Source organism: Micromonospora sp. NPDC048986 (genome assembly GCF_040649335.1).
Lineage (GTDB): Bacteria > Actinomycetota > Actinomycetes > Mycobacteriales > Micromonosporaceae > Micromonospora > Micromonospora alfalfae.
The window spans coordinates 1-115,343 of record NZ_JBEZFJ010000014.1 but is presented as its reverse complement, the minus strand read 5'-3'; the positions used below and the strand labels follow the sequence as shown (position 1 = coordinate 115,343).

Below are 115,343 nucleotides of genomic sequence, written 5' to 3'. Positions count from 1 at the left end.
GGGCAGCCGCCGCGTCGGGAACCTCTCCGCCGCTGCCGAGCTTCTCCCGGGCCATACCCAGGTTCATGGCCAAGGTGGCCAGCCGGATCTGCGCGCCGTCGTGCAGGTCCCGCTCGAGCCGACGCAGCATCGCGGCGGAGTCGTCAACGGCCAGCGCCCGGGTCAGCTCCAGGTCGTGGACCCGCTGTGCCAGCCGCCCAGGCCCGAGCAAACCCTGGATCAGCCAGGCGTCGACGGACGTAACGGCAGTGGTAATCCACGGGGCGACCAGCAGCATCGCCGCTCCCGCCGCGGCGGCGGCGAACGTGCCGGGAAAGGTCGCGACGCGGAACGTGCCCTCGCCGAACAACCCGAACGGCGTGAACACCGGCACCGGACTCAGCTGCACCCCCGGCGGATGGTTACGGAACGCCCCCCACAAGAGCGGGTAACTCAGGTTGACCAGCCCGCCGACCCAGAAGAACACGGCGTACAGCTCGACCAGGCCGACCGGCAGCTTGGCCAGCTGATAGGCCATGACCCGCCAGCCTGCCCCGTCCCCGGGGCCCGGCCCGGACCAGGCCCGACCGCCGGGGCGCCGCCGCGCCGGCGGCGGCTCCCCGACTCGCGTCCCGAGCAGCCGGGTCGCGAGCAGGCGCTGCAGTGAGCCGAGCCTCCGGGCCACCGTTGTCGACACCAGCAGGACGAGCAGCAGTCCCTGGCAGGCACAGGCGATGGCCATCTCGCCCACCGACGGGTTACCCCGCCCGCCGTCGACGACGAACCAGATGATGTCCACTGTGAGAACGAAGAGCACCAGTGGATTGACGAGCGTGAACGGCAGCCCGGCCAGGCAGAATGACAGCTCGCGAAGCTGTCGTCGGGTGAACGGCGCTCCGACCGCCGCGCGGGCCACCGCCCACGTCCTCCTGCCCCGACCCTGGCCGCCGGACGATGCGTCCGCTGTCGGTGCCGTCACCGGAGGGTCCATGCCGCCATTGTCCTACCCTGCCCGGCCCTCATTCTGCTCACGATTCCCACCTGTCAAGCGCGGATGGTCGCGCCCAGACCCAGACCGAGCAGCCCGACCAGGCGGTGACCGCCCCCGGTCACCACCACCGCGCGCAGCACGCCGGGCCGGCCGCGCGAGGGCCGGACTGGGGGAAACCCCCCAGTAGAAGACGGCTGTCAGCCGGGTCCCGCAAGGGCGGTCGCCTGCCTAGCGTGATCTTCGGTAAACACCGACGAGCGGAATTGCTCAAGGAGGCCGTATGAAGCGTGTGCTCCGGTCCATGACGATCGCGACGACAGTGCTGGCGGTGATTGCCGTCCCGGCCGCTGCCACTGCCGTGCCAGCGGAGAGGGATCGCGTCGAACTGCAGCGTCGGCTGAACGATGTCGTGGCCGCCGGCACGGTGGGCGCGCTGGCGGAGGTGCGCGACCAGCACGGCATCTGGCAGGGCGGCAGCGGTGTGGCCGAACTGGGTACCACGAGGGCGGTCCCGGTTGACGGTCGAGTCCGGGTGGGCAGCATCACGAAGACGTTCATCGCCACCGTCGTCCTGCAGCTTGTCGGTGAAGGTCGGCTGCGGCTTGACGACAGTGTCGAATCGCGGCTGCCCGGAGTCGTTCCCGACGGTCACCGCGTTACCGTGCGCCATCTGCTCAACCACAGCAGCGGGTTGTTCGACTACGTCCAGACACTGCCGATGCCGCCCGAGCCTGAGTTCCTGAGCAACCGATGGCGGACCTGGACCCCGGCCGAACTCGTCGGGCGGGCGGTGTCCAACCCGCCGACGTCTGACCAGCCGGGTGCGGCCTACGCGTACTCGAACACCAACTATCTTCTGCTCGGCCAGATCATCGATAAGGTGACCGGCCGGCCATACCGCGAAGAGGTCGAACACCGGATCATCCAGCCGTTGCGGTTGCGCGACACCGCAGCGCCAGGGACGTCGCCGCAGATCCGCGGACCGCATCCGCACGGCTACGTGCCGACACAGCAGGACGGCGAGATGGCGCTTCTCGACTACACCCGGATGAATCCGTCGGTGTTCGGCGCAGCTGGTGAGATGATCTCCACACCCACTGATCTCAATCGGTTCTTCGCCGCACTGCTGGGCGGGCGTCTTCTGCCGCGTCGCCTTCTCGCCGAGATGAAGACACCCGCTGTCAAGGGCGGTGGTTACGGGCTCGGACTGTCGTGGCGAGACACCACGTGCGGAATCCGGGCGTACGGCAACGACGGCGGCACCCTGACGTACCAATCCTGGTCATTTTCCACTGAGGACGGGCGCCACCAGGTGACCGTCGCGCTGACGCCCAACTTCCGCGGGGAGTACGCCGACGTCTTCGCCGCGGTCGACGCGCTCCTGAACGAGGCGCTCTGCGTCTGACCAGTCAGCACCTCTCGACGACAGGACTCCCCGGGTCGACACGGTCGGCGGACAGCCGCTGCCCGACGACCCGGGGAATCGACACAGCACGGCCCCCGCCACGCCGCTATCCGCAAAGATGAAGCGATTTTCCGAGTTGGCGCCTCTTGGTCGTTGAGTGGGCATCTCATCAGTGAGTGGCGCGGTGACGTGGTACGACTGCTTCAGCAACAAGCCGACGAAGCGGGCGGACGGGTGACGACGAACAGAGTGGCCAGTCTGCTGCGCAGACGTGAGAGTCCGCAGCGGCCGACCTTTCTGGAACTGTTCTTCGACCTCGTGTTCGTCTTCGCCCTCACCCGGATAGTGCACGAGTTGGTGCTGGACTACACCAGGGGCCACGTCGCGGAGAGGCTGACCACGTCCCTCGCGGAGAACGGCGAGACGCTGCTGCTGTTCCTGGCGGTCTGGTGGATCTGGACCCAGACGGCATGGGTGACGAGCAGATTCGATCCGTTCCAGCCGGCAATCCAGTTCGTCGTCCTCGCGACGATGTATGGGAGCCTGCTCCTGGCGGTCGCGATTTCGGGGGCTCTCGCCGATACCGGCCTGCTCTTCGCGAGCACCTACGTCGCGATCCAGGTGGGCCGCACCCTCTTTTTCGCGCTCATCGTGCGGGGTCACAACCTTCGCCGCGTCAACACGCTGGCGCTGGTCTGGTTCGGCACGTCGGCAGTGCCGTGGCTCACCGGCGCTTTCGCGCCGGAGGCGACGCGCAACTCGCTGTGGACGCTGGCCTTGGCGATCGACTACCTCGGGGCCAGAATCGGCTGGCCGGTTCCGGGGCTTGGTCGCTCACGGGTGTCCCCGTGGTCCGGCGCGGGCGATCACCTGGCCGAACGATACTGGCAGCTCGTCATCGTCGCCCTCGGGGAGACGATCCTGACCTCCGGATCGAGCCTTCTGCGCGGCCCGATCGTGCCCGAACGGACAATGGCCCTCACCGTGTCGTTCCTCATCACGGTGTTGCTGTGGCGGATCTACTTCTACCGAGCCGGTCAGATCCTGGGCGAGGCCATCTCGGCATCCGGCGACCCCGGCCGGGTCGGCCGGTTGGCCGAGCTCGCTCACCTGCTCATGGTGGCGGGCATCCTCGCTGCCTCAGCCGGCTCTGAACTCACCCTCATAGATCCCACCGGAGACGCCAAGCCCGCCTGGGTCGGGGCCATCCTCGGCGGTCCCGCGCTCTTCCTCGCCGGGCGCTCACTGTTCGAGTACGTGGCCTTCGCCCGGGTGTCGCGGCCACGGCCGATCGGGATCCTGGTCCTCGCGGCCATGGCGCCGGTGATGGTCGGCCGGCCGCCCCTCGTCGTCGCGCTGGCAGCTGTCGCCGTCCTGCTCGGCATCGCCGTCTCGGACACGATCCGCGCTCACGGACGCCCCCTGGAGCAGCCCTCGCCGCCACGCTGACCTGTGCCTGTCGCCTCACCGATCAGAGTCGACGTAGACGAACAGGTACCGCTGACGGCTCTGTTGCACTGCCGGCCCCGATCGGATTGTTGGCAGCTGACCCCCAGGTCATCGAAATGGGGATTGTCGGTGGGGTTGGCCACCGCGCCTGCTCAGCGACTACGTCCCCGACTAGGGTTTATGACGATGTTTCCCCAGAACGGCCACGATGCGGCCATGAGCAGGCGAAGACGGCGCAACGTGCTGTTGGACAGGAGCGTCGAACGCGCGGCGCTCGACCAGCTCCTCGCCGGTGGGCGTGTCGGAGTCAGCGGAGCCCTCGTCCTTCGGGGTGAGGCGGGGATCGGCAAGACCGCGCTACTGGATTACGCCCTGGCCCAGGCCGGGGATTGCCGCGTCGTCCAGGCCGTCGGGGTGGAGGCCGAAAGCGAATTCGCGTTTGCCGGCCTGCATCAGATCTGCGCGCCGGTCCTGGATCGCCTCGGGCGGCTGCCTGCTCAGCAGGGCCGCGCGCTGAGCACCGCGTTCGGTCTGAGCGCTGGTGAGGCACCGGACCTTTTCATGGTTGGCCTGGGCGTACTGGGCCTTCTTGCCGGCTTCGCCGACGAACAGCCGGTCGTGTGCATCGTTGACGACGCCCAGTGGCTGGACCAGGCTTCGGCCCAGGTCCTCGGCTTCGTTGCCAGGCGGCTGAGAACCGAGTCGCTGATCATGATTTTCGCGGTGCGCGGCGACCTCGACACTGACGACATGCCGGAGCTGAAGGGCTTGCCGGTCCTGACCGTCACCGGCCTGTCCGACGACGATTCGCGGGCGTTGCTCGCCTCCACGTCTGTCGGGCGGGTCGACGAGAGGGTGCTCGACCGCATCATCGCCGAATGCCACGGAAATCCCTTGGCGCTCACCGAACTGCCCCGTGGCTTCACCGCTGCCGAGTTGAGCGGCGGCTTCGGAATCTTCAACCACAGTGCTCTGCCTCGCCGCATCGAGGAGAGCTTTCGGCGGCAGATCGTCGCGCTCCCTCCGGACGCCCGAGCGTTGCTCCTGGTCGCCGCCGCCGAACCCCTCGGGGATCCCGTGCTGGTATGGGGCGCTCTCACTCGGATGGGCGTACCCGTGGAGAGTCATCTCGCTGCCTCCCGGTGCGCCGCGGATTTCGTGGATCTCGGCTTCGGGGTGCGGTTTCGGCACCCCCTGCTGCGCTCGGCGGTCTACCGAGCCGCCAGCGAAACGGAGAGGCGTCAGGCGCATGCCGCGCTCGCCGACACGATGGAGCCCAGTACGGATCCGGACCGGCGAGCCTGGCACCGGGCGCAGGCAGCCGCGGGACCCGACGAGGACGTAGCGACCGAGTTGCAGGCATCGGCGGCGCGGGCGCAGACCCGTGGCGGGTTCGCGGCGGCCGGAGTGTTCCTGGAACGAGCCGCGGAACTGACCCTGGACCCGCCACGGCGGGCTTCGCGGCTGTTGGCGGCGGCGCAGGCCCGACATCTGGGCGGTGCTCCGGACATCGCGCAGCGCCTGCTCGCCTTGGCCGAGGCCGACCATGCGTCCGAGCTCGACCGGGCACGCGCGGACCTTCTGCGGGCCGACATCGCCTTCACTGTCGACCGAGGTCGCGAAACGGCGGATCTCTTCCTCAGGGCGGCTTCGCGGCTCGAGCCGCTGGACGTCGGTCTCGCCCGGAGCACCTATCTCGACGCCCTACGCGCGGCCTGGTACGCCTCAGACTCCGGCAGCAGCGGCACCCTGCGAGATGTGGCCCGGGCGGCCGCTGCTGCGCCGGTTGCCACAGCGCCAGCGCGACCGTCGGACCTTCTCCTGGACGGTCTCGCCGTGCGCTACACCGCGGGCTTCGCGGCTGCTGTGCCGAAGATGAAGGAGGCACTGAAGGCGTTCCAGAACCCGGGTCTGGCGAACGAGGAGGCCCTTCGGTGGATGTGGTTCGCCAGCTCGATCGCTACGGACCTCTGCCAGGACGAGGCGGCAGACGCGCTCACTGGCAGCTACGTCCGACTGGCGCGTGAGAGCGGGGCGTTGGCCGACCTTCCCTTGGCGCTGACGACACGCATTCTCATGCACCTTTTCGCCGGCGACCTGTCCGAGGCATCCGTACTGATCATGGAACTCGACGATGTGGCGGATGGAACCGGGATTCCAGTGCCGAGCTACATGGCTCTGCTGCTCGCCGCGTGGCGCGGTGACGAGGCGCGGACCCTCGAATTGGCTGCTGTCAGCACCGCCGACGCCCGCCGACGCGGTGAGGGGCTCGCCCCGGCGATCGTCGGATGGGCCCAGGCGCTGCTCTACAACGGCGTGGGCCGGTTCGATGAGGCGCTGAGCGCAGCTCAGCTGACGATCCAGTCGAGCCTGGAACCCGGGGTGTTGACCGGTGCGCCGCTCGTCGAGCTGATCATCGCCGCCGCCCGCAGCGGACAGCCCGAGCTCGGGGCCGACGCGTTGGACCGGCTGTCAATCTCGACGCAGGCGTGCGGTACCGACTGGGCGCTCGGTATGGAGGCGTGCTGCCGCGCCGTCCTGACCAACAGTGCGGGGGCGCAGGACCTGTACGTCGAGGCGATCGAGCGACTCAACCGTACGAAGATTCGACCGCTGACGGCACGCGCCCACTTCTACTACGGCGAGTGGTTGTGGGAGCTGGGTCGACGCGACGATGGCCGCGAGCGGCTTCGGACGGCCTACGACATGTTCACCGCGATGGGCATGGAGGCGTTTGCCGCCTCAGCCGCTCATCGCCTTGGAATGAACGTCCGTCAACGGCCGAGTAACGACGGCGGCCCGCTGACACCACAGGAGACCCACATCGTCAAGCTGGCCCGGGAAGGGCTCTCGAATGCGGAGATCGGAACCCGCCTGTTTATCAGTCCACGGACTGTCGAGTGGCACCTGAGTAAGATCTTCGCCAAGCTGGGCATAACCTCGCGGCGTCAATTGCGTCGCTGAGCCGAGGACGGCAGCGGCATTTCCCGAGGCGCGGGGCAGCCCGCAGCACCTGGTCGCGCTCGGCAACAGTCTGCCGACTCGGGTCGCCGACCACGAAGCACAACTGGAGTTGCATGTCACAGCGTCGTCTCGTCGCGACCAACGGAATCAATATCAGCATATTGGAGGAGGGGGACGGGCCCCTCGTCCTACTGCTGCACGGTTTTCCGGAGACGGCTCACTCGTGGCGGCACCAGATTCGCCCGTTGGTCGAGGCCGGCTATCGGGTGGTCGCTCCCGACCAACGTGGTTATGGCGGCAGCTCGCGTCCGACGGCGGTCGAGGCTTATTCCATCATGCATCTGGTTGGCGACATCACCGGCCTCGTGCGAGAGCTGGAGGCCCCTGACGCCGTGCTGGTGGGCCACGACTGGGGTGCCACTGTCGCGTGGAATCTCGCCCTCATGCGTCCTGACCTGGTCCGGGGTGTGGTGGGGCTGAGTGTTCCCCCTTATCTACGGGGAGAGGGTGGACAGTTGGCAACGATGCGTGCGATGCACCACGGGCGGTTCTACGTGAACTACATCGAGGAGCCCGGCGTCGCTGACGAAGAGTTCGGCCGTGACCCGATGACGAGCCTGCGTCGCACCTTCTACGGCGTGAGCGGGGACAACCCGGCCAACCAGGTGCCCCGGGACATGCTGGTCCCCCTGGGCGGTGGGCTGCTGGAGGCGATCGACCCGGAGCACAGCACGGCGCTGCCGGGATGGCTGACCGAACAGGACCTGGAGATTTATGCCGCCCAGTTCGAGGACGGCTTCACCGGGGCGTTCAACTGGTACCGCAACCTCGACCGCAACTGGGAGCTCACCGCTGCCTTCGACGGGGTTCGCTTGCCGATGCCCGCACAGTTCATCTCGGGCGATCTGGATCCGGTATTGGCGTTCCGCGGGCTCCGCGACTACGTGCAGACCCTTCCCCGTCGGCACGACCGGTTCGCCGAGCCGATCTTCCTGCCGGGTTGCGGACACTGGATTCAGCAGGAACGCCCGCAAGAGGTAAACCGGCTGCTGCTCCAGTTCCTCTCGACCCTCTGACAGCCTGGCAGACAACGGCCGGACCAGCAAAGGCATCCCCGACAGGGGCTGTCTCATCGCCCGGGTCAGTCGGCTCACATTCCTAGCTCCGGACGGCTTCGCCAGCGCGAGACGTCAGGATGTCCGCGACCCGGCCCGGCGTCGACAGCATCGGCGAGTGGCCCGTCGGGATCCGCACGACATCAGTCGCCTGCGCCGCGTACTGCTCCTGCAGAGACACCGGGAACTGCCTGTCCGCTGTGCAGATCACGTAGGTCGAGGGGACCTTGCGCCAAGCCGCCCGCGTCGTCGGCTGCACACACGAGAGCAGGCTCTGGTCGACAAGCTGGTCGATGGCCGCCTTCGCGTCGACGTCCGAGAGGTCCGAGTAGAACGTCTCCCGCGGATTCCCGTACGCCTCGCGCGGCGCGAGGCCGCTCGGGTCACCAGGCACCGGGATGCCGAAGGCCGTCGCGGCGGAGACGCCTTCGGTCGGCATGAAGGCGGCGACATAGATCAGGCGGACGAGGTTCGGGTGCTCATCGGCGAGTTGGGTGATGGTCAGGCCAGCGTGGGAGTGACCGACAACCACGACCGGGCCTCGGATCCGCCGCAGCCTCGCGGCCAGCGCCTCGGCATCGTCGTACAGGCCCGCGGTGGGCTGCTCGCCCGCGCTGGGCATGCTGATCGCCTCGGAGTGCCATCCGTCGGCGGCGAGCTTCTCTTGTACAGGCGACCAGGAGGACGCGGTGTGATAGCCGCCGTGGACGAGCAGGAACGAGGGGCGAAGGGAAGAGCTGGACAAGGTGGTAACTCCTCTTGTTGAACAGGGAACCGTCTAGGAACGGTTCTTGTCGGCCAGCCGGAGAGCGGCCAGCAGGGCCAGGGAGCCCATCCCGTAGAGAGCGGAGAGCGCGGAGCTTTCGTAGACGTCCGTGGCGCGCCAGAGGTGTCCGGTGGCATCCATGACCTGCGCCGGCACAGAATCGTGGCCGCCGGTCAGCCAGGTGACGACGTAGTCGCCGGCCACCACGACGTAGGCGACGATCGGTAGCGCCAGGTAGCCGCCGCGCCGCCGTTCGAGACTGTCGGCCTCGGGCCCCCAACGACGCAGGTACAGCGCGAAGAGCTGGTAGAAGATGTATACCGTCAGGCTCCAGCCGAGGAAGTTCGTGAGCGGCACCCCGAAGTAGCCACCGCCGTGCTCCCACTCCCAACGTCCGCGCAGGGTCGACGACGACGGGTCCAGGGCCAGATCCCAGGCCACCATGGCGAAGGAGGCGACCAGGGGAGTGCCGATGACTGCGACGACAGGGCTGCCCCGGTGCACCGGACGGAACAGGATTGTCGCAATGGCCCAGGCCATGTAACCGACAGCGAAGTAGGCCGGCCCGATCAACACGGGTACCTCGAACAGCTTGGCACCCAGCTCGTCCGTGTAGTGATAGTGGCCGAACGGCACGCCGGTCAGCACACCGATGTCCTCGATGACGTTGCTGACCACGAGCGCCAGCAGGAGAAAGACCAGAGCCCCTCGCCACCGGTAGGCCACTGCCGCGTGCGACAGGGCGAACGTCAGCTCCATCAGCAGGCTCACCACTGTCACCACCGAGCCCGCCAGCGGCAAGGGAACCAGGTTCGCGATCGCGTCCACGCCGACGGCGAACCACATCACAAGAAGGACCGTCCGGGCGGTGGGGCGACGCGAGGGTTCGCGCCGATCCCCGGCCTCGATGTCCTGGATTTGAGCACTCACAACCAGGAAATACGAGCCGCCACGGGTGAAGTTCTGCCGGTGTGGGAGATCACAGAGGCGGGTTCGTGTGGTGCGGTTCAGCTCGAACAGCGGGGTCGGTCACAGGATGATGACGCGCAGCCCGTCGCGTTCGGGACTGCGCGTCATGTTCGTCGGCATCAACTGTTGATCGAGCCGATGATGGCGGCGTTCGTCCCGCTTCTCTCCGCCCGGTCCGCAGCCTTGCGTGCCTCTTCCGGCGTGGCTCCTCCTGCTGTCGCACGCAGGTACGCCTCCTGGCGCCGCTGCTGGATCTGCCTGTCCCGTCGCTCCTTGAGCCTGCTCCAAATGGTCATGACAAGACCCTTTCCGGATCGGGGCGGCGGCAAACCGCGAGGTCGACGTCCGACTGGACCCTCCACCAGACCTGCGGGGCCTGACGAGGCAGGACGACCATGCGACCGAGGTTCGTCAGGGCGAGACGATCGCGTGCCTCGCTGGCTTGTTCGACAGTGCCGGTTGATGTCGTGTTCATGCCCGACATCACGGCGGACGCCGGGAGAAGTTCTCGTGACCTCGGTCTCCGGGGTGCGCCCGGGGGAGGCGACCCGTGCCGAACCCCGGGTGTGTACCGACGCGGATTCTGGCGGACGCCGCCAGCGTGACAGATCCGCACGGAGGATCCACGAGAGGCACGACCATGAGCGATCGCCGGTTCCGCTTCGGGGCCAACCTGTTGATGCCGAGTAGGTCGCGCGCCCAGTGGCACGACCGCGTTCGGGAGGTCGAGGATCTGGGGTACGACATCCTCCAGGTTCCCGACCATCTGGGTATGGTGGCGCCGTTCCCCGCCTTGATGGCCGCTGCTGACGTGAGCCGCCTGCGTCTCGGAACATATGTCATCAATGCCGGGGTGGCGGAGCCGGCCTACCTGGCCCAGAACGTCGCCGACGTCCACCGCCTGACCGAGAGCCGTTTCGAGTTCGGCATCGGCGCGGGCTACGTCGAGGCGGAGTTCGCCGCGGTCGGCAAGCCCTTCGGTACGCCCGCTGCCCGGGTGGGTCGACTGGTCGAGGTGTTGGCCGACGTCCGCGAACGCTTGACCGCGGAACCCGATTCACCGGTTCCGCCGATCATGATCGCGGGAGGCGGCAGGCGCATGCTCGAACTGGCAGCCCGCGAGGCGAACATCATCAGCTTCTCCATCCTGGCGAACATCGGGCCGGGCGCGCCGGAGGACGCGTTCGCCACGCGCATCGACTGGGTCCGTAGCGCAGCGGGGGAGCGCATCCAGGACATCGAGTTGAACCTGTTCGTGGCCGGTGTGGGGACGACGGTCTCAGAGGTGGATCTGACGCTGGGCACCACCATGTCCGGCCGGTCGACCGATGAGGTCGCCAACCTGCCGGCCTTTCTCGTTGGTTCGCCGGCCGCCATCGCCGAACGCCTGCTGCGGTATCGCGAGCAGTTTGGCGTCACCTACATCAGCGTGCTGGAACAGGACATGCGCACCTTCGCCAAGGTCATACCGCTGCTGCGCTGAGACGGCAGACGGCGTGCGACGTGGCGGTAGGCACAGGCCGGCGGCGGAACCGGGCGCCGAGGCCGACGTGAGAGCTGTCATGGAATGGTCAGACCTGAACAGCCAGGCTTCCGCCGATGACGTGGCTGAGCAGGAGTCGCTGCTCAGGGCACTCGCCGCGGAACGGCTCGCGCTCGGCGACGAAGTCGCCGCCGCCAAGTACGGCAGCACGACCCCGATCGACGACGAGGCTCGGGAGGAGCGGCTGCTCGCGGACGTCGTCGCGCGGTCCCGGGAGATCGGAATCGACCCGTCGCTCAGCTGTCGCTTCTTCCGGGCCCAGATCGAGGCCAACAAAGTGCTCCAGCGGCGCCTGCACGCCCTGTGGAGTGATCATCCGGAACTACGGCCACGGTACCGGCCGAATCTGGAGTCCGATGTGCGTCCACAACTCGACCGGATCACGCAGCGGATGCTTCTGCGGCTGAAGGCACTTGAGTGCGCCCGGAAGGCGGCGCACCGCGCCGACGGCACGCTGCACGAGTCACTGCGCGTCCTGCACGAGGAGGCGGTGCGCATCGCGCTCGGACGGATTCGGGAACCCTCCGCCACGCGCCTGACATCCGACCGCTCCGACCAGAACTGCCACGAGTCGTGATGCGTCCCGCCCCAGGCAGCTCGCCGGGATTCCCGGGGTCTGGTCCGGGGTCAATACGGACTCGCCCGGCGCGGCCGACTGCGACAGTGATCGAAGCTGACCTGACTGTGCGATCCCGAAAGGCGAGATCAATGGGAAACTCCGAATCCGAGGCTTCTTCGGACAGGACCTACGACGTGATCGTCATCGGCGGTGGTCCCGTCGGACAGAGCGTCGCCGCGCGCGCCACGGCAGCTGGCCTCACCGTGGCGATGGTCGAGAAGGAACTCGTCGGCGGTGAATGTTCCTACTGGGCGTGCATCCCGAGCAAGGCGATGCTTCGCCCGGTCATCGCGGTGGACGAGGCCCGCCGGCTTGACGGCGCACGGCAGGCCGTCACAGGACCCGTCGAAGCTGCCGGTGTCTTCCGCCGCCGTGACCTCTTCGTCACTGGTTGGGACGACTCCGGGCAGGCGCAGTGGGTCAAGGACGTCGGCGCCGACCTGTTCCGTGGCCACGGTCGTGTGGACGGTCCGCGCCGGGTCGCCGTCGCAACCCCGCAAGACCAGATCGTCGGTCTGAAGGCCCGACACGCCGTAGTGGTCTGCACCGGCAGCCGCGCGGCGATCCCGGACATGCCGGGTATCGCAGAGGCGTGGGTCTGGACGAACCGGACCGCCACCGACACCTCGGCCGTACCCGGCCGCTTGGCGATCATCGGCGGCGGCGCGGTCGGTGTGGAGATGGCCACCGCGTGGCAGGGTCTCGGGTCCGCGGTGACGCTGTTGGCGCGGGAGTCGCGTCTCCTACCACGGCTCGAATCCTTCGCCGGCGAGATGGTCGGCGCGGCTCTGCAGAAGGCGGGCGTCGACGTCCGACACGGGACGACAGTGACGTCGATGCGCCGGCCGTCACCCACCGATCCCGTGACGCTTGTCCTCGACGACGGGGCCGAGGTGGAAGCCGACGAGGTGCTCGTCGCCGTCGGCCGCGTCCCGCTCACGGGCGACATCGGTCTCGAGACGGTGGGGCTCAGGCCGGGGTCCTGGCTCGACGTGGACGACACCTGCCGGGTACACGGCGTCGAAGGCGGCTGGCTGTACGCGATCGGTGACGTCAACCATCGCGCGCTGTTGACCCATCAGGGCAAGTACCAGGCCCGCATCGTCGGCAACGCCATCGCGTCCGTCGCCGCGGGCAGGGCCCTGGACACCTCGACCTGGGGTCGGCACGCGGCGACGGCTGACGTGCACGCCCTGCCACAGGTCATCTTCACCGATCCCGAGGTTGCGGCGGTCGGGCTCGCCGCCGACCAGGCGCGCCGCGATGGGTATGACGTGCGGGTCGTCGACGTCGACATGGCGGCAGCCGTCGCTGGCGCTCGCCTGTTCGCCGACGACTACCAGGGCCGGGCCCGCATGGTCGTCGACAGCGCAACCGAGCACCTTCTCGGCGTGACCTTCGTGGGGCTCGGAGTCGCCGAACTGCTTCACTCGGCCACCGTCGCCGTGGCCGGGCAGGTGCCCATCAGCCGGCTGTGGCACGCCGTGCCGTCATTTCCGACGGTCAGTGAGGTGTGGCTGCGGCTGCTGGAGGCGTATCGAGACGGGAACGACGCCTGACCGCTCGCTGACGCCAGATCACGATCCCGCGGGAGTGCCGGCCTGCCCGCACAGATCCCGAAGTCGCTGTAGCTTCGCACGGGACCTGACGCCGAGCTTGGCGAAGGCCTTGTACAGGTGATATTCGGCCGTACGAGGGCTGATGGCCAACTGTGCGGCGATCTCGGCATTGCTCAACCCGGCCTGGGCCAGCGAGGCGACCTGGGTCTCCTGCGGGGTCAGCTGCCGACGGCTTCCGTCGGTCTGCTGACGCGTGTTCTCCCCGGTCGCGAGCAGCTCCCGGCGGGCACGCTCGATGAAGGCAACGGCGCCGACCTCGCCGAAATGCCTGCTCGCGGCGCGAAGCTGAGCCCGGGCTTCGACGCGGCGGTTACGCCGACGCAACCATTCGCCGTAGAGCAGCTCGGCCCGTCCCAACCGATCGAGCAGGCCGGTGCGGCCGAGCCGCTCGACGGCCTCCCGGTATGCCGCCTCCGCGTTCTGCTCCTTGGCGAGCAGCGCCTCGGCGGTTGCCTGGACGCCCAGCGCCCAGTCGCTCCCCGCCGGGGTGGTGCGCTGCACGAGCTGGGCCGCGGTCTCTGCGGCCAGACGCTGGTCACCCGCGCGGACCGCCGCCTCGACCAGCTCGATCAGCGCCTCGCCGGTGACGCCGGGACGCTCCGACCGCACCGCCTTGTGAGCCGCCTCGACGGCCAGGCCGTACTGCCCTGCCGCGTTGTGCAGCGCCGCTGCCGTAACCACCTCGGCGATCCCGGTGTCGTGATGGCCTGCCCACGCGGGAAACGGCGAGGGCAGGTTGTCGCGCCGTGTGCCCTGTCCCGTCTCGGCGTAACGCTGAACCAAGTCCCGCCACGCCTGGCTGTCCCACACGTCCGCGGCAAGCAGACCCGCGAGGCCGAGCCACCGTGCCACCCGAGGGTCGAGAGACGGCTCCCGGAATGCCGATATCGCTGCCCGCAGCGGGGCAACCGAGCGGGCGTAGCCGTCGAGTACCCGGGTGGCCAGCCCGAACAGAAGCTGATCAGCCGGTCGGCGACGTTGTTCGCACACGGCGGCGCGGGCCTCGGTCGCCATGACGAACAGCAGCGCGCGATCCGTGGGCCCGGCGGCGAATATCGCCGTGAGGAGGGCATCGAGGTACGCCTCCCGGGCGTCGGCCGGGTCGAGTGGCAACAACCGCCGGGCGGCCTCCAGCAGTTGGCGCGCGGGGTCCGCACCGGAACGCACGACGGACTTGATCCGGGCCGCGTGCCAACTCCGCCGAGCGGCGCGGACGGCGTCCTGCGACTCCGGCGTCACGATGGCCAGGAGCCGCTGGGCGCCGGCAAGGTCGCCGTGGTCGTACATCGCAGCCGACGCCGCGAGCGCTCGGTCGGCGCGTCCGGCCGGGTCGCTGGTGAGCAGGGCGGCCCTCTCCAGGAATGCGGCACGGGCCGCAGTGCCCCCGCGGAGCTGCGCCAGGTCGGCGTGGGTCTCGAGGTCGTCAGCGAGAGCGTCGTCCTGGGCGGCGGCCGCCAGGCCGAGATGCCACAGCCGGCGCGTCGGATCGCCGACCGTGTGCTGGGCGAGCTTGCGGTGGATCAATCGCCGTTCGGCCGGCGCGGCCGAGTGGTAGCTGACCGATCTCAGCTCGGGGCAGGCGAAGGTGACATGATCGCCAACCTCGACCAGGTGGGCCGCGACGAGGGTTTCCGAGCCGACGCCCAGCTCGGCCGTCATACGCTCGAAGAGCAGGACGTCACCGGTCGGGTCGGCCGCCGCGGCGAGCAGAAGCCGCCGGGACGCCGCCGTGAGGTGACCGTCACCGCCCGGACAGGCGCCTTCGTACGAGCACGAACGGCTGCGACGTGGGCTGGGAATCACGAATCCACCGGCCAGCTCCGCCGCCGGGTAGCCCCGGAGCGACTCCACCAGCATGCACAGGTTTCCGCCAGATTCTGCCAGCATGCGTTCGGCCACGGCGTCGTCGACGAGACCCGGCCAGACGGCCCTGAGCTGACCGCGGAGCTCACCGCGATCGATTGGCCGCATGCGCATCGCCGGGACCTGCCCGAACCGGTCAAGCCGCGGCGTGTGCGTGCCAGCGATCACGATCATCAGGGGTCGGTGGGTTGCCTGGGCGGCCACAAAGGCCAGAACCTCGGCGGTGGGCTCGTCCAGCCACTGGGCGTCGTCGACGGCAACGCAGACGGGTTGCCCCTGGGCGATGCCGCTGAGCAACTCGAGCACAGCGGGAGCGACAGCGCCAACGGAGGGCCTGGGCTCGTCGAGCAGACCGAATGCGGCCCTCAGTGTCGCGAGGTGGACGGCCGGAAGGAGCGCGCAGCCCTCGAGCAGCTCACCACAGAGCAGATGCAACGCCGCGAAGGGGATCTCCTGCTCGGCAGCGACCGCCCGTACCCGAAGCACCCGGAAGTTGGCAGCCTTGTCGATCACAGGATCCAGGGCCGATGAGCTTCCGATGCCGCGGTTGTCGACGATGCGTATCCCACCGCCGGAACCGGCGGTCGCACCCCGCTTCAGCTCCTCGAACCGGTTCTCGTCAGGACCGTTAAGCCGCGGCCGAGGGGCTGCCGGCAGGCCTGCGGTGTCTGGGCCAACGTCCATCGGACAATCCTGCGCGTCGCCGACCGGATCGAGCCCCGGGTCTGCCACCGGTGGCACCCCCGGACCTGGCAACCCTTCCCCGGGTAGAACGCGGAAACAGGACCGGGCTGCTGAAAAGGGACGCCAGCCGTCGTCGCTGGTTGACGTACCGCCAGGCACCCCCGGGTCCAGGCCGGGGGTCCACCGGTGGTGATTCGGAGGCGAAGCCCCTTCTCGCCGAGCCAGGCTCGCAACCGTACGGGTCGAAAACCGTCCTGACGGTCCACAGCAGCGGAGAAGGGGGAGTCGTGCCGAACGTTCACCACCGGTATGCCTCAGTGGCAGGGCATCAACTGTTCTACCGGGAGGCCGGCCCGGCCGATGCGCCGACAGTGGTCCTCCTGCACGGGTTCCCGACGTCGTCGTTCATGTTCCGCAACCTGATTCCGGCGCTGGCCGATCGCTATCACGTCATCGCGCCTGACCATCTCGGATTCGGACTGTCGGACGCTCCCGCGGCCGACGAGTTCGGCTACACCTTCGACGCGTTGACCGACCTCACCGCCAACCTGCTGAAGCAGCTCGGCATCACGCGGTACGCCATCTACGTGCAGGACTATGGAGCACCCGTCGGATTCCGGCTGGCCCTGCGCGATCCTGAGGCGATCACGGCGATCATCACCCAGAACGGCAACGGGTACGAGGAGGGTTTCGTCGAGAGCTTCTGGCAGACGGTATGGAACTACCAGAAGGAGCAGACCCCGGAGACCGAGTCCGCTGTCCGTGCGGCGCTCACCCTGGACGTGACCCGCTGGCAGTACCTCACCGGCACGCCCGACGAGACCCTGATCAGCCCGGACATCTGGCACCACGACTACGCCCTGCTCAGCCGGCCGGGCAACGACGATGTCCAGCTTTCCCTGTTCCGCGACTACGCCACCAACCCGCCGCTCTACCCTCGTCTGCACGAATACCTGCGCAGCAGCGGCGTACCGGTGCTGGCCGTGTGGGGCCGCGGTGACGAGATCTTCGGCCCGGCCGGGGCGCGGGCCTTCGCCACCGACGCCAGCGATGCCGAGATCCACCTGCTCGACGGCGGCCACTTCCTGCTCGAGAGCGCCGGCGACGCGGTTGCCACGATCATCCGCGACTTCCTCGGCCGCCGGCTGTCCGTGGCGATGCCGGAAAGCGCGAAGGCTGCCCCGAGCGGGGTCACTAGCTGACTGGTGAAGCCGACCGGCCGCCGCCGATGTGCCGGCACTCCGGCGGCGGCCACCCGCTCACCTGATCACGCTGCCCAGGAGTAAATGATGGCCATTGCTGCTCCGCGCCTCGACGGCCCGGACGAGAGCCCGCACATCACCGGAGAGTCAGGGCAACTCCTCCGACACGACGACCGGAAGTCCCTCCGACGGCGTGACGTGGAAAAGTTGCGGCAGATCTTCGAGGAACGTTCCGGCGCCCTGCTCCGGTATCTCAAGCGAATCAACAGCTACCGGCCGCAGATCGTCGAAGACCTCCTGCAGGAGACGATGTTGAGGGTCTGGCGGCACATCGGCGACGTCCCGGTCGACGAGGACCACCTCCAGCCGTGGCTTTTCACGATCGCTCGTCATGTGTCGGCGGACGAGGCGCGCAAGCGCGTACGGCGGCCCCAGGAGTTCCAGGGCGAACGTGAACTGCAGAACTACTCCTCGCCGGCTGACCCGATGGACTTCGTCGTGGCCCGGGAGTCCATGCTCGACGCGTTCCGCAAGCTGAGCCCCGAGCGCCGCAGAGCGTTCGAGGAGATCTACCTGCACAGCCGCAGCGCCGGAGATGCCGCCGACCTCCTTCGCGTGCCGATCGGGACGGCCAAGTCGCGAGCCTTCCACGCGATGGAATCACTGAGATCAGCAGTTCTCTCCGCCCGATGATTCGGCAGGCCGAGCCCAAGGGCCGGTGAAGCTGCGGAGGCGAAAGTGAGGAATTGAGTTGTGCACACTGAACTGGAAAACCGAACAGTACTGGTGATCGGCCGCAGCGGCGGCATTGCCGGCGCAATCGTCACCGCCGTACGCGCCTGCGGCGCCGCCGTGATCGTCGCCTCCCGCAACCGCGATGCCCTGGCGGACGCGTACGGCGAGGAGCTGAGCGTCGAATCCGTCGACGTCACCGATGAGGCGAGCGTCGCGGCGCTCGCTGAACGGTTGGGTCGCGTCGACCACGTCGTGTCGACAGCGTCGGCCCGGGCTCGCGGGCGTCTGAGCGACCTGCAGCCAGCCGCCGTGCTGCAATCCCTGTCGACCAAGGTGCTCGGCTCGATCCTGCTGGCCAAGCACTTCGCGCCTCGCATGCCGCGGGACGGCAGTTTCGTCTTCTTCTCGGGCGCGACCGCCCGCAAACCGGTGCCGGGCATGCTGGCGGTCGCGGCCACCAACGGCGGCGTCGACGCGGTCACCAGGGCCTTGGCCGTGGAACTCGCGCCGCTGCGGGTGAACTCAGTCTCGCCGGGAACCATCGACAGCGGTGCCTACGACGCGCTCGGCGAGCAGCAGAAAGCCGAACTGTTCGCGGGTCGGGCGGCCCGCAACCCGGCTGCTCGGGTGGGCAACCCGGACGACGTCGTCCGCGCGGTCCTCTATGCCCTCACGAGCACCTTCACGACCGGCACCACACTGACCGTCGATGGTGGCGAGACGTTGGTCTGACGATGGAGCCTCTCCGTGCCTCCAGACGGGACAGGTCGTGGCGCAGCTCACGAGTAGACCCACAGTTCGTTTCGGTTTCCGGTTAGGGGAGTGGTAGTGGAACAACGACGCGGCACCGATCCGCCGATAGGCGCGGCCCCGGACGGACGGCACGGGACGAGTCCGGCGCCCCTGTCGATTCTCGACCTGGTCATCACTGGCGTCGGGAGCCGGCCGGCCGACGCGCTCCAACAGACGACGACCCTGGCGCAGGCCGCCGAGCGTTGGGGTTACCGGCGCTTCTGGGTCGCCGAGCACCACAGCTTTCCCGCCTCGAGCAGCCCGGCCCCTGCGGTTCTTCTTGCCCACCTCGGTGCCGCGACCCGCTTCATCCGGCTCGGGTCGGGAGGAGTCATGCTCACCAACCACGCACCACTGATCGTGGCCGAGCAGTTCGGCGTCCTGAACGCCTTCCACCCCGGCCGCATCGACCTGGGCGTCGGCCGAAGTCCCGGTGGCCTGCCGTCGGTCATGCAGGCGCTGCGTCGCAGCGGCGAGGGCGCGGGTGGCAGCGATTTCTGCCATGAGGTCGAGGAACTTCTGGGCTTTCTCCGGAACGACTTCCCGGACAACCACCCCTACCGGCGCGACAACGTGCACGTGGTGCCGGTGGCGCCCAACCTTCCCGTCTGGGCACTTGGCTCGGGGACCACCGGTGCAGAGGTGGCCGCACGCCTCGGCCTGCCGTTCGCGGCTGCCTTCCACATCAATCCCGTGCAATCCCTGCGGGCCATCGACGAGTACCGGAGAGCATTCCGTCCGTCCGCTGCCCTGGCCGCACCACACGTGATGGTCTCGGTGAACGTCACCTGTGCCCCGACCGCACCCGAGGCCGAACGGTTGGCTCGACCGGGTGCGCTGATGATGCTGTATGCGCGGCAGGGAAAGCAGGCCGCCCTTCCCAGCCCGGACGAGGCGGAGAATCGCACTTACCCGCCGGAGGAGAAGGAGTTCGTCGAAAGCTGGGTGGGCAACGTCATCCACGGGGCGCCCGACACGGTGCGCGAGGGTCTGACAGAGCTGCAGCGGCGCACCCAGGCCGACGAACTGATGCTCACTTCCATGATCTACGACAGTGCGGACCGCCTACGCTCCTTTGCCCTCGTGGCCGAAGAGTTCGGGCTCACCACAGGCTCCTCCTGACCCGTGACATCGCTGAATGATCACCGGCTGCCGTGCAGCCACGTCAATAAGACGACAGTGACTTTGAGTGATGATCGCGGGTCTCACCGTGCATCATCGTGGCGTGATGCAGCAGGACAGGCAGGTTCTGGTCATACGCCGGGCGATCGAACGGCCGGCGATCCGAGTACGTTACGTGTTCACCACGGGAACCGACGTCCAATTCGACGGCAGCGCCGGTGATGCCGCGTGAGGGCCACCCCAGCCGTCGACGAACAGATGGTGGCCGAGCTGGCTCGGATCATGCTGCAACGCGCCGCATCGGTGCGACCTGCTCAGGTCGCCGCGGAGCGGCGGGTCTTCGACCTGCTGCGTGACGCGTACATCGCTGATCCGAAGCGCGCTCTTGCTGGTGGTGACCCGCGCAGCGGGCAACTCACGTTGGGCCTGCCGGAAGTCGAGTACCTCCTCACCCCGGTGCTGCTGGACGCGTCGGCGCAGGTGCTGTCGTACGTCGTCAGCCTGGGTGTGGTGACTGCGGCCGTGTCGTCGACAAGGAGCGTCCGCCGGTTGCTGGGCCTGACACCGGTGACGCGCCAGGACGCCGACGCAGTCGATCACGGCGAGGCGGTGGCGGACGCGCCGGGAGTCGGCATGCCGGTGCTGACTCCGCAGCAGTGGGCCGAGGTACGGGCACTCGTCGCCCGGTCCCTGATCCAGCACGGCCGGATGCCGACCCAGGAGGCCGACCTGCTGGCCGCCGCGATCGTGGGCGACTGGGTCAGCCAGCCACGAACGGAACCACCGGGGTGACGGCGCGGGACGAGGGATCCGAGCCGGTCCGACCCGTACCCGATCACGATGCTCTGCCACCTGCTTCGCACTCGATGAGAGCGGCGCTGCGGGCCAGTACCGATATCCGTTTCGTGATGCTGGTGGCCGCCGTCCTGGCGTCCAGCGTCGTCGCGTTCGGCTCGGTGTATATCGCATCGCCCGGGGCCGGGCCGGTCAACACCGCGCTGGACCAGTGCCTGGTCGACGTTCAGGAGGTGATCGCCTACGCGCCACCGGATGACGCGGCCGTCCACGGGGCCGCCCTGGTGCGGCTCTGCATGCGTCCGTTCCTTCGGGAGCAGGCACTGTGGGTCGGGGCGGGAATCCTGGGAGAGCTGCTTGTCGCCGTACTGCTGTATCTGCTGCATCCGTGGTGGCTGTCCCGGCGTCGGCGGATGCGCCCGATAGCAAGCGGCGCGGACGCCGAACTGCTGGATGAACTAGCGGATCTGTCCCAGCAGGCGGGGTTGCGCCGGCCGCCGACGTGGCTGGTCGCGCCCTACTCGACCACCCACGGCGGCCAGGCGTTCGGGCTGCCGGGTAGGCGGCGGATCTGCCTCGACGTCGGTCTGCTGGTGCGCTACGACCTCGACCGGGCCGGCTTCCGTGCCGTGCTGCGGCACGAGTTGGCGCATCTGCACAACGGTGACGTCGACCGCACCTACCTCAGCATCGCGACCTGGTGGGCGTTCGTCGCCGTCGCCGTCGTCCCGTTCGTAGCCGTGTCACTGAAGCCCGATCTCTTTCGGGCCCGTGAGGCCTCGGACACCGCGCACCCGGTAGCTGACGTGCTGTTCCCGTTTGTCGCGCTCGGGGTGCTGACCGCGGTGGTGTACCTCGCCCGCAACGCGATCCTGCGGGCCCGCGAGCTGCACGCGGATATCACCGCCGCTGGCTGGGACACGCCGGGCGGCGCACTCGGCAGGGTGGTGAACGCACTGCCCTGGCCGCCCGTGCGGACCCGACGGATCGGCCTGGGCGGCAGGGGGACGGAGCTTCTGGCCCGGCTCGGTAGCCATCCATCGCCCGCACGTCGGGCGCTGGCCGTTGCCGATCCAGGCGTGACGTTGCGGCCCGGTCTCGCCGAGACGGCCGGCTACGGCATCGTCCTCGGACTGGTGCTCTACAACGTCAGCCTCACCGTGGGCGGCCTGCTGGAGGAGTACCTCGTCGTCGGTCTGGCACTGATGTCACTCGGTGTCGGAGCGCTCCTGCTCCGCCTGCTCGCCCGCGCGGTGCTCCGAACCGGCACCGCCGACGTAGCCGTGACACGACGCACGCTGCTGCTACCCGCCGTCGCGGCGCTGGGGTTCGCGCTCAGCGGTCCGTTGTCCCTGACGTACGCGGAGAACTTCGACCTGGGCGGAGCCGGACTCCTGCGCGTGACCGAGTTGCCCGTGGCGGCGACGTTCCTCGTCGCGGGTCTCTTCCTCTTCACCGCCTGGGTGCGATCCGTGGACACCGTGCTCACCGGGCCGACCGGCCGGCCCGACAGACGGCGGCGCCTCTGCACCGCGACCGCGATCACGGTCGGGGCCCCGTTGTTCGCGATCTGGTACGCCACCGCCTTCGGCGGCAGCATCCTGCAGGGCGTCCAGTGGCACTCCACCCAGTCGGGGTGGGGGATCGGTTGGTACGTCCAGCTGGCCGGCTGGACCAGCCTCGTCCACAGCTACTATCCGCGAGTCCTCGTCCAGTTCACTCCGCTCGCCACCGCCGGGCTCGTGCTGCTGTGGGCGGTACCGGCGCTGCTGTGGGGCTGGTTCCGGCGCGCTGGGCACCGCCCACCCGGGGTACGACGGGCGTTGCGCATCGGTGCGGTGGCCGGGCTCGGCGTGATCGCCGTCGGGCTGGCCCTGCCGTTCGCGGCCGACGCGGCGCTGCCCGCCGACGTCCGTCACCTGCCGGCGGACTTCAACGTGCAGGAGCTCACCGGTGGCGAGCCGCTCTACTTCCACCAGGTGTACGCCAATACCTACCTGGCCGTCGCTGCGCTGCTGCAAGCGGCGGGTGCCGCTGTCGTCGCGGCCCGCTCGACGCGACTGCGACCGGTACTGGTACCGCTGGCGGTGACCACCACCGTGGCGGTGGCCACGCTCGGCTTCTACCTGAGCCGGGGTATCTCCGACTGCCTGCGACTCACCGGCCCCGGAGGACCCGCCTGTGAGCTGCCGAGCTTCCTGCCCGACAGCTTCATCACCTTCCAGTTGGCGTTGATCGCGGCATCTGGGGCACTGATTGCGGTGCCGGTCGCGCTGCTCGCGGCGGCCGCCGGAGGGTTCTGGCGCCGCCGCACCCATACCTCCCGAACCCACGCGGGGGTCACCCCGACCCCCGTACCTACCGGCAGAGCGGACGCCACGCCGGGACCAGCCCGCGCAGTCCTGGCCGTCGGGCTCGCCGGACTGGCACTGTTGGTACTGGCCGGTGCGGCCGTGGAGGTGCCGGGCAACTACGCGTTCTGGAAACCGGATCCCGTGCCCGTCGGCACACATCCCGTGCCACCGCCCGAGAGGGTCGAAGCGGTGGGGGATCCCTGCCTCGTGGGCACCTGGCGCGAGGTGTCACGGGAGTTCGACCTGGAACTGGCCGGCCGGACTCACCGGATCATCACCACCGGCACCACCCAGACCTTCCGGCCCGACGGCGTCGTCGTCCTGGACTACGGCAACGAAACCCGCTTCACGACCACAATCGAGCGCCAGCGCATCGACATCGTCTGGTCCGGACAGGCCGACGCCCGCTACGAGGTGCAAGACGGCGTGATCCGCTACGACGCCGAACGTTCCCAGGAGTCGTCGGCCGCCGTGCTCATCGACGGCAAAGTGCGGGCGAGGCTCGGCAGCGTCTCCTGGACTCCCGACCGATACAGCTGCACCACCGACACCCTGATCGAGACCCCCACAGACGCGGGAGCCTGGTACCGGATCGAACTACGCCGAAGCTGACCTCGCTGATCCGTCGGTCGGTGTCTACGGGACCTGCCGGGCGACAGCGACAACGCGACCTCGTCGACCTCCGACGCGGGGGGCTGGCGTCAGGAGACCGACGGTGGCCAGCGGTGTGTGCGCCACTCGTTCCAGGTCGCGAAACCAGCGGGTGGGTCATCGATGGGTTCGGTGCCGTCGAGCTCGCCTGGGGTCGGGACGTTGATGGTGGCAGCCCAGTCGGCGAGCTCCTCGTCGGACATCGGCCACGTCGTGTGCGGCGCCTCGGCCTGGCGCCGATCGAGTCGCCGGCGCTGTTCGGCCGGGGTGAGCTCGAAGTAGCGCATCTCCACCAGCGCGCCGAGGTCCGCCGCTGCCTGTCGCAGAGCGGAGCGCTCGTCTCGACTCCAAAGGCCGTAGTCGATCACAACATTGTTGCCGAGTTCCAGGGCGCGCAGCCCGATCTCGATGAGCCGCCCTTCGATGACGTCCTGAGCCGATGGCGGATTCTCGTGCCCGTAGAGGGCCTTCACCCATTCGTCCTTCGTCAGACGAAGCGCTTTCCACTCGAACTCGATACGCCGGGCAGCAGTGGTCTTCCCGGTGCACGGGAGGCCGACCGTCAGGAACAGTGTTGCTCGTGTCATCAACATCCCCTTCCGATCGAACGCCCATCATGTGCCGGCCTTCGCGGCCAATCGGGCCCACGCTCCGGCTTCGTGCGGCGCTGTTGGGCACCCGGCCACCCGCACGCCGTCCTGGCGCTGGCCGAGGCCGCCCACCTGGCCGTGCCACATCGTCGTGTTGTCACCGTTTCGGTTGCCCCGCGCGTCACTGCCGGCCTCCCGGGAGCGGCGGGGCGGACTTCGCCATGTGGTATGCGCGTATGGCGGTGGACGAGGTGGCCGCCAGGTGCGGACGGGGCGGCAACCAGACGGTCCGCATGCCGAGTTGCTCGTTCATCGCAGCGAGTTGGTACTCGTGGCGAAAGTCCGCTGCCGTGCGCACGCCGCGGACGATGACCGTGGCCCCCCGGCGCGCGCAGTAGGCAGTGGTCAGACCGGTCCAGGTGTCCACCTCGACATTGCTCCAGGCGGCCGGCATGGCCTCGCGCACGCGTACGGCCCTGGCTGTGGCCTCGGCTGTTGGTTGCTTGTCGGCGCTCACCGCCAGCAACACGATGACCCGGTCGAACATCTCCCGAGCACGGGCCACCAGGTCGCGGTGCCCGAGGGTGAACGGATCGAACGTACCTGGATAGACCGCCAGCGAACCGTGTGCCGGCCGCACTTCATGATTCGACGTATCCGTCACCGCCACTCCAACCGCATGGCCACGATCATCCCAGCCGGACAGGTGCCGAACCAACTGGTCAGTGTCGTCGCCACCTGCCACCGCCCACCTCCGGGTCTGCCGCTGACAGGCGCGGCTGTCGCCCGGTTGCCGGTCAGGCGTGGGTACGGTGATTCACCGTAGTGCTGCTGCGAGTTCGGCGGCGTTGTCGAACGCGGTTGCCGCCCTTTCGGATTCGTCTTCCGTGAGCGTGACGGCCTGGGCACGGGCCAGCATCTCGGCTGCGGTCTTTGCATCGTGCAGCACCATCGCGAGTTCGGCGCGGTAGACCAGGACTTCCACCTGCTCGACCGGGTCGTCGTCGGCCTGCGGGCGGGCCAACGCGCTGTCGAGGATCCGAACGGCCTGTTCGACGTTTCCCCTGGAATCGGCCTGCACGACGGCATTCGCCAGGGCCTTGGCCAGCCGCCCGGCAGGTGTGACGGCCGGCAGGGGCGCGCTGGCGGCGTGCCGAAAGACGCGGATCCAGTTGCCACCCGGGTCGATGACGCTGAATCCACCCAACCCGTCGGCGTTCTTCCGCGCCCTGGGCCGGGTCATCCGCGGCGTTCCGGACACCAGTACCTTGCCGTACGCGGCGCGCATGCCGGCGGCGAATGCCCGATGCAGTCCCTCGATGTCCGCGGTGAGTACGAGGCAGGAGCCGTAGGACTGTTCCGGGTCAAACCCGGGGATCTCGAAGAACTGCAACTGCAGGTCGTCACGCTGCACCCCTACACACGCGTTGGGCTTGCGCTGCTTGTACGTGGTGCGGAAACCGAGCACTCCGTAGAAGGTTTCGATGTTGTCAATGGATGCGCACGGCAGCAGTGGGACGGTCACCTCGTTGGTCATGCCCCCTTCCTAAGCGGCGCAGGGTGTCCACCGCACATGGAAATAGCCGATCGTCGACTTTGATCATCCGATCGGCTGGTGACCCAGGATGCGACGCGGCCTATTCGAGCCCGCGGATGCCGTGCCTGGGCGACGCTGCCGCGAACAGACCCACCGCCTCGCGCGGTCTCATCGGCGATGCAGCGGTCAATATCGACGTCGGGCAGCGATTCCACTGACACCGTCACGCCAGTCACGGCCGGGACAGCGGGTCAGTCAGATCGTGAAAATGCTCTACAATCGACCCTGGCCTTAAGGGCGTGGGACGTTCGGCAATATCCCGCCGAATCCCGGGCTACTCGGGGGAGGCGCATGGAAATCGGGGCTGTGGGCGGGGGCGGTGTCCTTGACCCGGATGGCGCGATGGATCAGCTACGGGCCTGGCACGGCCGCATCGACAAGCTCGCCACCGACACGAAGGTGATGAGTGATCGGCTGCGGGAGTTGCAGGTCACTGTCGCGGACGACAACGGCCTGGCTGAGGTCACTGTAGATTCCACTGGCGCGTTGTTGGGCCTGCGCCTGGGTCGGCAGACTCAGCGGGTCTCGCCCGAGGTGGTGGCCCAGGCGGTCATGAACGCGCTCCGGCGGGCGAAGGAGCAGTTGGCCGAGCGGTCGCAGCAGATCATCGCGGAGACCGTCGGTACCGAGTCGACTGCCGCGCGGGCGATCGCCGATCGGGTGGGCAGGCAACTGCGACCCGATCCGGAGCCCGGGTGGGGCGAGCCGGACTCCCGCGACGGCCAGGGCTGGCGACGATGAACAGCGCGCCAGGGTGGACGGCCGACACCGCGCAGATCCGCGCGCACAGCGCGTCGATCGAGGCGTTGCGCTCCCGGTTGGAGGCAGTCCGCGGCGCGAGCGCCCACATCGCGCAGAACGACCAGGCGTACGGGCTGCTCTGCGGCTGGATCTCGGCCATTCTGGAGGGCCGGCACACCCGCCAGGACGAGTTGGTCGCGTCCCTCGACGAGAACCTACGGTTGGTCGCGGACGGCCTGCGTCGCACCGCCGGCAGCTACGACGGCGCCGACAGTGACGGGGCGGCCTCGATGAGCGCGATCAGCAGACGGCTGAGCGCATGACCGACGTATCGCTGGTTGCGGGCGTCCAGTCGACCCGTGAGGTGTGGACCGGCTCGTCGCTGGCCGACGGGGTCGAGGGCCTGGTGGACGCGATCCGCAGTGAGGGCTGGGTGGATGACCTGCTCGCCGGGGTGTCCCTCGGGCTGGACGTGGCCGCGACGGTGCTGGACCCGTTCAGCGCGTTGCTGGCCAACGGCCTCGGTTGGGCAATGGAGTACTTCGAACCGTTGCGTGAGGTGCTCGACTGGTTGACCGGCATGCCCGACGTGGTCGCGTCGCACGCGGCGACCTGGGACAACATGGCTGGCCATCTGCAGCAGATGGCAGTCGATCTACAGGCGCACCTGTCCGGAGACCTGCCGGACTGGCAGGGCCACGCCGCCGACGCGTACCAGTCGCTGATGAAGAACAACCTCGACGCTGTCGCGGGTCTGGGGGGTGCTGCCGCGGCGATGGCGGCCGCCACCCAGGCTGCGGGAGACCTGGTCTCCATGACCCGAGACATCGTCCGCGACCTCATCACGGACCTGGTCGCTCGCGTGATCGTCTGGGCAGTCGAGGCGATCTTCGTGGTCACCATCCCAGTGATCGCCGTGCAGATCACCGCCGCGGTGCTCAAGTGGGCGGGGCGGATCGTGGGCTACACCACCGCGCTCGTCAGCAGCCTTACCAACCTGTCAAAGCTCATCAACGGCTGACGGGGGGACCGTGGCGAAACCCAAAGGACCGCACGACCGTCCCGGTGATGGCAGCGATGGCGGGGAGGACGGCGGCGACAGCGGTGTGCCGCGGCAGCGCGGCGACGGCCCGCATGGCAGACCCACCACCGTCGCCGAGACCCACCAGGCCGTCGCCGCAGCGATCGACCGTGGCCGCCCGGGCGGACCGGGCTCCGAGAACGGCAAGCCCGCCGGCTCGAAGAGCGACGACCCGAAGAACAACCCGGAGCTGGACAAGCACGACCCGAAGACCCTGGAGGAGATCACCAAGGCCCGTGCTGCGGTCGCCGACAAACTCCAGAAGATGGCCGACGACGCGTGGGACCACGTCGACCAGAACCGGGACGAGATTCTTCAGCGGGAGGGATACCAGCGGCAGCGAGAGAAGCTCGTGGAGAGCGGCAAGCACGAGGACGTAGCGGACCTGATCGTGGAACGCACGGCGCTGGGCATTGAATCCCACCGCCACCTCGCCGACGCGATCAACGCCGCGGGGAAAGACATCATCGATCCTGCGACGGGCTTCCGGCTACGCCCCGAGGTCGGCTACGACTCGGATGGCGTCGAGACGCCGAAGATAGCGGACCAGGCATTCCGTCCGGATGTCATCCTCGAGCGGCAGCACAGGGACTCCGACACCGGCAGGCTCGACTGGGAAGCCGTGCACGCCTACGACCTCAAGACCGGCCTGAAGACCGGCATCGCGCCGGGCTGGGCCGACACTGTGAAACAAGTGCTCGACCTGCACGCCAAACCCGAGGAGCTACGGCCGACGCAGCGACCGCTGAGCGTAGACTGACCGGGCCCTGGCGTCGAGCTGCGGAAGGTGTGTATGTCCTCTGCTGACAAGGCACGGCGGTGGCGGCAGATCCTGTCCGAGTTGCGCCCCGCGCTGCCGGGGGAGTGGCGCCTGCGCGGCGTCGGCGTCGGCAGCGTGCTGGCACGCGAGCCGCTGGGCTGGTCCCTGGCCTGGATCGGATACTCCGGTTCGCCCACCCGGCCCGTGGGCTGGCTCACCGCCGGCGTGCAGCCACTCGTAACGCCTTTCACGAGCTGGATCATGACCTACGGCGTGCGGATGGACGAGGTGCAATCAGCGCCGCCGACGGTGGACCTGATGTCCGATGCGGCAGCCGGCCAGACCCGGCAGTTCGTGCTTGATACCGGCCTGAAAGAAATCGACGACTGGCCTCCCGCGCGCCTCGCCGACGTGGCCGAGCGGGACTTCGCCCACGACCCGCGCCAGCGCCGCACACACTGGCACCAGCTACCGGGTTGGCGGGTGGTCAACGGCACCGCTTCGCCAGTCGAGCCCGCGACACAACTCGCCCAGCTGTGCCGCGAGCGGGCCGCCGGGATCTCCGGCAAGGGCGCCCGGCAACTGGCCGAGAAGGCCGCGTTCTACGAACGACTCACCCAGGCATGGCACGACGGAGAACGCGAGTCGGCGCTCCAGTTCCTGACCTCACACCGGGATCAGGCGCTGGCCGCCCGGAAGCTCGACAAGATGCTCACCCCGTAGGTCTCGCCTACCACCCGGTTCGCCTAGGGACACGGTTGCGCTCCGGTCGGACCTGGCCCCCTCAGTGACCGCGGTCCAGCCTCTCCACCACCGGAGCCAACACTTCGGGCAACCGAACCTGCACGGTCCCGGTGGACTGCTCCACCACGATACGCACCGGGTGGAATTCCCCGCCGTGCCACCAGAAGATCTGGTCGGTGCAGGGATCAGTGGCCGCCACGAACATCGAGTTGGCCAAGCGGTGCAGCGCCACCGTGGCGTCGTGCAGGCGGCCCGACACGCTATGCAGCATCACCGCGCTGTACTGCGGCGCCGCGACCAGCGCGCCGTTGTCAGCGCCTTCGGGCAGGAACCGCTTGACGGACATGAGGGCGGTCGTGACGAACGGATTGCCGTCCGAGGCGAGCAGACGAACCGAACCACCGGTGGGCAGCTCATGATCCCGCACGTCGAGAGAGACCAGTTCACGCTCCACGGTCTGCCGCACGGCAGTGCGAACCAGCCCTTCGGGATCGGGGCCCAGTCGCGCCGCCTGAGCGAGGGTCAGCAGGTCCAGACGGCCGGGCCGGTTCACCACCACCACCGCAGTGAAATGCTCACCAAACGGCATGGCCAGATAGTTGTCCGCCTCGGGGGTATCGGCCGCCGGGATGAGCCGCAGCCGCAGTTGCTCGAGGTCGGCCGGCCCAAGGTCGGCGGAGACCTGGTCCGGCATCTCCCGGCGTATCGCTGCGACCCAGTCGGCCACCAGCCCGGGCCACGCCTGCTGGGGCTGGCCCAGGCAGAGACGGAGCAACGGATCCAGGGACACCCGGGCCCGACCACCCGGCATGGCGATGATGACCTCATCGCTTTCCGCCGCGACGCGTGCGCCCGGCATGTGGGCCGGTAACGCGTCCTCGACCAGGGCTCGGACGGTGCCCATCAGGTCTGGGTTCTGCGACGACGACACGCTGCATTCATACCATTGACCACCCGCGACAGCGAATCCCATCGGCGGGGTGACAGCGTCAGCGGCAGTGAAGTCTCAACCCCGTGCCGCGTCGACGCCTGTTGTGAGATCGACCGAATGGCTGTGGTCCCAGGGTGGAAGTGGCCTCCGCCCTGGTCAGGGTGAGCGGGATGATCGGGGCGATGCTCACGACGCAGAACCCACCGTCCGAGGCGCCGGGCGCGGCCAGGACCGGGGTGAGCGTGGACGGGGCCGGTCACCGGATGCGAACTGGTCGGGTTGTCGGCATCCGGCCGGTGTCCTGTCGTTGTCATTCCCGGCCCGTGGTGAAGTTCCCGCACTTGTGAGCGAACACCACCGTCGATACATAATGGGCAGTGCACTGAGCGCCGCTTCAGCGACCAATGTGATCCGCCGACCCGATGGAGGCCCGTCCATGGCGTTGACCCCGGCGACTGGGGGCGGTTGCGGCGAGTCGATGCCACGCTCGCCGATTCAGTCACCGAGGCCCGTCAATTCCGACGTCGAGTGGGACAGCTTCGACCCGCACGCATATGTCCGGCACAACTACGCGGATCTGCGGTCCGACGATCGGGAGATCCTCTGCCGCATCCGAGACTTCTTCGCCGAGGCGAAGCTCTCCGACGCGCGGTGCGTCGACGTGGGGTCGGGAGCGAACCTGTACCCGGCGCTGTCGCTTCTGCCGTTCGCAAAGGCCGTCGACCTGTGTGAATGGTCGACGGCGAACGTGAACTGGCTGCGCACGCAGGTCGACAGCTACGACGAGCTCTGGGACCCGTACTGGCAGGTGTGCGTGGAGCACCCGGCGTACGCCGCGCTGGCGGACCCGCGCCGGCGCCTGGCGCAGGTGGGTCGGGTGGTGCGGGCCAGCGTTTTCACATTGCCGAGGCACGCCTGGAGCGCCGGCACGATGTTCTTCGTGGCCTGCTCCATCTCGGCCGACCGGGCCGAGGCCGAGCACGCGATCGGTCGGTTTCTGGACGCGCTGCGGCCCGGGTCGCCCTTCGCCGTGACGGTCATGCTCGGGTCCCTCGGGTACAGCGTCGGTCGGCGGATGTTCCCGGCCGTGGCACTGCAGCGCGCCGACGTGGTGGCCACTATCGCGGCGGGCGCGTACGACCTGGACGTCCACGAGGTGCGGCCCAAGCCGCCGCTGCGCGACGGGTATTTGAGCATGCTGCTGGCCACCGGCCGTACCCGCGGTTAGCGCCGATGCGTGCCTGCGGGATGCGTCGACGTCATGCTGTCGACGCAGCGTGGGGGCGTGGCATTGCATAGCGCGCCCGATTGGCCGGAGTGCCGACACGCGGCCGTCGAAGCCTTTCAGGTGGCACTCGACTGGCCCGCTACCATGATGCTGAACGGCATAGTGGACCATCGTGGGCACGGCAATACCAGAGGCTTCGAGTCGACGACTACAACAGACGGCGGTGGGTCATGCGGATGCAGCCGCGCCAGGAGATCCTCGACATCTGGCGGGCTACGGTTCGCAGTTGCTGGGCGAACGGTGAATGGCACTGGGGTAGCCGAAGTGGTAGCAACTCGATCAGCGACGCCGAGCAACTGCTGACCCTGTTGCTCCCCGCGGCCAAGGTCCCCGTGTTGTCACTGGACGACCCGGACCGCGCCGACGAAGAGGTGATCGAGGCGCTCAGCCCGATCGGCGGCGCGATCGAGATTCCCCGCCGCCTGGTCAGCGTGATGATCGACTATTTCCGGCGGTACACCGACGACGCCGGCGCGCCGATCTTCGGCGGGGGCAGTTACCTCACCCCGCTCGAGGGCGGTCCGGAGCTCACCGACGAGCAGCGTTCCCTGGACATCGTCGACTCGTTCGCGGTGTCGGTCACACTCACGCTGGCGACGATCGGTTTCGTCAAGGTCTACCGGGGCTCCACCCAGCGGCGCGACCTGTTGGCGCAACTGGACGAACTGGACGCGATGGCGGGTGCGCGCCTCACGGCGGCGATGGTCGGTCTGCTCCGCAGCTTCAGCACCTTCGTCTTCACCTCCACCGACGAGTACGGCATTCGTCTGTGCGACATGGTCAACCAGGACGAGCTGCCGCGCCGCGAGTTGGTGGCGGCGCTGCGCGAGCAGTTGCGGGACACGATGGCGAGCCTGCGTAGCGTGATCATCGGGTCGGGTCGGGTGACCGAGGACCTGGACAACAGCGAGATGCTGTTCGAGTGCGGCTGGTCGTGGGGGATCATCTCCGGGGCCGAGGAGGTCCCGACCACCGAGCCGATCGGCCTGCAGCGTGAGGGCTCGGCGGAGAACGCCCCCTACCTGTACTTCACGGTCATCGCGATGGACGCCATCGAGGACCTGAACTCCGAACGCACCCGGCTGCTCGGGTTGCTCAACGAGGAGCAGCAGCGGCTGTCTAGGGCGCTGCAACTGCGCTGGGAGCTCACCCGGACGTACTGGGCGACGGTGGCGACCTTCGGCAACCGACGGCGGTGGCCCATCGAGGACATCCCCTGGCGGACGACCGACGGTGACCGGACCGACTACTACACCCTCCAGGCCACGTCGCTGGCGGTGAAGGGCCTGATCGCCGTCGGGCGCGGCGGTGACGAGGAGCTCGGGCGGATCGCCTCGGTGCTGGTGGAGCTGGCGCAGCGGGCGCGGATCACCCGCCGGGCGTCGCCGGGCGAGCCGGCGCTGTTCGTGCACGCGCCAGGCAAGCGGGTGACACTGAACGACGACACGTCAAAGCCGATCATGACCTGGAACGTCAACGAGTTCTCCACGGTGCTGTTACAGCGGGCGACCACCGTCGCCGGTCTGCTGAGCAACGCCCGACGGCGCAGTGAACTGCTCGAGCTGGCCGACGAGGTGTGGGACCACCTGCTGCTGCGGCGCATCCCGGACGGCCGGCACCAGGGGCTGTGGGACCACGCCGGTGGTGCCTTTCCCGGCCTGGCGCCGAAGCCTGACGCACCCTCCTGGTACCTGACCGAGCGGGTGGTGCAGGCTCTGGTCACCTCCGGTCAACTGCTGTGGGAGCGGCCATTCCCACGAGCCGGCCGGCTGGCCGACTACGCGCAGGATCTCATCGACGAGGCCGAGTACCTGTTCGACCGGGAGTTGATGCGCGGCACCTTCGACGGTGAGGCGATGCAGCGCAGCATGCGCAGCATCAGAGCCAGCCTGGGCCGGGCGCAGCTACTGGTCGACGAGCGTCCCGGCACGGCGGCCGCTCTGGTGAACACTCTCCTGTTACTGCTCAACGACGTCGCCACCGGGCAGCAGAAGGCCAGCGAGGGGATCTGAATGCTGGTCTTCGTCACGTCGCACAAGGGCGGCACCGGTCGGTCGGTGACCGCGGCGAACATCGCCTACCGCAGCGCGTTGTCCGGTCGCCCCACCTGCTACCTGGATTACGACTTCGGCTCGCCGACCGCCGGCATCACGTTCCAGATTCCGCAGGCCGTCAATGGCGTGGAGGGCGCCGGGCCCAACGGTGGCGGCCTGCACCGATACTTGCGCGGGGAGATCCCGTCTCCGGAGCAGTTGGACGTGTGGGGCACCTCCGAACGTGCCAGCCTGCGGCAGAGGCCCATCGGGTCCGGTCCGCTGGTGCTCCTGCCGGGGCAACGCAACGGTAGCGAGTTCGGCTTCACAAACGACATCGCCAAGCGCTGCGCCGAACTCTTCCTCAGACTGGAGGAGGAGTTCGACCTGACCCTCGTGGACCTCAGCGCCGGCCGGTCGTACGCCAGTCAGATCGCGCTGGCCGCCACCGCGACCTCGACCCTGCGCAAGGTCGCCGTGCGCTGGTTGGTCTTTCACCGGTGGACTCCCCAGCACGTCACCGCAGCGGCGGACCTGGCCTTCGAGGCGGGTGGGATCGTGGCCATGGGCAAGGAGTACGGCCACGAGCCGGACAGGCTACGGGAGTCGCTGCGCTTCATCCGTACGGCGGTGATCGACTCACGTGGCCCGGAGGTCGGTCACCTCGGCCTCGCCCAGCAGGCCTTCCTGCGCAAGTGCGACGCGGAGCTGTCGGAGCTGGCTCGACGACGCGGTGTCGGGCGGACGACGCTGCTCGGCGTGGTGCCGCTGGATCCTCTGCTGCAGTGGCGGGAGCAGCTGATCTCCGATCACGACGTGCAATCCAAGATTGCCAACGTCAAGACGGTGGACGCCTTCGTTGACCTGACGGAGAAGCTTTTCGACGAGACGGCATGGGACACCGCGTGATCGGCATGGATGTCAGGTTCCAGGAGGCAGCTGCGGTGCGTCGTACAGAGAGCGTGGCGTACTCGCATCTGTCCGTGGAGCTGGGCCACTTCTACGCGGAGGACTTCGGCGACGGGTGTGAGGAGCTGAGGCGCAAGTTCGAGCGGATCGCGGACTGGTCGGCCGCTATCCCGGCTCTGGCCCGTCGAGGGCTGCCTGCGCACCGGGAGCCGCGGATCAGCACCTGCTTCATGTTGGACGACTACTTCCACCGCTTCGGCACCCCCCGCGAGGTGATCCCGCAGGTGCAGAGCGCCGCGGCGGAGCACGGCCTGGTCTTGGACTACGTGGCCCGGGAGTCCAGTTTCGCCCGGCACGACGGTGCCGAGCTGGCCCGGTTGGTGGTCGACACACTGGTCGTGGAACCACCTCGGCACACCACCGGGAGTCGTCCACCGTTGAGCGAGTCGGGCTGGCTGTCCAACGGTAAGCGGTCCCCCGGGCACGTCGACGCGCCGGCCATGACGCTGCCACGTCCGTGGTCTCCGCCGTTGCAGTCCGGCGATCCCCGGCACTCCATCTTCGTCGACATCGAGCTCTGGTCCGACGAGCCGGACGCCCGGGTGTGGGCCTGCGCCCTGCTCGCCTCGGTCTGGCAGATGACCCGACTCGGCGTGCTACGGCATCGGGGCGAGACGATGACGCAGCCGTGCCGGCTCGCCGGCGAGCTGCCGACGGACTGGGACGAACTGCCGGCGATCGTGCAGCTGAACCCGGCGGCCGCGCCGTTCTGCGCGTATCGCACGCTGACCCTGATGGGCACCCAGTACCTGCCGGTGGAGCTGGCCGTACGGACCATCCTCGGCCAGGTGGCGGTGCCGCCGGCGGTCGCGCAGCAGGTCGCCAAGCGGGCCGGCGGCGAGGGCCTGCACCTGCCCAGCGAGCTGGTCGACCGGCTGAGCTACGTGTTCATCAGCGACTGAGCGTGCTCAGCGCCCGCACGGCTCGTCGATCGTCACCCGGCCGGCCAGGTCGCGCAGCAGGGCCATGTTGCTGACGCTGATCTGATCCCGGATCCAGTTGACCGACGAGTTCCACTGGCGGCTGAACCCGGGTACCTGCTCCAACTGGTCCCAGATCGGCCGCAGCCGGGGGTGCACCCGCGCGCCGGGCAGCCACAGGTGCAGCAGGTGCTCCAGCACCGGCCGCAGCCGCTCGACGTGCTCCTGCCCGGAGGCCGATCGGGTGACAGCGGACTCCACCAGCGAGGACAGCACTGTCAGCAGCCAGTCGTGCAACGCGAGATCTTCGCAGAGCCCGGCCATGGCGGCCGGCACGTCCTGCGGGTCGAGCACGAGTTCGACCGTACGCAGGGTGGGCGAGTCCACGGTGACCACCGCCGAGACCCCCCGGTTCGGGCGCTCGTCGGTCTGCGCGGTCCAGCGCAGCCGTGTGCGCGCGGTGCGCAGTGGTGGGCGCCGGTCCAGCAGGTCGGACATCTGCACACCGTCGAGCACCCGCCCGGTGATCGCCTCCAGGTTCAGCACGTCGGCGTCGTTGCCGTGCAGGAAGCCCGCACTCAGGTCGGCGACGTCCAGCTTGCCGACCGTCTCCAGGACGCCGGGGTTGGCCAGATAGTGCGACCACGGCTGGCGGCGCTCGCCGGCGACGACGTGGATGACCGAGGAGGCCTGCACGATCCTGCCGCCGGTGATGATCGCCCGGGTGACGACGGCTCCCACCCCACGTAACTGGCGCTTTCTGGCGCTCGGGAGCCAGCAGTCGACGCCGGTGCGGACATCGGGTGACACCGCGTACAGCGATGGACGCCGGGAGGTCAGCACGGCCTCGCCCTCGATCAGGCTGAGCACTTCGGCGCTCTGCTCCTGGGCCAGCGCCGTGCGGTGCTGCAGAAGGCTGGTGTGCACCTCACCGACAGTGAGCATGGCTTCCTCCGCAACGCTGCCACCGACCACCGCGCTCGTTCCGCGGTGTGCGGCTCATGCTGATTGACGTACACCCCTCGCGACCGGCACTGACACGCGTCCGCGTCGGACAACCGAAACTCCACGAGTACGAGATTCGACCGCCCGGATGCGTATCTGTTGATGGCCATCATAGGCCCGGGGTGGACGGGAATCCCATGTACGGCGGGCGTTCGGAGTGTTCGCGGGTCGGACGGACGTGACAGCGACTGATATTTTCAATGGTGCGGTCGCCAGCCACCCCCTGGAGTTTGCCGTTCATGAAGGTCTACATTTCGGCCACACAAAAGGACCTGCTGGAATACCGCGCTGCCGTGCACGCAGTGGCTCGCCGCCTGGAGATCGACGACGTGGCCATGGAGGCGTACGGCGCCGACGTCCGGCCGCCGTTGGAACGCTGCCTCGCCGACGTGCGCCGGTGCGACCTCTACGTGGGGCTGTTCGCCTGGCGGTACGGGTTCCGGCCGCCCGGCCAGGAGTCCTCCATCACCGAGTTGGAATACCGGGAGGCGCTCGCGGCGGGAAAGCCCTGTCTGGTCTTCCTGCTCGCGGAGGACACGCCCTGGCCGGTCGACATGATCGACCGGGATGCCGACTGGCAGCAGATCGTCGCACTGCGCCGCGAGCTCAAGGAGCGCCACCTCTGCGCCTTCTTCTCCGGCGTGGACGACCTCACCGCCAAGGTGACCGCCGCGCTGGCCGACGTGCGCAGTGGCAGGTCCCCGGCCCGCGAGCCCGCCGACCCGGACACCCACCTGCCGGCGGCCGTCCGCAACCAGTACTACAAGCAGTTGTCGCTGAGATACCAGGCCGTCTCGGTGGACGCGGTCTCGCCGCGTCCCACCATCGGCTATCTCACGGTCGGGCTGCCCAAGGTGTTCGTGGAGCCCCGCGTCCACGAGGACGCGCGACCGGAGATGCCGCTGGCGTGGTGGCGTTGGGCCGGGTCCACACCGGGTGACGACGTCGGCGGGCTGCCCGGGGTGGTCAACCCGGAGGAGGTGGAGCGGCTCTGGGAGGAGTACGCGGCCAAGGACGAGCTGTCGTTGTTCGACGTGGTGTCCGACCCGGGCCGGCGCACGATCGTGCTGCTCGGCGACCCCGGCTCCGGCAAGTCCGCAGCCGCGCGGTACCTGGCACTGACGTTGGCCGAGGTCTGCGTCGAGCCTCGACTGAGTGCGCTGGACCGGTACCTGCCCGTCCTGATCGAGCTGCGCTCCTACGCCACCCATCACGGGGACGGCCGGTGCGACGGCCTGCTCGACTATGTCGGCCACCGCCACCAGCAGGGGCTGGCCGGCGTCGACCAGGAGGTGCTGGAGGCGTACCTGCGCCAGGGCGGCCAGGCACTGTTCCTGTTCGACGGCCTGGACGAGGTGTTCGACCCGGCGCAGCGGGAAGAGGTGGCCGCGCAGATCGCCACGTTCGCCAACGAGTACCCGGGGGTGTTGACAGTGGTCACCTCGCGGGCGGCCGGCTATCAACGGCACACCTTTGCCAACGCAGGCTTCGACCACTTCACCCTGGAGGATCTCGACGACGAGCAGATCGCGAGGTTCCTCGGCAACTGGTACCGCTACGTGATGCCCACGCCGGCCGCGGAGGCAGAGCGGCAGCGGCGGCAGATCCTCGACGTGGTGGGCAGTTCCCGGGCGATGCGCGAGATCGCCGGCAACCCCCTGCTGCTGATGCTCATGGCGATCGTCGGCCGTGGTCACCCGCTGCCCCGCAACCGACGTCGGCTCTACGCGCACGTGACCGACGTACTGATCTCCGAGTGGGATGTGACCAAGCAACTGCGCGAAAGCCACGGCGACGTGCCGTCGCTGGACCTGCAGGCGAAGCGCCGGCTGCTGCGTCACCTGGCGTACTGGATGCAGTTCCGCGAGTCCGGCCCCGCCGGCAACTACATTGAATCCGACGAATTGGCGCGCATCTTCCGGGACCACCTCGTCGCGTTCTACGGTTTTGAGAATGAGCGGGCGCTCGCCATGGCCTACTCGATGATCGACAAATTGCGGCAGCGAAGCTTCATCCTGGAACGTTACGGACTGCGACTGTTCGGGTTTGTGCACCGCGCGTTCCTGGAATTCTTCTGTGCCGAAGAGATCGTGGACAGATGCGAGCACGACCCGACGTGGGGCATCGATCGTCTGCGTTCGCTGTTTCGCGATCACTGGGCCGATCCGTCGTGGCGGGAGGTGCTTCGACTGGTCGCCAGCGCCCTGCCCGCCCAGACCGCCAACGAGCTGGTCACCCTGCTCGCCACCGAGGCCACCCAACAGTGGCCGCCGCTGAACCTGACCGGGCCGCCGTGGAACCTGGTGCTGGCGGCGCAGTGCGTGGCCGAGGCGCCGCAGCCCGCCGAACTGGCTGGCGCGGGCGACGCCGTGCTGCGCCAGGTCGTGCGTCTCGTCGAGCATGGCATCTCCGCCGACGACCCGAACCTGGTGGACCTCACCGAGCAGGAGCTGCTCTCCTCGATCCGGGCGCTCGGCCCGAGTTGGCCCGGCCGGGAGATCTTCCTGCACTGGTACCGCCGCCGTGGGGTCCGGACCAGCTGGCGATCCGGCTCTGCCTTCGCCACCCGGATCGCCGCGGTGCTGTCCACCGCCGAGGAGCAGATGGAGGACCTGCTCGTCCGGGAGTTGGGGCAGGGCCGTGAGCGGCAGGCCCACCTCACCCTGGTCGCCGGGCTGGCCGAGGCAGCCGGCCGGCTGGAGGCCACCGGTTGCAGCAGTCGCCAATGCCGGGACATCCTGCTCGCCCAGGCGCACGCCGAGGTCTCCACAGCGGTGCGGCAGGCCGCCGTACGCGCACTGGTCGCCCACTTCGGCACCGACCTCGACCTCGTGGACGTGCTGCGCGACCTCGCCAGCTCCCCCGACCTCGCGGTGCGGGCGTTGGCCGTGCAGTCCCTCGGCACCCGTTCCGAACTCTCCGACGACGTCCGTCAGGTGTTGGCCAGGGCCACCGGAGACACCGCCGTCGCGGTGCGGCGAGCCGCCGCCGGAGTCCTCACCGCGCGGTGCGCCGACCTGCCGGACGCACCCGAGACGATGCAGCGACTGCTGGCCACCGACGCCGACCCCGGTGTGGTGCAGTGCGCGCTGAAGGGTCTGCTGGTCCTGCCGGAGTACGCCGAGACCGCACGGACCACGGCGTTGCGGCGGGTCACCGGCGATTCCCCGGACGAGGTCCGACGCTGCATTCTGACCGAGCTGCTGCGCGAGCGACCCGGCCCGGAAAGCGTCGAGCTGTTGCTGAAGCTGGCCTGCTCGGACACGTCAGCGCGGGTCCGCGCGGTCGCCGTGCAGCGGCTGGCGCTCGTACCCGACCCGGAGGGGCGCTGCCGGGCCCGGCTGATCGATCAGATCGAGCAGGACGAGGACTCCTCCGTGCGAGCCGCCGCGGTCACCGCTCTGATCGACCGGGACCGCGCCGACGACACCGGGTGGACAGTGGTGGCCCGCTCGGCTCACGTCGACGAGGACGCGACGGTACGCCTCGCCGCGGTGCGCGCGCTGGCCGAGGCCTACCCCGACCACCGCACCGGGGAACTGCTGCTGGAGAGCGCTCGACGCGATCCGACAGCGAGCGTCCGGCTCGCCGCCGTCGACCTGCTCACCGGGCGACCGCTGTTCGGCCACGCGACCCGGGATCTGCTCATCAGCCGCGCCTCCCAGGAGCGGGACCCGATCGTCAGGCTGCGGGTCACCCGTAGCCTGGCCCGTCTCGCCGACCCACCGGACCTTGAGGTGCGCGAGTGCCTTGCCGAGCAGGTCAGTCGGGACCCCGACCCGAACGTCCTGTGCGCCGCCGCCCAGGCGCTCGCCCGCCACGGCGACGCCCCGGGCCTGATGGAGACACTGTGCCGGCGGGCCCGCCGAGACAGCTACGTCGGCATCCGGTTGGCCGCCGTACAGACCCTCTGCGCGTACGGGAGCCCGGAACTGGTGACCGACGTGCTGCTGGAATGCGTCGAGTCCGACACCGACCCGACCGTGTTCGATGCGGCAGTGCGTTGTCTGACCAAGCAGGGCTCGGCGTCCATGGCGGTGACGCTGCGGCTCATGCGCCGCCTGTCGGACCAGGACCCGGCGATCCGCGCCCGCATCGCCGCCGCGCTCGGCGAGCACTTCGGTGCCGACCCGGAGGTTCAGGTGCTGCTGGTCGGGCTGGTCCGCGACGATCCGGCCCTGGAGGTTCGCCGCCGGGCCGTGGAGCAGTTGGGCGCCAGCCTGGCCGGCCGCACGGGGGTACGGGACCTGCTGCTGCGGCTGGCTGACGACGATGACTGGGAGATCCGCCGGACCGCGCTGCTCGCGTTGACCCGTCACTACGACACTGACACCCGGACCCGGGAGGTGCTCGTGCGGCTCGCGCATCAGGAGGATGACGGCGCGGTGCGACGGCTGGCCGGGCAACTACTGGCCACGCTGCCCGACACCCGACCCGACGACTTTCCGTGATCGAGCCGGAGCCGTCGGTGCGCGTCGAGCCACGGTCCGATCGACCTCGTCAAATACCATGAGCTCATGACGGATCCGGTCGCCGGCTCGTCCCGCCCGGCCGGCTGGACTCTGCGAGTCCTCTTCGGAGTGATCGGGCTGGCCGCTCTCGTCCTCGGCTATGTCGGCTTCGAGCGCCTGCTCCAGGCCCGGCCGGACGTCGCCCACGATCCGTACGACGTGCTCTACTACGACCTGCAACTCTTCGTCTTCGGCGCCGAACCCTTCCAGAACGCCGGCCCGTACCCGTGGCAACTGCAGGTGGCCCGGTTCGCTGCCCCGCTGTTCACGCTCCTCGCCGTGGCCGAGGCCAGCCGGCTGCTGCTGGCCGCCGAGAGTCGCCGCCTGCGCGCCCGGCGGGCACGTGGTCACGTCCTGGTCTGCGGCGACTCCCAATTCGCGCACATGCTCGCCGACCGGCTCTTCGCCGACGGTGAACGTGTGGTGGTGGTGCGTTCCGAACCGTTCGGGCCGCTGGAGTACCGGTGGCGCCGGTACCTCGGCGTGGTCGGCGACCCGACCAGCCCCGAGGTGTTGCGCGGCGCCGGCCTGTCCCGAGCCCACACCATCTACGCCTGCAGCGAGGACGACGACCGAAACCACGCGATCGCCAACACCGCCAACCGGCTCATCCAGGACCGACGGCAACCACCGCGGGTCTACATCCTGGTTCACGACTCGGAGATGTGTCTGTCCCTGCAGGCCCGACGACTCGGTGCCGCCGGGTCGAGCCGGCTGCGGCTGGACTACTTCCACGTCGACGACGTCGCCGCACGCGCCCTGCACCGGCACCACCCGCTGCCCAGCGGGGGAGACCAACCGACCAGGATCCTCATCGCGGGCAGCGGCGCCTTCCGCCGGGCACTCCTGGTGGAGACCGCCCGGCACTGGCGCGCATCCCGAGCCGACACCCCCGGGGGCCACGCCGTGCCACCCCTGCGGGTGGACGTCGTGGCACCGGATGCCGGCACCGAGATCGCTCTGGCGTCGTCGCGTTACCCGTTCCTGGCCAGCGTCTGCCAGCTGACCGCGTACGACCTGGATCTCGACGGTGTCGTCGGTCTGGGCCGCGACCGCTACGACCGCATCTACGTCTGCGCACCGGACGAGATCAGCGGCCTGCAGTTCGTGCTGGACACGCCCGCCCTGTGGCAGGGCGCCGAGAGCGCCGTGTTCGTGCCGGTCTACCGGCAGGCGGCGCTCGCCGCGGCCTTTCACGGCGACTCCCGTCACGACCTGCTCGACGAGGTGCACGGCAAACTCCGCCTCTACCCGGTGCTCACCCACGCCTGCGACGCCCGGCTGATCGCCGAGGACCTCACCGAGCGGCTGGCCCGGCTGATCCACGAGCGGTACCTCCAGGCCCAACAGCGCGCCGGGGTACGACTCGGCGACGCCCCGGCGATGGTGGACTGGTCCCTGCTACCCGAGTCGTTGCGGCGGGCCAACCGGGCCCACGTGCAGGACATCGCCGCCAAGCTGCTGGATCTCGGTTGCGTCGTGGCGCCCCGGCACGGTGGCACCGGTGACGCCTCGGCCGCCAGGCAGGCCATCGACGACCGGCTCGAGGAACTCGCCCGCCTGGAGCACGACCGGTGGTGCCGGGAACGGCGCGGGGACGGCTGGACGTACGGCGACCCGCGTGATGACGCCCAGCGACGACATCCCGCCCTGCGGCCGTGGGAGGAGCTGCCCTCCGACGTGCAGGAGCAGAATCGCGAGGAGATCCGGGCGCTGCCCGACGTGCTGTCCGACAGCGGGTTCGAGCTGATCCGGCTGACACCCCCGGTGCCCGCACAGCGGAGAGGCCCGAGGGATGCCGCCTGACCTCGGCCCGGTCCGCGTCGGCGTGACCGGGCACATCAACCTGACCCGCGACACCGAACTGCTCGTCGCCGACGCGCTGCGCGTCGAGTTGGGCCGGATCAGCGACCGGCCCGTGCACGGCGTGACCTGCCTGGCGTCCGGCGCGGACCAGGTCTTCGCGCGCACGATCCTCGATCTCGGCGGCACCTACGAGGTGATCCTGCCGGCCCGCGACTACCGGGTCGCGGTGATCAGGCCGGAGAATCGGCTGGCCTTCGACGAGCTGCTCGACCGGGCGGCAGCGGTCGTCCACACCGGTTACGACCGCTCGGACACCGCGGCCTACGTGGTTGCCAACCGGGAGCTGGTCCGACGGGTGCAGCGACTCGTGGCGGTGTGGGACGGCAAACCTGGCCATCACCCCGCGTCGACGGACCGGACCATCGACTGGGCGCGGCACCACGGCGTCCCGACCACGATCCTCTGGCCCGTCGGTGCCCGCCGAACGCCCGTAGAGGACTGACGGGCCGGGCCTGCTGCCGGTGGCGAAGCACCGGCCAGAACACCTGATGGCGTGGTCGGTCGGCTGATTTCCTCGGTCGGCGTGGGCCCTCGGCTGGTGGCGTGGTCCGGTGCGGCGAAGCGGCAGGTGCCGTGGGTGCAAAGGGCGGCGGTACAGGCGGCAGGACGGACCGTTAAGTCCTCCCGATGTGCGGGGGCTGCCGTGATGATGAAGGGATGAACACACGGCGGATCGTGCTGGCGCTGACCTGTCTTGCGGTAGCCGGCCTGGGCGCGGCATTCCTCCTGCTCCGGGGAGACAAGGCGAGTCAGGTGGCCACGGTGGTGTCGGCGCTCGTGGCGGTGGCGGCGCTCGGCGTCGCCGTCTGGGCGGCTCTGCCCAGGCGGCGCTCACGCGGGCTGCGGGTGGCGGACACCGGTGACGCACGGGCTGGAGCCGGAGGTACCGCCGTTTCCGGTCTCACCGCTCCGGGCGCCGCAGCGGGAAGTGACCCGGGAACGGTCGAGGTGGAACGCACCGGCCCGGCCGATGCAACCGGCGGCGGAGATGCCACCAGCGGCATTCGACTGACCTGACCGGTGTCCGACTGAGACGTCGTGTTCGGCCCGTCAGGGCTGAGCGCGGAGGGCTGGGATGGTCCGGCCAGGAAGGACGCACCTACGTGGGACGAACGGAGCCCTGGTGACGGCGCGCGGATGGCGACAACCGTTGGCCGCCGTCACCAGCAGTGGGCAGGCGCACGCCGCGACTGGCGGGGTGGCGGTCAGCGGCGTCGTACACGGTGACGTGGCAGTGCACGCGGCGCCTGCTGCCCGCAGCGGGTACCGGCAGCAGGTTCTGCGCATCGCGCCCCCCGAACTAGTCGGTCGCCAGGCCGAACTGGACGAGCTGGCGGCGTTCTGCACGGCGCCGGACCGGGGGCCCTACGTGTGGTGGCAGGCGCCGGCCTGGGCCGGGAAAACCGCGCTGATGTCCTGGTTCGCGCTCAACCCCCCGCAGTCGGCGAAGATCCTGCCCTTCTTCATCACCGCCCGCTTCGCCGGGCAGAGCGACCGTGCGGCCTTCACGGAGGTCGTCGCCGAACAGCTCGCCGCATCGCTGGGGCAGCCGGCACCGGCCCATCTCACCGAAGCCACCCGCGAGGGCCATCTGCTCAGCATGTTGGAGGACGCGGCTCACCGATGTCAGCGGCGGGGCGAGCGTCTGGTGCTGCTGGTCGACGGTCTGGACGAGGACCGCGGCGTGACCACCGGACCGGACGCCTACAGTATCGCCGCGCTTCTGCCCGCCCGACCGCCTGCCGGGCTGCGGGTGATAGTGGCCGGCAGACCCCATCCACCAATACCGGCGGACGTACCGGCACACCACCCCCTGCGCGACCCCGACATCGTTCGTCCCCTGGACGGATCCCCGCACGCTGCGGCGGTCCGGGCCGACATGGAACGGGAATTGGTGCGGCTGCTGCGCGGCACATCGGAGGAACGGGACCTGCTGGGTCTGGTGGCCGCGGCAGGGGGCGGCTTGAGCAGGTCTGATCTGGCCGAACTGACAAGCATCAACACCTGGGAGGTTGCCCAGCACCTGCGAGCGGTCACCGGCCGGACGTTTGCCACCCGCACCGCCCGTAGGCAGCGAACGGCCGGGCCCGGAGAGGACGCCCGCGAGGTATACGTCCTGGCCCACGAGGAACTCCAGAAGACGGCACTCACGATGCTCGGCCTGGACAGGTTGTCCAGGTACCGCGAGCGGCTGCACACCTGGGCGGAGATCTACCGCGATCAGGGCTGGCCGTTGGCCACCCCGGAGTATCTGCTGCGTGGCTATGCCCGGATGCTACGCGCGACCGCTGACCTGCCACGTGCCGTCGCCTGCGCCACCGATTCCGCCCGCCACGACCGAATGCGCGAGTCGACCGGAGGGGACGCCGCGGCGCTCAACGAGATCGACGCCGCGGAAGCCCTGGTGCTGGCATGCGAGGAGCCCGACCTGGTGTCGACGGCCCTGATCGCCGTCCATCGACGACGGCTTCTGGAACGCAACACCTATCCATTGAGTTTGCCGGTTGTGTGGGCCGCCGCCGGGCAGCCGGACCGTGCCGAGGCACTGGCCCGCGCAATGGACGACCCGGACCATGTGGGTGTCGCGCTGGGGAAGATCGCCAAGGTGGCGGGTCTCGGGGGCGACCGGGCGCGAGCGGCCCAACTGGCTGACACCATCGAAGGTCTCGACGGGTTCGACTCGGCCTGCTGGCGGGCGCGCCGAATGGCCGCCGTGGCGGAGGCGGCGGGTGCCGCTGGCGATCACGACCGCGCCGCTGCTCTGGAGCGCGCCATGGATGTCGTCCTAGCCGATGCCACCGATGGCGAAAAGGCCGATGTGTTGGCGGCGGGTGCACGGGCGGCCGCCGCGAGCGGAAACCGCAGGCGGGCCGGCGAACTCGCTGATGCCATCGAAGAGTTGGCCCGGCGCAATGCCCATTCCTGGTGGCGAAGCGATGTCGAGTGGGCCGCTGATGCAAAGGAGCCGGAGCGTGTGACCATTGCGCTGCGACACCTGGGAGTCCTCGCCGGTACGGTGCGTTCCGCCCAACGGCGGGCCGAAATCGAGGCGAGCCTGGCGGTGGCTGCCGCTGCTGGCATCGGCCAACACGGCGTGGCGCTGCGCGAGGCGGCCGCGGAGTTGAGCCGGTGGGCCGAACCTCCCCTGTGGTTGTTGGAGGTCATTGAGCCGCTCACCCAGGCAGTGGCCGCTTCGGGCGACGCGCCACGCGCCGCACGGCTGGTGGACCTGCTCGCGGCGGCGGCTGCGGTTCCTGCTCATCCATGCTGGCAGGACTCAGCGTCGAGCCGGTCCTTGGCCCGGGCGGCGGTGGAAGCGTTGACCACGTGCGCCGACCGGGAACGTGCGGCAGTGCTGTCCCAGTCGATGGAGACCGTGGCCCGCGCCCCGGTGGTTGAGGACAAGGGCATGCTGTTGGTGGCCGCGGCGGGAGCGGCGGCGTTGGCGGGCCAGGACGCACGCGCCGGGGCCCTGGCTGCTGCGATCACCGACCCGGAAGGACAATCCGAGGCGTTGGCCTTGCTGGCGACGGTATCGCTTGGCCGTGGGGATCATCGTCGGGCAACTGCGCTCGTCACGGAGGCCGAGCGCGTCTGCCGCGACAACGTCCGGCCCGTTCCCAGGGCCCGAGCGCTGGCCGCACTCGCCAGAGCGACAGACGCCGCCGGCAACGGGGAGAGAACCGGACGCCTCGCCGACGCCCTCGCCGCTCTCGCCGATGCCACCGCCGCGCCTTACTGGAGAGCAGAGGTGCAGGTGGAGCAGGTGGGTGTACTGGCGTTGGTGGGTCAGACCGACCGGGCCGAGGCGCTCGCACGCACCGTCACCCCGCTGTGGATGAGGAAGTATGTCAGCGCCCGACTGGTACAGACGCTTTCCGTCCGGAGGGAGTTCGACAGGGCCGAAGCCTTCATCCTCGGCCTCGTGGACCATGAGGAACTGTCCGAGGCCAGCGCGGCGCTGACGCAGGCGGCGATCAGGCACGGCGCGCTCGACCGGGCCGCGAGGCTGCTTGACGTGTTCCCGGGTTCGCCGAGAGATCAGGCCCAGCTGCTGGCCTCTTTCGCCCGGTCGGCTGCCGTCGGCGGGGCCCGGCTCCGCGCCTGCGTACTCGCCGCCTCTCTGCAGGACCTCGCCCGCCTCTGTGCGGGCACCGAGTACCGAGAATCAGTAGCGTGCTACGCGGTGGAAGCCCTGGCCTGGAGCCGCTGCTTCGACGCGGCAGAGGAGCTTGCTCGCGGCATCACCGCTCCGTACTGGCGAGCGGCGGCGATGGGGGCCCGGGTGAAGGCGGCGACGAGGTCGGGTGAGCCGGGACTGGCGGCGGTCTTAGCCAACCGGGCCGAGATGTCGATGCCAACCGATCGGTGGGGTCGGTCCATGTGGCTGCAACACCTGGCGGAGGCGGCGACCATGACGGGCAGGATGGGCGCGGCACTGGATCTGGCTGAGCGCATCCCGCTTCCCGCCTGGCGCGCCGACACCCTGGCGAAGCTGGCGCAGTTCGTCGAGCCCGCCCAGGGACGGCGGCTCATGGCCCGCGCGCTCGCCCTGGGCGATTGGCGTGACCTGCTTGAGAGCCTCCTCCAATTCGCCCCTGCGGCGCTCCCGGCTCTCACCGACACACTTCTCGGCTGGGAGGAGACGAGCGACGGCTACGCCGCAGGTTAGCGGGCTACCAAGGTACTGGGCGTTGGCTCGGCGGATGGAGCAACGCCCTGACGCATCACAAGGAGCGAGGCATGCTGGCCCGAGACGAGCAGTCCGCGGCGGGTGGACGAAGAGGCCAGGCGGGGCCCGTGAAAGTGTCCGGCACCGGCGGGGCGCAGGCGCAGACCGGGGCGGTGGCCAACAGCGGCATCGTCTACGGCGACGTACAGGTCGGTATACAGCCGGTACCGCGTTCCGGGTACGGCGAGCAGATCAGGCGGATCGTCCCGGAGGTTCTGGTCGGCCGCGAGGCGGAACTCAGGGAACTGGCCGCGTTCTGCACCGCCGACGCAGGCGATCCCTACATCTGGTGGCAGGCCGGGGCGTGGGCGGGGAAGACCGCGCTGATGTCCTGGTTCGCTCTGCACCCACCCCCTGGAGTGCGGGTTGTCCCGTTCTTCGTCACAGCCCGGTTTGCCGCACAAAACGACAGGGTCGCCTTCACCGACGTCGTCCTGGAACAGCTTGGCGAACTGCTCCGCGAAGGTCCGGCCCCGTTCCTGACCGCCTCGACCCGCGAAACGCACCTCCTGCGGCTGCTGAACGACGCGGCTCACCGATGTCAGCGGCGGGGCGAGCGTCTGGTGCTGCTGGTCGACGGTCTGGACGAGGACCGCGGCGTGACCACCGGACCGGACGCCTACAGTATCGCGGCGCTTCTGCCCGCCCGACCGCCTGCCGGGCTGCGGGTGATAGTGGCCGGCAGACCCCATCCACCAATACCGGCGGACGTACCGGCACACCACCCCCTGCGCGACCCCGACATCGTTCGCCCCCTGGACCGCTCTGCCTTCGCGCAGGTGATCCGGACGGAGGCACAGCGCGAACTGAAGCACCTCTTGGCGAGTTCGGGGCCTGAGCGTGAACTGCTCAGTCTGCTCACCGCCTCGGGCGGCGGCCTCGGCACCGCGGAGCTGGCCGAGCTCACGGACCTGAACCCGTACGAGGTGGAGGAGATACTGCGCAGCAGGGCCGGGCGCACCTTCCGCCCGCGGGAGAGCCACTCCCGGCCGGGCGAACTCCCTGTGGTCTTCGTCCTAGGGCACGAGGAACTTCGCGAACACGCGGTCCGGATGCTCGGGCCGAAGATACTGAGCGCCTACCGGGATCGGATCCACGCCTGGGCAGACGCATGTGCTGCCGCGCGATGGCCGCTGGGAACCCCGGAATACCTCCTGCGTGGCTACTTCTCGCTGTTGCTCTCGACTGGAGATGTGTCCCGGATGGCCGTCCTTGCCGCCGATTCCGCTCGCCATGATCGGATGCGGGACCTGACTGGCGGCGACTCGGCGGCTCTGACCGAGATCCGTTCGGTCCAACACACCCTGTCCGAGGCGAACACACCGGATCTCACGGCTCTGTTCCGATTGGCCGTACGGCGCGATGCGCTGCACGAGCGCAACGAATGCGTCCCGGCCAGTCTGCCGGCGGTGTGGGTTGAGCTGGGGCAGCCTCGGCGGGCCGAGGCACTGGCCCGGAGCCTGTCTCAACCGCGCCAGCGCGCCGAGGCGCTCATTGCGGCGGCGCAGGCGCTGGCCGGCACGGGCGCACAGGAAGATGCCGAGGCGGTGCTCGCGGAAGCGGCCGAGAACGCACGTGCTGAACGCGACCCGCAGGATCGCGTTCGGGGCCTGGTCGACGTGGGACGGGCCTGGTGGTGGGTCGGACACCAGGCAGCGGAAGCCGCACTGCGGGAGGCGGAGGCCCAGGCGGCCGCCCTGGTCGTCCCCTCCGAACAGTCGGAGGCGCTGGTGACCGTGGCCGAGGGATGGCAGGAGACCGGCCACCTCGACCGAGCGGGGACGGCGGTCTGGACGGTCATCGAGCTGGCCCGCAACGGGCTGTCGTTTGCCGAGGAATGGCGACGCGTCGACCTCCTCGCCCGCGCGGAACGGGTGCTCCACGCGCTGAAGGACACAGAGCACGCCCATCCGGGGTGGCCACACCAGACGCTGATCGGGGACGGAGACCTGCTCTCTGAGTCAGCCTTCCCTCTCCACGTCGCCTGGGTCCTGCGGGACCGCCCGGAGCAACGCGGACGAGTCGGCGACCTGCTGGCCAAAGCCGAAGCCGTCGCACGGTCGGCGGCGGCAGAGGAAGAGGGAGGGCCGGACTCCACCCTGCTGCGGATAGGGATTGTCCTGTCTGCCGCCGGTTTCACCGAGCGCGCCGAGGACATCGCCCGCGACATCAGAGAGAAGGACCAGCTACTGGCCTTTGTCAGCAAAGATTTAGCAGGGTTCGGCAAGACATCGCAAGCTGAAGCATTGGCCCGTTCCATCGGCGACGCCTACCACCGGGTGGCTGCTCTCGGCTCGGTGGCGAAGGCGCTGATCGTCGAAGGGCGACACCCCGAGGCGTTCTCCCTGGCCGTCGAGATTGAGGCGCTGGCGCACGACACTGTCGATCCGCTGCGCGATGCCTGGCAGCTGATCGACCTGGCAGACGCCCTGGCAAAGGCTGGACGGCGCGACCAAGCCCTTCCGTTGCTCGGTCAGGCCGAAGTCCTCATTGCGGCGCAGATTGATGATCCTCAGGCCGCGGAACGAGCAGGGCACCGACTGGGCAGAGCACTGGTCAGCGCAGGGGCGCCGGACCGAGCCGAGGCCGTGGCCCGCGGGCTGACCGATCCGCTGTGGCGCGTCCGGATTCTCACAGCAGTAGGGCAATCGGCGGCCACCGGCACCGACCGGTCACGCGCTCTTGCGGTCCTGCAGGAGGCGGCGGAGACAGCCGCCGCGCTCACCGACCCAACCCACCACGCATACGAGCTCAACGACATCGCCGTCGCGCTGGCAACCGCTGGCGCGGGGAAGCAGGCCGAGTCGCTGGCACTGTCGATTGAGTTTCCGGGAGAGTACGGCAATCCAGCGCTCGACCGGGTGGGCAGGGAACTAGGCGTCCAAGGGCAGCAGGCACGTGGAACGTCCATCCTCATCCAGTGCGAGACGGAGGCCCGGGGACTGAAGGACATCGGTCGCCGCGTCTGGCGACTGACGCTCGTCGCTGAGGGTTTCGCGGCCTGCGGGCACCCGGAACGGGCTGCCCTGCTGCTCGTCGAGGCCGAAGCCGCAGGCCGAAAGCTCTCCGACCCGACGGATCGCGTCGACTGCCTCATCGAGGTCGGCGAGGCCATCATGGCCTGCGGGGACCACGATCGGGCGCGCCTCCTCCTCACCGAGGCTGTGGAGTCAAGCCGTGCCCTACCAAGCCGTCACAGTCGCAGTAGGGCACTCTTCCTGGCCGGAATGGCCTTGGTGGCCGCCGGTGAGTATCGGGAGGCCGAGGAACTGGTACCCGAGATCGACGACCCCGCTCTCCAGGCGCGGGTGCTCACCGCACTGGCGCAGGCGGTGCCTCCACAGTGGGCGCGTCGGCTCGTCGCGCAATGCCTGCTCTGCGCTCCGTGGCGATACGCGTTGGACGGCCTCGCCGTGACCAGCCCGTCGGCACTGGCAGCGGTAGCGGATGAGGAGTACGGAAGAGCAGAGGACGGCGCGGCGACACCAGAGGGGGGATTCAGGTAGGCGGCTGGGAAACTCACGCCGAGACGGCGATGGGGGAGCAGTAGCGGCAGCGTCGGGGCTGCGGTGCTCGTCTGCGCCACCCACCACTACAGCGGGCTGGCCGGACGTCTGCCGATCAGACGATTCTGAGATGCCGTGGCGAGCACATGAGACACCGAACGGCGGCCCGGCTGAATCAGCCGGGCCGCCGTTCGCAGAGCGTGGATCAGAGCGGGCGGATGTTCTCCGCCTGCGGGCCCTTCTGGCCCTGGGTGACGTCGAACTCCACCTTCTGGTTCTCGTCAAGGCTGCGGAAGCCGCTCGCCGAGATTGCGGAGAAGTGGGCGAAGACGTCGGCGCCGCCGTCGTCCGGGCTGATGAAGCCGAAGCCCTTGTCGGCGTTGAACCACTTCACGGTACCTGTAGTCATGTCTGCTCCTCGCAGGCTGTCAGAGACCGCACTGTGCGGACCCTTACGCCGCCGCGTTGATCACCCGCGTCGAAACGACACGAAAAACGAAAAGCGCCTGGGTGGGTTTCGGATACCCATCAGGCGCTGGAAAACGTCTACGGAAATCAAAACTGCAACTCGGTTACCGTAGCAGACGATCCGTCGTCCGTCCCGTGTGGGGGAGTGGGGACCTGGTCACTGGTCTGCCTCATCGATGCCACACTGGCGCAACCGCGGCGCGAACGTCGACCAACCTGCGGCAGGATCGTGCTCGCCGTGGCCGCCATGCACGCTCCACGCAGCTGGGGAGGGCTGCCAGGGGCATCCTGGCGGCAAGGGTCGACGCTTCTTGCGCGGCGGGCAGTGGCGGGGTCGGCTGACGCGGCCCGTCCGAGAGGATTGGGCAAGAGGCGAAGAGGATCGCTCTTTTCGCGGGTCCGGCACAGCGGTCTTCTGGAAGGGACACATTCCCACGGGTTCCGACGAATCCTCAGGACCAGGAGGCACACAATGAAGGTAGCCGTCGTCACCGGTGCCAGCTCCGGCATCGGCCAGAGCGCCGCCCTGCAGATCGCCGGGCGCGGTACCGGCGTCATCCTGACCTACAGCTCCAACGAACAGGGCGCCAAGGACACCGTCGCGCGGATCGAGCAGCAGGGCGGCACTGCCGTGGCACTGCACCTGGATCTCGGCGATACGGCGGGATTCGCCATCTTCCGGGAGGCCGTTGCCGAGGTGCTGCGCGAAACCTTCCAGCGGCACTCCTTCGACCATCTTGTCAACAACGCCGGATTCGCCGGCATGGCGATGATCGAGGACACCCGCGAGGAGGAATTCGACCGGCTCACGGACGGCCTGTTCAAGGGGCCCTTCTTCCTCACCCAGGCCCTGCTGCCGCTCCTCGCCGACGGCGGCGCCATCGTCAACCTGACCAGCAACTCCACGCTGCCCCAGGTGACCGCGCCGGGATACTCCGTCTACGCCGCCCTCAAGGGCGCCGTGGCGGTGATCACCCGCTACATGGCCAAGGAGTTCGGTCCCCGCGGCATCCGCGTGAACTCGGTCGCACCGGGAGCCACCGTCACCCGCTTCGCTGACGACGCGTTCAGCAAGAACCCGGAGATCATCCCGGAACTGGCGAAGACCTTCACTCTCGGCCGCGTCGGCGAGCCCGACGACATCGGCATGGTCATCGCCGTGTTGGTCTCCGAGGAGGGCCGGTGGATCACCGCCCAGGACATCGAAGTTTCCGGAGGCCAGAACCTCTGAACCAACTCCTGCGGTGAGCGACACCGCCCCACGGCTCGTTGCGCGACGAGCCAGGACAGCCGCCCACGAGCCGCTCTGCCTGGTGGGGACACCGGTGTGCTCGATCCTGCCAGGTCAACGCCACGGTGTGGAGGTTTGTGCATGAATAGACCCGTGTCTGCCCTTGACGAAATGCGTGAGCTTCTCGACCGGCATGCGCGGCCCGACATGAGTACGCCGATCGAGGGCGTCAGGGTATGCAAGTTCAGCCATCCGAACGCGTCGGCGGCCGGGATGTCCGGGACCGTGCTCGCCGTCATCGCCCAGGGCGGCAAACGCCTCGCCCTGGGCGAGCACCTCTACGAGTATGGGCCCGGTGAGTATCTGATCGCCTCTGCCGACCTCCCCGTCACCGGCCATGTCCTGGACACCGGGCAGCCCACCCTCGGCTTCGGCATGACTCTCGCTCCCACTGCGCTTGCTGAACTCCTCCTGGACGCCGACCCCCGAGACCTGCCGCCCACCCCCCGCACCGCATCACCAGGCATTGCCGTCTCCACGGCCTCGCCCACACTGCTGGACGCCATCGTGCGCCTCCTGCGACTGCTGGAGCAGCCTGCAGACCGCAAGATCCTCGCCCCCATGGTCAAGCGGGAAATCCTCTGGCATCTCCTGCGAGGTGAGCAGGGGGCCGCCATCCGCCAGCTCGGTCTCGCCGACAGCGGACTGGCCCACATCAACCGCGCCGTACGTCAGATCCGGGAGAACTACGCCACCGCGTTCCGGGTGGAGGACCTGGCGGAGATCGCCGGCATGAGCGTGTCCGCGTTCCACCGCAACTTCCAGGCAGTCACCGGAATGAGCCCCATCCAGTTCCAGAAACGCATCCGCCTGCAAGAAGCCCGGCTCCTGCTCGCCAGCCACCCCTCAGACATCACCGGTGTGGGCCTCAGCGTCGGCTACGACAGCCCCTCCCAGTTCAGCCGTGAATACCGCCGCATGTTCGGCACACCGCCCAGCAAGGACACCCAACTCCGCACTCCGCCAGCAGAACTCTTCACCGCGCTGCCCTGATCCTGATCCTGTCGGGACCCTGGTGTTCCCGCTGTGCGCAGGCACGTCCGGGCTGCGTCCGGTCGGCAGGCATCCATGAAGCGAGTCGCACTCGCGTGCGGCGCATCGTGGGCTGGTTCCGGCGTGCGACAGGCGGCTTTGCGAAAGACTGAAGCCATCAGCGGCGGTTCGTTGATCGATTTCTGCAGGACCACGCCTGCACTGCGTGCCCCGATCACGACTGACGGCGGGGTCAGTGGAGCTGACTGGCGTGGCTGACGAGGAGTGGCGACGGTGAGTAATACAGATCTTGGCGCCCGCAGTGATCGGGGCAGTGATTACGCCGACCTGTCCCGCCTGGTCCGAGGCGCGGGTCTCCTCGACCGGCACCCCCGCCGCTACGCGGCGCGGGTGACAGTGGTGTTGGTCGGTCTCGCGCTGATGGGCGTCGTGTTCGTCCGCCTCGGGTCGTCGTGGTGGCAGACGGCAACCGCCGCCGGCGTCGCAATGCTGTTCGGGCAGATGGCCTTTCTCGGGCACGACGCCGGGCATCGGCAGATCCTCCGGTCCCGCCGGGCGAACGACGTGATCGGCTATGTCTGTGCAAACCTGGTGAACGGGATCAGTTACGGCTGGTGGGTCGACAAACACAATCGCCACCACGCGCATCCCAACACCGAGGGCCGCGACCCCGACCTCGTGGTGGCCCCGCTGTCCTTCACCCCCGGTCAGGCCGCGACGCAGCGCGGTCTGCGCGCGCTGTTCGTTCGGCATCAAGCGGCGCTGTTCTTCCCCCTGCTGATGGTGGAGGGTCTGCATCTGCACGCCGCGAGCGTCCGGGCGGTCGTCTTCCGCAGCGGTCTGCGGCACCGACGAGCGGAGGCCGGACTGCTCCTCCTGCACTCCGCCGGCTACCTCGCGGTCGTGTTCCTGGTCCTGAGCGTTCCGCAGGCGATCGTGTTCATCCTGGTCAATCAGGCACTCTTCGGCCTCTACCTGGGCAGCTCCTTCGCCCCGAACCACAAGGGGATGCCGATCCTGACCGGGACCGATGACCTCGACTATCTACGCCGTCAGGTCCTCACGTCTCGCAATGTGCGCGGGGGTCGGCTCCTCGACGCCCTACTCGGTGGGCTCAACTACCAGATCGAACATCACCTTTTTCCCAGCATGCCCCGGCCGAACCTGCGCCACGCCCAGCCACTGGTCCGCCAGTTCTGCGCCGAACATGGCATCGCCTACCACGAAACCACCCTGACCCGGTCCTGGGCCCAGGGGCTGGCACACCTGCGGACAGTCGGGGCCGGATCGGGCCGACCCGGCAACGACTGAAACCGTTCGCGCATTCTGGATCATGACGACCTGCGTCCGTCATCCGCTCACTGGCGGCTCTCCCTGATCTTCGGCAATGGCGTGCCGTCCTCGCACCGCGCCTTGATCTCGCTCTTGTTGCCTGCGGACAGCAGCACCACCTGGATCTCCTTGACCGGCCCGGAGTTGTAATCCTTGAGGCGGTAGCCGGGGGCAGGATCGACGTCCACAACGCGAATCTGATCGCCGGTGCAGAGCACAGTCACCACACCACCGAGTGCCCGAAGGGGCGTACCTGGCTTCGGGGAGGTCGGCGCCGGCGCGGCAGTGGACGGTCCCGTCAGATGCTCGGCACTGGGTGACGTTGTAGGGCCAGGGCCGGCCGAGGAACCGGCTCGGGCTGTCGCTTCAGCCGGCCCCGTCGCAGCGGTCACCGCGCGGCTCGGTAGTGAGACCGGTGCGGGCACCGCGGACGTTTGCCGGGGAGCAGGTACCTCAGTGACAGACACATCGAAGGCAGCGTCGGGCGGGGTGGCGCCGTCACGTGTGGCGACGTTGCCCGATCTGCCATCGGCAGGTACGAACTGGGGGAGCAGAAGCGAAATGATCCCTGCCGTCGCCAGGAGAACGGGGATCAACACGGCGTTGGGGATGCGGCGACGCCGACCGGGAGAGGGACCGGCGGTAGCCGGGGCAGACACGGGCGAGACGGATGCCGGCTGGGCCGCCTGTTTCACCCGCCGCTCGGCGTCCTCGGCCAGACCGTGCAGGGCCGTGGCCACCTCCGCCGCGTCCGGCCGATCAGCGGGATCCCTGGCGAGGCAACGGTCGAGGAGGTGGTGAACCTCCGGCGACACTCCCTCGATATCAGGCAGCGGCGCCGGATCGACGTACACGTGAGCAGTCAACATCTGCGTGGGGGTTTCCGCCGACCAAGGCAGCTCATTGGTCAGCGTTCGGTACAGCAGGAGTCCGAGCGCGTAGACGTCGGAGGCAGGCAGCACGGTGCCAGCGGCGAGCCGTTCGGGCGCGAGGTAGGCCGCGGTGCCCAAGAGCTGTCCGTCCGCCTCCAGCTCCGGCCGACCGACAGTGGTGGCGATACCGAAATCGACCACCTTCACACCGGCCGGTGTCAGCATCACGTTGGACGGCTTGATGTCGCGGTGCACCAGCTGACGTTCGTGCGCGGCGGCGAGCGCCTCGGCGACCTGCGCGCACGTCCGCATAGCGGTGACCGGCGGCAGCGGACCGGCGGCAAGTCGTTGGGACAGGGTCTGGCCGGGCAGCAGTTCCATCACCACATACGAGACCTGGCGGCCGGCGGCATCGGTGTGCTCGCCATAGTCGTACACACTCGTCACGTGCGGATGCCAGAGGCCCGCTGCGGACCTGGCCTCTGCCTGGACGCGTTGCCGTGCGCCTCGGGCGCCGGCCTGCGCGCCGGCCAGGACCTTGACTGCCACCCCACGTTCGAGGACGCGGTCCCACGCCCGCCAGACGACCGACATGCCGCCAGCGCCGAGACGGCTCTCGACCTGATACCTGCCGCCCAAGAGATCACCGACCATCACTGGGACAGCTTGCCAGAGTGGACTCGCGGTGGCATGGCGACCGAATTCGACACTTGTCAGATGCCGTCAGGGGCAGAGCGTTCGTCGCTTGACGGCCGTGGACTTAGTTGCGCGTGTGCGGCGTCTTCGTTCCGGGGTGGCGGCGGAGCAGCAGCTCAGGGGTGCCGCAGTGGGCCAGCTGCCACGCATGCACTGCTCGCGGGTCAGTTCCGCGCAGCGGCGCCCCGTGACTTCCCGGTCGGGGTGACCGAGGACGAGCGGGCAGTGCTCGGCCGGCACTTCGGTGTGCGGTGGGGGAGAATCGAAATCATGTTTGTCATCAAGGAGCGGTTCTTCTCGATCGGCGACGACTTCGACGTGCTCGACGAGCACGGCAGCAAGGTCTTCCATGTCGACGGCAAGGTGCTCAGCGTCCGCGACAAGGTCGTCATCGAGGACGCCGCCGGCCATGAGGTCGCCACGCTGCACCGGCACCTGGTGGCACTGCGCCCCACGTACGAGATCCGCATCGGCGGTGAGAAGGCCGCAGAGGTCCGCAAGAAGCTGCTTACGCCGTTCCGCGAAAAGTTCACCATCGACGTGCCGGGGCCTGACGACCTGGAGATGAAGGGTGACCTGCTCGACCACGAGTACGTGATCGAACGCGACGGCACCGAGGTGGCCTCGGTTTCCAAGCGGTGGCTGACCATCCGGGACACCTACGCGGTGCAGGTCACTGCCGGCGTCGACCCACTGCTCATCATCGGTAGCGTCCTCGCGCTCGACCTGGCCATGAACCGCGACAAGAAGAAGAGCGACGACGACTGACCCCTGCCGCAGCCGCATCGCTGAGGCTCGTCGCCGGGACGGTCTGACGCGATCCCACGCCGCGAACAGCCCGTGACCAGGCTGGGCTACTGGCTGTGGGGCCGGATGTTGTGGTTGAGGTGGAACACGTTGTGCGGGTCCCAGATCGTCTTGAGTGCGGAGAGCCTGGCGAGCTTGGCGGCCGGGTAGGCGCGGCGTACCCCACTTTGCCCCTCGTCGGCGGCGAGCGAGTTGACGTAGACGCCGTTGGCGTACGGGTCGAGGGCTGCTCCGGCACTGCGAGCCGCTGCCATCCGGATGTCGTCCTCGGATGGTGCGGTCCAGCGGGAGCCGGCGCCGAACTCGAACATGGTGCCGCGGTGGCTGAACGCCGCGTCGGCGTCCGCGACGTCGGCGATGGCGCCGCCGTGCGCCTGGAGGCCGACGCTGGCCAGGTGGGCGCCGGTGTGCAGGTCCGACGCGCCGCGCAGCAGGAACGCCTCGATCGCGGCAGTGGGGAAGCGCCGCAGGTAGTGCGCACTGGAGTACCGGCGGTAAGCGTGGCCGCCGACGGAGTCGTCGCGTTGCTGCAATTGAAGGTATGTGGGGGTGGTGACCCGCTCGGCGAGCGGGCGTCCGAGCGCGCGCATCGCCGGCAGCAGCCGGTGACCCTGTGCCGGGTCGCCGACCCATACGAAGCCGACGGTGGCGACAGGGCCGGTGGCAGTGCTCTGGACGTCGGCGGTGAAGGTCGCCTGCCGCGGCGCGACGGTGTTGAGGTCCCGCCAGCCTTCGAGCACCGGTACGGCGTCCTCGGCGCGGAAGTCGAACTCGGCGACCAGGGTCTGCGTTCCGGTGTGGTGCAGGTGAAATTCGAAGTCGGTGACGATGCCGAAGTTGCCGCCCCCGCCGCGTAGGCCCCAGTAGAGGTCGGGGTTCTCGGTCCGGCTCGCTGTCGCCACCTCCCCGTCCGCGGTGACCATCGTGTAGGAGATGACGTTGTCGCAGGCCAACCCGTGTTGGCGGGCGAGCCAGCCCATGCCGCCGCCGAGGGTCAGGCCGCCGACACCGGTGTGCGAGACGTTGCCGGCAGTCGTGGCGAGGCCGTATGGCTGCGACGCCCGATCGAGTACGTCGAGTAGTGCGCCGCCCTGGACCCGGGCGCGTCGCCGAATCGGGTCGACCCGAACACCGTTCAACGGGGTCAGGTCGATCATCAGGCCGTTCGCGGGGACGGCGTGGCCGGCCACGTTGTGCCCGCCGCAGCGCACCCCGATCTCCAGGTCGAGTTCGCGGGCCAGGCGCACCGCGGCCACCACGTCGGCGACGCTGGCGGCCTGCACGATCATCCGCGGACGACGGTCAATCATGGCGTTCCAGACGGTGCGGGCCGTGTCGTAACCGGGACTACCCGCCGTGAGGACGCGGCCGTCGAAGTGGGGGTTGGTAGTTGTCGTCATGCGTCTGAGCCTGACGGAAATCGGTACACCCGTTAAGGTCCGATTCCATGGCCCGAACCAGGACCAATTCGAGCACGGCGGAGGACCTGCTCATCCATGTCGACCGGTCCGCTGCCGAACCGCTGCACCGGCAGATCGCCGCCTCGATTCGGGGCAGCATCCGGGCCGGTCGGTTGCGCCTCGGGACGTCCCTGCCGCCCACCCGCACCGTCGCAACCGATCTGGGAGTCTCGCGCGGCGTCGTGGTCGAGGCCTACCAGCAACTCGTCGCCGAGGGCTACCTCACCAGCCGGGCGGGCGGCTACACCCAGGTCGCGGTCGAGCTGGTTCCTCCCTCGGCGGGTCGGCGCGGCGGGGATCGGCCAGCGGCCCGGATCGACTTCGGGTACGGCCGGACCGACGTGTCGTCATTCCCTCGGGCCGCCTGGCTGCGTTCGGTGCGAACGGTCCTCACCAGCACGCCGAACGAACGCTTCGCCTACCTCGACGGGCGTGGCGTACCCGAACTGCACGCAGCCCTGATCGACTATCTCAACCGGGTCCGCGGCACATCGGCCCGCCCGGAGAACGTCGTGATCTGCAGTGGCTACGGCCAAGGCGTCGCGCTGACACTTCAGGTGCTCGCGGCGCGCGGCGCCCGCAGGGTGGCAGTCGAGGACCCATCCGCTGACGACGACGCCCGCCTCGCCGCGGCCGCCCTCGGCCTGGACGTGATCGGCGTCCCGGTCGGGGCGGACGGCATCGTCGTCGAGAAGCTCGAACGGACCGACGCGGACGCCGTCGTGCTGACGCCCTCACACCAGTGGCCCACCGGCGGCGTCCTGTCCGCCACCGCGCGGGCCCGGGTCATCGGCTGGGCGCAGCGCCGCGGGGCCGTGGTCATCGAGGACGACTACGACGCGGAGTACCGCTACGACCGCTCGCCCGTCGGCGCCATGCAGGGGCTGGCACCCGACTCCGTCGTCTACTGCGGAACCGCGAGCAAGACCCTGGCGCCGGGGCTGCGTCTCGGGTGGCTGCTGACGCCGTCACATCTGGTCGACGACATCACCGCGGCCAAGGTGCGGGCCGACCGCGGCTCGCCCGTCATCGACCAACTGACCTTCGCCGACTTCCTCACCCGCGGCGAATTCGACAGGCACCTACGGCGCATGCGCCCGGTCTACCGCCGCCGCCGCGACGCACTCCTGGCCGCGCTGCGCGCGCGGTTGCCCGAGTTGGAACCGGTCGGTGTCGCGGCGGGACAACACGTCGTCACCTGGATCCCGCACGACCTCGACGAGGCTTCAATTGTGGCTGCCGCCGCCCGGCGCGGGCTGGTCGTGCAGGGCGTCTCCCGGTACCGACTGAGCCCCGCCGGACCCGGCGGGCTGATCTTCGGCTACGCGACTCTCACCGAACGCTTGATCACCGACGGAGTGGAAGCCCTTGCCGACGCGGTCGCAGAGGTCCGTGCGCAGATCTGCCGGTGACGGTGCCCAGACTGCTAGTTGGTCTGAGCGCTTGGACAATCTCCGCGGTGGGGACGGGGCAGCCCGTGATCGCTTCGTCGCGGTCGATCTCACCTGCGATGGGTGGTTCCTGTTGGGGCGAGGGTCGGTCGGGGCACTGTGGACCGGCGCGCATTCCCCGGATGATCTCGCCCCGGCCACCGAGGCATACCACGCGGGGCTGCTCCCTTGGGGGAAGTCCACAGTGTCTGCGGTCTGACCGTGGGCTTTGTGCCTGGTGCCGAACGCCCAACGGCCGCTCGCCGTGCTTGGCGAGCGGTCGTCGGTACCTTCGTTTCAGATGCCGCTCAACAGCGGCCCAGGTCCTCCCACTGCTGGGTCCAGCCTGGCTCGGATCCCTGCGTCCAGTGCCGGGCCCGCCACAGGTGCTTGCCGTCACCCGACGACGGACCGCTCGGATCGCCGTACTTGCTCTTCTCGTGCTTCACGGTCTGGCCGCCGGTGTAGACGGTGCCGAAGGCCCACTCCGGTGCGGTGGAGCAATTGCCGGCTGGCGGCGGCGTGGTGGGTGGTGTGGTGGGCGGGGTCGTCGGCGGCGTGGTCGGTGGGTTCGTCGGGTTTGAGCAGGTGCCCGTCGTGGCGACAGTGTCCGCGAACGTGCTGCCCGCCGACCGGTACGCCGTCGTCTTCGACGTGACCTGCGCCGGGGTCAGGACCTGGTTCTTCGCGAACAACACCCAGTCGACCTGTTGGATGTAGGTGCTCAGCCCACCGGTGTGGGCCGCGGTGTCGATGAACCAGAGATTCCAGTTGATCGTCATGGTCTGCCGCGGGTAGAACTTGCCCGAGTGGTCGCCCACCTGGACGCCGTCGATGTAGTAGATGACGTGTCCGTTCGCGACGGTTGCCACCAGGTCGTGCCAGCCGTTGAGACTGCTGCGCTGCTCCGAGTGCATGTTGTCCGCGTACCAGGGGTCGTTGCGGTAGGTGTACCAGGTGGTCTGGTAGTTGATCGGGCCGGTCTCGCCCCACCCTCCGTTGGGCAGGTATTCGGAGATGTCCAGCTCGCTGTAGGTCGGGTCGAGGTCACCGTTCAACGGACTGATCGTGAAGAACGTCTGGTTGATGTGGTCGCCGTCGTTCCCACTGGTGGGGGTGTCGGTGAAGCGCACCCGGCTGGCGTACGTGCCCTCGAGGTAGCGCTTCTGGGTGCTGTAGAGCTCCGCCTGGTTGGTGCCGGCGCCGGTGCCGTCGGTCGAGGCGGTGAGCTGCATGACCTTCTGGCCGCTGACGGTGGGGAAGGTGATGCTGTTCGGTGACCAGGTTGCCCCGGGCACGCCCGGACCGCCGGAGTAGCTGCGCGGGGTCCAGCCGTGCGCGGTCAAGGAGTTGTCGCTCGACGATGTGTAGGAGAAGTCGTCGAACAGGTAGCCGCATTCGGCGGCGGAGGCATTCGGTGCGCTGGCGAACACTGCCAGCGTGCCGAGCAGGGCCGCTACTCCCGCGAACCCTATTGATCTACGTTTGTCGATGGACATGAGCCGGGTCCTCCGATGGGTGGGGGTGGAAAGGGGACCTACTTGACCGCGCCGGCGGTCATACCGGCGCGGATGTGCCGTTGGAACGCGACGTAGGCGACGAGCACCGGCAGCATGGCGATGGTCAAACCGGCGAACAGGCCGCTCCAGTCGCTGCGATACCCCTGGCTGACCGACAGGGCGGCCAGACCCTGTGCCAGGACGTACCGGTCCGGGTCGGGATTGAGAACCAGTGGCAGCAGGTACTGGTTCCAGAGCCCGAGGAAATTGAAGATGCCGACCGCCACCAGGCCCGGCCGGGCCATCGGCAGCATCACGCGGAAGAAGACCCCGCCGTGCGAGCATCCGTCGATGAACGCCGCCTCCGCCACCTCGCCGGGCAGCGTGCGGAAGAACGCGTGCAGGAAGAAGACCGTGAAGGGTACGGCGTACGCCGCGTAGACCAGGATCAGACCGTGGTACGTGCCCAGCAGGCCCAGCTGCTGGACGACGAAGAACAGTGGCACCAGTGCCAGGAACACGGGGAAGAACATCGCCGCGACGAAGGTGTAGTAGATGAACCGGTTGCCGCGGAACTCGTAGCGCGCCAGGGCATAGGCGACCAGTGCGCCCAGCAGCATGGTCAGCACCAGCGCGCCACCCACGACGACGACGCTGTTGAGGAAGTAGCGACCGATGCTGGCCTGCGTCCACGCCCGGGACCAGTTGTCGAACTGCGGTGCGGCGGGCAGTGACCACGGTTCGTTGAGGATCTCGTCGTCGGTCTTGAAGGAACTGATCACCGCCCAGAGCAACGGGAGCGCGGTGACCACGGCCCAGGCCAGCATGGCGAGGTGCACCGGGAAAGCGGTTCCGGGGCGCCGACCGCGACGTACCGGGGAGGGCCGGGCCGCGACCGCCGCCGCTCGCTCACCTGTCACGGTCATGCCAGCTCCAGCCTCTCCTTGCGGCCCGACCGCAGGGCCAGCACGGCCAGGGTCAGCGTGGCGAAGAACAGGGCGACCCCCATGGCTGAGGCGTAGCCGAACTTTCCGTACTGGAAGGCGTTGCGATAGAGCGACAGCCCGATCACCTCGGTCGCGCCATCCGGTCCGCCGGGCCCGACGGTCATCACCTGCACGACGGCGAAGGCGTCCAGCGCGGCTATGCCGAGGTACACGAACGCGACGTGCACGCTCTCTCGCACCAGCGGAAGTGTCACAGTGCGGAAGGTCGCCCAGCCGCCGGCTCCGTCGAGCAACGCCGCTTCGAACAGTTCCCGCGGAATGCTGTCGATCGCCGCGCTGAACAGCACCACGTAGAAGCCCACCGACGACCAGATCAGGACCGCCATCACCGCGATCAGCGCCAGGGACGGCGACGCGAGCCAACTCCGGGTCAACCCGTCCAGGCCGACCGAGCGCAGCGCACCGTTCAGCAGCCCGCTGTTGGGGTTGTAGACGAATCCCCACAGCACCGCGATGACCACCAGCGACAACAACTGCGGAAAGAAATAGACGATCTGATACGCGCCGGAGCCCGCGATCCCCCGTCGTCCACCGCGGCCGCCGAGGTGCATCACGCTCGCCAGGAACAAACCGATGCCGATGGTCACCAGTGGCACCACGACCAGCATCACCGCGTTGTTCCGGACCGCTTGCAGGAAGAGGGAGTCGCCGCCGAGGCGGGCGTAGTTGCCCGCCCCGACGAAACGCGCCTCGCCGGCCACGCCGGTCCAGTCGGTCAGCGACAGGTAGAAGGCCTGCGTGTACGGCGACAGCACGAACACGGCGTGCAGCACCAGCGCGGGCAGCAGCGCGCCGGCCAGAAACCGCCACCGACCGTGTCTCATCAGCGGGTGTACTTCTTCACAGTGGAGTCCTTGGCCAGCCCGTCGGCTGCCTTCTGGATCCGGTCCGACCACTGCCCGGCGGTGATCCGCCTGTTCACCAATTCGCCGGTGGCGTCGTCGACGGCCTTGGCCAGTGGGGCGTACCAGGTACGGAAGCGGTAGGTGAAGGTCTCGGTCCCGGCCGCCTGGACCACGTCGCGCACTGAACCGAGGCCGCTGCTCAGCGTGAGGCCGTCGGTGGCCCCGGCCACGGCGGGCAGGGTTCCGGCGGTCTCGGCGAATGCCTTCGCTGACTGCTTGGAGAACAGGATCCGTAGGTACTCCATACCGCCAGCGGGATTCTTGGCCTTCGCCGGCACCAGGAACGATTCGCTGCTCGCCGCCTGCACCGCGGTGTGCTTCAGGGCGTCTGCGGCCGTCAGCGCGGGCACCGGGGCCATGACCATGTCGAAATTCGCGGGCGTGACACCCTTCTGCTCACTCTCCAGCCAGGACCCGCAAGGGATGATCGCTGCCTTACCCTGCGACCACGCGGCCTGCGCTTCGGTGTGCGACAGCGCCTCGGAGCCGGGCATGAGGTAGCCCTTGGCGGCCAGCTCGGCGAACGCCTCGGCGGCGCCGATCAGCCCCGGCGCCTTCCATGCGTTCGGCTCCAGGTTGTCGACGGCCTTGATCAGCGCTGGTCCGCCGGTCTTGGCGGCCATCCCCAGCAGCGGGTCGTTGATGTACTCCGGGTACTTGCCCTGGTAGGTCCAGGGCGCGATGCCGGCCGCCTTGATGGTCGCGCAGAGCGCGAGCATGTCGTCCCAGGTCGTCGGGAAGGTCCAGCCCTTCGCCGCGAAGAGCGGCTTGGAATACCAGAGACCCCAGACGGTGTAGGTGAAGTTGATCGTCAGCGGGACCGCGTCGAACGTGCCGTCGTCGACCACGCCGGGCAGCAGCGTGTCACGCACCGTCCTGCCCGGGTCGTCGAAGGCGGGAGCGTCGAGCAGTTCGCTGAGATCACTGACCTGCTTGGCGGAGACCAACGTCGCGATATCGAGGCGGCTGGCACCGGTGTTGTCCACGACGTCCGGCGGGGTGTTCGCAACGAATCGAGGCTGCAACGCCTCGCCGATCTTCTGAATGCCCTGATGGTCGATCTTCGCGCTCGCGTACTTTTGGGTGTAGAGCGTCCCGGCGCGCTTGGCGTACTCGTCGCCGTAAGCGCCCTTGAAGATCACGACCTCGAGCGGCGCGTCCGCCTTGACGCCCAGCGGGTTGTCGGCGCTCTTGGCGCCGGTGTTTCCCGCGGCGCGGTCCTCGTCCCCGCTACCACCGGTCACGCAGGCGCTCAGCAGGGGCAGTGTGACACCGGCGGTCACCGCCGCGCGCAGCACGGTTCGTCTTGTGGGGTACGGTCCGGACAGGGGTGAAGGGTTCATCAGCTGGGCCTTTTCCCTATGCGGTACGCCGGATGCGCCCGGCGTACCGCGCTTCGATGAGTTTGTTGTGCTCCCGCCCGCCCGGCACGTTGTCGGACAGATAGACCGGCGGGGTGACGTTGAGCGCCAACAGCCGTGCCACCACCTCGGTGACGATCTGCTGGGCAAGCAGTGCTGCGGTGATCGACGAGACGGCCCCGACCGCACCGTCGCCGTAGTCGAGGGACGCGTCGCCGTACGGTGCGCCGTTGTCGAGCACGACGTCGGCGAGGTCGGCGAGTTTGAGACCGCTGTCGTGCCGCGACTCGACCCGGGCGGAGTGCTCGACCGAGGTGATCGCGATCAGCGGGTGTCCGTGCTGTTTCACCAGGTGTGCCATTTCCACGACCGCGCCGTTGACGCCGGAGTTCGAGGCGATGACGAACGCGTCGTCGGGCTTGATCGGGGCGAGCGCGTAGAGGCGGTGGGCGACATCGGGCGTGCGCTCGAGTTGCGGGTCCCCGAGCACGTTCGTCGGCTCGCCGCCGTACAGGACGATGTCGCGAAGGGCGATCTTGTTGGTGGGCACGAGGCCGCCGGCCCGACCGGCGATCTCCATGGCGAGTGCCTCGGAGTGTCCGCAGCCGAACGCCTGGATCACCCCACCGCCCTGCAGTGTCGCGGTCAGCAGATCGGCGGCCCGTGCCACCCGGTCACCCTGGGTGGTCCCGACACGCTCGATCGCCTTGGCGATGACCTCGACATAGTCCGCGCTTGTGATCGTCACAGCGGCCTTTCCTTCCGTGCTCGCTTGCGGTTCGCATTGGTGTCCGGCATCCGGTGTGCGTCGACGGCCCGCACGGTGAGTTCGAGAGCTTCCGTGGTGCGCTCGTAGGTGCGCTGTGCGACGGCGACGTAGATGAGGTCGAGGATCAGCAACTGCGAGTGCAGCGCGGAGAGCGCTGCGAGCCGGAACGTGGTCTCGTGCACCGAGGTGGTGAAGACGACGTCGGCGACCTCGGCCAGGGGGGAGCGGGCGTACGAGGTGACCGCCACGGTCAGCGCGCCATGATCGGCGGCCTCGGCCAGCATCTCGATCGCCTCTCGGGTCCGACCTGAGTGCGACAGGCTGATCGCGACGTCGCCCGGCCCGAGCAGTGCGGCGTTCGTGAGGGCGGTGTGCGTGTCGGCGCGGTACCGCACCGGAACGCGGATGCGCTCGAGCCGGAACGCCATCTCGCTGCCGGCGGTGCCGCTGCTGCCGAGCCCGAAGATCTCCACTCGGCCGGCGGCGGCGATAGCGGCGGCCACCCGTTCGACCGCGGCCGTGTCCAGGCCGGATGCGGTCGCCTGGATGGCCCGGGTGTCCGCGGCGGTGATCACGTCGAGGACTCCGCCGATCGGGTCCTCCGGCGCGATGTCCCCGGAGATGTCGGTTTCCCAGCGTGCCTGCTCGGCGCGCCCGGTCTCGGTCGCGACGGCCACGCGCAGGTTGGCGTACCCCTTGAAGCCGAGTGCCCGGCTGAAGCGGGTGACCGTCGCGGTGGAGGTCCCGGATCGCTCGGCCAGGTCGACGATGCTGGCGTGCGCCGCCGTCTCCGGATCGTCGAGGATGGCCTCGGCGATCTTCGCCAGGGCCTCCGGCATGGTCGGCCCCTCCATCCGGAGCCGCACCAGCAGCCCACCACTCTCACCCGTCACTGCTGATCATCCTTTTCATCGATTAGCTATGAGCATGAAAATTACGACCACATCGATGTCTAGTCAATAGAAAATTTCTATGCTTCGATTTCGCGCATGGTTCTGGTACTGGGTGTAGACGCCGGCGGTACGGCGTCCCGGGCGGTCGTGGCGACCCGGGACGGCACCGTGGTGGGGCGCGGCGCGGCGGGTCCGGGCAACCCGACGGCTGCGGGGACGGCAGCCGCTCACTCGATCGGCGCGGCGGTGCGCGAGGCCCTGGAGAAGCACGACCCAGCATCCGTGCGCAGCGGCGTCGCAGGCATCGCCGGCGCGGGTGTCATGGCGGATCCAGAGATCACGGCCGCCTTCACCGTCGAGTGGGCCCAATGTGGACTGACCTGCCCGATCAACCTGGTCGGCGACGCGGTGACAGCCTTCGCGGCAGGCACGTCGGCGCCCTCGGGCGCGGTGCTCATCGCCGGCACCGGCGCGGTCGCCGCCCGGATCGACGACTGGCGCGTCAGCCGCACTGTCGACGGCCTCGGTTGGCTGCTGGGAGACGAAGGCTCGGGCATGTGGCTGGGCCTTCAGGCGGTACGTTCGATCGCCCGGGCCTGGTCGGGCCCGACAGCGGACACCGGGTTGGCGGCCACGATCGCGGCGCGGGCCGGCGTGAGCACCTGCGACGAACTCGTGCAGTGGGCCGGCCGCCAGCATCCCGCGGCATTCGCCGCGCTGGCACCCCTGGTCTGCGCCGGCGCCACAGCCGGCGATGCCCTCGCCGGGCGTCTGACCACCGAGGCCGCTGCTCGACTGGTCGCCACGCTCAACGAGTTGGGCCCACCGGATGGCCCCGTCGTGCTCGCCGGCAGCCTGCTGACCAACAGCACGCCCGTGCGAACGGCGGTCCTGGCCACCCTTGCCGTCCCGGCCGCAACCGCCGCAGACCCGGCGATGGGTGCCGCGTGGCTGGCACTACGTCAGATCACCGACCAGAAGGAGGCGACGCGCCTGCACCGTCGCATGCTCCGACCCGATCGCTAAGCGTCAGTGCTGAGCCTGAGCCGATCGGCACCCCGTGATGATCTCGCGGGGCGATGCACGTGTGCGCCCCGACCGTGTGGCGGGTGGCCCTGCAGATCATCCAGACGTACCTCGTGACTTCCGGCAGTGGCCCGCAGCCGCCCGTCGGCGCGGCTGCGGGCGTCGAGGTCGGGGCGCTCTTCCGGTGTCCGGCCAGGACCCACCGGTGGCGTGGAATGGAGGTCTCGCGCCCGCCCTACCTGGCGCCGTGCCTGATGAGCTGACGAAGTGCACCGAGTGTCGCCGGGGCGAGCACGTTCGGGCTCGCGGGGTCGGTCAGATCGTGGGCAACGCCGGACAGCACGAATCGGCCCGGCCCGCTGGTGTGCGCCCGTTGCAGCGCTACTGCCAGCGGCGTGGTCATGTGGCACGGGACCTGTGGGTCGATGGTTCCGCAGGTGAGCAGGACAGGAGTCCGACGGGGTAGCTGGTACGCGACGGCAACAGGGTCGATGGCGTCGATGGTTTCCACGTAGCGCCTGCTGGGGCCGTCGAGGGCACGGAAGAGATCGGCGAGCGCGGGCGGCATGGCGCTGGTGTCGGGTGGGCGGTGCGCCCGGAAATCGGCAACGGCCCGGTCGACAGCGCGCGAGAGGGTGAGTTGCTCCTGCCGGCTCAGCTGGCCCGCGGCGACGGCAGCGGCGAGCTGGTCGTGCAACTGCTGCGCGAGCACGTCGAGGAACCGTTTCGCCAGGGGTTGCAACAGCCCGACTCCGGCCGTACGAGGTTCGGCGGCGACCGCGACCAGCAGCGCCGTCAGCGCACCTTCGCTGTGCCCGATCAGGCGTACCGCTCGCCGGTTGACCTCGGGTTGGCCGGCGAGCAGCCGGTACGCGGCAGCGGCTTGGCGGACGAAGGCGGGATGGTCGAGCGTCTCGGGCCTCGCGGCGTAGGCGCCCAGCCCGGTCCGGCCCGTGCCGTACTTGTCGAAGCGCAGGCTGACGACGCCGTTGTGCGCCAGCGCTCCGGCGAGTTTGGCGAGGGTGTGTGGGGTGAGCGCGGGCGGCTGGTCACCGTTGCGGTCGGTGGGACCGCTGCCGGGCAGCAACAACACGGCAGGCATCGTCTGCCCCCGGCGGTGGGCGGGGATGTGCAGGGTGCCGTACGCGGTGGTCCCGTCCACAGTGAAGGTGATCTCGCGGTCCGTGGCAGGCGTGGTCGGCATGGCCTGCACGGCGGTGGCGGGGAGAGCCCCTGCGGCGATGGTTCCCAGCATGACGGTACCGACAGTGATCCGGCGGACGGTTCGTGGCATCCGACCGACGGAGATCATCGCGGGACCGCCTGCTCGATCAGGGCGACAGTGGCGGCTGGGTCGGCGACCTCCACGACCAGACGGGCATAGCGCTCGTCGGCGAGTTCGATGACGACGGCGCGGGCGCCGTCACGAATGTTCCAGAAGACGCGCTCACCGTCCTGATGGAAGGTGCCGGCCGTGATCACACCGGGCACACTCGTCCCTGGTGCGCGCAGGCCCTTCGGCTCGGCGGCGGTACCCGGGTCGGCGGTGGCGCCGCGGACGTTGGCCAACGGAATCACCAAACGGCTCTTGAGCGACCACAACCTGTCCATACCTTCGATCTCCACGACGAGATCGTCGCCGTCGACGCGCACAGTGGCCATGACAACCGTCCTTTCGTCAGCCCGGCGGCACCGGCCGTCGGGCATGGTGGGGCACCGGCGCGAGCGTCGCCGGGCGAGGTGGTCGGGTACGGGAGTGGGGTTACGAAGGGCCGGCCGACGCCGTAGCGGCACGGGCCCGCAGCCGCTCGCCCAGCAGCGCGTTCAACGCAGTCGAGGCAGAGGGGTCGGCGGGGGTCGCCGGTGCTCGCCGCAGGGCCTGGTCAAGCGCCAGCCACGCCTTGGCCACCAGGGCTGCCACCTCGACGTCACTGGGGGCGCGTTCGACAGCGGCCAACAACAGCAGATCGAGGGCGGGGTCGTCGGCGACCGCCGCGCCAGCGGCGAGTTGCTCGGTCAGCGACGGCAGCCGGTGCTCGAGGTGCCACCGCAGAGCGGCGAGATAGAGACCCCGCTTGCTGCCGAAGGTCTTGTACAGACTGTTGCGGTGCACCCCCAGTTGTTGGACGAGATCGTCGACTGACACCCCGTCGTAGGCCCGGCCGGCGAACAACTCCGCTGCCGCTGCGGTCACGGCTTGTTCGTCGAAACCCCGCGGGCGGCCCATGTCCAGGAACACTAGCGATTGAGGAATGATCAGTCAAGAACGATCGTTCCTAATCTCGCTGGACCGAGCCGTCCGGGGTCGCCGCCGGCCCGATTCGATGTTCGGTCGGGTGGGACGACTGCGGGGCCGGCGCACGAGCGCCGGCCCCGCAGTGGTCTACCCGCTCAGGCGCGGAAGTAGCTGCACTGGAAGGCGAAGTCGTCGACCCGCACGGCACCGCTGCCACCGAGCAGGGACACCCGGACGAACACCTGGTTCGGACCGTTCGCGTAGCTGGCCAGATCATGCCGTCGCCACGTGGTGTCGGTGATCCGGACGGTACGCAGCGCAAGGTAGGTCCAGCTCGCCGGATCGATCACCTCGACGTTGAGCACCGCCGGCCCGCTGACTGCCCGGACGAAGAACCCGCCGCCGCAGGTGGTGGAGTGCCCGGCGGTACGCGGCGCCACTGTGAGCAGCTTGCCCACCCCGGACCAGCCACCGGTCGAGGTAGTGAGAATGGCGTTGTTCGAACCGGACCGGGCCGTTCCGGTGCCCAGCTCGAAGGCTCCGCTCCCGGCCCCGGAACGGTGGAACTCCCACACCGCTGCCGGGTTCCCCTCGAACCCGTCGGTGTGCTGCCAGAGGTCCGCCTGAGCGGGGCCGACGGCCACTGTCAGGGCCACTGCCGTGGCCGTGACGGCCGCGGCGGTGAGGCGTACGGCTCTGGTGAATGCGGTTCTCATCCCTGTCTCCTTCGTTGGTCGCCGCTCGTCACGGCGCGCCGTAGATGACGACCTGGTACGCGGTGATCGCCTCTCCCACCGGCTGGTGCCAGGTGCGCGGCGAGGAGTTGCACTGGCTGCCGACCCGGTTGGCGTGCGAGTTCAGCCCGTACGCGGTGTTGCTGGCGAAGAGCGGCCCACCGCTGTCACCGCCGAGGGTGCAGATGTTTGTCTCGACCATCTGGCGTACTGTGCCGCCGGCGCCGTTGACCGTCACGTTGGTCTTGAGCACGGTGCCGCACCTGAATCCGGTGGTCTTGCCCGAGTTGCAGACCGACAGCCCGCTCACCGCCGTCGCCCAACCGTGGATGCTCCGGCTTGTGTTGTTCCACAGGTTGATGACGCCGGTAGCCCAGACCGACGGACCGTTCATCCAGATGAGGCCGTAGTCGTCCTCCGGATAGTTGCTCTCCAGCGACGGCCCGACGTCCTGCCCGTTGGGCAGTGTCCAGTGCGGGTAACCCTGGGTGCAGTGGCCGGCAGTGATGATGTAGTTGAAGGTGTAGTCGGTGGCGGTGAACCCGGCTGAGCAGCCGCCCAACGAGTCCCCGCTGGAGATCCCGACGTTGGGCTGGATCTGGCCGGCGCTGGTCTCGAACCGCACCGCCGCGCCGAACTTGCGCGCCGCCGAGCGTTGGCCGGCGTTCCTCGCCCCGGACGCCGGCAGGCTCACCACCACCTGGTTGGTCGCCGGGTCCACCGCCCAGGTGGTGTTCGGTTCACTCGGCGCGGCCTCCAGCGCCCGTTGGATGGACTGGAGTTGCCGTTCACCACGCGCGACGATGCGCGCCTTCGCGCCGGCGGCGGTCACCTTCGCGGCAGCCGCGGCGTCGGTGACAGTGACGACGAGGTTGCCGTCGGACAGGTACGCGCCGCCCGAGCTGGCGCCCAGCTCGGTGGTCAACTGGTTGGCGAGTCGCACATCGGCGTTCTCGGCACTGAGCAGCTTCTCGGCGGCCTCGCGGCTGATGCCCCGCTGTCCGGCGATCGCCGCGGCCATGTCCGCTGCCCCGCCCGCCCGGTCCCTGTCGGCGCTGCTGGGCGAAGCCAGGGCTGCCCGGCCGTCGGTGCGGGCCCGATCGGCCGCGCCTCCTGGCTGGCCCGGTCGGTCGACCGGCCCGGCCGCCGCGGCCGTCGGAACGAAGACCCCCGATGCCACGACGGCGAGTGCCATCGCGAGCAGGGACCTGCGGCTGGGTCTTTTCGTACGCGGGTGGCTGACAACAGGTTCTGACATTCACCGCTCCCATCACGAGGGGACTGGTCGGCCGGGTCAGGAGTCGGACGGCCCGGACGGACGGCAAGTCTCGCAATCGGCAGAGGGCGGCGAGGGCGATGTTGGACGCGGCTGGACACGGTTGGACACCTGCTTCCTGAAACCCTTCCGCAGTGCACGCCGACGTCGGGCAGCGAGGCGGCGCTCGGAGGGGCCGGGGCGCTGGTGCGCCCCGGCCCCTCCGGTCTGCTCCGCCGCTGTGGTGCGAAGCCGGGTCTCTCAGGTCACCCGCAGCGTTGCCCGTTGAGGGTGAAGGCGGTTGGTGCCGGATTGGTGCCGCTCCACGTGCCGTTGAAGCCAATGCTGGTGGACGCGCCGGGGGCGAGTGTGCCGTTCCAACTCATGCTGTCCGCGGTGACGCTCGTTGCGTTCTGTTTCCAGGTGGCCGACCAGCCCTGGTCGACCTCCTGGCCGGTGGTGGGGAAGTCGAAGGCGAGTTTCCAGCCGTCGATCGCAGTGCCGCCGGTGTTCTTGATCGCCACGGTGGCGGTGAAGCCGCCCGGCCAACTGTTCGCCGTGTAGCCGACAGCGCAGCCGGCGGTCGGGGCGGTGGGCGCGGTCCGCACGGTCAGGCCGGGGGAGGCCACCGAGACGTTGCCCGCCGCGTCGCGGGCGGTCACCACGAAGGTGTACGGGGTGTCCGGCGTCAGCCCGGTCACTGTGTAGGTGATTCCGGTGGCGTTGCCGACCTTCACGGTGCCGGCGGTGTCGACCCGGTGCACGTCGTAGCCGGTGACGGCGGTGTCGTCGGTGGACGGTGCCCAGGCCAGTGAGACGCTGTCGCCGGTGATCGTGGCGGCGGTCGGCTTGCCCGGGACGGTCGGCGCCTGGGTGTCGCCGGGCGTGGTGTCGCGCGGCAGCACCAGGTGGGTGATCGAGTTGGCCGGGAAGGTGGCCGTGAGGCCGTCGGCGGTCACCGGCTGGTCGGCCTCCCGGACGACGCCGGCGAGGTTCGCCCCGCTGTACCGGTAGACCTGAGCGGTGCTGGCGGAGGCGCCGGTGAGGGCGACCGGGCTGGTCAGGTCGTCGCCGGTCTTGTTGATGACGATGAGGGTGAGGGCCTTGTCGGCGCTCCGCTCGGCGGCGTACACGGCCAGCCTGCCCTGGTCGGCGCTTGTCGCCTGGACCGAGGTCTCCCCGAACGCGCCGCCCTTGCCGTCGTAGTTGCGGTAGACGCGGAAGGCGTTGGCCACCGGCTGGTCGGCCTGGGGTGCGGTCCAGAGGGTGGCCAGGTCGAGTCCCTCGCGGCCGAAGATGCCGAGGACGTCAGCCTGGGCGAGCGCGCCGTTGAGCGACCCGTGGGCGCCCCAGTTGTACTCGGTCATCGCGATCTTCGTGCCCGGGTAGTGCTGGTCGACCAGTTCGCGTAGGCGCGGGATGTACCGGACCGGACTGTTGATCCAGCTCTCGTCCACGTAGGTCGGGTCCCAGAGTTGGCGGGTCGAGCGCAGTCGCAGCGCCCGGGTGTTGGCGTCGCCGGCCGCGTCGCCGAGCACGCCGGACTGCTGCGGGTAGAGGTGGACGTCGAAGTAGTCGAGGATGCGGGTGCCGTGCTGCTGCTCGTACTCGCGCATCCGGTCCAGGTACCACGGGCCGAGGTCCTGCCCGCCGTGCGCGGCCTTGTCCGGCGGGTTCGACCAGCAGCCGGTGCGTGAGCAGGTGTCCTGGTCGAGGCCCGAGTAGAGGATCGAGTTCAGGCCCCAGCCGACGGGACCGAGCGTCTTCGCGCCGGGGTCGGCAGCCTTGATCGCGGCGGCGTACTCGTAGGTGCGCTCGCGTAGCTCGTCGTAGCCCAGCCCGGCCGGGCGGACGTCGCGGTGGGTGGAGTGCCACAGGTCCGGCTCGTTGTCCAGGTTGTAGAACTGGACCCCGCCGTCGGCGGCGGCGCCAAACTGCCCCTTGAGGTGGTTGACGAAGTCGGCGGCGTACTCCGGACCCACTGCGACGCTGGTGTCCTCGGGGTCGTTGCCGGTGACCGGTGACCCGTCCGGCTTCAGGCCGTTGCCGCAGTCCGGTGCCCAGGTGTCGGTGGACTGCTGCGGGCCGTACTTGGCGACGCTGAAGCCACACGCCCGTGCCCGATCCTTGGCGATCCAGCCGAGCATCGGCACTGTCATGACCGTGGCGGCGCCGCTGGCCTTGTTCTCCTGCACGAACCGATCGGTCTCCGAACCCTCCGGGAGGTTGGCCGGGTTCGGGTTGTCGTTGGGGATGTTCTCGAAGTACCAGTCCGACGCACGGTTGGTGGTGTCGGCACGGAAGTTGTAGCGGGTGGTGGCGTTGCCGCCGTAGCGGTGCACAGGCAGCCGCAGGTCGCGGGCGAGGGCCTGGTCGGCGAAGTTCATGCCGTAGACGTACGGGCTGATCTGGTGCCGGGCGGCAGTGGTGTCGACTGTCAGCGCCGGGCCGGCTGCGGCCAGGGCTGGCCCCGGCACTGCCACACCGCCGAGGGCCGTGGCGAGCACTACCGGAAGTAGAGCTGTGGTGGGACGCACGAGCATTCCTTTCGCAGAGGAGCTCGACGATGGGAGCGCTTCCACAGCGTTACGCTTTCCTGGCTCCGAGTCAACGCCCAGCGGTTCCGTGCAGCGCTTCGCGGCCGGCGGACCAGAGTCAGTCTCTTCACATATAATGACGCCCGTCAATGTGGCTGTAGCTGATGCGGTGATGCCGGAATAGCTCGGATCACCGCAGCGCGGAGGCAACCGCGCCGCAGCGGTGCGAGCGGGAGCACCTCAGCGTCGCATGGCCGGAAGGTTCCTGCTGGCCCGGCCCCTGTGGCGGGAAGCCAGCCGTCTTGGAGGATGACAATGCGGAATTTTCTCGCGGTGTTCAGCGCCGCCCTGGTCCTCGGCGCCGCAGTCGGCGGCGTCCCGGCCAGCGCATCGGGGGCCTCCCGGCCCTCGTGCCCCCGTGGCCTGCTTTTCTGTGAGGACTTCGAGCGGCTGCCCGCCGGGGGGCCCAGCACGTTGAACTGGGGCGTCGACACCCGCAACGGCACGCTCACCGTCGAACGTGCCCGTCGCGGCAACCAGGTGCTGCACGTCCACACCGTCGACAACGGACGCGCCTTCCTGCGCGTCGACGACTTCGCTGCGCCCGGCAACCGCTTCTACGGCCGGATGCGTCTGCGCGTCGACGCCTTCCCGACGGCCCCGGACTGGGCGCACTTCACGCTGGTGGAGGCAACCGGCACCGGCAGCGCGGAGGTCGTCCGTCCGGTCGGTGGGCAGTACGCGCCAACGGTCCCCGGAACCTTCTGGGGGGTCGGCGCCGACGGCGGTCCGACCGGCGACTGGACCAACTGGCGGGAGTCCGCCCCGGTCGTGGAGGACACCTGGCAGTGCTTCGAGTGGAAGATCGACGCGACGGACAACCGCGTCGCGGTGTGGATCGATGGCGTGGCGAACCCGGAGCTGACGGCCTCCACGAGCGACCACGGTGGCAACGACGTTCCCTTCGTCCTGCCGACGGTCGACACTGTGAAGATCGGCTGGCAGCTTTACCAGGGCGGCACGACGCCGGGCGATTTCGACCTCTGGATCGACGACATCGCCCTGTCGAGCAAGCGGCTCGGCTGCTGATCTGGCGCCGAGGAGGCTCGCGACACCTGTGGTCGTGATGTCGCTCCCGACGGGTGTCCCTGCCGGGGTGCGGCGCTACTGCCGCACCCCGGCGGCGTGGCTGGCCGTCGGGAGCGAGGCCCGGCCAGCGGTTGGCCGCGAGACCGTTTTCGCGTACCGACGGGACCAGCCTCCATGGCGATCATCGGCATCTCCCGCTACGATCCGACATCGACAGATTACTAAGCGTTGATGTGTGCTGTCCGCAAGCCCTGGACGCTGGCAATCCGGCGCCGCTACGAACGTGGTGCCCGACCTGAGGATCACGCCGTCTCGATGAAGGGAATCCGGATGACGGAGAGCGCGCAGACCACCGAGAGTCGAAGCGTTCCGCCGGCGCGGCCGTATCCGTTCAGTGTGCCCGACCGACTCGTCGTCGATCCGACCTACGGCGAGCTGCGCGAGCACGAGCCGATGACCCGGGTGAAACTCCCCTACGGCGAGGAGGCCTGGCTCGCCACCCGGTACGAGGACGTCCGTACGGTCCTCGGCGACGTGCGGTTCGGCCGTGCCCCGGCCGTCCAGCGCGACGAGCCCCGACTCACCCCGCGCCAGCAGTACAGCGGCATGCTGACCCTGGACCCGCCCGATCACACCCGGCTGCGCCGGTTGGTGGCGAAGGCGTTCACGGCACGTCGGGTGGAGGCGCTGCGCCCCCGAACCCAGGAGATCGCCGACGCACTCGTCGACAACCTGGTCCGGCTCGGTCCTCCGGCCGACCTGGTGGAGCACGTCGCCACGCCGCTGCCGATCCAGGTGATCTGCGAGCTGCTCGGGGTGCCGTACGCCGACCGCGACCGCTTCCACATCTGGTCCGAGGCGATCGTCTCGACCACCTCCCTGCCGATGGAAACGATCCAGGAGTACCTGAACAATCTCTGGGGCTACATCGGTGATCTGGTTGCCGAGCGCCGCCGCGAGCCGGGGATCGACGACCTGCTCGGCGCGTTGGTGCGGGCCCGCGACGAGAATCAGGATCGGCTCAGCGAGACCGAGCTGGTGGAGCTGGCCGGAGGTCTGCTCGCGGCCGGCCACGAGACCACCGTGACCCAGATTCCCAACTTCGTCTACGTCCTGCTGCACAACCCGGACCAGCTCGCTCAGCTGCGGGCCGACCCGTCGCTGGTGCCGGCCGCTGTGGAGGAACTGTTGCGCTACGTGCCGCTCGGCGTCGGCTCCTCCTTCGCCCGGTACGCCAAGGAGGACGTCGAGGTCGGCGGGGTGCTGGTCCGGGCAGGTGAGCCGGTTCTCGGCTCACTGTCATCGGCGAATCGGGACGGTACCGTCTTCGCCGACCCGGACCGGCTGGATCTCACCCGCGAGCAGAACCCGCACCTGGGCTTCGGGCACGGTGTGCACCACTGCGTCGGCGCACAGCTGGCCCGCATGGAGTTGCAGGTCGCCGTCGCCACTCTGGTGACCCGCCTGCCCGGATTGCGGCTCGCCGTGCCGGAAGCCGAGCTGGAGTGGAAGCGGGGCATGTTGGTGCGGGGCCTGCTCGGCATGCCGGTGGCCTGGTGAGCGCCGCCTGGCGGATCGGGGTGGACTCACGCCGCTGCATCGGCACGAGCATCTGCGCCGGTACCGCGCCCGACTACTTCCACCTGGTGGACGGTCAGTCCGCGCCGCTGGCCGACGTGGTCGCCCCGGCCGAGGTCGTCCTCGACGCCGCCGACTCGTGCCCGGTGGAAGCGATCACGGTCCACGACACCACCGACGACAGGCTGATCGCGCCGCAGGAGTGACCCGGGATCGGCCCCGGGCTCCACGGCGCTGAGCGACCTGGACGGCGGCGAGCGGGCCAGGACGGCGCATCAGCTCGCGTCAGATGCAGCACGGGGTCAACATGGGTGCGCGTCCGCAGGGTCAGCGGTGGCGTCCCCTGACGCGCGGGTCGACTCGTCGAGATGGAAGGGCACCGGATTCGACGGGCGCCAGCGGGGACCGAGGAGTCTGCGCGGTGGGTAACTGGTCCGGCGGCATTCCGTGACGTTACGTACAACCATTGCCGCGAATGGTCGAGGAGTCCTCATTCAGACCGGAGGATGCCTCAACGGAGGGGCGTTGTGCGTACGGCTAGGCGCGAGTGTGAGCAGGCGGGCCCGCATCGATTGACACTGCCATGAGGGCCACGTCGTCGTCGAGCCGTTGAAAGGTGGCGAGGAGTTCGGTAAGCGCACTGACTGCCGCGGGCGCGCTGGTGGGCGCCAGCCGGGCCAGGAATTCCTGCAGCGACTCTTCGCCGAATAGCTCCGCGCCGAGACCGCAACGGGCTTCGAGAAGGCCGTCGCTGTAGAGGATAAGCGTGTCGCCGGGCTCCAGGGGGAAGGTCCGGGTCGCGATGCGTGGTGTGCGGAGGCCCCCGATGATGGTGCCGCCGGTGGTGGGTCGCGGCGCGACTGTGCCGTCGGCGCGCAGCAGCATGGGGGCGGGGTGACCACCACCGGCGAGGGTGATCGAGTAGCCGGTTGGCGTCGGGGTGAGGATGCCGAGGATGACGGTGCAGTGGCGGTGTGACCGGCTGCGGTGATCCTGGTAGAGAACGGTGTTGAGGTGGGCGAGCGCGGCGGCGGGATCCGGGTCGTAGGCGGTAGCGGTGCGCAGGGTGTGTCGGGCGGCCGCGGTCGTGGCGGCAGCGGCGAGGCCCTTGCCGCACACGTCGCCGAGGAAGAACCCCCACCGGCTCGCGTCGAGCGGGTACAGGTCGTAGAAGTCTCCGCCGATCCGGTCGGCGGAGGCCATGTGGTAATAGGCGCTGGTCTGTGTACGCGGCGGGGCCGGCAACGTGTCCGGCAGCAGACTGTGTTGCAGCCCGGCGATCAATCCCCGCAGGCGTTCCCGTTCGGCGTCGGCTTCCTGGCGGGCATGGAGGAGCTCGTTCTCGTACGCGCGGCGCTCGCGGGCGTCGAAGACTGTCGTACGGATCAGCAGGGGTTGGCCGTCACTGCCCGTCTTGACCACGGAGGTGACCAGCACTGGTAACCGGGATCCGTCCGCGCGCCTGAGTTCGAGGGCGACACCGTTGATCTCGCCCTGCATCTGTAGCGTCGGGGCGAAATGTGTCTCGTGATACAGCTTCCCGCCTACGGTGAGCAGGTCACTGAAGCGTTTGCGCCCGATGACGTCCTCTCGGGTGTAGCCGAGCCAGCCGAGCAACGTCGCATTGATCTTGGCAATGGTGCCGTCCAGTAACGTGGAGACGTTCCCGCACGGCGAACCGTCGTAGAGATCGTCGATGTTGTCCTCCAGCATGGCGGGAAACTCTGCGGCGTCCCGCAGCCCGCAGCGCGACCCCGTGCGGGGCACCGGTTCACTCACCGGCGTTCGGCCACGAACGCCGCGATGGCCTGCGCCGTCGCCTGCGGCGCGCTCAGTTGTGGGCAGTGCCCGGTGGCGTCGAGCGTGACCAGGCGACTGCCCGTTATCTGGTCGTTGACGTAGGCGCCCACCTCGGGGGGCGCGATCGCGTCGATCGCCGACTGGATCACCAACGTGGGCACTCGTACCCTGGCCAGGTCGGCACGATGGTCGGACAGGAAGGTAACCCTCGCGAACGCCTTCGCGATGGTCGGGTCGGCGCGGCAGAAACTGGCAGTCAGTTCTTCGCCCAGTTCGGGCCGGTCGGGATTCCCCATGATCATCGGTGCCATGCCGGCCGACCATCCGAGATAGTTGCTGTCCAGCGAATCCAGCAGCTCGTCGATGTCGTCACGGGTGAACCCGCCCCGGTAGCCCTCCTCGTCGATGTAACAGGGTGAGGGGGTCAGCAGGACCAGGCCGGCGAAGCGGTCAGGCTGCTCGTTGACGGCCAACACGCCGATCATGGCGCTGACGGAGTGCCCCACGAAGATCACGTCGCGAAGGTCCAGATCACGGCAGATCTCCAGGACGTCGCGGGCGTAGCCGTCGAGAGTCGCGTGCCGATCCGAGTCCCACGCCGTCACGTCGGAGCGCCCCGCACCGACGTGGTCGAAGAGCAGCACGCGAGACTGCTCGCCGAGCGTCGCCCTGATGTGCCGCCACATGTTCTGGTCACATCCGAAGCCGTGGGCGAGCATCACCATCGGGCCACCTTCCCGACCCGTGACAGTGACGTTGCTGCGCTCCCGAACGTTCATGCCCGCATTGTTGCACCCCCGCGAGCCGATCTGGAATGACCGGTAATCCACCTCAAAATGCCGCCCGCTGCTGGCCGAGACGATGATTGGGTCCCTGCTCAGCCGGTGCGGGTCGACCGCGGCAGTCCCGACAGCGGTGGAGTGGCGAAATGCCCGGCTGGATGCTCTTTGTCACCCAGGCTGAGGGTGCTGCCCTGGAAGTCCCGGCTCCGCCACCGGCCGTCCCGGCAGTGCCCGCTGCCGTTCAGCCAAACGGGAAGGCGGATCTCGGACAGTGTGATGCCGGGTCCTCCGCCGATCCGCAGGATGCCAGGTAGCCCCCGGTCGCACCGGCGTCAGACAGCCGCCGTCGCCGGCTGGCGGACGATCGGAGATGCTCATGACCACCCCGATGGGCTCGCGCCGGCCCCGCCCCAGCGACGACGTCCGGCGGCTGCACACCGCGCTGCTGCGGATGCGCGCTGACATCGCCACCGACGAACTGGTCGACGCCCGGTACGGGCCGACCACCCGTCGTGCGGTGGCCGAGTTCCAACGGACGCACAAGCTGCCGGTCACCGGCACTGTGGACGGGGCGACCCGGGACGCGGTGCAGATGGTGCTGGCCGAGCCGCCGTCCCGGTTCGTCGTGGTGGGACGGGTGCGCTGGGTCGACGGGCAGCCGGCGAACGCTCTGACAGTCGGCGCGTTCGACCGGGACCTGCGGCACTCCGAGCAGCTCGGCGAAGCGATCACCGGGGATGACGGACTGTACCGCATCGACTACTCGCGGGACCGGTTCACCCGCTCCGAGAAGCAGTCCGCCGACCTGTTCGTCCGCGTGTCCGCTGGTGATCGCCTCCTGTCCGACCCGCCGCTGAGCGCTGTGTTGTTCAACGCTCCCGAGCTTGCCGCGCTCACAGTGGATCTGTCCGGTGGCGGGGACCGGGAACGCAGTGAGTACGAGCGGATCCTCGCCACGATTGTCCCGCTGCTCGGCGAGGTCGCGCTGTACGAGCTGCGCCAGGACGACGAGGCCGAGGACGTGACGTTCCTGGCCGCCGAGACCGGACTGCCGGCGACGGCGCTGGCGCACTTCGGTGTGGCGCAGAAACTGGCCGCGTCCTACAAGCTGCCGGCGGTGTTCGGTTACGCGCTGTTCGCCGAGCGGACGCTGTTGACAGCGAGTCGCACCGGCGCCGCGCTCGCCCGGTTCGACGTCGATCTGAACACCGAGCTGCGGCCGCTGTACTACGACATGGCCCTGCTCGACGAGCACACCGTCCGGAACGCCGTCGCCGAGGCCGTGCGCCATCGCTACGTTCCCGAGGACCTGCTCGGCGAGCTGGACCGGATCCTCGACATGCTGGCCCGGGTACGGCCGGAGGCCAAGGAGTACGTCGCGCAGGAACGGCCGAAGGTGTTGTACGGGCGGGTGGAGCGGTTCCTCGCCGACGGCGCGCACGAGCGGGTCCAGACCCTTCTCGCCGCCGACGCCGCCGGTGACCTGCCCGGGCTGATCGCCCGGCTTGCTGACGCGGCGGCGTTTCCCGACCGGTCGGCCGCCGAGGCGGCCGGCGCGGCGAGCGTGTTGGCCGACGTGCTGGGCTACGACGAGACGATCATCGACCGGGTCCGCGACCGCGAGGGAATCGAGCGGGCGGCCGACGTCCGCCGGCTGGCCCGGCTGGCCCCGGCGGACTGGCGGCGGGTGTTGCGCGACAGCACAACGGATGTCCGGGTAGCTGGTCAGCCGGTCCGGCCGGAGCTGATCGACCTGCACGCCGGCGCGCTGGCCCGCAAGCTGGAGAGGCGCTATCCCACCACTGCCTTCACCGCGCAACTCGAACGCGACGCGGGCGCCGTGGCCGACACCACAGCCAACGCCGCAGCCGAACGACCCGACGGCAACGGTGATCGGCCCGGCCCCGGTCAACGGGCCGACCCCGACGAACAGCCCGGCACCGACGAGCCGGCCAGCGCCGCCGAACGCGCCTTCGGCGGGCACCGGGACGCGGTGCTCGAACTGCTCACCGCGAACCCGGACTTCGACCTCGCGACCGGCAACGTGGAACGGCTGCTGCGCGACCACCCGGAGCGGCTGCGGACCGGGCGGCCGGCGCTCAAGGCCACACAGCGGATCTTCAAGCTGGCGCCGACCTATCGGCAGACGACGGCGTTGCTGGCGGCCGACGTGCCGTCGGCGGCCCGGATCCACGCCCTCGGCGAGACAAGGTTCGTGGCCACCGCCGTGAACACCGGCCGGTTCACCGACGAGCAGGCCCGGTCGGTGTATCGCCGGGCCGTGGACGTGCACGTGGCGAGCGGGCTGCTGGCCGGCGAACTCCAGAGCGCGGCGCGGGCGCTGCCGGTCCGGGCCCTGGGCGGCTCGGTGGCACCGGACCTCACCCCCGTCAGCGCCGACTTTCCCAACCTGAGCAGCCTGTTCCAGCTCGCCGACTCCAGCTACTGCGAGCCGTGCCGCAGCGTGCACAGCGCCGCCGCGTACCTGGTGGACGCCCTTCAGTTCCTCGGTGACCGGCTGGTCACCGACGCCGACACGCCGGGTCCGGCCACCAAGGTCGCCCGGGACGTGCTGTACGGTCGCCGGCCGGACCTCGGTGACCTGGATCTGAGCTGCGAGAACACCGACCTTCCGCTGCCCTACCTGGACCTGGTGTGTGAGCTCCTGGAGGAGGCGGTGGCGCCGGACGCGGGCCTGGCGTTCGGGGGCCCGCTGAGCGGCGGCGTCGACCCGGTGGAGGCGCCGTCGGCCGGGCTGCTGAGCCTGTTGCAGGGCCAGGGCTGGCCGTTCACCGACCGTTCCCTCGTGTACGAGCCGGACCTGGCCGGGGCTCGCGTCGTTCGGGACGTCGGCGTGGTGGCCAAGGCGAGCCCGGACGGGGCGGGCGGGTGGTTCGTGCGCCGACTGCGCCAGAGCACCGGCACCGCGCTGGAGTTGGCGGCCGCGCCGCAGTACGTGAATCCCGCCGCGTACGCCCTGCTGGCGGGCAGCCGGTACGCGTTCGCCCTGCCGTTCGACCTGGCGCACGAGGAGACCCGCAGCTACTTCGCCCAGTTCGACATCGCCCGGGCCGACGTGATGCGGGCGCTGCGCCGGTCGGCGGGCCCGAGCGACGAGGCCATCGCGGCCGAGGAACTGGGGATCAGCGACGCGCAGCGGCAGTTGGTGGTCACCGCCGACCCGGCCGCTCAGGACGACATCTGGAACACCGCGCCGCTCGGCGCTCTGGGCGGCATCGCCCGGGTGGACAACTTCCTCGCTCGGGCGCGCCTGGACTATCGGGAGTTGACCGAACTGCTGGCGCTGACCTGGGTCAATCCCGGGAACGCCATGTTCGTCAAGCACCTGGACACCGGGTCCGACCTCAGCGCGAAGCGGATCCAGCAGCTCACCGACGCGCGCCTGGACCGGATCCACAGGTTCCTGCGTCTGCTGCGCGCGCCGGCCTGCACCGGTTGGACGCCGCCGCTGCTGGACCGGACGATCCGGGCCGACGCGCTGGGCGGCGGTGCCCTGGACGACGACCTCCTGGTCACGGTTGCGGCGCTGCACCGACTGGCCGCTCGGCTCGGGCTGCCGTTGCCCGAGGTGGTCGACCTGTTCGCGCCGCTGGACGAGTCGCGGTACGCCGAGGTGTTCCGCAACACGGCGAACGGCCCGGTCCTCGACGCGTTCGAGCCGGCGAACGTGCTCGCCAACGAGCAGGCGGAGCTGACCACACCCGGCTCCGGTGCTCCGCTGTCGGCGCACGAGGCGTACCTGGCGACCTGCCTGGGTGCCACCACCGCGGACACCGCTCTGCTGGTGGCCGACCTTCCGGCCCCGGCGATCGTCAGCAACGTCGGCCTGCACACGGTGTACGCCGGAACGCTGCTGGCCCGGGCGCTCGGGCTCACCGTCAGCGAGTACCTGATCATGAAGGATCTGATCGGGCCGGATCCGCTCACCACACCGGCCGCCGCGCTGGCCTTCGTCGCACTGCTCGACGCCGCCCGGGCCGGCACCGGCATCAGCCCGGCCGACCTGCGCTACCTGCTGCGACACGAAGCCGACGACCTGGCCGCGCGGGACCTGCCGGACGAGACGCTGACCGCGGTGCTCACCGGGTTGCAGGCCGGTTACCAGAGCGGCCACGCGGCGACCCGACCCGCTGTCGACCCGGCGGCGCCGCCCGAGGAGAACCTGCCGGGCATGCGTGCCCTGCTGGCCACGGTGCCCGGGATGACCGAGGCGGACCTGGCCGGCTTCGCCTCGATAGTGCACGGTGGCTGGACCGATGCGGTGACCACCCCGGCGCAGTTCGTCGACGCGAAGCTCGCCGCCCTGGTGGACACCACACCGATAACCGCAGCGATCGTGGCCAGCCCCACCGAGGCCCAGCAGACCACGCTGCTGCTGGCCATCACCACGACCCTGTCCAGCTACGCGTACACCCGTACCAAGCAGGAGCTGGCGGCGGCGGCGGTGGCCGACACCTTCGGGTTCTCGGCGGACGCCGCCGCGACAGTGCTGGCCGGCGCGGAGCTGACCCGGCCGCTGCTCGCGGTGCTCACCGACGACGCGCTGGTGGACCTTGTGAACGAGCCGCCGGCGCCGCCGGTGCTCACCCCGGCCGGGTTCGACGAGCAGTACCGGGCACTGCGCCTGCTGCACGTGCTGAGCCGGCTCGTCGACCACCTGAGGGTGCCCGACGCGGACCTCGGCTGGCTGCTGGCGAACGCCCTGTCGCTCGGCTGGTTGGCCCCGGACCGGGTGCCGTACCAGACCGGCCGGCCGCCGGCCCCGTTGACCGACTGGATCCGGTTGGCCGCCGGGGTCGAGCTGGCCCGCACCTACCCGCCGGTGGCGAACCCGCTGGACGCAGCCGCGCCGTGGACGGTGTATGGGCTGTTCGACCTGGTCCTGGCGGCCGGGACCACCGCCACGCAGGTCCACACCCAGCTGGCGCAGCTCGGTGGCTGGGACGCCGCGGTGCTGACCGACCTCGACACCCACCTCGAACTGTCGGCGGTGGACCTCACCGCGTACCGGTCACCGGCGACGATCCAGCGACTGGCCCAGGCGCTCACAGTGCTGCGCCGGCTGGGCCTGCCGGTGGCGGCGGCGGTGCCGCTGGGCCAGCCGGTCACCACGGCGGCGGGGGCGGCCACCATGCGGCAGGCCCTGAAGGCCCGCTACGCCGAGGCCGAGTGGTTCGGGGTGCTCCAAGGGGTGCAGGACCGGCTGCGGGTGGCCAAACGAGACGCGCTCGTCGCGTACCTGTTGGCCGAGAACCCGGGGCTGCGCGACACCAACGACCTGTACGACCACTTCCTCATCGATGTCGAGATGGGCGCCTGCATGGCGACGTCACGCATCGTGCAGGCGCACGCCACAGTTCAGTTGTTCGTGCAGCGCTGCCTGCTGGGCCTGGAGCCGGACAGCGTCGCGGCGGTCACCGAGGATCCGGGTTGGGACCAGTGGAACTGGATGGCCAACTACCGGGTGTGGGAGGCCAACCGGAAGATCTTCCTGTATCCGGAGAACTGGATCCTGCCGGAGTTGCGGGACGACAAGTCGGAGCTGTTCACCGAGCTGGACGACCAGTTGCAGCAGGACGAGCTGACTGACCTGGCGGTGGAGAACGCCACCATCGCGTACCTGGAGAAGCTGGACGACCTGGCGCACCTGGACGTGATGGCCTGCTACTACCAGCACGACAGGCATCTCATGCACGTGTTCGCCCGCACCCGGGGCGGCGACCCGACCGTGTACTACCACAGGCAGTTCGAGCGGGAGCGGTACTGGACGCCGTGGCGGCGGGTGCCGCTGGACATCGCGGGCGACCACCTGCTCGCCTTCGACCGCAACAGCCGGCTCACACTGGCCTGGCCGGTCTTCACGCAGGAGACCGACACGGCGCAGACCTCCCAGATCCCGGACCCGGACGGCATCCCGCCCGGCGGCACCGAGACGGAGCGGCCGCGTCGGCGGTGGCGGATCCAGCTGGCCATCGGCGAGCGGACGCAGGAGCGCTGGCAGCCGAAGAAGATCTCCAAGGACGCGCTGTACTACCCGGCCAGCGGCTACCGGGAGGACCTCCCCGCCGCGGACGAGTTCACCTGCTTCGCGTACGCGGCCGGAGCGGCCGGTCAGGCGATCAGCGTGCTCACCGGCTCCGAGTTCGTCGGCTCGTTCGCCTTGACCGGTTGCCGAGGCTATCCGGAGCCGATGCCGGGCGGCGGTTCCGGCAACCTGCAGCTGTCGCCGGTGTTCAAGGACACCGAACTGCTGGCCGAACGGTTCACCGAACTGGTCTTCCGGACGCAGAATGACCTGGCGATCAGCACTCCGCTGATGGGCGCGTTCCAGACGCTGGTGGCGCAGACGCCCGGCCGGTTCCGGGTGACGTACCCCATGCAGATGTCGTTGCTCGACTGGATCGTCATGCTGCTGGGGCTGGCGCAGAGCGTCCGAGGCACCCACGACCGCCGGCCGGTGCTGCCACTGGGCACCTTGATGCCGTACTTCTACGGCGACTACGACCGCGGTTACGTGATCATCCCGGGTTTCTACGACAGGCGTGCCGAGGACCCGGCGGACCGGATCGAGAAGACGTACAGCGACGTGGACGAGTTCGCCCGCGACGTGTTGGCTCTGCTCACCGAGTACCTGCGCCGATACGCCGAGGATCCGGCGCACGACCTCGCGGCCGCCGTGCAGGCGATGACCGAGGACGCGGAGTACCACCGGCTGGTGGCCGAGTTTGAGGTCTACGGCACCCTGTCGTACGGGGTGCGGTTCGCGAACTTCTACCACCCGCTGCTGTGTTTCCTGCGGGCCACCGTCCACCGGTCGGGCGTGCCGGCGTTGCTGAGCCGGACCACCCAGCTCACCAACACGGGGTTCGACTTCACCGCCACCTACCAGCCGGCGCCGGTGGTCGTGTCGCCGTACCCGGTGGAGGACCTGGACTTCGCCGCGGACGGCGCGTACGCGGGCTACAACTGGGAGCTGTTCTACCACCTTCCGTTCGACATCGCGCTGCGGCTCAACCGGGACCAGCGGTTCGCCGAGGCGCGGAACTGGTTCCACCACATCTTCAACCCGGTCGGCACCGCCGACGGCGCCGCTGCCCCGCAGAAGTACTGGGTCACCAAGCCGTTCTTCCAGACCGGAGTGCCCGAGCTGCTCAACCAGCGGATCGGCGACATTCTCACGGCGATCGCTGCCGACCCGTCGGGGGCCAGCATCACCGATCTGAAGTTCGCCGTGGAGCAGTGGCGGGCGAAGCCGTTCAACCCGCACGTGGTGGCCCGCAGCCGGCCGGTCGCCTACCAGCTCGCCGTGGTGGTCAGCTACATCAAGAACCTTGTCGACTGGGGTGACCAGTTGTTCCGGCAGTTCACCAGGGAGTCCGTCACCCAGGCCACTCAGCTCTACATTCTGGCCGACAAACTGCTCGGGCCGAAGCCGAGCGTGGTGCCGCCGCTGGTCAGCCCGGCTCCGGCCACCGTGAACCAGCTTCAGGCCACCGTGGACCTGTTCGGCAACGCGCTGCTGGACCTGGAGAACCTGATCCCCGACCTGGACCTGCTGCCGCACGGCGGTGCGGAGCTGCCCAGCCCGCTGAGCTACTCCGCGTTGTACTTCTGCGTCCCGCCCAACGAGGAGATGCTCCGGCTGTGGGACCTGATCGCCGATCGGCTGTTCAAGATCCGCAACTGCCAGAACATCGACGGGGTGGAGAGCATGCTCGCCCTGTTCTCGCCGCCGATCGACCCGGGGGCACTGGTCCGGGCCGCAGCCGCCGGCATGTCCGTCTCGTCGTTCCTGGCCGGGCTCGGCGCACCGCTGCCGAACTACCGGTTCCGGGTGCTGGCCCAGAAGGCCACCGAACTCGTCGGGTACGTCGGTGAGCTGGGCGGCGGGCTGCTCGCGGCCATGGAGAAGCGGGACGCCGAGCAACTCGCCCGGCTGCGCGCCGGCCAGGAGATCGCCCTGCTCGACGCGGTACGGGCGGTCAAGCTCGCCACCATCGCGGAGGCCGAGGGCAACGTCGCGGCGCTGGAACTGAGCCGCAAGGTGGTGGAGGAGCGGCAACGCTACTACGCCGGCCGGCCGTACATGAACGCCTGGGAGATCACCGCCACCGCGTTGTCAGGGGTGTCGCTGCTCGGCGAGACCGCGATCGCCGTGGGCTACATCCTGTCCGGCGGGCTGAAGCTGATACCCAACTTCACTGCTGGTGGCGCCGGCTTCGGTGGCTCACCCACTGTGACCCTCACCCTCGGCGGGGACAAGGCCGGTGCCGCCGCCGACTCGGCGGTGATGACCCTGGAAGCGATCGCCCGGGCCCTGGACAAGGCCGCCGGGATGGCCGCCAACCAGGGCGGCTACCGCCGTCGGATGGACGACTGGGAACACCAGGCGGCGCTGGCCGGTCTCGAACTGACCCAGCTCGACCAGCAGCTCCTCACCGGGCGGCTGCACGTGGCCATGCTCACCGACGAGCTGGCGGCGCACGACCGGGAAGCCGACAACGCCCGGGCCACCGAGGAGTACCTGCGCGGCAAGTACACGAACACCGAGCTGTACCAGTGGATGGTGAGCCGGGCCAGCTCCGTCTACTTCGGGGCGTACCAGCTCGCCTTCGACGTGGCGAAGAAGGCCGAGCGGTGCTTCGCCCACGAGCTGGGCAGCGAGGCCACGTTCCTGCAACCCGGCTACTGGGACAGCCTGCGCAAGGGGCTGACAGTGGCGGACGCGCTGCGCCACGACCTGAAGCGGATGGAGGTGGCCTACCTCGACCGGCACAGCCGCGAGCGCGAGCTGACCCGGCACGTCTCGCTGGCGCAGCTCGACCCGGCGGCGTTGATCGAGCTGCGGGCCACCGGCAGTTGCGTCGTCAACGTCCCGGAGGCGCTGTTCGACCTGGACCACCCCGGGCACTACTTCCGCCGGCTCCGCGCTGTCAGCCTCTCCATCCCGTGCGTGGCCGGCCCGTACACCCCGGTGACCGCCAAGCTCTCCCTGATCGGCAACAGGTACCGGAGCTCCACCGCGGCCCGGCAGGGCGGCACCAGCGCCAAGGACAAGTACGCAGAGGTGCCCGGTGACGAGCGCTTCGCGTACAACGTGGGCGGGATCGAGTCGATCGCGACCAGCAGCGGCCTCAGCGACAGCGGCATGTTCGAGCTGAACTTCGCCGACGACCGCTACCTGCCGTTCGAGGGCAAGGGCGCGATCGGCACCTGGCGGCTGGAACTGCCGACGGCGGTCCGCCAGTTCGACTACGACAGCATCAGCGACATCATCCTGCACCTGCGCTACACGGCCCGCGACGGCGGCTCGACACTGCGCGGCCTGGTCGAGGACTCCCTGCGGGAGGTGCTCAACGAGATGCTTGTCGACGCCGGACGGACGGGGCTGTACCAGGCATACAGCCTGCGCCACCACTTCCCGGACGAGTGGTGGCAGCTCACCCAGCAGCAGAGCACCGAGCTGGCCATCGGGCCGGAGCACCTGCCGTACCTCGCCCGCGACCACCAGCCGGTGGTGGACCAGGTGACCTGGTACGCCCGGGTGGACGGTGATCCCGGGACGTACGACCTCACAGTGGCCGGTGACCCGGTGACGTTGAACCGGGACGCCGACCTGCGGCAGTGCGTGGGTCAGTCCGACCCGCTGGTTCTCGGCACCCCGGTCACGCTGGCGGCCGACCCGGACGGCCTGAGCGACCTGGTAGTCCTGCTGCACTACCGGCTCGACGGCTGAGGGGGAGCGGTGACGACCAGCTACCCGGTCGGCGGCGGATCGCCGGGGCCCGGCTCCCGGTGGCGCGGCTCCGCCGACCCGACCGGCGCCGGCGCTCCCGGCGGGGCGTTCGGCCCGGGCGGGCCGCCGACCGACGCGACCGGCACCGGGCCGCCGCCGGCCGGTCGGGCCGCGACCGGACCGGGACTCGGCGGACCGGCGATCAGCCTGCCCACCGGCGGCGGCGCGATCCGGGCCATCGGCGAGACGTTCGCCGCCCACCCCGTCACCGGGACCGGCGGCATGTCCGTTCCCATCCCGGTCAGCGGCGGCCGGTCCGGGTTCCAACCCGACCTGACACTCAGCTACGACTCGGGCGCCGGGAACGGCCCGTTCGGCCTCGGCTGGCAGTTGCCCGTGCCGGCCATCAGCCGGCGCACCGACCGCGGCCTACCCCGATACGACGACACCGACACCTTCCTGCTGTCCGGGGAGGACGACCTGATTCCGGTTCCCGGCGGCACTCCGGTCGCCGGGCACACGGTGCAGCGGTTCCGGCCCCGGACCGAGGGGGCGTTCGCCCGCATCGAGCGGTGGACCCGGGACTCCGACGGTGACGTGCACTGGCGCACCCTGTCCGGGTCGAACCTGCTGGCCGTGTACGGCCGCGACGGCGGCTCCCGCATCGGCCTGGGCCGGCGGGTGCACACCTGGCTGCTCTGCGAGACCCGCGACGACCGGGGCAACGCTGTCGTCTACACCTACAAGCCCGAGGACACCACCGGCCTGGACCTGGACCGGCCGCACGAACGGCACCGCACCGACCGGAACGCCAACCGCTACCTCAAGTCGGTGCGGTACGGCAACACCGTGCCGCTGCTCGACCCCGACGGCCGGCGCCCGGTGGACCTGACACCGGCCCGGATCGCCGACGCCGGCTGGCTGTTCGAGGTCGTGCTCGACTACGGCGAGCACCACCCGGACACCCCGCTGCCCGCTGACACCGCAGACTGGACCTGCCGGCCGGACCCGTTCTCCACCTACCGTGCCGGCTTCGAGGTCCGCACCTACCGGCTGTGCCACCGGATCCTGATGTTCCACCACTTCCCTGACGAGCCCGAGGTGGGCGCGGACTGCCTGGTCCGCGCAGTGGAGCTGGAATACGCCAGCGGGCCGGTGCTGTCCACACTGGTCGAGGTGACCCAGCGCGGCTACGCCCCGGCCGCCGGCGGCGGGCACACCAGCGCCGCACTGCCCCCGGTGACCTTCGCATACACACCGGCCACCATCGCGGCGACCACCCGGGAACTGGAGCGCGGCAGCCTGGAGAACCTGCCGGCCGGCGTGGACGGGCGGACCGAACTGTGGGTGGACCTGGACGGGGAAGGAATCGCCGGGGTGCTGACCGGGCACGAGGGGGCCCTCTACTACCGGCCGAACCTCGGCGCCGGCCGGATCGGGCCGGTCACCGCGCTGCCCACAGTGCCGTCGCTGACCGACCTGGCCGGCGGACGCCAGCAACTGGTCGACGTGAACGGTGACGGGCGGATCGAGCTGGTCCAGCTCGGCACCGTACCGGCCGGTTTCGTCCGCCGCACCGACGACGCCGGCTGGTCCGGCTTCCAGCCGTTCCGCGAGCTGCCCGCCGTCGACTGGGCCAGCCCCGACCTGCTGCTGCTGGACCTCACCGGGGACGGCCGGGCCGACCTGCTGATCGCCGGTGACACAGTGCTGGCCTGGCACGAGTCGCTGGCCGAGGTGGGGTACGGCCCGGCGCGACCCGCGCTCTGGCCCGCCGACGAGGACCGTGGGCCGCGGCTGCTGCGCTCCGACGACCGGCAGAGCGTCTTCCTCGCCGACATGTCCGGCGACGGGCTCACCGACCTGGTCCGGGTCCGCGACGGTTCCGTCTGCTACTGGCCCAACGTCGGTTACGGACGATTCGGCGCCAAGGTCGAGATGGACGACGCGCCGTGGTTCACCGGGCTGGACGAGTTCGACCCAGCCCGGGTGCTCCTCACCGACGTGGACGGCACCGGCGTGATGGACCTGTGCTACCTGGGCCGGCGCGAGATCCGGCTCTGGTACAACCAGTCCGGCAACGGCTGGTCGGCCCCAGCCGACCTGCCCGACCTGCCGCACGTCACGCCCGATTCGACGGTGACAGTGACCGACCTGCTGGGTACCGGCACCGGCTGCCTGGTGTGGTCGTCGCCGCTGCCCGGCGACGCGGCCGGCCCGGTGCGCTACCTGAATCTGGCCGCCGACGGCAAGCCACACCTGCTCACCCGGGTGGTGAACAACCTGGGCGGCGAGACCACCATCCGGTACGCCGCCTCGACCGCCTTCCAGCTGGCCGACCGGCGGGCCGGCCAGCCGTGGGTGACCGGACTGCCGTTCCCGGTGCAGGTCGTCGAGCGGGTCGAACAGGTGGACCGGATCACCGGGACCCGGCTGGTCACCGGCTACCGCTACCACCACGGGCACTACGACGGCGTCGAGCGGGAGTTCGCCGGCTTCGGCATGGTCGAGCAGATCGACGGCGAGTCGTTCGTGGACCACGTGTTGGGCGTCGAGGCGGTCGACGGCAACCAGGACACCTCGCCCGAGCTGTTCCAGCCACCGGTCACCACGAAGACCTGGTACCACACCGGCGCCCCGGTCGACCTGTCCGCCGAGTGGTACGCCGGCCGGCACCTGCCCACCGCGGAGCTGCCGGTCGGCGTCTCCGCCGCGGAGCTGCGGGAGAGCCGTCGGGCGTTGCGCGGCCTGCCGCTTCGGCAGGAGGTGTACTCGTACGACGGCAGTGCCGCGCAGGAGCACCCGTACGGGGTGGTCGAGCAGACGTACCAGGTGCAGCGGCTGGACGCGCGGGTGTTCGTCGCCGTCGAGCGGGAGGCGGTCAGCCTCTCCTACGACAGGCAGCCGGGCGAGCCCCGGATCAGCCATCGGCTCAACCTGGTCCTCGGCCCGTACGGCACCGTCGTCCAGGCCGCCGCCGTGGTCTACGGCCGCACCACGCCCGACCCGGAACTGCCCGCCGAGGTGACCGCCGAACAGCGACGCCGTCACGTCACCTACGGCGAGCAGCGGTACACCCCGGACGTCGACGAGACGCTGCCGGTGCCGGCGTACCGGATCCGCGCCGCGTACGAGGCGGTCGGGCACGAGCTGACCGGACTGGCCCCGGCCGGCGCGTTGTTCACCCGCGCCGAACTGCTCGCCGGGTTCGCCGCGGCCACCCCGATCGGGTACGAGGTGGTGGCGGACGAGGTCAGCGCGCAACGGCGGTTGCTGTCCCGGTCACAGGTGCGCTTCCGGGACAACGCGTTGACGCCGCTGCCGGCCGGTCAGTGGGACAGCCTGGGGTTGGGGCACCAGACGTACCAACTCGCCTTCACCCCGGCCGCGCTGGCCGCGGCTTACGGCACCGCGGTGACCGGCGCGGACCTGACCGCCGCCGGCTACGTGCACCTCGACGGCGGCCCGGACTGGTGGATCCCCTCCGGCGAGCTGCGCTATCCAACCGATCCGGCCGCGCACTTCTACCTGTCCAACGGGGCCCGGGACGCGCTGGGCCTGACGACGGCTGTCACCTTCGACGGCTACCACCTGCTCACCGAGCGGGTGACCATCGACCAGGCGCCCTGGTCGGTGACCACCGCTGTGAACAACTACCTGGTGCTCGGCCCGAGCCTCGTCACCGACCCGAACGGGCAGCGCCGCGCGGTGCGCTACGACGAGTTGGGCCGGGTGGTGGCCTCGGCGCTGCTCGGCCGGCCCGGCGCCGGGGACGGCGACACCCTGGACGACCCGACGTTGACGTTCACCTACGACCCGTTCAACTGGGTGGTCAACGGCCAGCCCGCGTACAGCCGGGGCCGGCACCGGGAACGGCACGGCCCGACCAACCCGCGCTGGCTGGAGAGCTACGAGTACAGCACCGGCACCGGTGGCGTGGCGATCACCAAGTCGCTGGTGCATCCGGGCAGGGCCCTGGAGGTGGGTGCGGACGGGGTGGCCGTCGAGGTGGACGCCGACCCCCGCTGGGTCGGCACCGGCCGCACGGTGGTCAACAACAAGGGCAACCCGGTGAAGCGGTACCAGCCGTACTTCAGCACCACCCACGAGTACGAGGACGCCGCGGCGCTGCGCGAGATCGGCGCCACAGCGATCCGCTACTACGACCCGCTGGGCCGGGCCGTGCTGACCCGGTATCCGGACGGCACCCTCAGCCGGGTCGAGTCCAATGCCTGGTCGCACCGGCTGTTCGACGCCAACGACACGGTGCTCGACAGCCAGTGGTACGCCGAGCGGGGCAGCCCCGCCGTGTCCGACCCGGAACCGGCCGACCCGGCCACCCGCGCCGCGTGGCTCGCCGCCACGCACGCCGACACGCCCTCCGTGATCCACTTCGACAGCCTCGGCCGGGCCGTCTACACGGTGGCCGACCGGGGCGCCGGCCAGCGGTTCGGCGTACGCACCACCGGAGACCTCACCGGCCGGTCCTGCGACGGGTACGACGCGCTGGGCCGGCACATCGCCACCGCGGCCACCGCCATGCACGGCGCGGGAGTGCGGTCGTGGAGCGCGGAGAAGGGCGAGCGGTGGGTGTTCCAGGACGTGCTCGGTGGGGTGCGCCGGATCTGGGACGAACACGGCCGGACGTTCCGCACGACGTACGACGCCCTGCACCGGCCCGTCGGCCTGTACGTCAGCGAGTCCGCCGGCGCGGAGCGCTGTGTGCAGTACGTGGTCTTCGGCGACCGGCATCCGGACGCGGCGACGCTGGGCCTGCACGGCGTGCCGTACCTGGTGTTCGACCCGGCGGGACAGGTGCGGGTGCCCGAGGTGGACTTCAAGGGCAACCCGCGCCGCGCCGAACGGAGACTCGCCACCGACCATGTCGACGGCCCGGACTGGTCAGCGGTGGCCGCCGCGCCCGACCACGCGGCGCTGCTGGCCGCAGCGGCGCCGCTGCTGGAGAGCGAGGTCTTCGGCACCGCCGCCGAGTACGACGCGGTGAACCGTCCAACACAGGTCACCCTGCCCGACGCCACCGAGCTGCGACCGACCTACCTTGAGGGCGGCATGCTGGGCCGGCTCACCGCGCGGCTGCGCGGCCAGGGCGCTGAGGTGGAGTTCCTGTCCGAGCAGGACTACGACGCGCTGGGTCGGCGGCGGTTCGCCCGGCACGGCAACGGCCTGGTCACCGAGTACTTCTACGACCCGATGACGTTCCGGTTGGAACGACTGCTCACCGCCGGGGTGCGCGACCTTCGCTACACCTACGACCCGGTGGGCAACCTGACCCGGGTGGCCGAGCCGGGCGCGCCCACCTTCTTCGGCAACGCGGCGGTGCCGGCCGCCAGCGACTACGCGTACGACCCGCTCTACCAGTTGATCCGGGCGAGTGGGCGGGAGTTGGCCGGGGCGCCGAACGACGCGATCCGCGACCAGACCGACGTGCCGCCCGCCGGTAGCCTCACCGATGCCGGCGCGGTACGTGCCTACACCGAGGAGTACGAGTACGACCCGCTGGGCAACCTCACGGTGCTCCGGCACCGGTTCCGGACGCAGGCCGGGGTGGGTGCCGGCTGGACCCGGCATTACCGGTACGCGTACCAGGACGACCCGGCCGACGCCACGAACCGGTTGGCCGCCACGAGCCTGCCCGGCGACGCGGACGCCGGCCCCTACTCGGCCCTGTACGCGCACGACGCCGTCGGCAACCTGACCGTTATGCCGCACCTGCCGGCCCTGGAGTGGAACGTCCACGACCAGCTCCGCCGGGTCGACCTCGGCGGCGGTGGCGAAGCCCGGTTCGTCTACGCCGCGAGCGGGCAGCGGCTGCGCAAGGTCGTGGACCGGCCGGGCAGCGTCCAACTTGAATGGATCTTCCTGGGTGCGGTCACAGTGTTCCGGCGGTGCAACCGGGTCACCGGCACCCTCCAGCACGAACGGTGGACCACCACCATCGCCGACGACACCGGCCCGGTCGCCCAGGTGGACGTCAAGACCGTCGACGTCGGCGGCTTCGACCCGGCCAACCCGCTCGGCGTTGCGCTGATCCGTTACCAGCTCACCAACCATCTCGGCTCGGCCGCGCTGGAGACCGACGCGGCAGGGATGCTCATCTGCTACGAGGAGTACCACCCGTACGGCACCACCGCGTACCGGTACGGCCGGCCGGGCAACGACCTGAGCCTGAAGCGGTACCGCTTCGGCGGGCACGAGGTCGACGACGAGACGGGTTTCTGCTACGCCGGCGCTCGGTACTACGTGCCGTGGCTGGGCAGGTGGGCGAGTAGCGATCCGGGCGGCTTCACCGACGGGGGCAACCTGTTCCGGTACTGCCGCAACAATCCGGTGGGAATGGCCGATCCGGCCGGGTTCAAGCCCACCACTGTCAAGGGGCCGGAAACCCACGACATCTCCATCACGGAGTCCCACTTCACCGGGTCCGAGAACCCCACCGTGGAGGACTTCCGCCGCTATCTCAACAGTCACGGCGCGACCCTCGACCCGCGGATCAACAACAAGAACTCGGTCATCTACTACCAGGCCAACGTCACCCTCAACCTGGAGGGCGGCAACTGGTCCGAGCATCCGGGCGGCACCTGGGTGCTGCACGCCGTACTGCCGCCCCCGGCACCGCCGAAACCGAAGCCCGCGCCGCCTCCGCCGCCACCGGAGCCGCCACCGGCCGAGCCGCCACCACCCACACCGGCCCCACCACCCGAACCGCCCCCGGCCGCGCCGCCGGCCGACAACGGCGGCAAGGCTCCGGCCGCACCCGGCGTCACCGGTGGCGCTGCCGCGCACACCGCGCCCGCCGCCGAGAAGTTCATCTGGAACTTCAAGTTCAAGGGCGGCCGGGGGACGTTCCGCGGCAACATCCTCGAATGGCTCTACGGCATGCCGTGGCGCGACAACACGGCGGACTTCGACCTGGAGACCAGCACCACGGTCAAGCAGATCAAGTCGACCGACCGGTACGGCAAGGCCGGTGACATCGCCCGGGAGGCGACCCGGGACGCGGATGCCGCGATCCAGGCCAACCCGAGCGGCACCATGGCCGGCAAGCGGTCCCAGGCCGTCATCATCACCGAGACCGACGCGCCGGCCAGCGCCGGAAACGCGATCCGCACGGCGACCAACCCGGGACGCGGGCGGGACATCCCGCCCAGTGCCACCACGCCGGAGCATGTGCGCGGACTGCCGGGCCGGACGGGGATGCTCGGCAAGGGGCTCAGTGTCGTCGGGTTCGGCCTGTCGGCGTTCGCCCTGTGGGGCGACTACCAGCACGGCGACTGGGAGATGGGCGTCGGTGACGCGCTCGGCGCGGTCGGCGGTGGCCTGGAGCTGTACGCCATCGCCGTGCCCGGTGCCACTGTCGCCACAGTCAGCGCGATGACCGCCGGACTGGTGATCGGTGGCATCGGTCTGGCCGCCGTCTCGTACGTCAGCATGAACCGGGCCGCCGAGGCCGGCGACACGCCGGGCGTGGTGGCCGGCGGCGTCGGCATCGGGGCGGGTCTGGCCATCGCCGCTGGCGCTATCGGCATCGCGGCCGGCAGCGTGGTGATCGCTCCGGTCGTGCTCGTGGTCGGCATCGTCGCCGCCATCGGCGTGGGGATCTTCCACGCGGGCCGCTACTTCGACTGGTGGTGATCCACGTTCCCCGGTGTCACGTCGGCGATACTGTGGGCGTGGAGTACGTGTCCAGAGTGCCGCGACCGCCACTGGACGGGCTGATCGACGACCTCTACTACCTGGAGGGTGCGCCGCCGTACGCCCGACTGACGCTGCCGGCAAGTCCGGCGGCGTTGCTCATCCTCAACCTCGGGGCACCGTTTCACATTCGGGCCGGCACCGAGATCGAGACGGCCGAGTACGCCGACGGTTGCGTGGTCACCACGCCCACCCGCGCCTTCGAGTTCGGCTATCCACCCCGGACCCGGTCCGTCGGCGTGCACTTCAAGCCGTGGGGGCTGGCGCCGTTCCTGCCGATGCCCGCAGTGCAGCTGTGCGACCGGCCGGTGACGGTGGAGCAGGTGTGGGGCCGACCCTCCACTGCTGAGCTGCGCGACCGGCTGGCCACTGCCGAGGGACCCCACGAGATGCTGACGCTGCTCGAGGAGGAGCTGATGCGACGGCTGGGCGACGCGGCCGGCCTGGGGCTGGTCCGCCATACGAGCCGCATCATCGCCGCGACCAGCGGGGCGGTGGCGATCGACGAGCTGAGGGTTTCCGCCGGTGTCAGCAACACGCACCTGGCGCAGCGGTTCAAGGAGCTCATCGGCGTCACGCCGAAGCGGTTGGCCCGCAGCTACCGCTTCGCCGCCGTCCTGCTCTCGATCAACCCCGCCGAACCGATCGACTGGGCCGACCTCGCCGGCGGCGCAGGCTACTTCGACCAGGCCCATTTCGGCCACGAGTTCCGGGCGTTCACCGGGCTCACACCGACCCGGTACGTCGAGGTCAGGCGGCGGTTCCTGCGCGAACATCCCGGCCACGTGCTGGACGGCTGGCCGCTACCGACCGATTGATTCCTTACAAGAGCGACAGCTCACGAGACCCTAACCTGGGCGCAGTCGAAGCAGAGGAGCTCGCCAATGGGCGAAGTGGTCATGTACAGCTCGGTGTCGGTGGACGGCTTCATCGCCGACGAGAACGACCAGCCCGGACCGCTGTTCGACTGGCTGACCAGCGGTGACGTCCCGTTGGACGAGAGTGGCGCGTTGAAGGTGTCACAGGTGTCCTTCGACTACATCCGACCGTACTGGGACCAGATCGGGGTGACGATCGCCGGCCGCCACGTCTTCGACATGACGGACGGCTGGGACGGGAAGCCTCCGAGCGGGATCGACCACGTGGTCGTCGTGACGCACCGGCCGAAGCCCGAGGGGTGGGACCCTGAGGCGCCGTTTCACTTCGTCGACGGCGTCAAGGCAGCCGTGGCCAGGGCGCAGGAGCTCGCGGGGGACCGCATCGTCGAGGTCGCCGCTGGCGACGTCGGCGGCCAGGTGCTTGCCGCGGGCCTGGTCGACGAGGTGCGCATGGACGTCGTACCTGTCGTGTTCGGGTCCGGCAAGCGTTACTTCGGGTCGGTCCACGCGCAGCACCTGTTGGACGATCCTGACGTGGTGATTCAGGGCAACCGGGTGCTTCACCTGCGCTGCCGGGTGCGCCGTTGACCGACCCGAGCGTTTGTCAGCCGCGGGTGCGGCCGCTGATCCGGGTCTGGCCGGCGAGGCTGACGAGCGTCAGGAGGACGGTCAACGCGGTGTAGCAGACGACTGCCGGCACCTCGCCGAGTGGGCCGACGAGCTGCCCCTCGATGACGATGGGCAGCCCGAAGGCGAGGTAGGAGACGACGTAGATTCCGCCGACGACTCCCGCGCGCTGGTGCGCTGCCGCGAGCGGGAAGATGAGGCGTAGGGCGGCGGTGAAGGACGCACCGAAGCCGACACCGGCGACAGCCTGCCCGATGATCATGACGGCCAGGCTTCCGGCGAACACTCCACCGATGATGCCGGTGGCCCCGGCGAGGGACGCGTAGATTCCGATGATCATCGCTCGCCGCGGGTCGATGCGGGTGAAGGCCAGTCCGACGATTGCCGAGACCGCCGGCGCGATGAACCCGGCCACGCCGTTGAGCAGGCCGCTGTCCAGATGGAAGACGCTGCGAACCATGCTCGGGGCCAGCCCGCCGGAGAGACCTGCGAGCATCCAGACGGCGGCGACCACTGGTGCCGCGGCGGCGAACTCCGCTCGGGCGGCGGGCGGGATGGCAACGCGCGGAACCATCGAGCGGAGCGCACCTGCGCTACGGGGCATGGTCTCCGGAGACAGGGCGATGACGACGGCACCGAGAATCGTGAGGACGATGAGGGCGGCGAAGATGATCGAGTTCGCCCTGGGTGTGAGCTGGATGGCGAGACCGGCCAGCAGGGAGCCGGCACTCAGCCCACCGGTGAGGCCGACACTGCCGAGGACCGTACCCAGTCTCTTCCTGTTCGGCGGGGCGAGTTCGACGAGCGCTGCGGTGAAGGCTGCCGTCGCCGCGCCGCTGGCGACACCTTGCACGATGCGCCCGGCGATCACCCAGCTCACGTCGGGGGCGACGAGGAACAGGGCGTTCGACGCGAGTTGGATCACCAGTGCGCCGATCAGCACCGGGCGCCGGCCGACGTGGTCGGACAGCGACCCCAGGGTGAGGACGGCGGCGAGGAAGCCGATCGCATAGACAGCGAACGCCAGCGTGAGGAGCGACGGTGCGAAGTTCCACTGCTGGCGGTAGAGCACCAGCAGGGGCGTCAGCACACCCGCCGCGAGATACAGGCTGGTGAACGCGAGCGCCGCACCTGTCAACGCCAGGCCGGCGGGGAGGGTGCGCCGCCGGCGGGTCGAGGGCGCGTCGATGGTTCCCGGAATCGAGGACATGACAGCTCCATGGGGTGGCCGCAGCGATGGGCCGGCGAATTGGTGACGGTGGGAAGGGGATTCGGCCGCCGGGCCACTGCCGTCAGGCCCGGGTCTGGCCCACGGCCGGGTTCGGCGCGACGCGGCGGCCGGATCGTGATCGCTAGTCGGTGATGACGACGACGCCCGACGCCGCATCCAGCAGTTGCACAGTGCGCTCGGCGGCCCGATCGATCTGGACCCGAGGCTCGGCCGGGATTCGCTGTTCGTTGTAGGTGCCGGGCCCGTAGAACTGTCCGTAGCTCAGCACCACGCCACCCTCGGCGAGGACGGCGCGCTCCAACTCGGCGACAGCCCGGGCGTCGGGCCCGTCCGGAAGCTGCCAGGCGACGGTCTGGGCCAGGATCTTCGGCGATCCGCTCTGCCGCGCCGCCTCGATGAGGTTCTGGTTGCCCTCGGTCCTGATGCGAGCGTTCAGCTCCGCATGATCACCGATCCTCTCCACCTCATCCGGTAGATCGGTCAGTTCGTTCAGGATGATGTCCGGTGCGAAGTCTCGAACTGCCTGGATCACTGCGTCCCGGTCGAAGACGTCGCACAGGATCGGCTCGGCGCCGAGTTGCGCCAGCAGCTCCGTCTTGTTGGACGATCGCGTCATACCGCCGACCACGTGCCCCAGCTGCACCAGTCGGGGGATCAGCCGCTGTCCGATGACGCCGGACGCACCGGCAAGAAATACCCGCATCATTTCTCCCAATTGTTGGTAGTTCGGTACGTCGAGCTGTGTGCGCTGCCGCCGCCGGTTCGCAAAGGTCCGCGCGACGACTGGCCGCTGCGGCAACGCCGGTAACGCCCGGTCGCTCAGCGGCGGAGAGGGATGTCCTGCCATCCGCCGCCGCCTGATCGCCCATGGGTCGGAGCGAGACGCGCCGCTCGGGTAGACATCGCCCGGTTCGGGCGCGCTATGCGCGCTGGGGGTTTTGTCTGTTTGCTGGTGCTTGGTTCGTGGTCACGGCCGCAAAGTTACGCGTTGACTGGCACCGTGTGCTGGTCCAATTCGATGGCGAATCCATGGGCCAATCCGGCCTTGATCCAGACCTGTCGACCTGACGACGCACTACTGGGGCATGACCCTGCACAAGGCGTCCAGCGCTCCCGCCCACGCGCTGTCCGAGGGCGCCGCGAAGTTGACCACCAGGGCGTCCCGCTCGGCCGACTGCCATCCCGGGTCGGCCAGCTCGTGGCGGAAGTCGGCCATCCGGGCCACCGCCAGACCCTGGCGGTCGGCCGCCTGAACGACCGAACCCTCGGTGCCGGGCGGAAGTTCGAGGACCGCTTGCAGCCCGGCGGCCAACCCGGTCACGCGGACACCGGGTGCCCGCTGAGCCAGCGCCGCCACCAACTCGTCGCGGCGGCGCCGGTAGCGCACCCGCATCGAGCGCACCTGACGGTCGTACGCGCCCGAGGCGATGAACTCCGCGAGGGTCAACTGCTCCAGCGCACTCGACATATAGTCGATGTCCCCCTTGGCCGCTACGACCTCAGGGACCAGTTCCTTCGGCAGCACCATCCAACCGAGCCGCAGCCCGGGCGCCAGCGACTTGCTCGCCGTGCCGAAGTACACCACCCGCTCCGGGTCGAGGCCCTGCAGCGCTCCCACCGGCTGACGGTCGTATCTGAACTCCCCATCGTAGTCGTCCTCCAAGATCAGCCCGCTGGTGGCGCGGGCCCAGTCCACCGCCGCCGTCCGCCGCTGCGGGGTCAACGCGACCCCCGTCGGGTACTGATGCGCCGGTGTCAACAGTGCCGCCCCCGCCCCGTCCAACCCCGCCAGGTCGTCGGTGCGCGCGCCGTGCTCGTCGACGTAGAGGGGCGGAATGCGCAGGCCAGCGCTGGTCAACAGATCGCGATACACGTCGAGGCCGTACGACTCGACAGCCAGCGCCGAGACCCGCCGTGCCCGCAGGACCTGCGCCATCAGCGTCAGACCATGGTGGAAGCCGGCGCAGACCACGATCCGGTCCGGCTCGGCGTACACCCCGCGAGCCCGCGCCAGATAGTCCGCGAGGGCGGTACGCAGCTCCACCCGGCCGAGAGCGTCGCCGTAGCCGAAGGCATCGTTCGGGGCCGCCGACAGAGCCCGCCGAGCTGCGGCGAGCCACTGCGTACGGGGAAACTCCGCGAGAGTCGGCGCACCCGGCAGCAGCCCGTACGTGGGACGGCGCTGAGCGGGTCTCGGCCGCGCTGCGGTCCGCGCCGCGCCGCGCGGTTCGGCCCGCTTGGCCACCCGCGTTCCGGAACCCTGTCGGGCGGTGACCCAGCCCTCGGCGACCAGTTCGGCGTAGGTGTCGGCAACGGTGTTGCGGGCCACGCCAAGATCGGCCGCGAGTGAGCGGGACGACGGTAGCCGCGTGCCGGGCACCAGACGTCCGGTCCGGATGGCCTCCCGCAGGGCGTCGGTGAGCCCGGCGCGCAGGCCGGGGCCGGTCAGGTCCAGATGTAGGTCGACGCCGAACAACGACGCTGATCTGGCCCCCGAATTGGCCCGCGAATCTGCCATGAAAACAGACCATATAGCAGTCCAACCGACCTCGGCCCGGTGCTGGGCGAGCTCTGCGTCACGGTCCGCGATCGTGGTCTGTGCTGTAGGGAGTGCGGCTGTGTCTCGGCAATGAGGTGGGGTTAACCGATATCCCAGGACGCGAGGTGAGTTCCGCAATGCAGGCATTGGAACAGGTACGCGGTGGGCTCACCGTTGCGGTCGAGCCGGTGCAGGAACTCTTCGGCTTCCTCGGGTGACCAGCCGAGTTGCCGGTGGCTCGCGCGAAGCATGTTCAGGGCGACTGGATGAGGTTAGACATCGCGGTAGCCGGCCGGGCCGAGAAAAGCCGCGCCATCGCCGCAGTGGTAGAGCCATGACTCGTCCTGCCGACCGGTGAAGCCGGGGGTCCGGCGAGTGATTGCTCGACGACGTGATGCGGCACGTCATCAGGCACGTCGACAGCGTCGCTGAACTCGGCAGGCAGCTGCCGGATTCCGCTGCCGTCCGTGGCGGCGGCAACGACGCCGAGTGCCCATCTCGGCGGAGCGCATGGACGTGCGGTGTAGCCACGGCTTGTCCGTCAGGTTCGGTGCGCGTCTGCCGCGTCCCGGCCGGTCAGGCTGGGCCGTCGACCAGCGGGTCGTGGACCCGGCCGAGGAACAGCGGTACGCCGGTGAGCCGGTCGTGGATGACGTACAGGAATGGTCGGTTGACGAAGAACTGCGGTCCTTGCGGAATCGACGGCGGCCGGACGATGACTGCCGACGCGGCTGCGGCTTCGGTACCCTTCTCGTCCACCGCGATGAACGTTTCGTGCACCACGTTGTCGATGCACAGGGCCGGGTCGGTGCTCATGCCTGTGAAATCGGCCTGTGACGTGAAGGCCGTGGGCATGCCGAGGCTGCCCAGCGCGGCACCCAGCTCGGCCGGTAGGCGGAACGTCCACCGGGGCAGGCGCAGTTCGACGTCGGTGATCTGGAACCCGGTCAGCAACGCGCCCAGCCAGGTCGCGTCGAGGCTCGCCTCGATCGCGGCGAGATCGTCCCGGGTCGGCATGACGATGGCCATGGCAAGCCCGTCGCCCGCGTACGGCACGTCGACTGCGCGCCACCCGTCTCCCTCGAGGTAGCCCATTCTGTCGAACGGCCCGCGCATGACCGGGACGTCGACAACGGTCCCGTCATCCCTTGTGAACGGTGCCGGCGACGTGGCCGCAGCGGTGAACGGGTACTTCCAGGCAGCCTTGAGGTAGATCGCGTTGGTAAGGATCAGGCTGGTGGCGGGGTTCACGGCGTCGGACTGCAGCAGCTGCGGGATCTTCGCGTTGGTCCGATCGGACACCCAGGTGTTGATCTCCTGGCGGGCAGCCTCCGGCGCGCCGCGGAAGTCGACAGGTCGCGGCGCGGCACCGTAATAGCCGGTCAGGATGTCGCGGAACCCGGGGCGCAGGCCCAGATCGAGTCGTGTCCACAGCGCGTTGGCGCTGGTCAGCCGAGGCTGCTTGACTCCGTCACCGTCCTGGTACCGACCGGCGAGCGTCTGCTCGACGGTGTTGAGCCCGTTGTGGAGCGCGCGCGGGCGGGGATGCGGCGCGTGGAGCACCGCGTCCATCTCGTGCGCCGTGGTCGAGCGGGCGCCCGCCCTGGTCATCGCGAGCGCTAGCCCGACCGAGTACGGGGCGCACACCACATTGCCGCCAGTCTGGGTTGCGGCCACAGTGCGGTAGAGGTCGGCCGTGAAGCCGCGAACGGCGGCGGCGGCAGCCTGCATCGTGGCCGGGTCGGGTGGTACGCGGTCCCCATCCGTCGAGGTGGATGGCGGGCCGGGCCGACGGGCATCGCCCGGGGCGGCGGTGAGGGCAGCGGCGGCAAGCGGTACCGCCCGCAGGACGGATCGACGCGAAACCATGTATCGAGGTTAGAGCAGGCCGGCGGAAACCCACCAGACACGAACCTGAATTCATCGAAACTCAGCAATATGTGCCGCTGGGTTCGCTGAAGCAGCGCGAGGCACCACAACGATCGCTGTGCGGCTTGCTACTCGTACCGGTACTTCAGCGAGTCAGCCTCGGCCTTCTCGATGTCAGCGATCGTCAGCTCGGGCATGCGTAGCTGGGCCAGCGTCACCTCGGCCGAGGTCGGCTGGGCGTCCGCCGGCAGCCACTGCTCGGGCTTCCAAGCCCCGCTGCGCAGCAACGCCTTGGGGCAGTGCGGGTAGACCTCGTCGATCCCCAGCACCAGCGCACTGGCCGGCGGCTTGCCCACGGCGGTCAGTTGCGACAGCAGTTCGGAGCGAGTGGAGACGCAGGCCCGGCCGTTCACTCTGAGCGTCGTGGCGCGTCCCGGGATGATGAACAGCAGCCCGGCTCGCCCGGTGGCGACGACGTTCTGCAGGGTGTCCAGGCGCTTGTTGCCGGTGGCATCCGGTATTGCCACCGTCCGTGCGTCCAGGACGGTGACGAAGCCGGCAGGGCCGCCGCGCGGGGAGACGTCGCAGTTGCCCTTGGCGTCCACTGTGGCGACCAGGACCAGCGACGAGCAGCCGATCAACCGCCGGGTCTGTTCGGTGAGCTCGGTCATCTGCTTTCGCACGGCCGCGTCACTCGGAAGTTCGTAGGCCCGGCGCAGCGCCTCCTGGTCGGGCACGGCGTCGAGGCGCAGCGAGTCGAAGGCGCTGGCGGCAAGGACTGGCGTCATGCATCGACACTAATCGACAAAGCTGACGTCACGTGTCGGGCTGGTCGTCGTCTCGCACCATCATTCGCATCGGCAGGTCGATCGCGATCTCGGGGCGGGCCTGCATGAGCGGAGTGCCCGCCTGTGGGTTCCCGAAGATGATCACCTGGGTGTCGGGCATGCCCAGCCCAGCCCAGCCCGGCCCTGCCGGCGGCGGCCGCATGGTCGACCACCGCCACCACCGCGGCGCCTACGCGTTCCGCCTCAGCCCTCAGCGCGGAGATCGTCTCTCCGACACCCCGGGCGCTGCGTCTGGTCACCAATCCGTCGTTCAAGACCGACCCCCGCTCACCGCGTCCCCGGGCGAATACCACTCATCCTCCCCACAAGCGAGACCGGTCCGGGGAGGCTCGCCGTAAACGACACCCAACAGGCAGCTCGCCAACGTCATCTCCGGAGGCGGCGGCGTTGTCAGCCTTCGTGACGCTCAACGAAGACGTCGGCATCCTCCCAGGATCGGGTTCTGTGGGCCTTGCCCAAATCATCTTAGTCATTAAGATAATCCTGTGAACATATCGACGGACTTCTCGGTGGCGATCGCTGGCGCCGGCCTCTCCGGCCTCTGTCTCGCCCAGTACCTGATGCGCGCCGGCATCGACGTGCACGTCTACGAGCGGGACCCGGGCCCCTTCGTCCGGCGGCAGGGCTACCGGATCATTCTCGACCGGTACGGCCTGAAGGCGCTGCGCGAGAGCCTGCCGCGCTCGCTCCACAACCTGGCGCTGGCCACCGGCGACGAGCCCGGGGGGCACCTGCGCTTCACCGACAGCCGGCTGCGGGACGCATTCACCATCACCTTCAAGGACGAGCCGCACGCGACCCGCCAGGTCGACCGGCTGACCCTGCGGTCGATCCTGCAGTCCGGGCTTAACGGGCGCATCCACTACGGCAAGGACGCCGTCGCGGTGGACGGCGGCGACCCGGCGCGGCCGCGGCTGCTGTTCGCCGACGGCGGGGCCGCCGCGGCAAGCGTCGTCGTGGGCGCGGACGGCGTCGGATCGGCGCTGCGCGCGCAGATCATGCCGGACGCGGACCCGACGAAGACCCCGATGGCGGGCATCTACGGCCGGTCGCCGCTGCGACGCAACGGCGAGAGCATCATCCCGGACGCGCTGCGTACCAGCGGAGTTCTGGCCATCGCCGACCGGCCGGGCCGCGCCTTCTTCTTCACCTCCATGCGGTTCGGCGAGAGCCCGCCGGAAGCGTTCGCGCGCCTGGCCCCGGGCAGCTATGCGCCCACCGGCGACGACTACGTCATGTGGGGGCTGCTGCTCCGACAGCAGGAGGTGCCCATCGGCATCCGGGGCGACCTGCTGGCACTGTGGAGACTGGCCTCCGGGATGAGCATGGACTTCCACCCGGTCGTCCGGCGGCTCGTCGGCACGGCCGAACTGGACGCCACTGTGCTCAACCTCTTCGCCACCGGCCAGCGCCCGCGCCGGTGGGCGGTGCCCCGGGCCACGATGATGGGCGACGCCGTGCACGTCATGCCGCCGTTCGGCGCGCACGGCGGCAACACCGCGCTGCGTGACGCCGCCCTGCTCGGCCACAAGCTGGTCGAGGCCCGGGCCACCGGCGCGCCGGTGGAGGAGGCGATCGCCAACTACCAGGACGAGATGGTGTCCTACGCCTTCCGGGCCGTCGACACCGCCGACAGGCTGATGCGCCGGCTCACCGGGGGAGCGGCCGCACCGCACTGGGTGCTGACCCGCGTGCTGCCTCGGCTGCACCGGGTCACAGTGCCGGAGGCATGATTGCGGGCATGTCCCACGAGCCGGCCCGTGCGTCCGCGATCGCCGACCTCATGCGCGCCGGGCGGGAGATGTCGCGGCTGTCCATGGTGTTCCGGTACGCCATCGCGGAGCGGCTGGGCCTCGCCGTGAGTGATCTGGAGTGCCTGGACTACCTGGCGGACGTCGGATCCGCCACCGCGGGGCAGGTCGCCGAGCGGACCAACCTCACCACCGGGGCGGTGACCAGCATGCTGCGCCGGCTCCAGCAGGCAGGTTACGTGACGGCCGAGCGCGATCCGGCGGACCGGCGGCGGGTGATCGTCGCCCTGCGGCCGGAGCGGGTCGCCGATTTGGAGCGACCGTACGAGCGGTTCGCCGAGCGGGCGGAACGGCTCATCGAGGGCTACAGCGTCGAGGAGGTCGTGCTGCTGGTCCGGCACTACGACCGTATGCAGGCGATGTACCTCGCCGAGTTGGACCGCCTCCGCAGCGGCGACACCGCGCAGCGGTCAGCCTGAGGCGGCGTCGCGGCTGATCCGCCGTCGGCGGCGTTGGCCGCATCCGAGCCGCTGTCGCGTCGGGAACCACGGGGTGACCCTGTTGTCGCTGGCGAAAGGCAGCGAAACGTCGGCATTGGCGCGTGGTGAACGACGGGTATCCCGGGCGGGGGTCCTGCGTCGATCATTGCCCGAAGATAGATGCGAGTCACTCTCACCTCCTGCTGGAGCGCCCGGGCGCGGAGGGCGAGACGTCGGCACCGGAAGCCGGGCGTGACCGAACGGCCCGACTCCGCGTCCCCGGAGGATCGCCATGCCCCGTCCCGCTTCCCGTACCCGGCTCGCGGCGTTCACCGCCGCCGTCCTGACCGCGAGCGTCCTGACGGTGACCCCGCCGTCACCGGCGCTGGCCGCCACGACATTCGCCGCCAACGACTACTGCCTCGGCCAGTGCGCCGACATCCTGCCCCCCGGGCAGAACGGCAACGCCACGCTCGTCGCCATCCTGGCGCACCAAACGCTCGGCACCCGACCGGCGCACTCCAGCGACCAGCTCGACGAGCACGCGAACCTGGTCTACAACTACGCCGGGCTGACCGACGAGCAGATCACCCACTTCTACAACGACGCCTCGTTCGGGGTGCCGGCCGCGCAGGTCGAGAGCACCGTCTCGCCGCGATCGGACGTCACCATCGTGCGGGACAAGGCCACCGGCGTCCCGCACATCACCGGCACCACCCGCGCCGGCACCATGTTCGGCGCCGGCTACGCCGGGGCCCAGGACCGGCTCTGGGTGATGGACCTGCTGCGACACGTCGGTCGTGGCAACGTCACCTCGTTCGCCGGCGGCGCCCCAGGCAACCGGGAACTGGAGCAGAGCGTCTGGGCCAACTCGCCCTACACCGAGGCGGACCTCCAGGCCCAGGTGGACGCGCTGCGCACCAAGGGTGCCCGGGGCCAGCAGCTCTACACCGACGTGGTCGACTACATCGCCGGCATCAACGCCTACATCGACAAGTCGATCGCCGAGGACAACTACCCCGGCGAGTACGTGCTCGCGGGCGCCGGCAAGCCGAAGCACTTCACCATGACCGACCTCATCGCCACCGCCGGAGTCGTCGGCGGGCTCTTCGGCGGGGGTGGCGGAAGCGAGATCCAGTCCGCGCTGGTCCGGGTGGCCGCCCGCGCTGAATACGGCGCCACCGAGGGCGACCGGGTATGGGCGGCGTTCCGCTCGCAGAACGACCCGGAGACCGTGCTCACAGTGCACGACGGGCAGAGCTTCCCGTACGGGGCGACGCCGCCCGGCGCGACAAGCGCGGTGCTCCCCGACGCCGGCTCGGTGGTCGCCGAACCCCTCGCCTACGACGCCACCGGCGGGGCCGCCGCCCGCACCGGTGCCAGCACCGCCACGAAAGAACTGCTCGGCGGCCTGTCCAATCTGCGCGCGCACGGCATGTCCAACGCGGTAGTGGTCTCCGGGCGGCACACCACCACCGGAAACCCGGTTGCCGTGTTCGGGCCGCAGACCGGCTACTTCGCCCCGCAGTTGCTGATGCTCCAGGAGTTGCAGGGGCCGGGAATCAGCGCGCGTGGCGCCGCGTTCGCCGGGCTCAACCTCTACGTGCTGCTCGGCCGGGGCCAGGACTACGCGTGGAGCGCGACCTCCGCCGCACAGGACCTCACCGACACGTACGCGGTGCCGCTGTGCACCACCGACGGCAGCGCCCCCACGCTGCGCACCAACAGCTACCTCTACCACGGGCAGTGCCTCGCCATGGAGGCGCTGGAGCAGCGCAACTCCTGGTCCCCGACGCTCGCCGACTCCACCCCGGCCGGCTCGTACACGCTGCGCGCGCTGCGCACGAAGTACGGGCTGGTGTCCTACCGAGGGCTGGTGAACGGGCAGCCGACCGCGTTCACCAAACTGCGCTCGACCTACCGGCACGAGGCTGACTCGGCGATCGGCTTCCAGGCCTACAACGACCCGGCGGCGATGGGCAGCGCAGCGGCCTTCCAGGCGTCCGCGGCCACCGTCGGGTACGCGTTCAACTGGTTCTACGTCAACTCGACCGAGGCGGCGTACTTCAACTCCGGCTCGAACCCGGTCCGTCCGGCCACCGCCGATCCGAACCTGCCCACGAAGGCCGAACCGGCGTACGAGTGGGCCGGCTGGAACCCGGACACCAACGACGCCACCTACACCCCGGCGTCGGCGCATCCACAGTCGATCAATCAGGACTACTACGTCAGCTGGAACAACAAGCAGGCGCGGGACTTCGGGGCCGCGGACGGCAACTTCAGCTTCGGGTCCGTGCACCGGGCTCAGCTCCTCGACGGTCCGGTGCGCGCGGCGATCGCCCAGCGCAAGCTCGGCCGCGCCGACGTCGTCAAGATCATGGCGGATGCGGCGGTGACCGACCTGCGCGGCCAGCAGGTTCTCGGCGACCTGTTGCGGGTGCTGGACAGCACGCCGGTCACCGATCCGGCGCTGGCCGACGCGGTGGGCAAGCTGCGCGCCTGGCAGCAGGCCGGGACCCGTCGGGTGGAGACGTCCCCGGGCTCGAAGGTCTACCAGCATGCCGACGCCATCCGGATCTTCGACGCCTGGTGGCCGCTGCTGGCCTCGGCGCAGTTCCGCCCCGGCCTCGGGCCGGACCTCTACGCCGCGCTGGTCGACGCCATCGAGGTGAACGAGGCGCCGTCCGGCGGCCAGAACGGCGGACGCGACGGCGCCGCGAGCTGGGCGTTGCAGGGCCAGGCACACAAGGGCTCGTCGTTCCAGTACGGCTGGTGGGGCTACGTCGACAAGGACCTGCGCACGGTGCTCGGCGATCCGGTGGCCGGCGGGCTCGGCCGCGCGTACTGCGGCAACGGCAACCTCGGCGTATGCCGGCAGGCCCTGCTCGCCGCGCTCGGCCAGGCCGCCGTGGTGCCGGCCACCACTGTCTACCCCGGAGACAAGTCGTGCGGAGCCGGCGACCAGTGGTGTGCCGACTCGATCGCCCAGTCCGGGCTCGGCGGCATCACCCACCCGGTGATCGCCTGGCAGAACCGCCCCACGTACCAGCAGGTCGTCTCGTTCCCGGCGCGCCGCGGCGACGACGTCACCAACCTGGTGCAGGGCCGCCCGGCCACCGCGTCGAGCACCCAGTTCCTGACCGGCCACACACCGGACAAGGCGATCGACGGCAGCCTCGGCAGCCGGTGGGCGAGCAGCTACAACGACAACCAGTGGCTCCGGGTCGACCTCGGCTCGGCCCGCACGGTGAGCCGGGCGGTGCTGCGCTGGGAGGCCGCGTACGGCACCTCGTACCGGATCGAGGTCTCCGGCGACGGCACCTCCTGGACGCCGGTGTTCACCACCACCACCGGCAACGGCGGCGTCGACAACGCCACCTTCGCCCCGGTCACCGCCCGTTACGTGCGGGTGTACGGGGTCAGGCGAGCCACCTCGTACGGATTCTCGCTCTACGAATTCGAGGTGTACGGGAAGTGATCTCGCCCCGGGAGGGGGCGGCGGGACTCGCCCACCGCCCCCTCCGCAGGTGCGCAGCCTCCACCATCACAGCGCCGGGTATCACCTCACACGGGAGGCGCCGTCGTGGGCATGGCACCCTCGGCGAGCTTGAGTCGCGTCCAGATGTTCATGTTGATGACAATCGCCGCGATTTCCAGGATCTCATCGTCCGTGAAGTGCGCAGCCATCCTGTCGTGTGCCTCCTGGAACCGGGTGTTGATGGTGGCGTCGGCGGCCCGGGTCAACGCCTCGGCATAGGCCAGCGCGGCCTGCTCCTCCTCGGTGAACAGGTGCGTCTCCCACCACGCGGTGAGGGTCTCGACCTTGGCCGGCGGGATGTCGGCGGCGCGGGCGGCGGCGTGGTGCACCAGAAGGCAGTAGCTGCAATTGTTGATCTGAGCGACGCGTAGTCGGAGAAGCTGAGCCAGGGCGGGGTCCACCTGGAGTGTGGCGGTATGGCCGAAGGCTGCGGCCCCGGCATTCGCCAGCGCCATGAGGTGTTCGTTTGTGACGTTCAGTCGGACGTTCTGAATCCTGGTGTCCAAGAGGTGACCTCCTACAGGTGACAACGACGGCACCAGTGGTGGGGACGTCCACATCGGTGCGGCAGACCCGTCGCACGGTCTGGGTCGTACCTCTGCCTCCGTGGCGCGCGCCTCGCGGCGCCACGCCTCACGTGCGGGTCGGCTCTGCGTCGCGGCCGAGGCGGGCGCGGGCCCGAGCCATACGAATGGCCGCGGTCAAGGCCGTGATGTCGTAGGCGCCGTAGTGGCGGCGGCCGTTGATGAAGAACGTCGGGGTGCCGGACACTCCGCTGTCGTCGGCAGAGTCGATGTCGCTGTCGATCCGGTCGGCGTGCGCCTGGCTTGCCAGATCGTCGCTGAACCGTCTCTGATCCAGGCCGAGGTCGCCGGCATACCTGATCAGAGCAGTGCTGTCCAACTCGTCCTGGTGGCCGAGCAACAGGTCATGCATCTGCCAGAACTTGCCCTGGGCGGCGGCCGCCTCGGCGGCCTCGGCCGCCAGTCGGGCTTGCGGATGCACGTCCGACAGGGGTAGGTGACGCCACACGAAACGCAGGTCGGCGTCGCCCAGCAGTTGTCGGACGACCGGTTCGGCCGTCCCGCAGTACGGGCACTGGAAGTCGCCATACTGCACCAGCGTCACCGACGCGCCGGCTGGGCCACGAACGTGGTCCTGCTGCTCGTCCACCGCCGGGGTGAGATCGATCAGTTCCGTCATGTCGCCGAAGAGCGCCGGGATGCGTTTGTCCTGGGGCAACGCGTTGGTGACGCGGAACGTGATCCAGGTCAGTGCCGAGGATACGATCGCGGCACCGAGCACCCCGACTTTGGCCTCGGCCAGTTGGTCGCCGGTGAAGGCAAGGCTGGCGACCAGCAGCGACACGGTGAAGCTGACACCGGCGATCGTGCCGCTGCCGAGCACGCCCGCCCAGCCCACTGCCGGACGGATGCGCCCGCGGGAGAGCCAGGTGAGCCCGGCCGAGGTGCCGATCACGGCGAGCGGCTTGCCGACCACATACCCGAGCAGCACGCCCCAGGTGACAGGCGACGCGAGCGCCTGGGTCAGGAACGGACCGTCGATGCTGATGCCGGCGTTGGCCAGGCCGAACAGCGGCACGATGACGTAGCTGGACCATGGGTGGTAGATGCGCTGGAGGCGGTCGTTGGGCGACAGCGTGTTCGCCAGGCCGATCGAAGCCGTACGCGCGAGCGTGGGCGTCGGCTGTTCACGGAACGATCGGAACAGCCCGCTGACCTTCTCGAGCTCGGTTCGGCCGGGAGAGTAGGCAATGGCGGTCAACCCGATGGCCAGTCCGGCCACCACAGGGTCGACTCCGCTGACCAGCAGCGCGCCCCACATGACGACGGCGACCGGCACGTACGCCCAGCCCCGTCGGACGCCGCCCGCGCGGATGGCCGCCATCACCGCGAATGCCGCCACGGCCACCACGATGGGCATCACGGCGATGTCGTCGCTGTAGACCAGGGCGATCACGATGAGTGCGATCAGGTCGTCGACCACGAACACGGTGAGCAGGAAGATTCGGACCTGGTCGGGCACACCCCGGCCGAGCAGTGCCAGCAGACCCAACGCGAGGGCGGTGTCAGTCGACATGGCCACGCCCCAACCGTGCGCGCCCGGCCCGCCGCGGTTGATCGCCAGGAAGATCAGTACTGGGATCAGCATGCCGATCAGGCCGGCCACGCAGGGCAGCACGAAACGTCGCCGGTCGCGCAGGTCGCCGAGGTCGAACTCGCGCCGCGCCTCAAGGCCGACGACGAGGAAGAACAGCGTCATCAGGCCGCTGTTGATCCAGGTCTGCAGGTCGCGGGAGACTTCGAGGTGCCCGATGCGCACTGACAACGCGGTGCGCCATACGGCTTCGTAGGAACCGAGGTCGATGTTGGCCCAGAACAGTGCGGCGACGATGGCGGCCACGAGCACGCCGGCGCTGCCGGACTCGATTCGCAAGAATGCTCGCAGCGGTGACGCTTGGTTCGGCTTCCAGGTCGTCCGGCCGGTCTTGGTCTCGGTCACACTCACCTTCCGACGCGCGCTTGGGGCGCAACGGCAACCGCCCGCTGCGCGGCTGTGACCGCCGAGCAGCGAGCGGCATGTCCTCAGCGCGGCCCGACGAAGTCGGTCCTCACGCTCCAGGCGAACTGGATCAGCAGGGTCACCGGTGACCTCTCGGCAATGTCGTGCATCACCTTCAGGTCGTCGGGGTCAGGTTCCTCGCTCAGCGTGATCGTGCGCTGCAGGTAACGCTCCGCGCCTTCCTGCTCGGGCTCGTGGTAGTCGATCTCGACGGTGATATCGCCGGCCGTGTCGTACTTGTAGTCGACGTACTGCCGCAGCGTCTGAGCAGTGCACGACGCGAGCGCCATCAACAGGTACTCCGTCGGCGTCGGGCCTTCACCGGGTGCGCCGTTGTGTGGTTCATCGGCGACGAACGTGAAGCCGCGGGTCGTCATGTCCGTGCGCCGGCGCTCAGTGGCCGGGAGGACAACTCGGGCCGATGCGACGACATGATCCTGATCGGTCTCCATCAGCCGCGCCTTCCTCTAGATCCAGTGGTGAGGTCCGTGGGTACGGAACCAGCAGTGGCCGAGCCGCAGTCTGAGCGAGGCTGCGGCCAGGCGTGTCACCCCAGGTGCCGGGTGCCTCGGAAGATTAGCCTCACCGGACTGAATAGTCCAACCAGCCGTTCGTCGACAGGAGTCGTCCGCCCAGGCGAAACTGGGGGAGTGGTGGATCAGGCTGCCGTTACGGGATGGCCAGAGCCATGCCTGCCCGAACTGGAGCCGATCGGACCCCGATCCGGCGATGGACCAACTAGTCCTTTGTCGGTTATCGGCCAGGATTTTCTAGGTCTTGAGGGTGGGGCGTGGGCCCAATTAGCGGGCAGGCTCACCGGCCGGCTGCACGAGGAACGATCTGATGTGTTCCAGCGCCATGTCCAGAGCGACTTCCATGGGTGCGACGTCGTGCGCGGCGTTCGCCAGCAGGTAGCCGCCCTGCAAGGCGGCCATCAACCCCGTCGCCAACTTCTCCGGGTCGGCGTCCTGGCGGAGAAGACCGCTGTCCCGCATCCGGTGCAGACCATCGCTGATCAGTTTTTCCCATGCCGCGAACGTCTCCGACAGAGACGAACGAGCCTGCTCATCTTGATCGGACAGCTCGAGAGCCATTGACCCGAGGCCGCACCCGTACTTGCCGTTGTTCAGCGAGTTGGCCTGGACCAGCGCGTTACGCCACCGCACCAGCCCTGAGAACGATCTCAGTCGTTCGAGCCCTGCGCGCTCACGCTGAAGCACGAGCGCGCCTCGATAGTTGACCAAGGCGCGCACGAGTTCCTGCTTGTCGGCGAAGTGGTGGTAGAGCTGAGACTTGCTCGTCTGGCTCGCCTCGCGGATGTCGTCAAGGGTCGTCGCGTTCACTCCGCGCACGAGCATCAGCCGGTTCGCTGCCTCGAGAATCCGCTCTCGGGTCGCGATGCCCCGCTGACTGATCCTCCGCCTATTCGTCGGCGCAGCCACCTGCTCGTCGCTCATCTGTCAAGTGTATCCAGCGCACCAGATAATCCAGGGGGATTGGGACCCTGAAGTCCATTCGGTGCCGTGTCGCAGCCGGCCTGACGGGGCGGATGAACATGGGTTCATTAGGCTGAATGAACGGCACGCTAGAAGGATGGAGCAATTCTCATGAGGAATTCGCTGGACCATTTGGTCCCAATTATTGGCGTCCACGGCTGCCGCGCCACGCCGTCGTGGGTGTGGCCCCCGGCAGAGCCCGCACCCATCCGGCGGACTCCTTGTCCGGGTCGATCACCTCGGCCGGCACCGGCGCGCGGGCCTCGGGGCCCGCGTACCCCGACCAGACCCCGACCGACGCCCTGGGTGCCGCCGCCGGACGG

At 69.5% G+C, this 115,343-nt stretch carries 83 protein-coding genes and 1 pseudogene (1 of these 84 running past the window's edge); 45 read left to right on the top strand and 39 right to left on the bottom strand.

Annotated elements, in window-relative coordinates; all coding sequences use genetic code 11:
• A protein-coding gene (locus AB0B94_RS25980; protein ID WP_357285586.1) for a sensor domain-containing protein crosses the window boundary here: on the bottom strand, positions 1 to 970 show its 5' portion. 458 nt of this gene lie to the left of the window's left edge; 970 of the gene's 1,428 nt are visible here — the first part of the coding sequence; its start codon is at positions 968 to 970; its stop codon lies off the left edge, out of view.
• 280 nt (positions 971 to 1,250) lie between these two features.
• Between AB0B94_RS25980 and AB0B94_RS25975 the strand changes: the two genes are divergently transcribed.
• From AB0B94_RS25975 to AB0B94_RS25960, 4 genes are all read left to right on the top strand, one after another.
• Positions 1,251 to 2,375: a serine hydrolase domain-containing protein gene (locus tag AB0B94_RS25975; RefSeq protein WP_357285583.1), complete on the top strand. Its 1,125-nt coding sequence runs from the start codon at positions 1,251 to 1,253 to the stop codon at positions 2,373 to 2,375.
• A gap of 234 nt (positions 2,376 to 2,609) precedes the next feature.
• Positions 2,610 to 3,824 carry a low temperature requirement protein A gene (locus tag AB0B94_RS25970; RefSeq protein WP_357285580.1) on the top strand — a complete coding sequence of 405 codons (1,215 nt, stop codon included), beginning with the start codon at positions 2,610 to 2,612 and terminating at the stop codon, positions 3,822 to 3,824.
• A 186-nt stretch (positions 3,825 to 4,010) separates the two neighbouring features.
• Positions 4,011 to 6,788: a LuxR C-terminal-related transcriptional regulator gene (locus tag AB0B94_RS25965; protein ID WP_357285578.1), complete on the top strand. Its 2,778-nt coding sequence runs from the start codon at positions 4,011 to 4,013 to the stop codon at positions 6,786 to 6,788.
• A gap of 113 nt (positions 6,789 to 6,901) precedes the next feature.
• A complete protein-coding gene (locus AB0B94_RS25960) occupies positions 6,902 to 7,864 on the top strand; it encodes an alpha/beta hydrolase (protein ID WP_357285574.1) in 963 nt (320 codons plus the stop codon).
• 82 nt (positions 7,865 to 7,946) lie between these two features.
• On the opposite strand, the gene AB0B94_RS25955 is transcribed toward AB0B94_RS25960, so the two are convergent.
• The 3 genes from AB0B94_RS25955 to AB0B94_RS25945 all read right to left on the bottom strand — a co-directional run bounded on the left by AB0B94_RS25955 (position 7,947) and on the right by AB0B94_RS25945 (position 9,934).
• On the bottom strand, positions 7,947 to 8,648 hold the full coding sequence (locus tag AB0B94_RS25955) for an alpha/beta hydrolase (protein WP_357285571.1): 702 nt from the start codon (positions 8,646 to 8,648) through the stop codon (positions 7,947 to 7,949).
• Between the two features lie 33 nt (positions 8,649 to 8,681).
• Complete coding sequence (locus tag AB0B94_RS25950) at positions 8,682 to 9,515, bottom strand: carotenoid biosynthesis protein (RefSeq protein WP_357285856.1); 834 nt, start codon at positions 9,513 to 9,515, stop codon at positions 8,682 to 8,684.
• Positions 9,516 to 9,757: 242 nt separating this feature from the next.
• Complete coding sequence (locus AB0B94_RS25945) at positions 9,758 to 9,934, bottom strand: hypothetical protein (protein ID WP_357285567.1); 177 nt, start codon at positions 9,932 to 9,934, stop codon at positions 9,758 to 9,760.
• A 344-nt stretch (positions 9,935 to 10,278) separates the two neighbouring features.
• Here AB0B94_RS25945 and AB0B94_RS25940 point away from each other — a divergent pair, with 344 nt between their 5' ends.
• The 3 genes from AB0B94_RS25940 to AB0B94_RS25930 all read left to right on the top strand — a co-directional run bounded on the left by AB0B94_RS25940 (position 10,279) and on the right by AB0B94_RS25930 (position 13,359).
• Positions 10,279 to 11,121, top strand: coding sequence for a TIGR03621 family F420-dependent LLM class oxidoreductase (locus tag AB0B94_RS25940; RefSeq protein WP_357285563.1), 843 nt, complete (start codon positions 10,279 to 10,281; stop codon positions 11,119 to 11,121).
• 79 nt (positions 11,122 to 11,200) lie between these two features.
• On the top strand, positions 11,201 to 11,758 hold the full coding sequence (gene aroQ, locus AB0B94_RS25935; RefSeq protein ID WP_357285560.1) for a gamma subclass chorismate mutase AroQ: 558 nt from the start codon (positions 11,201 to 11,203) through the stop codon (positions 11,756 to 11,758).
• 131 nt (positions 11,759 to 11,889) lie between these two features.
• Positions 11,890 to 13,359: an NAD(P)/FAD-dependent oxidoreductase gene (locus AB0B94_RS25930; RefSeq protein WP_357285556.1), complete on the top strand. Its 1,470-nt coding sequence runs from the start codon at positions 11,890 to 11,892 to the stop codon at positions 13,357 to 13,359.
• 18 nt (positions 13,360 to 13,377) lie between these two features.
• Here AB0B94_RS25930 and AB0B94_RS25925 read toward each other — a convergent pair whose 3' ends face one another.
• Positions 13,378 to 16,125 carry a LuxR C-terminal-related transcriptional regulator gene (locus AB0B94_RS25925; RefSeq protein WP_357285553.1) on the bottom strand — a complete coding sequence of 916 codons (2,748 nt, stop codon included), beginning with the start codon at positions 16,123 to 16,125 and terminating at the stop codon, positions 13,378 to 13,380.
• 128 nt (positions 16,126 to 16,253) lie between these two features.
• Here AB0B94_RS25925 and AB0B94_RS25920 point away from each other — a divergent pair, with 128 nt between their 5' ends.
• The 7 genes from AB0B94_RS25920 to AB0B94_RS25890 all read left to right on the top strand — a co-directional run bounded on the left by AB0B94_RS25920 (position 16,254) and on the right by AB0B94_RS25890 (position 23,578).
• Positions 16,254 to 17,168 (top strand): alpha/beta hydrolase, encoded by a 915-nt coding sequence (locus tag AB0B94_RS25920; protein WP_357285549.1) that lies wholly within the window; start codon positions 16,254 to 16,256, stop codon positions 17,166 to 17,168.
• A gap of 207 nt (positions 17,169 to 17,375) precedes the next feature.
• A complete protein-coding gene (locus AB0B94_RS25915; RefSeq protein ID WP_357285545.1) occupies positions 17,376 to 17,861 on the top strand; it encodes a sigma-70 family RNA polymerase sigma factor in 486 nt (161 codons plus the stop codon).
• A 60-nt stretch (positions 17,862 to 17,921) separates the two neighbouring features.
• On the top strand, positions 17,922 to 18,635 hold the full coding sequence (locus AB0B94_RS25910) for an SDR family oxidoreductase (RefSeq protein WP_357285542.1): 714 nt from the start codon (positions 17,922 to 17,924) through the stop codon (positions 18,633 to 18,635).
• Between the two features lie 96 nt (positions 18,636 to 18,731).
• On the top strand, positions 18,732 to 19,817 hold the full coding sequence (locus AB0B94_RS25905; protein WP_357285539.1) for an LLM class flavin-dependent oxidoreductase: 1,086 nt from the start codon (positions 18,732 to 18,734) through the stop codon (positions 19,815 to 19,817).
• 103 nt (positions 19,818 to 19,920) lie between these two features.
• Positions 19,921 to 20,049 carry a hypothetical protein gene (locus tag AB0B94_RS25900; protein WP_357285536.1) on the top strand — a complete coding sequence of 43 codons (129 nt, stop codon included), beginning with the start codon at positions 19,921 to 19,923 and terminating at the stop codon, positions 20,047 to 20,049.
• Positions 20,046 to 20,609, top strand: a complete 564-nt coding sequence (locus tag AB0B94_RS25895) for a hypothetical protein (protein WP_357285532.1) — start codon at positions 20,046 to 20,048, stop codon at positions 20,607 to 20,609. The genes AB0B94_RS25900 and AB0B94_RS25895 overlap by 4 nt, the downstream gene beginning before the upstream one ends.
• Positions 20,610 to 20,731: 122 nt before the next feature.
• Positions 20,732 to 23,578, top strand: coding sequence for a M48 family metalloprotease (locus tag AB0B94_RS25890; protein WP_357285530.1), 2,847 nt, complete (start codon positions 20,732 to 20,734; stop codon positions 23,576 to 23,578).
• A gap of 89 nt (positions 23,579 to 23,667) precedes the next feature.
• Here AB0B94_RS25890 and AB0B94_RS25885 read toward each other — a convergent pair whose 3' ends face one another.
• The 3 genes from AB0B94_RS25885 to AB0B94_RS25875 all read right to left on the bottom strand — a co-directional run bounded on the left by AB0B94_RS25885 (position 23,668) and on the right by AB0B94_RS25875 (position 25,744).
• The gene (locus tag AB0B94_RS25885) at positions 23,668 to 24,204 is read right to left on the bottom strand and encodes an ATP-binding protein (protein ID WP_357285527.1); all 537 of its coding nucleotides are present in this window, start codon (positions 24,202 to 24,204) and stop codon (positions 23,668 to 23,670) included.
• Positions 24,205 to 24,388: 184 nt separating this feature from the next.
• Positions 24,389 to 24,952, bottom strand: a complete 564-nt coding sequence (coaD, locus tag AB0B94_RS25880) for a pantetheine-phosphate adenylyltransferase (RefSeq protein WP_357285522.1) — start codon at positions 24,950 to 24,952, stop codon at positions 24,389 to 24,391.
• Between the two features lie 72 nt (positions 24,953 to 25,024).
• The gene (locus tag AB0B94_RS25875) at positions 25,025 to 25,744 is read right to left on the bottom strand and encodes a VOC family protein (RefSeq protein ID WP_357285518.1); all 720 of its coding nucleotides are present in this window, start codon (positions 25,742 to 25,744) and stop codon (positions 25,025 to 25,027) included.
• Positions 25,745 to 26,146: 402 nt separating this feature from the next.
• On the opposite strand from AB0B94_RS25875, the gene AB0B94_RS25870 reads away from it, so the two are divergent.
• From AB0B94_RS25870 to AB0B94_RS25850, 5 genes are all read left to right on the top strand, one after another.
• Positions 26,147 to 26,545, top strand: a complete 399-nt coding sequence (locus AB0B94_RS25870; RefSeq protein WP_357285513.1) for a YbaB/EbfC family nucleoid-associated protein — start codon at positions 26,147 to 26,149, stop codon at positions 26,543 to 26,545.
• The gene (locus AB0B94_RS25865; protein WP_357285508.1) at positions 26,542 to 26,868 is read left to right on the top strand and encodes a type VII secretion target; all 327 of its coding nucleotides are present in this window, start codon (positions 26,542 to 26,544) and stop codon (positions 26,866 to 26,868) included. The genes AB0B94_RS25870 and AB0B94_RS25865 overlap by 4 nt, the downstream gene beginning before the upstream one ends.
• Complete coding sequence (locus AB0B94_RS25860) at positions 26,865 to 27,566, top strand: hypothetical protein (RefSeq protein ID WP_238668103.1); 702 nt, start codon at positions 26,865 to 26,867, stop codon at positions 27,564 to 27,566. Before AB0B94_RS25865 ends, AB0B94_RS25860 begins: the two co-directional genes overlap by 4 nt.
• Before the next feature lie 85 nt (positions 27,567 to 27,651).
• Positions 27,652 to 28,386, top strand: a complete 735-nt coding sequence (locus tag AB0B94_RS25855) for a hypothetical protein (protein ID WP_357285504.1) — start codon at positions 27,652 to 27,654, stop codon at positions 28,384 to 28,386.
• A 33-nt stretch (positions 28,387 to 28,419) separates the two neighbouring features.
• Entirely contained in the window at positions 28,420 to 29,109 is a 690-nt protein-coding gene (locus AB0B94_RS25850) for a hypothetical protein (RefSeq protein ID WP_357285500.1), read from the top strand.
• 61 nt (positions 29,110 to 29,170) lie between these two features.
• Here the strand turns inward: AB0B94_RS25850 and AB0B94_RS25845 are convergent, their stop codons facing one another.
• Positions 29,171 to 30,061 (bottom strand): hypothetical protein, encoded by an 891-nt coding sequence (locus AB0B94_RS25845; protein ID WP_357285497.1) that lies wholly within the window; start codon positions 30,059 to 30,061, stop codon positions 29,171 to 29,173.
• Positions 30,062 to 30,539: 478 nt separating this feature from the next.
• Between AB0B94_RS25845 and AB0B94_RS25840 the strand changes: the two genes are divergently transcribed.
• The 4 genes from AB0B94_RS25840 (at position 30,540) to AB0B94_RS25825 (ending at position 35,253) form a co-directional block, all read left to right on the top strand.
• Positions 30,540 to 31,289, top strand: a complete 750-nt coding sequence (locus tag AB0B94_RS25840; protein ID WP_357285494.1) for an SCO2525 family SAM-dependent methyltransferase — start codon at positions 30,540 to 30,542, stop codon at positions 31,287 to 31,289.
• A 230-nt stretch (positions 31,290 to 31,519) separates the two neighbouring features.
• Positions 31,520 to 33,361 (top strand): SCO2524 family protein, encoded by a 1,842-nt coding sequence (locus AB0B94_RS25835; protein ID WP_357285490.1) that lies wholly within the window; start codon positions 31,520 to 31,522, stop codon positions 33,359 to 33,361.
• The gene (locus tag AB0B94_RS25830) at positions 33,362 to 34,291 is read left to right on the top strand and encodes an SCO2523 family variant P-loop protein (protein WP_203120842.1); all 930 of its coding nucleotides are present in this window, start codon (positions 33,362 to 33,364) and stop codon (positions 34,289 to 34,291) included. It abuts the gene before it with no gap.
• Positions 34,276 to 35,253 (top strand): SCO2522 family protein, encoded by a 978-nt coding sequence (locus AB0B94_RS25825; protein ID WP_274525405.1) that lies wholly within the window; start codon positions 34,276 to 34,278, stop codon positions 35,251 to 35,253. Before AB0B94_RS25830 ends, AB0B94_RS25825 begins: the two co-directional genes overlap by 16 nt.
• Before the next feature lie 6 nt (positions 35,254 to 35,259).
• On the opposite strand, the gene AB0B94_RS25820 is transcribed toward AB0B94_RS25825, so the two are convergent.
• Positions 35,260 to 36,216: an SCO2521 family protein gene (locus AB0B94_RS25820; protein WP_357285484.1), complete on the bottom strand. Its 957-nt coding sequence runs from the start codon at positions 36,214 to 36,216 to the stop codon at positions 35,260 to 35,262.
• Between the two features lie 299 nt (positions 36,217 to 36,515).
• On the opposite strand from AB0B94_RS25820, the gene AB0B94_RS25815 reads away from it, so the two are divergent.
• The 6 genes from AB0B94_RS25815 to AB0B94_RS25790 all read left to right on the top strand — a co-directional run bounded on the left by AB0B94_RS25815 (position 36,516) and on the right by AB0B94_RS25790 (position 50,891).
• A complete protein-coding gene (locus AB0B94_RS25815; RefSeq protein ID WP_357285481.1) occupies positions 36,516 to 40,727 on the top strand; it encodes a HEAT repeat domain-containing protein in 4,212 nt (1,403 codons plus the stop codon).
• A gap of 66 nt (positions 40,728 to 40,793) precedes the next feature.
• Positions 40,794 to 42,593, top strand: a complete 1,800-nt coding sequence (locus AB0B94_RS25810) for a RyR domain-containing protein (protein WP_357285477.1) — start codon at positions 40,794 to 40,796, stop codon at positions 42,591 to 42,593.
• Positions 42,583 to 43,095: a hypothetical protein gene (locus AB0B94_RS25805; RefSeq protein WP_357285474.1), complete on the top strand. Its 513-nt coding sequence runs from the start codon at positions 42,583 to 42,585 to the stop codon at positions 43,093 to 43,095. The genes AB0B94_RS25810 and AB0B94_RS25805 overlap by 11 nt, the downstream gene beginning before the upstream one ends.
• A gap of 215 nt (positions 43,096 to 43,310) precedes the next feature.
• Positions 43,311 to 43,670 (top strand): hypothetical protein, encoded by a 360-nt coding sequence (locus tag AB0B94_RS25800; RefSeq protein WP_357285471.1) that lies wholly within the window; start codon positions 43,311 to 43,313, stop codon positions 43,668 to 43,670.
• 106 nt (positions 43,671 to 43,776) lie between these two features.
• Positions 43,777 to 47,325, top strand: a complete 3,549-nt coding sequence (locus AB0B94_RS25795; RefSeq protein ID WP_357285468.1) for a hypothetical protein — start codon at positions 43,777 to 43,779, stop codon at positions 47,323 to 47,325.
• 71 nt (positions 47,326 to 47,396) lie between these two features.
• Positions 47,397 to 50,891 (top strand): hypothetical protein, encoded by a 3,495-nt coding sequence (locus AB0B94_RS25790; RefSeq protein WP_357285464.1) that lies wholly within the window; start codon positions 47,397 to 47,399, stop codon positions 50,889 to 50,891.
• Positions 50,892 to 51,096: 205 nt separating this feature from the next.
• On the opposite strand, the gene AB0B94_RS25785 is transcribed toward AB0B94_RS25790, so the two are convergent.
• Positions 51,097 to 51,300 (bottom strand): cold-shock protein, encoded by a 204-nt coding sequence (locus tag AB0B94_RS25785; protein WP_043326981.1) that lies wholly within the window; start codon positions 51,298 to 51,300, stop codon positions 51,097 to 51,099.
• A gap of 531 nt (positions 51,301 to 51,831) precedes the next feature.
• On the opposite strand from AB0B94_RS25785, the gene AB0B94_RS25780 reads away from it, so the two are divergent.
• The 3 genes from AB0B94_RS25780 (at position 51,832) to AB0B94_RS25770 (ending at position 54,954) form a co-directional block, all read left to right on the top strand.
• Positions 51,832 to 52,590, top strand: coding sequence for an SDR family oxidoreductase (locus AB0B94_RS25780; protein WP_357285460.1), 759 nt, complete (start codon positions 51,832 to 51,834; stop codon positions 52,588 to 52,590).
• A gap of 141 nt (positions 52,591 to 52,731) precedes the next feature.
• Complete coding sequence (locus tag AB0B94_RS25775; RefSeq protein ID WP_357285457.1) at positions 52,732 to 53,643, top strand: AraC family transcriptional regulator; 912 nt, start codon at positions 52,732 to 52,734, stop codon at positions 53,641 to 53,643.
• 264 nt (positions 53,644 to 53,907) lie between these two features.
• Complete coding sequence (locus AB0B94_RS25770; protein WP_357285454.1) at positions 53,908 to 54,954, top strand: acyl-CoA desaturase; 1,047 nt, start codon at positions 53,908 to 53,910, stop codon at positions 54,952 to 54,954.
• Between the two features lie 47 nt (positions 54,955 to 55,001).
• Here AB0B94_RS25770 and AB0B94_RS25765 read toward each other — a convergent pair whose 3' ends face one another.
• Positions 55,002 to 56,501, bottom strand: coding sequence for a protein kinase (locus AB0B94_RS25765; protein ID WP_357285853.1), 1,500 nt, complete (start codon positions 56,499 to 56,501; stop codon positions 55,002 to 55,004).
• 312 nt (positions 56,502 to 56,813) lie between these two features.
• Between AB0B94_RS25765 and AB0B94_RS25760 the strand changes: the two genes are divergently transcribed.
• On the top strand, positions 56,814 to 57,311 hold the full coding sequence (locus tag AB0B94_RS25760) for an LURP-one-related family protein (protein WP_357285449.1): 498 nt from the start codon (positions 56,814 to 56,816) through the stop codon (positions 57,309 to 57,311).
• Between the two features lie 86 nt (positions 57,312 to 57,397).
• On the opposite strand, the gene AB0B94_RS25755 is transcribed toward AB0B94_RS25760, so the two are convergent.
• Entirely contained in the window at positions 57,398 to 58,750 is a 1,353-nt protein-coding gene (locus tag AB0B94_RS25755; RefSeq protein WP_357285446.1) for an FAD-binding protein, read from the bottom strand.
• A gap of 47 nt (positions 58,751 to 58,797) precedes the next feature.
• Between AB0B94_RS25755 and AB0B94_RS25750 the strand changes: the two genes are divergently transcribed.
• Complete coding sequence (locus tag AB0B94_RS25750; RefSeq protein ID WP_357285442.1) at positions 58,798 to 60,222, top strand: PLP-dependent aminotransferase family protein; 1,425 nt, start codon at positions 58,798 to 58,800, stop codon at positions 60,220 to 60,222.
• A gap of 326 nt (positions 60,223 to 60,548) precedes the next feature.
• Here AB0B94_RS25750 and AB0B94_RS25745 read toward each other — a convergent pair whose 3' ends face one another.
• The 6 genes from AB0B94_RS25745 to AB0B94_RS25720 all read right to left on the bottom strand — a co-directional run bounded on the left by AB0B94_RS25745 (position 60,549) and on the right by AB0B94_RS25720 (position 66,674).
• Positions 60,549 to 61,739 carry a glycosyl hydrolase gene (locus AB0B94_RS25745; protein WP_357285439.1) on the bottom strand — a complete coding sequence of 397 codons (1,191 nt, stop codon included), beginning with the start codon at positions 61,737 to 61,739 and terminating at the stop codon, positions 60,549 to 60,551.
• Between the two features lie 38 nt (positions 61,740 to 61,777).
• Positions 61,778 to 62,566, bottom strand: coding sequence for a carbohydrate ABC transporter permease (locus tag AB0B94_RS25740; protein ID WP_357285848.1), 789 nt, complete (start codon positions 62,564 to 62,566; stop codon positions 61,778 to 61,780).
• A 95-nt stretch (positions 62,567 to 62,661) separates the two neighbouring features.
• Positions 62,662 to 63,570, bottom strand: coding sequence for a sugar ABC transporter permease (locus AB0B94_RS25735; protein ID WP_357285436.1), 909 nt, complete (start codon positions 63,568 to 63,570; stop codon positions 62,662 to 62,664).
• Positions 63,570 to 64,994 (bottom strand): N-acetylglucosamine/diacetylchitobiose ABC transporter substrate-binding protein, encoded by a 1,425-nt coding sequence (gene ngcE / locus AB0B94_RS25730; protein ID WP_357285432.1) that lies wholly within the window; start codon positions 64,992 to 64,994, stop codon positions 63,570 to 63,572. The genes AB0B94_RS25735 and ngcE overlap by 1 nt, the downstream gene beginning before the upstream one ends.
• Before the next feature lie 16 nt (positions 64,995 to 65,010).
• Positions 65,011 to 65,760, bottom strand: a complete 750-nt coding sequence (locus AB0B94_RS25725; RefSeq protein ID WP_357285427.1) for an SIS domain-containing protein — start codon at positions 65,758 to 65,760, stop codon at positions 65,011 to 65,013.
• Entirely contained in the window at positions 65,757 to 66,674 is a 918-nt protein-coding gene (locus AB0B94_RS25720) for a MurR/RpiR family transcriptional regulator (protein WP_357285424.1), read from the bottom strand. Before AB0B94_RS25720 ends, AB0B94_RS25725 begins: the two co-directional genes overlap by 4 nt.
• Positions 66,675 to 66,770: 96 nt before the next feature.
• On the opposite strand from AB0B94_RS25720, the gene AB0B94_RS25715 reads away from it, so the two are divergent.
• Positions 66,771 to 67,700: a BadF/BadG/BcrA/BcrD ATPase family protein gene (locus AB0B94_RS25715; RefSeq protein WP_357285421.1), complete on the top strand. Its 930-nt coding sequence runs from the start codon at positions 66,771 to 66,773 to the stop codon at positions 67,698 to 67,700.
• A 235-nt stretch (positions 67,701 to 67,935) separates the two neighbouring features.
• On the opposite strand, the gene AB0B94_RS25710 is transcribed toward AB0B94_RS25715, so the two are convergent.
• The 6 genes from AB0B94_RS25710 to AB0B94_RS25685 form a co-directional block, all read right to left on the bottom strand.
• Positions 67,936 to 68,994, bottom strand: coding sequence for an alpha/beta fold hydrolase (locus AB0B94_RS25710; protein WP_357285418.1), 1,059 nt, complete (start codon positions 68,992 to 68,994; stop codon positions 67,936 to 67,938).
• Between the two features lie 14 nt (positions 68,995 to 69,008).
• Positions 69,009 to 69,362, bottom strand: coding sequence for a hypothetical protein (locus tag AB0B94_RS25705; RefSeq protein ID WP_357285415.1), 354 nt, complete (start codon positions 69,360 to 69,362; stop codon positions 69,009 to 69,011).
• Positions 69,363 to 69,462: 100 nt separating this feature from the next.
• Complete coding sequence (locus tag AB0B94_RS25700) at positions 69,463 to 69,927, bottom strand: helix-turn-helix domain-containing protein (RefSeq protein WP_357285412.1); 465 nt, start codon at positions 69,925 to 69,927, stop codon at positions 69,463 to 69,465.
• Positions 69,928 to 70,091: 164 nt separating this feature from the next.
• Entirely contained in the window at positions 70,092 to 70,652 is a 561-nt protein-coding gene (locus AB0B94_RS25695) for a hypothetical protein (RefSeq protein WP_357285409.1), read from the bottom strand.
• Positions 70,653 to 70,680: 28 nt separating this feature from the next.
• Positions 70,681 to 71,928 carry a S1 family peptidase gene (locus AB0B94_RS25690; RefSeq protein ID WP_357285406.1) on the bottom strand — a complete coding sequence of 416 codons (1,248 nt, stop codon included), beginning with the start codon at positions 71,926 to 71,928 and terminating at the stop codon, positions 70,681 to 70,683.
• 263 nt (positions 71,929 to 72,191) lie between these two features.
• Positions 72,192 to 74,468 carry a glycoside hydrolase family 44 protein gene (locus AB0B94_RS25685; RefSeq protein WP_357285403.1) on the bottom strand — a complete coding sequence of 759 codons (2,277 nt, stop codon included), beginning with the start codon at positions 74,466 to 74,468 and terminating at the stop codon, positions 72,192 to 72,194.
• A 309-nt stretch (positions 74,469 to 74,777) separates the two neighbouring features.
• On the opposite strand from AB0B94_RS25685, the gene AB0B94_RS25680 reads away from it, so the two are divergent.
• From AB0B94_RS25680 to AB0B94_RS25670, 3 genes are all read left to right on the top strand, one after another.
• Positions 74,778 to 75,551, top strand: a complete 774-nt coding sequence (locus AB0B94_RS25680) for a hypothetical protein (RefSeq protein ID WP_357285398.1) — start codon at positions 74,778 to 74,780, stop codon at positions 75,549 to 75,551.
• A 330-nt stretch (positions 75,552 to 75,881) separates the two neighbouring features.
• Positions 75,882 to 77,111, top strand: a complete 1,230-nt coding sequence (locus AB0B94_RS25675) for a cytochrome P450 (RefSeq protein ID WP_357285394.1) — start codon at positions 75,882 to 75,884, stop codon at positions 77,109 to 77,111.
• Positions 77,108 to 77,335 carry a ferredoxin gene (locus AB0B94_RS25670; RefSeq protein WP_357285391.1) on the top strand — a complete coding sequence of 76 codons (228 nt, stop codon included), beginning with the start codon at positions 77,108 to 77,110 and terminating at the stop codon, positions 77,333 to 77,335. Before AB0B94_RS25675 ends, AB0B94_RS25670 begins: the two co-directional genes overlap by 4 nt.
• A 331-nt stretch (positions 77,336 to 77,666) precedes the next feature.
• Here the strand turns inward: AB0B94_RS25670 and AB0B94_RS25665 are convergent, their stop codons facing one another.
• Positions 77,667 to 78,842 carry a SpoIIE family protein phosphatase gene (locus AB0B94_RS25665; RefSeq protein WP_357285386.1) on the bottom strand — a complete coding sequence of 392 codons (1,176 nt, stop codon included), beginning with the start codon at positions 78,840 to 78,842 and terminating at the stop codon, positions 77,667 to 77,669.
• Positions 78,843 to 78,904: 62 nt separating this feature from the next.
• Entirely contained in the window at positions 78,905 to 79,708 is an 804-nt protein-coding gene (locus AB0B94_RS25660; protein ID WP_357285383.1) for an alpha/beta hydrolase, read from the bottom strand.
• Between the two features lie 379 nt (positions 79,709 to 80,087).
• On the opposite strand from AB0B94_RS25660, the gene AB0B94_RS25655 reads away from it, so the two are divergent.
• The 4 genes from AB0B94_RS25655 (at position 80,088) to AB0B94_RS25640 (ending at position 98,647) form a co-directional block, all read left to right on the top strand.
• On the top strand, positions 80,088 to 89,468 hold the full coding sequence (locus AB0B94_RS25655; protein ID WP_357285379.1) for a neuraminidase-like domain-containing protein: 9,381 nt from the start codon (positions 80,088 to 80,090) through the stop codon (positions 89,466 to 89,468).
• A 9-nt stretch (positions 89,469 to 89,477) separates the two neighbouring features.
• The gene (locus tag AB0B94_RS25650) at positions 89,478 to 97,121 is read left to right on the top strand and encodes a SpvB/TcaC N-terminal domain-containing protein (RefSeq protein ID WP_357285375.1); all 7,644 of its coding nucleotides are present in this window, start codon (positions 89,478 to 89,480) and stop codon (positions 97,119 to 97,121) included.
• Between the two features lie 38 nt (positions 97,122 to 97,159).
• Entirely contained in the window at positions 97,160 to 97,999 is an 840-nt protein-coding gene (locus AB0B94_RS25645; protein ID WP_357285370.1) for a helix-turn-helix domain-containing protein, read from the top strand.
• A gap of 66 nt (positions 98,000 to 98,065) precedes the next feature.
• Positions 98,066 to 98,647, top strand: coding sequence for a dihydrofolate reductase family protein (locus AB0B94_RS25640; RefSeq protein ID WP_357285367.1), 582 nt, complete (start codon positions 98,066 to 98,068; stop codon positions 98,645 to 98,647).
• A 16-nt stretch (positions 98,648 to 98,663) separates the two neighbouring features.
• On the opposite strand, the gene AB0B94_RS25635 is transcribed toward AB0B94_RS25640, so the two are convergent.
• The 7 genes and pseudogenes from AB0B94_RS25635 to AB0B94_RS25605 form a co-directional block, all read right to left on the bottom strand.
• Entirely contained in the window at positions 98,664 to 99,896 is a 1,233-nt protein-coding gene (locus tag AB0B94_RS25635; protein WP_357285364.1) for an MFS transporter, read from the bottom strand.
• A 142-nt stretch (positions 99,897 to 100,038) separates the two neighbouring features.
• Positions 100,039 to 100,620 carry an NAD-dependent epimerase/dehydratase family protein gene (locus tag AB0B94_RS25630; protein ID WP_357285361.1) on the bottom strand — a complete coding sequence of 194 codons (582 nt, stop codon included), beginning with the start codon at positions 100,618 to 100,620 and terminating at the stop codon, positions 100,039 to 100,041.
• 372 nt (positions 100,621 to 100,992) lie between these two features.
• Positions 100,993 to 102,435, bottom strand: a complete 1,443-nt coding sequence (locus AB0B94_RS25625; RefSeq protein WP_357285358.1) for a PLP-dependent aminotransferase family protein — start codon at positions 102,433 to 102,435, stop codon at positions 100,993 to 100,995.
• Positions 102,436 to 102,557: 122 nt separating this feature from the next.
• A pseudogene (locus AB0B94_RS25620) lies at positions 102,558 to 102,836 on the bottom strand (CbrC family protein).
• Between the two features lie 196 nt (positions 102,837 to 103,032).
• Positions 103,033 to 104,325 carry a serpin family protein gene (locus AB0B94_RS25615; protein ID WP_357285355.1) on the bottom strand — a complete coding sequence of 431 codons (1,293 nt, stop codon included), beginning with the start codon at positions 104,323 to 104,325 and terminating at the stop codon, positions 103,033 to 103,035.
• Between the two features lie 128 nt (positions 104,326 to 104,453).
• Positions 104,454 to 105,113 (bottom strand): MSMEG_1061 family FMN-dependent PPOX-type flavoprotein, encoded by a 660-nt coding sequence (locus AB0B94_RS25610; RefSeq protein WP_357285352.1) that lies wholly within the window; start codon positions 105,111 to 105,113, stop codon positions 104,454 to 104,456.
• Between the two features lie 28 nt (positions 105,114 to 105,141).
• Positions 105,142 to 105,273, bottom strand: a complete 132-nt coding sequence (locus AB0B94_RS25605; protein WP_357285349.1) for a DUF302 domain-containing protein — start codon at positions 105,271 to 105,273, stop codon at positions 105,142 to 105,144.
• Between the two features lie 385 nt (positions 105,274 to 105,658).
• On the opposite strand from AB0B94_RS25605, the gene AB0B94_RS25600 reads away from it, so the two are divergent.
• The 3 genes from AB0B94_RS25600 to AB0B94_RS25590 all read left to right on the top strand — a co-directional run bounded on the left by AB0B94_RS25600 (position 105,659) and on the right by AB0B94_RS25590 (position 110,881).
• Entirely contained in the window at positions 105,659 to 106,906 is a 1,248-nt protein-coding gene (locus tag AB0B94_RS25600) for an NAD(P)/FAD-dependent oxidoreductase (RefSeq protein ID WP_357285346.1), read from the top strand.
• Between the two features lie 8 nt (positions 106,907 to 106,914).
• On the top strand, positions 106,915 to 107,403 hold the full coding sequence (locus AB0B94_RS25595; RefSeq protein ID WP_357285341.1) for a MarR family transcriptional regulator: 489 nt from the start codon (positions 106,915 to 106,917) through the stop codon (positions 107,401 to 107,403).
• 292 nt (positions 107,404 to 107,695) lie between these two features.
• Positions 107,696 to 110,881, top strand: coding sequence for a penicillin acylase family protein (locus AB0B94_RS25590; protein ID WP_357285338.1), 3,186 nt, complete (start codon positions 107,696 to 107,698; stop codon positions 110,879 to 110,881).
• Between the two features lie 86 nt (positions 110,882 to 110,967).
• Here AB0B94_RS25590 and AB0B94_RS25585 read toward each other — a convergent pair whose 3' ends face one another.
• From AB0B94_RS25585 to AB0B94_RS25565, 5 genes are all read right to left on the bottom strand, one after another.
• Entirely contained in the window at positions 110,968 to 111,396 is a 429-nt protein-coding gene (locus tag AB0B94_RS25585) for a carboxymuconolactone decarboxylase family protein (RefSeq protein WP_357285335.1), read from the bottom strand.
• Between the two features lie 178 nt (positions 111,397 to 111,574).
• The gene (nhaA, locus tag AB0B94_RS25580; protein ID WP_357285330.1) at positions 111,575 to 113,398 is read right to left on the bottom strand and encodes a Na+/H+ antiporter NhaA; all 1,824 of its coding nucleotides are present in this window, start codon (positions 113,396 to 113,398) and stop codon (positions 111,575 to 111,577) included.
• A 149-nt stretch (positions 113,399 to 113,547) separates the two neighbouring features.
• Positions 113,548 to 113,976: an OsmC family protein gene (locus AB0B94_RS25575; protein ID WP_357285326.1), complete on the bottom strand. Its 429-nt coding sequence runs from the start codon at positions 113,974 to 113,976 to the stop codon at positions 113,548 to 113,550.
• A 348-nt stretch (positions 113,977 to 114,324) separates the two neighbouring features.
• A complete protein-coding gene (locus AB0B94_RS25570) occupies positions 114,325 to 114,981 on the bottom strand; it encodes a TetR/AcrR family transcriptional regulator (RefSeq protein WP_357285323.1) in 657 nt (218 codons plus the stop codon).
• 181 nt (positions 114,982 to 115,162) lie between these two features.
• A partial coding sequence (locus AB0B94_RS25565; RefSeq protein ID WP_357285320.1) for a hypothetical protein occupies positions 115,163 to 115,343 on the bottom strand: 181 nt, incomplete at its 5' end.

Bases quoted from the DNA above. Each gene is read 5' to 3' on its own strand.
- AB0B94_RS25850 (WP_357285500.1), top strand. From the start codon at position 28,420: ATGTCCTCTGCTGACAAGGCACGGCGGTGGCGGCAGATCCTGTCCGAG.
- AB0B94_RS25705 (WP_357285415.1), bottom strand. From the start codon at position 69,362: ATGGCCACTGTGCGCGTCGACGGCGACGATCTCGTCGTGGAGATCGAA.
- AB0B94_RS25755 (WP_357285446.1), bottom strand. From the start codon at position 58,750: ATGACGACAACTACCAACCCCCACTTCGACGGCCGCGTCCTCACGGCG.
- AB0B94_RS25835 (WP_357285490.1), top strand. From the start codon at position 31,520: ATGCGGATGCAGCCGCGCCAGGAGATCCTCGACATCTGGCGGGCTACG.
- AB0B94_RS25665 (WP_357285386.1), bottom strand. From the start codon at position 78,842: ATGCTGGAGGACAACATCGACGATCTCTACGACGGTTCGCCGTGCGGG.
- AB0B94_RS25810 (WP_357285477.1), top strand. From the start codon at position 40,794: ATGACGGATCCGGTCGCCGGCTCGTCCCGCCCGGCCGGCTGGACTCTG.
- AB0B94_RS25820 (WP_357285484.1), bottom strand. From the start codon at position 36,216: ATGCTCACTGTCGGTGAGGTGCACACCAGCCTTCTGCAGCACCGCACG.
- AB0B94_RS25715 (WP_357285421.1), top strand. From the start codon at position 66,771: ATGGTTCTGGTACTGGGTGTAGACGCCGGCGGTACGGCGTCCCGGGCG.
- AB0B94_RS25745 (WP_357285439.1), bottom strand. From the start codon at position 61,739: ATGTCCATCGACAAACGTAGATCAATAGGGTTCGCGGGAGTAGCGGCC.
- AB0B94_RS25595 (WP_357285341.1), top strand. From the start codon at position 106,915: ATGTCCCACGAGCCGGCCCGTGCGTCCGCGATCGCCGACCTCATGCGC.
- AB0B94_RS25690 (WP_357285406.1), bottom strand. From the start codon at position 71,928: ATGTCAGAACCTGTTGTCAGCCACCCGCGTACGAAAAGACCCAGCCGC.
- AB0B94_RS25735 (WP_357285436.1), bottom strand. From the start codon at position 63,570: ATGAGACACGGTCGGTGGCGGTTTCTGGCCGGCGCGCTGCTGCCCGCG.
- AB0B94_RS25875 (WP_357285518.1), bottom strand. From the start codon at position 25,744: ATGACCAACGAGGTGACCGTCCCACTGCTGCCGTGCGCATCCATTGAC.
- AB0B94_RS25865 (WP_357285508.1), top strand. From the start codon at position 26,542: ATGAACAGCGCGCCAGGGTGGACGGCCGACACCGCGCAGATCCGCGCG.
- AB0B94_RS25760 (WP_357285449.1), top strand. From the start codon at position 56,814: ATGTTTGTCATCAAGGAGCGGTTCTTCTCGATCGGCGACGACTTCGAC.
- AB0B94_RS25605 (WP_357285349.1), bottom strand. From the start codon at position 105,273: ATGCCCGACACCCAGGTGATCATCTTCGGGAACCCACAGGCGGGCACT.
- AB0B94_RS25640 (WP_357285367.1), top strand. From the start codon at position 98,066: ATGGGCGAAGTGGTCATGTACAGCTCGGTGTCGGTGGACGGCTTCATC.
- AB0B94_RS25630 (WP_357285361.1), bottom strand. From the start codon at position 100,620: ATGCGGGTATTTCTTGCCGGTGCGTCCGGCGTCATCGGACAGCGGCTG.
- AB0B94_RS25685 (WP_357285403.1), bottom strand. From the start codon at position 74,468: ATGCTCGTGCGTCCCACCACAGCTCTACTTCCGGTAGTGCTCGCCACG.
- AB0B94_RS25675 (WP_357285394.1), top strand. From the start codon at position 75,882: ATGACGGAGAGCGCGCAGACCACCGAGAGTCGAAGCGTTCCGCCGGCG.
- AB0B94_RS25800 (WP_357285471.1), top strand. From the start codon at position 43,311: ATGAACACACGGCGGATCGTGCTGGCGCTGACCTGTCTTGCGGTAGCC.
- AB0B94_RS25790 (WP_357285464.1), top strand. From the start codon at position 47,397: ATGCTGGCCCGAGACGAGCAGTCCGCGGCGGGTGGACGAAGAGGCCAG.
- AB0B94_RS25840 (WP_357285494.1), top strand. From the start codon at position 30,540: ATGCCACGCTCGCCGATTCAGTCACCGAGGCCCGTCAATTCCGACGTC.
- ngcE (WP_357285432.1), bottom strand. From the start codon at position 64,994: ATGAACCCTTCACCCCTGTCCGGACCGTACCCCACAAGACGAACCGTG.
- AB0B94_RS25765 (WP_357285853.1), bottom strand. From the start codon at position 56,501: ATGGTCGGTGATCTCTTGGGCGGCAGGTATCAGGTCGAGAGCCGTCTC.
- AB0B94_RS25870 (WP_357285513.1), top strand. From the start codon at position 26,147: ATGGATCAGCTACGGGCCTGGCACGGCCGCATCGACAAGCTCGCCACC.
- AB0B94_RS25775 (WP_357285457.1), top strand. From the start codon at position 52,732: ATGAATAGACCCGTGTCTGCCCTTGACGAAATGCGTGAGCTTCTCGAC.
- AB0B94_RS25590 (WP_357285338.1), top strand. From the start codon at position 107,696: ATGCCCCGTCCCGCTTCCCGTACCCGGCTCGCGGCGTTCACCGCCGCC.
- AB0B94_RS25830 (WP_203120842.1), top strand. From the start codon at position 33,362: ATGCTGGTCTTCGTCACGTCGCACAAGGGCGGCACCGGTCGGTCGGTG.
- AB0B94_RS25625 (WP_357285358.1), bottom strand. From the start codon at position 102,435: ATGGCAGATTCGCGGGCCAATTCGGGGGCCAGATCAGCGTCGTTGTTC.
- AB0B94_RS25965 (WP_357285578.1), top strand. From the start codon at position 4,011: ATGTTTCCCCAGAACGGCCACGATGCGGCCATGAGCAGGCGAAGACGG.
- AB0B94_RS25785 (WP_043326981.1), bottom strand. From the start codon at position 51,300: ATGACTACAGGTACCGTGAAGTGGTTCAACGCCGACAAGGGCTTCGGC.
- AB0B94_RS25960 (WP_357285574.1), top strand. From the start codon at position 6,902: ATGTCACAGCGTCGTCTCGTCGCGACCAACGGAATCAATATCAGCATA.
- AB0B94_RS25950 (WP_357285856.1), bottom strand. From the start codon at position 9,515: ATGTGGTTCGCCGTCGGCGTGGACGCGATCGCGAACCTGGTTCCCTTG.
- AB0B94_RS25585 (WP_357285335.1), bottom strand. From the start codon at position 111,396: ATGGCGCTGGCGAATGCCGGGGCCGCAGCCTTCGGCCATACCGCCACA.
- AB0B94_RS25570 (WP_357285323.1), bottom strand. From the start codon at position 114,981: ATGAGCGACGAGCAGGTGGCTGCGCCGACGAATAGGCGGAGGATCAGT.
- AB0B94_RS25615 (WP_357285355.1), bottom strand. From the start codon at position 104,325: ATGGTTTCGCGTCGATCCGTCCTGCGGGCGGTACCGCTTGCCGCCGCT.
- AB0B94_RS25710 (WP_357285418.1), bottom strand. From the start codon at position 68,994: ATGCCACGAACCGTCCGCCGGATCACTGTCGGTACCGTCATGCTGGGA.
- AB0B94_RS25680 (WP_357285398.1), top strand. From the start codon at position 74,778: ATGCGGAATTTTCTCGCGGTGTTCAGCGCCGCCCTGGTCCTCGGCGCC.
- AB0B94_RS25975 (WP_357285583.1), top strand. From the start codon at position 1,251: ATGAAGCGTGTGCTCCGGTCCATGACGATCGCGACGACAGTGCTGGCG.
- AB0B94_RS25815 (WP_357285481.1), top strand. From the start codon at position 36,516: ATGAAGGTCTACATTTCGGCCACACAAAAGGACCTGCTGGAATACCGC.
- aroQ (WP_357285560.1), top strand. From the start codon at position 11,201: ATGGAATGGTCAGACCTGAACAGCCAGGCTTCCGCCGATGACGTGGCT.
- AB0B94_RS25945 (WP_357285567.1), bottom strand. From the start codon at position 9,934: ATGACCATTTGGAGCAGGCTCAAGGAGCGACGGGACAGGCAGATCCAG.
- AB0B94_RS25825 (WP_274525405.1), top strand. From the start codon at position 34,276: ATGGGACACCGCGTGATCGGCATGGATGTCAGGTTCCAGGAGGCAGCT.
- AB0B94_RS25660 (WP_357285383.1), bottom strand. From the start codon at position 79,708: ATGAACGTTCGGGAGCGCAGCAACGTCACTGTCACGGGTCGGGAAGGT.
- AB0B94_RS25860 (WP_238668103.1), top strand. From the start codon at position 26,865: ATGACCGACGTATCGCTGGTTGCGGGCGTCCAGTCGACCCGTGAGGTG.
- AB0B94_RS25695 (WP_357285409.1), bottom strand. From the start codon at position 70,652: ATGAGAACCGCATTCACCAGAGCCGTACGCCTCACCGCCGCGGCCGTC.
- AB0B94_RS25940 (WP_357285563.1), top strand. From the start codon at position 10,279: ATGAGCGATCGCCGGTTCCGCTTCGGGGCCAACCTGTTGATGCCGAGT.
- AB0B94_RS25635 (WP_357285364.1), bottom strand. From the start codon at position 99,896: ATGTCCTCGATTCCGGGAACCATCGACGCGCCCTCGACCCGCCGGCGG.
- AB0B94_RS25740 (WP_357285848.1), bottom strand. From the start codon at position 62,566: ATGCTGGCCTGGGCCGTGGTCACCGCGCTCCCGTTGCTCTGGGCGGTG.
- AB0B94_RS25610 (WP_357285352.1), bottom strand. From the start codon at position 105,113: ATGACGCCAGTCCTTGCCGCCAGCGCCTTCGACTCGCTGCGCCTCGAC.
- AB0B94_RS25780 (WP_357285460.1), top strand. From the start codon at position 51,832: ATGAAGGTAGCCGTCGTCACCGGTGCCAGCTCCGGCATCGGCCAGAGC.
- AB0B94_RS25930 (WP_357285556.1), top strand. From the start codon at position 11,890: ATGGGAAACTCCGAATCCGAGGCTTCTTCGGACAGGACCTACGACGTG.
- AB0B94_RS25885 (WP_357285527.1), bottom strand. From the start codon at position 24,204: ATGACACGAGCAACACTGTTCCTGACGGTCGGCCTCCCGTGCACCGGG.
- AB0B94_RS25575 (WP_357285326.1), bottom strand. From the start codon at position 113,976: ATGGAGACCGATCAGGATCATGTCGTCGCATCGGCCCGAGTTGTCCTC.
- AB0B94_RS25750 (WP_357285442.1), top strand. From the start codon at position 58,798: ATGGCCCGAACCAGGACCAATTCGAGCACGGCGGAGGACCTGCTCATC.
- AB0B94_RS25805 (WP_357285474.1), top strand. From the start codon at position 42,583: ATGCCGCCTGACCTCGGCCCGGTCCGCGTCGGCGTGACCGGGCACATC.
- AB0B94_RS25700 (WP_357285412.1), bottom strand. From the start codon at position 69,927: ATGGGCCGCCCGCGGGGTTTCGACGAACAAGCCGTGACCGCAGCGGCA.
- AB0B94_RS25655 (WP_357285379.1), top strand. From the start codon at position 80,088: ATGACCACCCCGATGGGCTCGCGCCGGCCCCGCCCCAGCGACGACGTC.